Origin of the sequence: Streptomyces boninensis (assembly GCF_048572725.1) — a bacterium.
GTDB classification, from domain to species: Bacteria; Actinomycetota; Actinomycetes; order Streptomycetales; family Streptomycetaceae; genus Streptomyces; species Streptomyces boninensis.
In genome coordinates this window covers 5,804,043-5,914,784 of sequence record NZ_CP183837.1, presented here as the reverse complement: position 1 = coordinate 5,914,784, position 110,742 = coordinate 5,804,043, and the positions used below count along the sequence as shown (strand labels likewise).

Below are 110,742 nucleotides of genomic sequence, written 5' to 3'. Positions count from 1 at the left end.
AGGGCCTGCATGACCACCGGGAGCGCCTCGTCGAGGCCGGCCAGGAGGCAGCGCTCGGCCAGCGCGGTGAGGTCGGCCAGCGCGGTCGTGCTCACCGCCGTGGACTCCGCCTTCGCCGTGGCGGCGGCGTGGACCGTGGTGCCCCACACCGCCGCCTCGGCGACCCGTACCGCGAGCTCCGGCTCCCAGCGCAGCCGCCAGGTCTCCCGGAAGGTGCCGGTCGCGCCCCGTGACGCGGCCGGCTCACCCCACGGAATGTCGAGCAGCCGCAGCCGGTGCAGCAGCTTGCTGCGCCCCGCGTCGGTGTCCTTGCGCAGGTCGAGCTGGAGCTCCCGCTCCATCGCCTCCGGCTTCAGCCGCAGCGAACGCCGCTGCCGCTCCAGATCCCGCTGCAACGGCACGGCAGGCGCCGACTCGGGCACCTCGCCGAGCACATCCCCGACGACAAGCCGGTCCTCGACGAGCGCGAGCGGCACATCCGAGCCCTCGCACATCACCGAACGCACGGCATCGAGCGTCTCGGCCAGCCCGGCCAGCGGCCGCCCGCGCATCGCCGCGAGCGCCTCCGCGAGCCGCACCGCCTCGATGACATGCGCCGAGGACACCAGAATCCCCTCGTCGCGGAGCAGCCGGGCGACCTTGGTCAGCCAGCGCTCCAACGGCCGGTCCGGCGCCTCAAAGAGATGCGCATACCAACCCGGCGAGTCGATCCCCGCCCCGTAACCACTGCGCCGCGCCAGCCGGTGATGCGTCCACGGCACCCACGCCAACTCGGCCTTGACCTTGGGCAGCCCCTTCAGCAACGCCCGGTCGGCCGCGACGGTGGTCCTGGCCCGCAGCGCCGGCACATGCCACGCCCCACACACCACCGCAGCCCGCTCCCCATGCACCCGCTGCGCCTCCCGCAGCCGCAGCCGCATGTGCGCCTCGCGAACGGGATCACGGTCGTACCCACCGTCGCCGTACCGCTCACGCAGGGCGGCCATGGCATCCCCGAGCGCGGCGAACGCGGCGAGAGCATCGGCGCCTTGGCTGCCGCTGCCGCGATGCTCGACGGCGTCCTCCCACCAGCGCTCGGGGTCGTCGTACCCAGCGGTCTCGGCGAGGACTGCGAGCGGATCGATGCGTACGGCATCGCTGTCCGGCACCAACGGACCAACCTTGCCCGGATCTTGCGCCCCCTCCCTCTCCTCCTCCTGGCTCAGCGCCAGCGACTGCGCCGCCGGCAGGTCGATGAAGCGCACGGGTATCCCCCGCTCGAGCGCCCACCGAATCGCCACCCACTCCGGCGAGAAGCCGGCAAGCGGCCAGAACGCGGCCCGTGCCGGGTCACCGACGACGTGCGCGAGCAGGGCCACCGGCGGCCGCATGCCCTCCTCTCCGGCGAGTTCGACGATCGCGTCCGCCTCCGGCGGGCCCTCGATCAGCACGACGCTCGGCTCGTACGCATCAAGTGCCCGTCGCACCGCCCGCGCGGAGCCGGGCCCGTGGTGCCGCACCCCGAGCAGCAGCGGCTCCCCGGGCGCGGGGCCGCCCGCACCGCCCGCGCCGAGATCCACCCCGGCCGCCGGCCCACCCGCGATACCACCGGCGGCACCGCCTGCCGACCCGGCGTACTCGGCCCCGGCGAGGGCCCGTTGCCCCACCCGCCGACGACGCCCCGTCACCCCGCCGGCGGCGATAGCGGTCACTCGCTCACCTCGCGACAGGCCCGGTAGAAGTCCTTCCAGCCGTCCCGCTCACGGACCACCGTCTCCAGATACTCCTGCCAGACGACGCGGTCCGCGGCAGGGTCGCGGACCACCGCGCCGAGGATGCCCGCCGCGACGTCGCCCGACCGCAGCACGCCGTCTCCGAAGTGCGCCGCGAGCGCGAGGCCACCGGTGACCACGGATATGGCCTCGGCCGTGGACAGCGTCCCGGACGGGGACTTGAGCTTCGTACGGCCGTCGCCCGTGACGCCTTCGCGCAGCTCGCGGAAGACCTGGACCACCCGGCGGATCTCCTCGACGCCGTCGGGCAGCTCGGGCAGCTGCAGCGAGCGGCCGATCTGCTCGACCCGGCGGGAGACGATCTCGACCTCCGCCTCGGCGGTGACGGGCAGGGGCAGCACCACGGTGTTGAAACGGCGGCGCAGCGCGCTGGACAGGTCATTGACGCCGCGGTCGCGGTCGTTGGCCGTGGCGATGAGATTGAAGCCCCTGACCGCCTGCACCTCCCCTCCCAACTCCGGGATCGGCAGGGTCTTCTCCGACAGGATCGTGATCAGAGTGTCCTGCACATCGGCCGGTATCCGCGTGAGCTCCTCGACCCGGGCCGTCATGCCCTCGGCCATCGCGCGCATCACCGGGCTGGCCACCAGCGCGTCCCGGCTGGGGCCGTGGGCGAGCAGCTCCGCGTAGTTCCACCCGTACCGGATCGCCTCCTCCGGCGTGCCGGCCGTGCCCTGCACCAGCAGTGTGGAATCGCCGCTCACCGCCGCCGCGAGGTGCTCGGACACCCAGGTCTTGGCCGTGCCGGGCACGCCGAGCAGCAGCAGCGCCCGGTCCGTGGCCAGCGTGGAGACGGCGACCTCTACTATCCGGCGCGGGCCGACATACTTCGGCGAGATGACCGTGCCGTCATCGAGCACGCCGCCCAGCAGATACATGGCAACCGCCCACGGCGACAGCCGCCAGCGCTCCGGCCGCGGCCGGTCGTCGGCCGCCGCCAGCGCGGCCAGCTCGGCCGCGAAGGCATGCTCCGCATGCGGCCGCAGGGCAGCCTCTGCACGGATTTCCGTCGTCATGACCCCTCCTCGTCTGCTCACGCGGAATCCACCATGCCCCACCCCACTGACAATCGACCCACCGTCAGAATCATTGCAGGTCAGGGCAGTTGTCAGTGGCGCAGCGTAACGTCGTCCGCATGAATCAGTCACCGGAGCGCTGGACGGCCGACCAGGTCCTTGCCCTGGCGCCGGACGCCGCCTCGCAGCGCGCGGGAAGCAAGCTGTCCGCTCCCGCGTCGTGGGCGGAGGCCGGCGCCGCGGGCAGTCATGTCTGGGGCCAGTGCAAAGGCAGCGGCAGCAGGCCGTATCAGGTCGTGGTCGACCTCAGTGGCCCGGCGTACAAGTGCAGTTGCCCGAGCCGCAAGTTCCCGTGCAAGCATGCGCTCGGCCTGCTCCTGCTCTGGGCCGAGAGCGGACTGGACGCCGCCGCCCCGGCCCCGCCGTGGGCGGCCGAGTGGCTGGACTCCCGCCGCGAGCGCGCGGCACGCAAGGCGACCGCGCCCGCCCCCGCGGCGACCGACCCCACGGCCGCCCGCCGCCGCGCCGACCTGCGCCTCCAGCGCATCGCGGCCGGCGCCGCCGAGCTGGAGCAGCGCCTCGCCGACCTGCTCCGCGACGGCCTGGCCGACGCCCCCTCCGCCGCCACGTGGGAGGAGACGGCGGCCCGCATGGTCGACGCGCAGGCCCCCGGCCTGGCCGCGCGCGTACGGGAGTTGGCCGCCCTCCCCGCATCGGGCCCCGACCGCCCCGCCCGCCTGCTGGAGGAATGCGCCCTGCTGCACCTCCTCAGCCGCGGCTTCAGCACCATCGACCGCCTCCCACCCCCGCTGGCGGCCACGGTCCGCACCCGCGTGGGCCTCACCACGGACGCCGCCCAACTCCTGGACTCGGGCACCATCCGCGACACCTGGCTGATCCTCTCCCAACACGACCAACAGGACCCCCGCCTGACCACCCGCCGCATCTGGCTGCGCGGCACGAAGTCTGGCCGCCCTGCCCTGCTCCTCTCTTACGGCGCCGCCGGCCGCGCCCCGGAGCTCGCCCTCCCAACAGGCCTGGCCCTGGACGCCGAGCTGGCGTACTACCCAGGCGCCCACCCCATGCGCGCCGTCCTCGGCACCCGCCACGATGCGCCGGTCCCCGGCGCCGAACCCCCGGGCGAATCCATCGACACGGCCCTGGCGGCGTACGCCACGGCGCTGACCGCCGACCCCTGGGTGGAGTCGGTGCCGACCGTCCTCGCGGACGTCATCCCCATCCCGGGAGACGAGTGGCAAGTAGCCGACGCCAAGGGCGACAAGGCCCTCCCGGTGAGCCCCCGCGACACGGACCTATGGCGCCTCCTGGCACTCTCCGGCGGCCACCCGCTCACGGTCTTCGGCGAACTGGGCCACACGGGCTTCAGACCCCTGAGCACCTGGCACAGAGGGGAGACGATCCCCCTGTGAACACCACGTCCACGACCGACGCCGTGCAGGCGCTCCCGGAGGAAGAAGCCGCCACCCGACAGCCCAAGGAGGGGCCGGGGTGGAGCGACGCCGCCGAAAAACCCCTGGCCACGCGCCTAGCCGCACCACAGCGGTTTTTCGGTGGTGTCGCGGAACCCCGGCCCCGGCCCACACCCCCAAGGAGGCTCCGGTGACAGCAACATGGCAAGACCTGGTCTCCGCCGCACTACTCGGCACAGCAAGGCGCAAGCCACCCGTGCCCTCGCTCCTCGACGCGGCAGCACAGCGCACCGTGCAGCGCCGCGCCGGCGTGACAGCCGCGCCCGCCCGCGACCTCCCCACCCCGGCCCCGCCGGACGCCCGCCCGCACGTGCCGGACGCCGCCCGCCGCCGACTCGCCACGCTCCTGGCCGACCGCTCCTCCGCCGGCGCCGCCGGCGGCCGCCGCGGCTCCGCCCCCGACCTGACGGAACTCCTCCCGGAGTGGCTCCAGGCAGCCAACACCCTCGGCTACCAGGCACCCCCCGCCCTCCTCCCCGCCCTCCTCCCCGCCCTCCTCGACGCCGCCCGCGCCCGCACCGACCTCCGCCGCCCCACCCTCCGCCTCGCCGGCCCCCGCGCCCGCTGGCTCGCCACCCTCAACCCCACCTGGTCCTACGCCCTCCGCGAGGGAACCGACCCCACCGACGACCTGGCCGCCCTCTTCGGAGCAACCGACCCAGCTGCCCCGACCGCCCCGGCCGACCCACCAGCCCCGCCCAGCCCGACCATGCCCCCACTCGACCCCACCGCGGACACGCCGCCCGCCAGGGCCATCCGTACGCGATGGGACGAAGGCCTCTTCGCCGAGCGGGTCGCTCTCCTCGTCGCGCTTCGCCGTCACCATCCGCCCGCGGCGATCCGGCTGCTCGGCAGCACCTGGCGCAGCGAGAAGGCCGAGGACCGGCTGGCCTTCCTGGACTCGCTTCGCGATGGGCTGTCGATGGCGGACGAGGCGTTTCTCGAGGAGTCGCTCGACGACCGCAGCCGCAATGTCCGTGCCACCGCCGCCGAGCTGCTCTCCGCCCTCCCCGCCTCGGGGCTGGCGGTCCGTATGGGAGCGCGCGCGAGGGCCCATGTCTCGCTCGACCCCACTCACCCGCCCGAGCGTCCGCTGATCGCCGTCGAGGCTCCGCACGAGTGCGACGTCCCGATGCAGCGCGACGGAATCGCCCCCAAACCCCCCTCCGGCCAGGGCGAACGCTCCTGGTGGCTGGGCCGGACCGTGGAAGCGGCGCCGCTCCACATCTGGAGCGAGGTCTTCGGCGGCCGCAGCCCCGCGGAGATCGTGGCGCTACCCGTGGCCGACGGCTGGCGCGCCGACCTGCACGCCGCCTGGTCCCGCGCCGCCTCCCGCCAGCGCGACCCCGACTGGGCCCGCGCCCTCCTCGGCACCCCGGGCCCTGACTCGGCCCCCACGACCGACCACCGCCCCGGCCCAGGCCCAGGCCCAGGCCCCCAGACCAGCGGCCCTCAGCACACCGCTCCCCAGCACACCGCCCCCCTCACCACCGAGCCCGCCCCCGGCCGCGACCCCGCCAAGCTGCTCACCGCGCTCCCCCCGGCCGAACGGGCCGCGTGGGTCGCGGGGTTCATCGAAATGCATGGGCTCACCGAGGCGTTCCGCCTGCTCGGTGTGTGTACGGTCCCGTGGCCCGAGGTGCTCGGCCAGGCCGTCGTGGACGCGCTGGAGATCGCCCGGGACAGCGGCAGCTATCCGTGGAGCTTCAGCGGAGTGATGGGGCTGGCGGAGCGTTCCCTGGACCCGGCCCACGCGGACCGCCTGGAGCTGCTCACCGCGATACGCGACGAGCCGGAGGACGGCTCACCGGGCGCCGCCGGCTACTGGTCGGAGGCATTCCAGCGCCTGGTCAGCACGCTGCGCATACGCGCGGCCCTGCACACAGAGCTCACCGGCGCGCCTAGCTAGCCGCCCGCTCCTGCCGCACATTGGCGTTAACCCACTCGACCACCGACGCCGTCGTAGCACCCGGCGTGAAGATCTCAGCAACCCCCAGCTGCTTCAGCTGCGGGATGTCGTCGTCCGGGATGATGCCGCCGCCGAAGACCTTGATGTCCAGGGCGTCGCGCTCCTTCAGGAGCTCCAGCACCTTGGCGAAGAGCGTCATGTGCGCGCCGGAGAGGATGGACATGCCGATGACCTCCGCGTCCTCCTGGATCGCGGTGTCGACGACCTGCTCCGGCGTCTGGTGCAGGCCGGTGTAGATGACCTCCATGCCGGCATCGCGCAGCGCCCGCGCGATGACCTTGGCCCCGCGGTCGTGGCCGTCGAGACCAGGCTTGGCCACCACCACCCGGATCGGACCTGTGACACCCATCAACGCCTCCATCGCCGTCGCCCGAAAACCTCACGGACTCGCCGGTACGTGTGTGAACGAACGTTATCCCCAGCATCCCCCACCCAGCCGTTTCATGGCTCGGAGCGAGGGGGAAATCACACGCAGGACAACACATTCACCGGCGTCGGCCGAGGATGACGCCCACGCCGGGGAAGCCGCAGCGAGGCCGCCGGACCCCGCGCCGCAGCACCACCGGCAGCACGCACCCCGTCCGCCGCGCCAGCACGCGGCTTCCCGCCATACGCACGCGCACACGCAACACGCACGCGCGATCAGCACACGCACACGGGGGAAGCCATCAAGATCAACGCACTCACCACACTCGTCCGAGTCCGCCTGCTCGAGCTCCTGGTACTCGCCGGCCATCTCATGCTCTATCCCTCCGGTGTCCTCGCCGAAGCGAAGCCACCCGACACCGAGCAGGCCGACACCAAGCAGCTGCCCACCGAAGGCCGCAGCCACCCGCCCGTGCTCCTGCTGCACGGCTTCATCGACAATCGTTCCGCCTTCGTCCTGCTCCGCCGCTCCCTGCTCCGGCACGGCTGGCGGCATGTCACCGCCCTCAACTACTCGCCGCTGACCTGCGACCTCCGCAGAGCGGCCGAGCAGCTCGGCCGACATATAGAAGAGGTGTGTACGCGCACCGGCCACCGCGAGGTCGACATCGTGGGCCACAGCCTCGGCGGCCTCACCGCCCGCTATTACGTTCAGCGCATGGGCGGCGCCGCCCGGGTCCGTACGGTCGTCACCCTCGGTACACCGCACTCCGGCACCCGCATCGCCCCGGCGCTCTCCGCGCACCCGATCGTCCGGCAGATGCGCCCGGACTCCGATGTGATCAAGGAGTTGACGCTGCCGGCACCCGGATGCCGTACCCGATTCTTCGCATTCTGGAGCGACCTCGACGAGCTGATGGTTCCGGTGGATACGGCGCGCATCGAACATCAGGACCTGAACGCCCAGAACGTGCCGCTCAAGGGCGTGGGCCATCTCGCACTGCCCGTACACGGGGCGGTAGCTGCTGGTATACGGCAGGCGCTCACGGATGCCGAGGGGGCTCAACCGACTGCCGGGACGCGGGAATCGGGAGGTGCGTCCGTGGCCTGAACCTCGCTCTGAGTCGTGCAAAATTCGAGCAAATGCCCTGAACTCGCCTCGTCGAAACCTCCAGAAGATTGTCGCGGCCGTTATCTGCCGGGTACAGTCGCGCTCGTTCTTCTGCTGCCGAGGCGAAAGGGACGTGGTGAACGACCATCACCCGTCGGGGACCGACTCCCCGGACGTCCCGACAGCGGACTCCTGGAATACCCAGGGTTACGACACGGGCACGTACGCCGCAACGGGTTTTGACACCGCCATCGGCCAGTACGGGACGGGTCAGTACGACACCGGCCAGTACGACACCTCCTACTACGCGACCGCGACCACCACCACGGCGCAGTGGGACGGATACGACGGCTACGACGGCTCGTACGACCCCGGCACCGGCACCTTCCATACGGACAGCTTCACCACGGGCACCTTCAGCACCGGCGTCGGCTACGACACCGGCGGCTACGACGTCTCCGCCGCCTGGGACACCCGGGCCGCCGGCATCCCCCGCCAGCCGGGCCCCGAGGACGCCGACTACGGATACCCGGCCGCGAGCCCCACCGCCACCGGCGAGTGGGACGCCTCCGGCTGGTCCACCACGCCCGGCCTCGAGTACGACCACACGGGCAGCTTCGACAGCGCCGCCTACGACGCCACGGCCTTCAGCACGTACGGCACCGGCGCCTACGACACCACCGGCTACGACTCCGCCGCCCCCGCCTGGGACACCGGCGAGCAGCTCGCCGACGCCTTCGACCCGGCCCGCTTCGACGCCGAGGCGTACGCGGCCCCGTCGGAGTACCCGGGCGCCCCGGTCGCCCCGGACTTCTCGTACGACACCGCGGGCGTAGACGCGTCCGGCCTCGACACCACGGCCGCCTGGGACTTCGCGGAGCTGACCGCGGAGGACGCCGCCACCACGGCACCCGCGGACATCGTCGACCTGGCCGACCCCGAGCACCACGAGCGTCCCGAGCCCGACCCGCTCGACAAGCCCGGCAGCGCCCCCGAGCCGGACACCGAAGCCGCCGCCCTCTCCTTCAGCGCCCTCGAGTCCCGCTCCCGCAGCCGCCGCCGCACCCCGAAGCGTTCCGCGCTGCTCACCGTGGCCGTGCCCTCCATCGCCGTCGTCGGCGTGGCCGGCATCGCGGCCGCCACCGTCAGCGGCGGCGTGGGCGACGACGGCAAGAACAAGCAGCCGCAGGCCGCCCCGGACCCGTCCGAGGTGCAGCCCTCCGCCGCGAACAACAAGCTGGACACCCAGCTCAGCGGACTTTCCGAGGACGCCGGCGACTTCGCGGGCCGCGCGAGCCGTACGCAGGAGCGCATCGACCTCAAGGAGCGCCAGGAGGCCGAGCGCAAGAAGAAGATCGAGGAGGCGAAGCGCAAGGAAGCGCTGCGCCCGAAGTTCGCGCTCCCGGTCGCCGAGCACGGCCTGTCCGCGCTTTACGGCCAGGCGGGCGTCAACTGGATGTCCGTCCACTCCGGCATCGACTTCCCGGTCAGTTACGGCACGCCGGTGAAGGCCGCGACCGACGGCACCGTCTCCACCAAGTGGGGCGGCTCCTTCGGCAACATGGTCATCGTGACCGCCAAGGACGGCACCGAGACCTGGTACTGCCACCTGAGCAGCGCCCGGATCCAGTCCGGCGAGGTGAAGGCCGGCGACACGATCGCGTACTCCGGCAACTCGGGCAACTCCACCGGCCCGCACCTGCACTTCGAGGTGCACCCAGGCGGCGGCGACGCCATAGACCCGCTCGGCTGGCTCCAGGCCAAGGGCCTCAACCCCCAGTAAGGCTGAGGCCCCCGCCGCCTACAGCTTCTCTACCGGCGCATACCGCAGCAGCAGCTTCTTCGGCCGCTCCCCGCCCCCAAAGTCCACCGTCGCCTGCGCCTTGTCCCCGCTGCCGGCGACCTCCACGACCGTGCCCATGCCGAACTGGTCGTGCGTCACCCGGTCCCCCACCGCCAGCGCCACCACCGGACGGTCCGTGGCCCGCCCGGTCGCGAAGCCCGAGGGTCCCGACCGCGACCGGACCGAGGACAGCGCCGCCGCGGCCGCCTCCAGCGGCGACCGCCCGCCGCCGCCCGAGGACGAGGACACCGACCGGCCTCCACCGCCCGCCGAGCCGCCCGTGCGCTTCCAGGTCAGATACGTGTCCGGGATCTCCTCCAGGAAGCGGGACTGCGGGTTGTACGAGGGCTGCCCCCAGTTCGACCGCATCACCGACCGGGTGAGATAGAGCCGCTCCTGCGCGCGTGTGATGCCCACATACGCCAGCCGCCGCTCCTCCTCCAGCTCCTTTACGTCGCCGAGCGCCCGCATGTGCGGGAAGACGCCGTCCTCCATGCCGGTGAGGAAGACGACGGGGAACTCCAGACCCTTGGCGGTGTGCAGCGTCATCAGCGTTATGACGCCCGACCCGTCGTCATCCTCATCGGGGATGTCGTCGGTGTCGGCCACCAGGGCCACCCGCTCCAGGAAGTCGGAGAGCGTGCCGGGCCCCTCCTCCTCGCCGCGGTCCTGCTCGAATTCCAGCGCCACCGCCGCCAGTTCCTGGAGGTTCTCGATCCGGGTCTCGTCCTGCGGGTCCGTGGACGCCTGCAGCTCGGCCAGATAGCCCGTCTGCTCCAGCACGGCCTCCAGGACGGTGGCGGGCCCGGCACCGGACTCCACGATCGTGTGCAGCTGCTCCATCATCGTGTTGAACCGCTTGATGGCATTGGCGGACCTGGCCGCCATCCCGTACGCCTCGTCGACCCGCACCAGCGCCTGCGGGAACGAGATCTTCTCGCGCAGCGACAGCGCCTCGATCATCGCCTCGGCGCGGTCGCCGATGCCGCGCTTGGGTACGTTCAGGATCCGCCGCAGCGGGACGGCGTCCTCGGGGTTGGCGAGCACCCGCAGGTAGGCCAGCACATCGCGGACCTCCTTGCGCTCGTAGAAGCGGACGCCGCCGACGACCTTGTACGGCAGGCCGACGCGGATGAAGATCTCTTCAAAGACGCGGGACTGGGCGTTCGTCCGGTAGAAGACCGCGACATCGCCCGCCTTCGCCTCGCCCGCGTCCGACAGCCGGTCGATCTCGTCGGCGACGAACTGGGCCTCGTCGTGCTCCGTATCGGCGACATAGCCGGTGATGGTGGCGCCGGCGCCGGCCTGGGTCCACAGGTTCTTCGGGCGGCGGTCGGAGTTGCGCTCGATGACCGCGTTGGCCGCCGACAGAATCGTCTGCGTCGAGCGGTAGTTCTGCTCCAGCAGGATCGTCCGCGCGTCCGGATAGTCCTCCTCGAACTGGAGGATGTTGCGGATGGTGGCCCCGCGGAAGGCGTAAATCGACTGGTCGGCATCGCCCACGACGCACAGCTCGGCGGCCTCCTGGGACGGGGTGGTGACCCCCACCAGCTCCTTCACCAGCATGTACTGCGCGTGATTGGTGTCCTGATACTCGTCCACCAGGACATGCCGGAAGCGGCGGTGGTAGTGCTCGGCGACATCCGGGAACGCCTGCAGCAGATGCACCGTGGTCATGATGAGGTCGTCGAAGTCCAGCGCATTGGCCTCGCGGAGCCGCTGCTGATACATCGTGTAGGCCTCGGCGAGGGTCTTCTCGAAGCCGTCCGCGGCCTGGCCCGCCCAGTCCTCGGCGTCGATGAGCTCGTTCTTCAGATTGGAGACCTTGGCGCTGAGCTGCTTCGGCGGATAGCGCTTCGGGTCCAGGTCGAGGTCGCGGCAGCACAGCGCCATCAGGCGCTTGGAGTCGGCGGCATCGTAGATCGAGAAGGACGAGGTGAAGCCGAGCCGCTTCGACTCGCGGCGCAGGATGCGCACGCAGGCGCTGTGGAAGGTGGACACCCACATGGCATTGGCCCGCGGGCCGACCAGCGACTCGACGCGCTCCTTCATCTCGCCCGCGGCCTTGTTCGTGAAGGTGATCGCGAGGATCTCGCCGGGGTGCACGCGGCGCTCGGCCAGCAGATGCGCGATGCGGTGGGTGAGCACCCGGGTCTTGCCGGAGCCGGCGCCCGCGACGATGAGCAGCGGCGAGCCGGCGTGCACGACCGCGGCGCGCTGCTGCTCGTTCAGCCCTTCGAGAAGCGCGTCGGGATCCGTTACGGGCCGGGGGGTGCCGTCGCGGCGATAGCCCGCGGGGGCGGGGACGCTGCGTTCCGGCTGGGGCATGGACAGCTGGCTGTCGTCGAAGAGGCTGCTCATCGTTCACCGAGTCTAGGCGGACCCGCTGACAGCCCGCCCGCCGCGTACGGAATGAGCTATGCCGGACATAGCCGGGCACGGGTTGCGCAGATCACGAATTGGTTGCGGACATATCGAACATCAGGCTTCACAGCAACACCATGGAGTGGCTACATTTCATCGCCAATGGCTGTCCGCTCGTCCCCCCGCCGGCACCCGCCGGCCGCGGACCGCCCCGCCGGAACCCCCACCTCGCCGGCGGCTCACGGAAGGAGTGGCGAGCCTTGGCTGCGCACCGTAAGCCGCGGACCCGAATACTCGCGTCGACCAACACCTCCGGTCGTCGCACCGCCGTCGGCATGACGACGGCCGCGCTGGCCTCGGTGTCCCTGCTGTCGCAGAACGCCGTCGCCGACGACAAGCCTTCCCTCACCGAGGTGAAGAAGCAGGTCGACGAGCTGTACCACCAGGCCGGCACCGCCACCCAGAAGTACAACGCCGCCAAGGAGCGCACCGCTTCCCAGCGCACCACGGTCAACGACCAGCTGGACGAGGTCGCCGAGCGCACCCAGAAGCTCAACGACGCCCGCCGCACCCTCGGCACGTACGCCGCCGCCCAGTACCGCAATGGCGGCGTCGGCCCCGAGGCGACGCTGATGCTGGCGGACGACCCGCAGTCGTACTTCGAGCAGAACCACCTGATGGACCGGCTCACCGGCCGCCAGCAGCAGGCCGTCAAGGACTTCCGCACCCAGCAGACCGCGGCCAACAAGAAGCGCGCCGAGGCGACGAAGAGCCTGGCGACGCTCACCAAGTCGCAGGAGCAGCTGCGCACCTCCAAGGCGACGGTGCAGAGCAAGCTCTCCGAGGCCCGCAAGCTGCTGTCGAAGCTCACCGCCGAGGAGAAGGCGCGGCTGGCGGCGATCGAGCGCAAGAAGGAGGCCGAGGCCAAGCGCAAGGCCGAGGAGGCGGCGCGCAAGGCGGAGGAGGCCCGTAAGGCCGAGGCGGCGCGCAAGAAGAAGGAGGAGGAGCAGCAGCAGGACTCCGGCTCCTCCGGCGGCGGCTCCGACTCGGGGTCGGGCTCCTCGGGCGCCACCGGCTACGACAAGATGATGGCCTTCGCCAAGGCTCAGCTCGGCGAGCCGTACGTCTGGGGCGCCACCGGCCCGGACTCCTGGGACTGCTCGGGCCTCACGCTGCAGGCGTACAAGGCGGCCGGCATCTCACTGCCGCGCACCACCTACGACCAGGTGAACTCCGGCACGAAGATCACCAACAAGGCCGATCTGAAGCCGGGCGACATGGTCTTCTTCTACGACGACGTCAGCCACGTCGGCATCTACGTGGGCAACGGCCAGATGCTGCACGCGCCGAAGCCGGGCGCCAATGTGCGGTACGAGTCGGTCGACTACATGCCGTTCCACTCGGGCGCCCGGGTGCTGTAGAGCCGGTCTGTCACGTCCAGACGGTGGCGATGAAGATGTTCGCCACCGTCAGCAGGCCCACGGTGCCCAGCAGTTTGGCGTCCACCTTCTCGTCGTCGCGCTTGACGTAGACGAGGCCCAGGATCACCACGAGCAGCGCCAGCTTCACGCCGATCTTGACGTTATTGACCTCCTGGTCGTCGGCCTGGTTGAGGCCGACCAGGGCGACGCCGGTGACGAGCATGGTGAGGGCGCCGTGCAGCATCGGCGGGGTCATCCGCCCCGTCCCCGCGCGCATGGCCTTCACCTGCACCAGGAAGCCGCCGAGCAGCGAGGCGATGCCGATGATGTGCAGGGCGACGAAGATGTTGATGAGTACGTCCATGGGCGGAGCGTAGCCAGCACATAGCAGGCGTCCCGCTAGGGGGTCGCATCAACCGCCGCATCGGTCACAGAAATAAGGAAAAGCCTCAGCTGGCCGTGATCGTGCGATCACAATCCGTCACTGCCGGGCCGGAAGGCGACCAGTCTCCGCCAACGGGCACCTTCCTCCCCACCTCCAGGTTTAGCGTCCCGGGTCAGGTGGCCGACTCCCCACCGCCGTCGCTGCAGAAGGACGGCAGTCGGTCGCCCCGCCGAGGAACCGGCGGCGGCCCGCTCCCCCCTGTCGGGTCGCCGCCGGACGCGGCGACTGGACGGAAGGAAGTGACCGCCCGCGTGGCGTCGCACAGCAAGTCGCAGCCCCGCCCCAAGCGGCGCGCGGCCGGAGCCGGCCTTCTGGCGCTGGCCGGCGCCGCCTCCGCGACCGCCCTCGGCGGCCCTGCCCAGGCAGAGCCGCCGATGACCCCCGCCCAGACCAAGGCGAAGGTCGAGAAGCTCTACCACGAGGCGGAGCAGGTCACCGAGAAGTACAACGGCGCGAAGGAGAAGGCGGGCCAGGCCGAGAAAACGCTGGGACAGCTGCGCGACGAGGCGGCCCGTAAGACCGCGGCGCTCAACTCCGAGCGCAATCGCCTGGGTTCCCTCGCCACCCGCCAGTACCGCAGCGGCGCCGTCGACCCGTCCCTGCAGCTGGCGCTCTCCTCCGACCCCGACTCGTATCTGGAGAAGGCCGAGCTCGCCGAGCGGGCGGGCAGCCGCCAGGCCGCCGCGGTGGCGGGTCTGACGGAGCGGGTACGAGCCGTGGAGCGGGTGCGGGGCGCGGCGTCCGCGAAGGTGCGCGAGCTGACCGCCGCGCAGGCGCAGCTGCGCGGCGACAAGAAGACCATCGAGGGCAAGCTCGCGAAGGCGCGGCGGCTGCTCGATGCCCTTCCGGCAGACCAGCGGGATGCCTTCCTGCGGGACGGCGGGCATGGCGGGCACGGCGGTGGCACCGTGAGCCGAGCCGTGTCGCGGGGTTCCGTCGAGGCGCCGAATGCGCGGGCGGCGCGGGCGGTGGCGTTCGCGTACGGGGCGCTGGGGAAGCCGTATGTGTGGGGCGCGACGGGCCCCAACGCCTTCGACTGCTCGGGGCTGACGCAGGCGGCCTGGCGCAATGCCGGCGTGAGCCTGCCTCGTACGACGTATACGCAGGTCAATGCCGGGACGCGGGTCCCGCGCAGCGGCCTGGCGCCCGGCGATCTGGTGTTCTTCTACGGCGGGCTGAGCCACGTGGGCATGTACGTGGGCGGCGGGCAGATGATCCATGCCCCGCGGCCGGGGGCGCCGGTGCGTTTCGCGCCGGTGGACTCGATGCCGTTTGCCGCGGCGGTGCGGCCCGCTTAGGCGGCGGGTGGGAAACAAGTCCCCCGAGCGCGACCGGCAGCCGCCCGCCCAGCCGGCCCCCTCAGACCAGCCTGCGCGCCGTAGCCCACCGGGTCAGCTCATGCCGGTTCGACAGCTGCAGCTTCCGCAGCACCGCCGACACATGCGACTCCACCGTCTTCACCGAGATGTACAGCTGCTTCGCGACCTCCTTGTACGCGTATCCGCGCGCGATCAGCCGCAGCACCTCCCGCTCCCGCTGCGTGAGGCGGTCCAGGTCCTCGTCGACCGGCGGCGCGTCCGTGGACGCGAAGGCGTCGAGGACGAAGCCCGCGAGCCGCGGGGAGAAGACCGCGTCGCCGTCGGACACCCGGAAGATCGCGCCGACCAGGTCGGTGCCGGTGATCGTCTTGGTGACGTATCCGCGCGCGCCGCCCCGGATCACTCCGATGACGTCCTCCGCCGCATCCGACACCGACAGCGCCAGGAATCGCACCGGGCGCTCCGCGTCCGCCATCAGCGCCGCACACCTGCGCAGCACCTCCACGCCGCCCCCGCCCGGCAGATGGACGTCGAGCAGCACGACCTCCGGCCGCGTCGCCGTGATGACATTGACGGCCTGGTCCACGTCCCCGGCCTCGCCGACCACGTCCACGCCCGTGGTCTCCGTGACGCCGATCTCCGCCTGCACCCCGGCCCTGAACATCCGGTGGTCGTCCACGAGCACGACCCGTACCTGGCGCTGTCCCTCGTCCTGGGGTGCAGCCGCCGCAGCCTCGTCGCTCATGTCCCGACCCTCTCCATCTCGAGCTCCACTTCCGTGCCGCCGTCCGGCACGGCCCGCAGGCGGGCGGTGCCGCCGTTGCGTTCCATCCTGCCGATGATGGACTCGCGTACGCCCATTCTGTCCCCCGGCACCGCATCCAGGTCGAAGCCAGGACCCCGGTCCCGTACGGAGATGAAGACCGTCGTCCCCTCGACCTCCGCGAAGACCGACACCGGGCCGCCCTGGCCACCGTACTTGGCGGCGTTGACCATCGCCTCGCGCGCGGCCTGGAGCTGGGCGCCGAGCCGCTCGTCCAGCTCGCAGTCGCCGACGCAGACGACCTCGACGGGGACGCCGTGGTAGTCCTCCACCTCGGCGGCGGTCTTGCGGACGCCCGCGGCCAGGGTGTCCGGCTCCTCCGCCTCGTCCTTGCCGGTGCCCTCGGGCTTGTAGAGCCACGCCCGCAGCTCCCGCTCCTGGGCGCGGGCCAGCTTGCGCACCTCGCCGGCGTCGTCCGCGTTGCGCTGGATCAGGGTCAGGGTGTGCAGCACCGAGTCGTGGACGTGGGCGGCGACCTCCGCGCGCTCCTGGGCGCGGATGCGCATCGTGCGCTCCTCCGAGAGGTCCTGCACCATGCGTACGAGCCAGGGCCCGGCGAGCAGCGCCGCGCCGACCAGCACGGCCAGGGACGCCTGCAGCACCGAGGCGAGGTGCCGGGTGGAGCCCTGGACGATGAAGATGGCCGAGACGCCCGCCAGCGTCAGCGCGACTCCGGCCGCACCGCGGGCCAACGGGATCAGCCGGCGGCGGCGGGAGACCTCGGCCCAGTGGGCGCGGCGGGCGTTGTCGGCCTGCCGCCAGACGAGCGCGACGCCGGCGGCGACCAGCAGCAGCGGCCAGACGACCGCGTTCGTACGGCCGAGGTCGAGGCTGCCGAGGAAGATCCCGGCCCCGATGATCATCGCGATCATCGCGAGCACCTGTCCGCGGTCGGGCCGCCGCAGCCGCTTGCGGCCCGCGACCGTGGGCGCCGCCGCCTCGACGCCGCCGAGGCCGAGCGGCACCACGAACCAGAACACCGCGTACAGCAGCACCCCGAGCCCATTGGTCATGCACAGCACGATGAAGACGATCCGCACCCACGACACCGGCACCCCGAGGTGCCCGGCGAGCCCGCGCGCCACGCCGCCGAGCATGCGGCCGTCGGCGCTGCGGTACAGCTTCCGCGGGGCGGTCTCGGCGGAGGCAGCGGGGGCTGGGGCGGTCATGACACCGATAGTCACACGGGTGGGGGTGTCCGGGCATCAGGGCTGAGCCCTTAAGCGCCCCTGAGACACCCGGGGCAAAGTCAGGGACGCGTCCGGGTCATGGCCGATACCGTCCGCCCGTCCGCTGCCTCACCATAGAGGGCATGAGCAGCACTCCGCCGTCGGCGCCCGCCGAGGACGCGACCGAAGCCGCAAGCCCGGCCGGGGAGGCACCCGCCAGGCTTGAGCGGCGGCGCGCCCCGAACCGGACCATCGGCGGCGTCTGCGGCGGCCTCGGCCGCTACTACGACCTGGACCCGGTGATCTTCCGGGTGGTCTTCGGTGTCCTCGCGATCACCGGCGGTCTTGGGCTCGTCGCGTACGGGATCCTCTGGCTGGCGCTGCCGCTGGAGAGCCAGCCGGAGAACGAGGTGCGCAGGCTGCTGTCCGGCCGGGTGGAGGGGCAGGCGCTGACCGCGCTGCTGTTCATGGTGGTCGGCTGCGGGCTCTTCCTGTCGATGCTGCACCGCGGCGGCGTGCTCACCTTCGCCGCCATGCTGGCGCTGGTCACCGCGGGCGCCGCCTATTGGTCGCGGCACCGCCGCGAGACCGAGACCGGCGAGATCCCCACCGACGAGGCCACCGCCCACGCGGTCGCCGACGCGCCCCCCGAGACCGCGCCGCCGCCCGTACCGAAGTCGCCGTCGTGGTGGCGCGACCCCCTGACCAAGGACGGCACCACCGGCTATCTGTGGGGCCCGGACGACGACGCCCCGGGCAGCACCGCGTCCAAGTGGCCGTCCTTCGCCAAGCTCCGCCAGGCGCGCAGCGCCGACCGCGGACCGGCAGGCATCGGCGGCTGGACCTTCCTCGCGGCGCTGCTGGTCGGCTTCGGCTCCGGCGCGATCGCCTGGGAGTCGGAGCCGCAGACCACCGCGGTCGCCATCGGCCTCGCCGCCGCGCTCGGCGTCTTCGGCCTCGGCTTCGTCGTCAGCGCCTGGTACGGGCGCACCGGCGGCGGCACCGTCGTCTGGTCGCTGATCACCACAGCCCTGCTGGCCGGCGCGCTGGCGCTGCCGAACGGCGTGCAGGCGGAGTGGCTGCAGCGGACCTGGAGCCCGACCACGGCTGCGGAGGTGCACGAGCAGTACGAGGTCGGCACCGGCGAGGCGCGGCTCGACCTGTCCGGGCTGAAGCTGAAGAAGGGCGAGTCCGTGCCCGACATCAGGGCCGAGGTCGGCGCCGGGCGCCTGCACGTGATCGTGCCCGACGACATGGAGGTCGCGATGCGCGCCGACGTCGGCGTCGGCGACCTCCAACTGCCGCTGGACCCCGATAAGAACATCGAGGTCAGGCCGGACCAGAACGAAAAACTCACGATCCACCCGCGCGACGGCGGCAAGCCGCGTGGCACGCTGACCCTCGACCTGGAAGTCGGCGTGGGACAGCTGGAGGTGGACCGTGCGACGCCATGAGTTCGAGCCCGCCAAGCTCTTGGCGGGCCTCGTCCTGATCACCGCGGCCATCCTGTACGTGTCCAGCGCCGAGGGCGGGCTGTCCCTCCCGTACTGGTGGCTGCTCCCCCTGTGCGTGGTCATGGGCCTCGGCCTCGCGGGCCTGGTGGCCGCGATCTCGTACGCCACGGGCCGCACGCGGCGGCGGGCGGCGGACGCGGCGGCGGCCCGCGATCTCGGGCCCGGGCCCGAGGCGCTGCCGGGGATGCCGATGGACACGCTGCGCGGGGCGTACGAGCATCTCGGCGAAGACGCGCCGCCGCGGGGCGGGGAACGGCCCCGCGACAGCTAGCGCGTCACCGTCTGGATTTCCTTCACCGTGACCGGGACTTCCTGCGTCGACAGCGCGTCGGGCAGCGCCGGGTTCTGCTCCGGGCCGGCAGGGTCGTCCGTGGCCGTCCACTTCACCTTCCACTGGACCTGGGCCTGGAGCGGGTACGTGCCGTCGCCCGAGGCCCGCTGGTAGGCGATGTTGCAGTCCGACTTCGACGAGTCGACCTGGTAGCCGTCGCCGCTCTTGGCCAGCTTGTACGTGCAGGACTGCGGGTCGGCGTCCGAGGTGCCGGCGTCGATCCGCAGCGCCGTCGGGGTGGCCACCGTGGTCGCGGCGATATCCACACCCTGTGACTGGAAGCTGGCGGTCACCCAGTGCCGGGTCAGGGGGGCGTCGAACTTCACCTGCACCGGCAGGTTGACCTTCTGCCGGCCCGGGGAGGGGTTGAGCTTCACCGGCGGGGCCGGGAGCTTCAGGGCCTTGAAGGCCTGGCCGGAGAGGACGAGGGGGGAGATGGCGTCCTGGGGCTTGGGGGCCTGGTACGGCACCCATTCCTCGGTCTCCGTGTGCTCGGCCCTGCAGTCCGCCGCCGCCCCCGGCTTGAGCGTCCCCGAGCGCATGCGATCGACGTCGAAGGTCAGGAACCACCAGGCGCCCTTTTCACCCTCGTGAAAGTCGCGCTTCTTGGTCCGTTCCGAGACCAGATCAGGGTTGTTGGGGTGGTCGCCGCCCTTACCCAACTGCTCCTGCTTGTATTGCTTTCCGGAGTACTTGGGCTGCATCCAGCACAGCGGCGGCGGCCAGTCAGCCGACACCGATTCGGCGGGCGCCGCTCCGGCGCGGCCGTTGTGCGACGTGTCCAACTGCACCTGCGCAGCAATGGTGTTGCCATGGCTGTTGCCTTCGGCATCTTCCTGCGACGCTCCGCCTTTCGACCGGGGGTCGTCGGCCCATGCGCTCTGCGCCGATCCGAGCACGGGTATTGCGGCCGCCGACAGCACAAGAAGCCCGCGGCAGAAGGAATTTACCGGCATTTCGCGGCCGGCTTTCCCTCGTACATGCTGACCTGCCACTGTCCGTTCTTGTTCTTCTCCAACACCGAGTAGAACGCGACAAAGCTCTTGGCAGTCGTCGGCGTGCGCTTCACCTTGTGCGTCTTGGTGCTCTTGGAAAAGGACTTCGACTGGTCCTCGCAGTAGCTGATCTCGGCTGCGTTGGCAGTGAGGTACTTCACCTTCCGGTCGTAGTACCTGACCTTGCCCGTCACGGTCCAGTTTTCCCGCTTGGCGTCGCTGACCTGCGTCATCATGTTCTGCTGCAGGCTCGGCGCGATGTACCGGGGGATCAACGGCGATTTCGGGTCAAGGTCGGTGAAGAGCTGGTACTGGGCCGTCAGAATGTCCGCCTGGGCGGCCAGCACCGCGTCCTTCTTCTTGTCGCCGGTCTTGTCCGCCGCGACCTCGACCTTGGCGTCATCGGGGAGGTCGATGAGATCGCCCTGCGGCACGGCAGAGGCCGAAGCCTTCGGCTTATCGGGCGTGTCCTTGGCGCCCTCGATCTTCCCGCTCCCACTGTCCGACCCGCCCCCGCAAGCCGTAAGAGACACGGCCGCAAGGGCCGCCGCAGCCGCCACTCGGTATACGTACTTTGCCATCAAGCTGCGGTTCCTCACTTGCCTTGCATCTTTCGTCGCGCTCGCCGGAGTCTAGTTATGGCGTACGGACGAGCGGCAAGGGGGTCCCGCTGACGATCCCGTTAACCGAAGAGCTGCTGTCCGTATCGCCGTCGCCGCCCCCGTAGCAGCGCATCGAGTGACAGATAAGGCGCCCCCGCCAGAATCAGCGGCAGCCAGGCCATCAGATAGATGAGGTCATTGCCGTAGTAGTACGGCTCCACCGCCCAGCTCACCGTCAGCCAAAGCGACAGCGAGATCAGCGCGCCGCCGGTCGCGGCCACCCGGGCGAGCAGCCCGAAGAGGGTGCCGAGGCCCACCGCCAGCTCGCCGAGGAGGATCATCCAGCCGACCGCCTGCGGGTTCTTCTGGGCGAGGTCGATCATGCCCTGGATGGCGGCGGTCTTCTCGATGTTGTTGAGCTGCTCGGCGAGCGAGCCGGGGCCGCGCTCGTCGAGGAACGCCTTGTCGGTGAGCTTGTCGAGCCCGGCGTAGATGAAGGTGATGCCGAGGAAGAGGCGCAGCGGCAGCAGCGCGTATTGCCCGGCGGTGCCGCGCAGCCCGCCGCCGCGGCCGGTCCCGGGGAGCTGGTCGCCCCCGATAGGTCCGGAGCCAATGGTCCGATCCGCATGGGTCATGCTCGTCCCGCCTCCCGTCGCCGCCGTCCCGCTAGGAACATTGTTTCGTCTGCAAGGAGGGGTACGTAAGACCGGCGCGGGAGCGTTCAGCGGCGGGTCAGTCGACGATGTCCAGTTCCACCGCATTGGACCGGGCCCCGGCGGCCGTGATCACCATGACCTTCACCCGGCCCGGCTCCACCTCCGCCGGGACCGGGACGGTCAGCCGGGTGTCCGACGGGTTCGCGAAGCCGCCCGCGACGGGGATCAGCGGCACGTGGACGTCCACCCCGCCGATCCGTACGACCGTGCGCGCCAGCTGCTCGGGCGCGTCTGAGCCGGGCGGGACGAAGGCGGTGCCGCGGACCTCGATGTCGTCGCCGTTACGGACCGGCGCGTGCAGATCGCCGGCCTCCCGGGCGCGCACCACCGAGAGCACCTTGGGCCGCCCGCCCTCCATGGCCTTCCCGACCAGGTACGCGATCGCGCCGACGCACACCAGGCCCGCGAGCCCCCACGGCACATGCGGCGGCTCGGCGGGGGTGCGGCCGAGGGCGACGGCGGCGTAGACGAGGACGGCGAAGGAGACGAGCGCGTACTGGGTGTCAGCGAAGCTGCCGCGCCCGGAGTCGTCGGTGAGCAGGTCGGCGGCGCGGGGGCGGTCGGCGGCCACCTTCTGCAGGTGGTGCTCCCGCAGCCGTACGGCCACCACGCCACGCGCCAGCACGGCGACGCCGCAGGTCACGGCGAGGACGAGGACGAGCCCGCCGAGGGCGCCGCCCCCGGCGTCCGACACCCCGAAGGCGCGCGCGAAGCCCGCCTGCAGCACGGCGAAGGCGGCGAAGACCACCCAGCCTCCGGCCACCGCCCGCGACGTGGACAGCCGGCCGTCCTCGCCGACCAGCGGGGCGATCACCCCGCCGCGCTCCCGGTGCAGCCAGGCGGCGCCGGCGAGCAGCCCGCCAGTGACGGCCCCGGCGACGACGGCCGCGGTGCGGGCGGCGGTCCAGCCGGCGCCGATCGCGGTGAGGCCCGCGACCAGGACGAGGAGTACGTATCCGGCGCCGATGACGATCGCGGTGCGCGGCCACAGCCCGCGCAGCCAGGCCTCGCCCGCCGCGCGCGCGTTCGCGGCGAGCTCGTCGGCGGAGCGGGTCAGCTCGTCGGAGATCCACTGCCGGGAGGCCCCGGCGGAGTGCGCGACCCCGGCGGGCACGCCCTCGCCCACGGCGAAGCCGTCCCGCTGCCGGGCGAACGCCTCAGCAGGCCCGGCGTCCTTGCCAGAACCGCCCTTGCCCGGCTCTCCCTGCTCCTCGGGCATCGCCTCCACCGCCACGTCGCCCCGCCACCCCACCCGCTCGTCCACGCCAATACCGAACTGTCCATGCGATGAAACGGAATTGTGCCGCACCCGGCCGGGATCGCGTCCGGCGGGTCCGCGGGTTGGACGGTGATTTATTGACTTAGAGGTTCATAGTCGCTGGCCACGCAAACGCCGCCACCCGAAATGGTCGGGCGGCGGCGCATGGTTGACGTTACGGAAGGGAAGTCACTCCCACTCGATGGTGCCCGGCGGCTTCGAGGTGACGTCCAGGACGACGCGGTTTACATCGGCCACCTCATTGGTGATCCGGGTCGAGATCTTCGCCAGCACGTCGTACGGCATCCGGGTCCAGTCCGCGGTCATCGCGTCCTCGCTCGACACCGGCCGCAGCACGATCGGGTGGCCGTACGTACGCCCGTCGCCCTGCACGCCGACGCTGCGGACGTCCGCGAGCAGCACCACCGGGCACTGCCAGATCTCGGTGTCGAGGCCTGCCGCGGTCAGCTCGGCGCGGGCGATGGCGTCGGCCTCGCGGAGCAGGTCGAGCCGCTCCTTAGTGACCTCGCCGATGATCCGGATGCCGAGGCCCGGGCCGGGGAACGGCTGCCGCTGGACGATCTCGTCCGGCAGGCCGAGCTCCTTGCCGGCCATCCGGACCTCGTCCTTGAAGAGCCGCCGCAGCGGCTCGACCAGCTGGAATTCGAGGTCCTCCGGCAGGCCGCCGACATTGTGGTGCGACTTGATGTTGGCCGTGCCCGTACCGCCGCCGGATTCGACGACGTCCGGGTAGAGGGTGCCCTGCACCAGGAATTCCACCGGCTGGTCGCCGGGCGCCTCGGCGATGATCTCCGCCTGCGCCTGCTCGAAGACCCGGATGAATTCCCGGCCGATGATCTTCCGCTTTTCCTCGGGGTCTGAGACCCCGGCGAGTGCGGCCAGGAACCGCTCCTCGGCGTCGACGACCTTCAGCTGCACGCCGGTGGCCGCGACAAAGTCCTTCTCGACCTGCTCGGACTCGCCCTGGCGCATCAGCCCGTGGTCGACGTACACGCAGGTCAGCTGCGACCCGATGGCCTTCTGGACGAGGGCCGCGGCGACCGCGGAGTCCACGCCGCCGGACAGGCCGCAGATGGCGCGCTTGTTCCCCACCTGCTCGCGGATGGCGGCCACCGACTCCTCGACCACATTGGCCGTGGTCCAGGTCGGCTTCAGGCCCGCGCCGCGGTAGAGGAAGTGCTCCAGGAGCTGCTGGCCGTGGGTGGAGTGCATGACCTCCGGGTGGTGCTGGACGCCGTAGAGCTGCTTGGCGTCGTTCTCGAAGGCGGCGACCGGGACGCCCGCGGTGGTGGCGGTGACGGTGAAGCCCTCGGGGGCGGCCGAGCAGGCGTCGCCGTGCGACATCCACACGTCCTGCTTCCCCGGCGTGCCCTCGAAGAGGGTGGAGTCGGGGCGGGAGACGGTCAGCTCGGTACGGCCGTACTCACGGCTGCCGTCGTTGTCGACCGTGCCGCCGAGGGTCTGCGCCATCAGCTGGAAGCCGTAGCACATGCCGAAGACCGGAATGCCGGCCTCGAAGAGCGCGCGGTCCATGGCCGGGGCGCCTTCCGCGTACACGGAGGAGGGGCCGCCGGAGAGGATGATCGCCGCGGGGTTCTTCGCGAGGATCTCGGGCACCGGCATGGTGGACGGGACGATCTCGCTGTAGATCCGCGCCTCGCGCACGCGGCGGGCGATGAGCTGCGCGTACTGGGCGCCGAAGTCGACGACGAGAACGGTGTCGGGGGTCTCGGGGGACGCTGAAGCCACGGCGGCAGCCTTCCGGCGGGTGTGGATTGGAGGTGCCTCCGATTCTATCGGGGCGCGGCAGTGCGATTCGCCGTGGCATACTTGGCACGTGATCAAGCGCAGCTTCCTGTTTACCTATGGCACCGGCCCGTCCGGCTGCCATGGTCGTGCTGCGTAGATCCACTTAACGCGACTTCCGAAGGCGCCCCGGGCCGGCAAAGGCCCGGGGCGCCTCGCGTTTCCCGCACCGGGCCACCGGCTCCAGGGCTTACGAGACCCAGGAGATACGAGATGAGCATCACCGCAGCGGAGAAGTCCGGGACCGGGAAGACCAGGACCGAGACCGAGAAGACCGGCGCCCGTACCGGGGAGGCGGCGGAAGCGATCACCGGCGCACGGGAGCGGATCGATGATCTCGACCGGCGGATCATCGCGCTCGTACAGGAACGCATGGAGGTCTCGGCCGCCATCCAGCAGGCCCGCATCACCTCCGGCGGCCGCCGGGTGAACCTCTCCCGCGAGATGGAGATCCTCAGCGCGTACCGCGATGAGCTCGGGCGGCCCGGGACCTCGCTGGCCATGACGCTGCTGGAGCTGTGCCGCGGGCGCGTATGACGGCGGCGCGCGCCGTGGGGCGTGACGGTTGCGCTGGGCCGGAGCCCGTTACCGGGTGGGGGTGGCTTCGTTGGACCCGATGTCCGTGCCGGCCCTGCCCAGTGCGAGGGCGGGCGGGCCCGAGGGGCGATGAGGCGCGTCGGCTGAGCTCATCCCGGCGGTGCGCGTCGTGGGACCTCGCCCCCCAGGTGACCGGTCAGCAGGGGACAGCAGCCCGGTCATCGCAATAGCGCGGTCGCGCTTCGGGGACGCCCGAAGAGCGACCGCGCTTCGCGCGGATATCGCGCCTGCGGCGCTCGTCCTCAAGCGCCGGACGGGCTTGATTTGGGCTCGGTCTGCGCCGAGCCGCCCAGCTTTGCATCGGCCTTCTCCGCGCCGCCCAGCTTTGCATCCGCCTTCGCCGGCACCGCCGGGATCGGAAGCACCGGCAGCCGCAGCGCCCCATGCGCCTCCTTCGGCACCGCCGGATTCACCGGGGCCACCGGCGCCAGCCGCTCGTACGCCGCCCCCTGCTCCGGCCGCCCGTCCGTCTCGCCCTTGTTCGGCCACAGCGACATCACCCGCTCCGCCTGTGCCGTGATCGTCAGGGACGGGTTCACGCCCAGGTTCGCCGAGACCGCCGAGCCGTCCACCACCGAGATGCCCGGGTGGCCCCACACGCGCTGGTACGGGTCGATGACGCCGCCGTCCGCCGCGTCGCTGATCGGGCAGCCGCCGAGGAAGTGGGCGGTGAGGGGGGAGTTCATGATCTCGCCGATGTTGGTGCCGGCGACGCCGCCGATCGCGTCGGCCAGTTCCTGTGCGGCCGCCGCGCCCTCCGGGATGTGCACCGGGTTGGGCTCGCCGTGGCCCTGTTCGGCGGTGAGCAGGCCCTTGCCGAGGCCGCGCTTCTTGCGGCTGGTGTTGAGGGAGTTGTCCTTGGTCTGCATGACCAGCGCGATGATCGTGCGCTCCGACCACTTGTTGCTGCCGAGGATGCGCAGCACGGCCAGGGGGTGGCGCAGGTAGCCGCGGAAGATGCCGGAGAGCGCGCGGCCGGCGGCGGTCTTGCGCTTGTGGTAGCCCGGGATGCACATCAGGGCCATCAGGTTGGAGCCCTTGCCGTAGCGGACCGGCTCGATGTGCGTATAGGCATTCGGGTGGATCGATGAGGTGATCGCCGCGCCCCTGGTGAAGTCGAGCTTCTCGTCCTTGCCGCGCAGCTTGCGCCAGCCGCGGGGGAAGGTGAAGGCGCCGGTCAGCGCCTCGGAGTTGGTGCGGGTCAGCTCGCCGAGCTTCGCCGACAGGCGCGGCAGCCGGCCGGTGTCGCGCATGGTGTGCAGCAGGGTCTGCGTGCCGTACGTGCCGGCCGCGACGACCACCTTCTCCGCCCGGAGCGTGGTGCGCTTGCCGCGCCCCCGCTTGTCGGTCGGGGCGGTGGTGACGGCGTAGCCGCCGTCGGGGTGCTCGGCCAGCTCCGTCACCGTCGTCATCGGCTTGATGACGGCGCCCGCCTTCTCGGCGAGGTAGAGGTAGTTCTCGGTGAGGGTGTTCTTCGCGCCGTGCCGGCACCCCGTCATGCACTCGCCGCACTCCGTGCAGGCCTTGCGGGACGGGCCCGCGCCGCCGAAGAACGGGTCCGGGACCTCCTCCCCCGGCGCCGCCTTCACGCCCTCGACGTCGTTGCCGTCGCCGTAGAAGATGCCCACCGGCGCCATATGGAAGGTGTCCCCGCACCCCATCCGCTCCGCCGCCGCCTTCAGCTCGACGTCGGACGGGGTCATGGCCGGGGTGAGGCGGGCGCCGAGCATGCGCTGGGCCTGGGCGTAGTACGGGGCGAGCTCGTCCTGCCAGTCGGTTATGTGCCCCCACTGGCGGTCGCGGAAGAACGGCTCCGGGGGCACGTACAGGGTGTTGGCGTAGTTGAGCGAGCCGCCGCCCACCCCGGCACCCGCCAGGATCATGACATTCGACATCAGGTGGATCCGCTGGATCCCGTAGAACCCGAGCTTCGGCGCCCACAGATAACTGCGCAGATCCCAGGAGTTCTTGGGCAGCGTGTCCGGGGTGTAGCGGCGGCCGGCCTCCAGGACGGCCACCTTGTACCCCTTCTCCGTCAGCCGCAGCGCGGACACCGAGCCGCCGAAGCCCGATCCGATGACGATCACGTCGTAGTCGTACGCGGTCATGCTGTCCTCTCGGAGAAAAGATGGCCCTCTCAGCGGAAGCGGGCTGCCTTCAGCAGGCGCAGGCTGCGGCTCATGAAGGCCGCGTACTTCTCGTCGGTGAAGCCCATCGACGGCGCCATCGGCAGCAGCCGCTGGTGCGCGACGGTCTGCGCCTCGGTGTACTTGAGGATGCCCTCGGACCCGTGCCGCCGCCCGAGCCCGGAGTCGCCCATGCCGCCCATCGGAGACTGGACGCTGCCGTAGGCGGAGGCGTAGCCCTCGTTGACGTTGACCGTGCCGCTGCGCAGCCGGGCCGCGACGGCCCGCCCGCGGCGGCCGTCCTTGGTCCAGACGCTGGAGTTGAGGCCGTACGGGGTGGCGTTGGCGCGGTCGACGGCGTCATCCTCGTCGTGGAAGCGGTAGATGGAGACGACCGGCCCGAAGGTCTCCTCCTCGCATACGGACATGGGCGCGTGCACGCCGTCGAGGATGGTGGGCTCGTAGAAGTACGGGCCGAGGTCCGGGCGCTCGCGCCCGCCGGCCAGCACCTTGGCGCCCTTGTCGACGGCCTCCTGTACATGCCGCTTGACGGTCTCCAGCTGCCGCTCGCCGACGAGTGAGCCCATGTCGGCCCCGTAACCGAGGTGATTGCCGAGCTTCATCGCCTTCGTCTTCTCGGCGAAGCGGCGCAGGAATTCGTCGGCGACCGAGTCGTGGACGTACAGCCGCTCGATGGAGATGCACAGCTGGCCCGCGGAGGAGAAGCAGGCGCGGGTGGCGCCCTCGGCGGCCTTGTCGAGGTCGGCGTCCTTGAGGACGAGCATGGCGTTCTTGCCGCCGAGTTCGAGGGAGACGCCGACGAGGCGGGCGGCGGCGCCCTGGGCGACCTCGCGGCCCGTACGGGTGGAGCCGGTGAAGGAGACGTAGTCGGCGTGCCGTACGACCTCGGGGCCGACGACCGGGCCGTCCCCGAGCACGACCTGCCAGACGGCCTCCGGCAGCCCGGCCTCGATGAGCTGCTCGCGCGCCCAGAGGGCGGTCAGGGCGGTCTCGGTGTCGGGCTTCATGACGAGGGCGTTGCCCGCGACAAGGGCGGGGAGCGCGTCGCCGATGGAGAGCTCTAGGGGGTAGTTCCAGGGGGCGATCTGGCCGACGACGCCGCGCGGGTGGCGCAGCTCGGTGACCTTGGTGAGGGTCGGGATGGCGCCGGTGTGCCGCTTCGGCCCGAGGTATGAGGCGGCCTTGCGGCCGTAGTGCCGGGCGGCGACGGCGACGGCCTGCACCTCCTCGTGCGCGTGCAGCCGGGCCTTGCCCGTCTCCAACTGGATCAGGTCGAGCACCTCGGCCTGCCGCCGCAGCAGGAGGTCATGGAAGCGGAGGACGATAGCGGCCCGACGCCTGACCGGAGTGGCGGCCCAGGCGCGCTGCGCCTCGCGGGCGCGCTCGAAGGCGGCGGCGACGTCTTCCGGCGTCGACTCCGGGAGGTCGGCGAGCTTCGCCCCGGTGAACGGCGAGTGATTGGCGGTGGCGCCGGAGCCGGTGACACCGCGGGTGAGCCGGGCGACGACGTCGGGGGAGACGACGTCCTCGGCGGTGCGGGTGCCGCCCGTGGGGGCGGCTGCGGTGGGGTTGCCTTCGACCTGCATGTCCGTCATACGGCCGAGGGTAGGCGTCCGGTGACGGCTTGGGTACCCGCCGGTAACCACTCTTCACGGAATCTGCCAGCAATTGCTGGCAGGTTTGTTCGGTTACGGGCGGAGGAAGCGGGTGACGGCGTCTTGCTCGGCGGCGATTTCCGCTGCCGCGGGTGTGTCCGCTTGGGGTTGGGCGAAGAGATCGATCTGGACCGTACCAGCGGGTCTGGTCCAGGTGCCGATCGCGGTGCCGTCCGCGATGACGGCGGCGCGGATCAGGCCGCCGCCGGGGCGGATCGCCTTGGGGGCGTGGTTGTGATCGCGGTGGCCCAGCCAGTGGCCGTCGTACATGGGGAGGAGGCGGATGTCAGGGCCCGGCCGCCGGTCGTCGGCGAGCGGTGGCCCGGACGGGGGCGAGGCAGCGGACGGCTCGGCCGCTCCTGCGGCGCGCCAGGCGGCCCGCGCGGCCGGCTTCGGCAGCCCGGCCCACATCGCGAAGTCGTCCGCGTCGGCGGGGACGTAGGCGCGCTGGTAGCGCCGGGCCAGCTCGGCCGCCGGGTCGGCGGGTGGGGCCGGGGCCTTCGGCAGCCAGTCGGCGAGGGCCGCGTACGCCTGCTCGCCGTCCTTCGACGGGCCGTGGCAGATCAGGCCGGACAGGCAGGCGCGGCTGATGAGGTGGAAGGCGGCCTGGCCCTTCGGCGGGATGCCGACGCCGCTGACGAGGCGGGCGGTGAGCTCGGCGCGGGTGAGGGGGCCGTGGTCGGTGACCGCCCTCAGGAGCAGGCGCTCGGCGCGGGCGCAGAGGGCGTCGTCGAGGCCGAGTTCGCGGTAACGGCGGGCGTTCGCGGCGATGTTGCGCGGCCCGTAGAGGGCGAGCAGCCAGCGGGCGTCGGCGGCCGGGACGAGGTGCAGCGTGCCGCGCATGAACCACCCGCGGAAGGCCGACCGCTCCCCCTCCAGGGCCACGGCGACCTGCGCCCGCTCCCGTACGCCACGAGCCCGCAGCCCCAGCGCCGCGGCGTCGGCGTCCTGGGCCTGGATCGCGAAGACCTGGTCGAGGACGGCGGCCGGTGAGGCCGCGCGGGCGTCCTCGCCGACGAGCTGCGCGCGGGCCCGGAGACGGACGGCGTCGGCGGGCTGGGTGGGAGCGCGGCGGCTGGTGTCCGCGGGCTGGGCGCGGCCGCGCTCCGCGTCGCCCCCGGCGGCCTTCCTCACCCCGTCCTCCCCTGCCGCCAGGCCCGGCGTACCAAGTACGCCGCCACTCCCACTGCCAGCACACCCGCCCCCGCCGCAATCGACGTCACCGGCAGCGCAAAAGCCAGCACCAGGCAGCCCAGCAGCCCGGTCACCGGCACCGCCCTCGGCGGGCGCCCCTCGTCGGGACCCAGCGTCCAGGCCGAGGCATTCGCGATCGCGTAATAGACCAGCACCCCGAAGGAGCTGAAGCCGATCGCCCCGCGCACATCCACCGTCGCCGCCACCGCCGCGACCACCCCGCCGACCACCAGCTCCGCACGGTGCGGCACCGCGAAGCGCGGATGCACCGCGGCCAGTGCGGGCGGCAGGTGCCGGTCGCGGGCCATCGCCAGCGTCGTACGGGAGATGCCGAGGATCAGGCCGAGCAGCGAGCCGAGTGCGGCGACCGTGGCGCCGATCCGTACCACCGGCGCCAGCCAGTCCGCGCCCGAGGCGCGGGCCGCTTCCGCCAGCGGGGCGGTGGCGTCGGCGAGCCGGCCGGACCCGAGGACGGCCAGGACGGCGACCGCGACCAGGGCGTACGTGATCAGGGTGAGGCCGAGCGCCAGCGGGATTGCGCGGGGGATGGTGCGGGCGGGGTCGCGTACCTCCTCGCCCAAGGTGGCGATGCGGGCGTACCCGGCGAAGGCGAAGAAGAGGAGGGCGGCGGCCTGCAGCACGCCGTGCACACTCGCGCCGCCGCCCGCGGTGAGGCGGTCGGCGTCGGCCGCGCCGCCAGTGAGTGCGGTGACGACGACCGCTGCGAGGACGGCGAGGACCGCCGCGACGATCGCGCGTGTGAGCCACGCGGACTTCTGCACGCCGCGGTAGTTGACCGCGGTGAGCGCGACGACGGCGCCCACGGCGACTGCTTGACGCTGGTCCGGCCAGGCGTACGCGCCGACCGTGAGTGCCATCGCCGCGCAGGAGGCGGTCTTGCCGACGACGAAGGCCCAGCCCGCGAGGTAGCCCCAGAAGTCGCCGAGGCGCTCGCGGCCGTAGACGTACGTGCCGCCGGAGGCGGGGTAGCGGGCGGCGAGGCGGGCCGAGGAGGTGGCGTTGCAGTACGCCACGACGGCGGCGACGGCGAGGCCGGCGAGCAGTCCGGCGCCGGAGGCGGCCGCGCGGGCGGCGGGGGCGAGGGCGGCGAAGATGCCCGCGCCGATCATGGAGCCGAGCCCGATGACGACGGCGTCGCCGAGGTCGAGGCGGCGGGCGAGGGATGGTGCGGGCGGTGAGCTCACCTCGGGCGCCTCCTTCCCGTGCGCGGGGGTCTTCCCTGGCTGGATCCTACGGAGCCGCAGCCGGTCAGCCCACCAGCGCCTCGGTGATCTGCCGCGTCGTCGCCGCGGCAATGCGCGGGCTGCCGGCGGCGTACGCCGTATACGCGCTCAGCCCCGTCGTCAGCGCCCACCCACGGCCCCGCAGCCACGTCGCGTCATCCACATCGAGCACCGCCCGGAAGGCCGCCCGGCTCGGACCCGACATCAGCGTGTACGCCATCATCAGATCGCACGCCGGATCCCCGACGCCAAGACCGCCGAAGTCGATGACGGCGCTGAGGCGCGGGCCCTTGGTCAGCAGATTCCCGGTGTGGAAGTCGCCGTGGAACCACACCGGCGCCCGCCCCCACCCCTCCGCGCCCAGCGCCGCCTCCCACAACTCCCGCAGCGCACCCGCGTCGAAGGCGCCGCTGACCTGCTCGATCGCGACGCGCGTCGAGGCGTCCCGCCCGGCGAGTGAGCCGTAGCCGAGATCCGTACGGCCGACGAGCTCGCGCACCCGCTCGGGGGCGAACTGCTGCAGCGCGACCAGGAATTCCGCCAGCTCCACGGCCGTCTCCGCCGACCCTTCGAGGGCCTCGACGGTCGCCACCTCGCCGTCCAGCCAGCGCGTGACGGCCCACGGCCAGGGATACCCGAGGTCCGGCTCCCCGACCGCCACCGGCACCGGGATGTCGAGCGGCAGGTGCGGCGCGAGCCGCGGCAGCCACTCGTACTCCTTCCTGGCCTGCCCGATGGCCCCGGCGTGCCGCGGCAGCCGTACGGAAAGGTCCTCGCCCAGCCGGTGGATGACGTGGTCGGAGCCGGCCGGCTCGACGCGCCGCAGCGGGAGCTCGGCCCACTGCGGGAACTGGGTGTCGACGAGTCGTCGCACGAGGGCGACGTCAATGTGCGGGCGCATCACCCGATCTTGCGATACGTATTCGTCGCCTGCTCGAACAGCACGGAAATTTCCTTGCGTTCGGACTCGGGGCCGAGGACCTGGACGACGTGGTAGCGGCCGTCGAGGATCATCGCCGCGTTGCGCGCGTATACGGCCCGGCCGCTGCTGTCCTTCCAGGTGAACTCGCCGACCGCGAGGGCCCGTTCGCCCACGTCGATGCGGCGCAGGCCGGATGCGGTGGACCAGTCGGAGGATTCCCGGTACGCCGCCAGCTCCGGCTCCCGGTCCTGCTGGTACGCCATCGGGTCCTTGCCGTACTTCTTGACCGTGTCCCGGCCGGGGACCACCACCAGCTCGTAGTCGCCGCCGATATACCTGACCTGGCCGCGGTCGTTCTGCCCGAGGCGGCGCCAGTCCTTGTCGACGGCGAGCTCGAAGCCGGCGCGGTCCTTGCGCAGCTCGAAGCCCTTGGGGAGGTCGGCGGGGTCGGGGCGGGCGGGTGACTGGACGCTCTTGCCGCCGCCTTCGCCCTGCTCGCGCTTGTCCTCGTCGGGCGCCGGGGCCGCCGGCTCCTGCGCGGACGCGGACTCGCGCGCCCCGCCGAGCGCGCCGCGGCGCTGCTCGCCGGCGGAGCCGTTCTCGCCGGACTTCGGCATGAACACCACGGCGTACGTGATCAGCGCCGCCATCGCCAGGAAGACGAGGCCGATGAGCGTACGGCCGAGGCTGCGCGGGCCGCGGGTGCGCTTCTTCTCGCGCTCGCGGCCGCCGCGCCGGTGCTTGCCGTGCAGCGGCACGGGGGCTTCGGTACGGCGGCGGCGCACCAGTTCGCCGCGGCGGCGCAGGACCGGGAGGCGGCGGGGGTCGGAGCGGCCGGGGCCGAGGGCGGAGCCGGGGCGGCGGCCCGGGCCGACGGTGGGGACGGTGACCGTGCGGGAGCCGATGTCCGGCTCGGGGGCGGTGCGGATGAGCGACCGCAGCCAGCCGCGGAGCTCTTCGAAGTCCGGCCGCTCGGTGGGGTCCTGACGCAGCAGCGACTCGACGACGGGGCGCAGCGCGCCGCACTCCTCGGCGACGGCGGGGGGCTCGGAGCAGACGAGCATGACCAGCTCGTTGACGTTCTCCTCGGGATACGCGGAGTGCCCCTGCACGGCACGGAAGAGCAGCGCGCCGAGCGCCCACAGGTCGGCGGCGGGGCCGACGGGGGGTGCGAGCTGCCAGTGCTCGTAGACGGGTCCGGCCTGCTCGGGCGCCCAGCGCTCGGTGACCGGGCCGATCATGGTCATGCGGGCGTGGCGGGCGCGATCCGCCGCGAGGCGGGTGGTGGGGCCGCGGTAGGCGTGCGGCTGGGTGCCGTCGCCTCCGGCGGCGCTGTCCGCGTCGGCGACTCCGTCCGGGTCGGCGTACGGGTCGATGTCGGCGTGCGGGCCGCCCTCGCCTGCGGCCCGCTGCGGCGCCTTCGTCAGCCCGGAGGAACCCTGCGCGCCTCCCGGCAGCGGCACCGCTATCGACGCCCCGGGCCGCACCCCGGGCAGGCCGCCGCCATACGTGGCCGACCCCGGCCCGGCCCCACCCCGCTCGCGGGCCTCCTGCCCGGCTTCGCGGTGGTCACCGGTCCCGTAGGGCGAACTGCCGGGCACACCGGCGCTCCAACCGCCCGTGTCGTGGGGGTCGCCATGTGTGCCCGTGTCGTACGGGCTGCCAGACTCGCCGCCGGCCGTGCCGGGCGGATATCTGCCCGCCGGGTCATCACCGGACCCGCCCTCGCCCACGTCGGCCGGGCGCCCCGTCATCTCGACCTGGTCCGCGTACGTGGGCCCTGCCACGATCCGCGCCGCCTCGCGCGCACGGGCGCGGGAGCGCTGCATCGCGGCGGCCACCGAGCCGGGCTGCCCGCGGACGTACCCCGACCGCTCCTCCTGCGCCTCGCCGCCCATCGCGGACTCCGGCCACCCGGGGCGCCGCCCAGGCGCCCCGCCACCGGGGCCGTTCCCGTACGCGCCCCCGGCCCCAGCGCCGCCCGGCGGCATGGCCTGGCCCTCCTGCGCCGGTACGTGCCCCGCGGCAGCACCCGCGCCCTGCGCCCCATGGCGCGCCGCCGCATCCTCCGGCGCCGCCGCTACGAATCCCGTGCCCGGCACCAGCCCCGGCAGCCGCGGCAGCCCGCCGCCCTGCGTCTGCCCTAAGTCCCCGCCCTGCTCCGAACCGGCGCCCACCGGCCGCCGCGCGCGCCCTCCAGCTCCGGGACCACCGGCTCCACCACCACGCGCCGGGCCACCGCCCCGCGCCAATCCGCGGTCACGCGCCGTACCGCCACCGCCACCGCCACCCGGACCACCGCGCAGCGCCGGGCCACCACCCGCCAAGCCCTCACCAGGCCCCTCCGCCCCCGGCGGCGGCCCCGGACTCCCGGTCGGCCGCGGCGCCTCCCCCCACCCCGGCGGAGGGGGCAGCGGGTCGAAGCCGCACAGCGCCTCCTCCGCCGCGCCCGAGGCGAGGCCGGTCAGCACGATCCGGCCGTCCTCGCAGACCAGCACGGTCCGCGGGGTGATGTTCCGGTGCGACCAGCCATGCGCGTGCAGCGCGCGCAGCGCCGTGAGGATGTCGGCCGCGACCTCCGCGCCGCGGTACGGGGTCAGCGGGCGCTCGCGCAGCAGCGCGGCCAGGGGGCGGGCCGGGACCAGTTCGCTGACCACCCACAGGCTGCCGTCTTCCGCGAAGACGTCGAAGACCTGGTCGAGCCGCGGATGGTCGGGTATCGCCGCCGCCGCGCGGGCCGCCTCCAGCGCGCGCTGGACGACCGCGTCCGCCCCGTCGTCGGCGCGCCCAGCCACGACAGACCTCGCGTCCTCGACCAGCTCCGCGTCCACCACCTCTGGCAGCGGCACCTGCCGCACCAGGACCTCCTGGCCGCTCGCGGTGTCCAGCGCGCGGGTCTCGACGAGCTCCTCCTCGTCGGACGCGGGCAACGGCAGGCGGTAGCGGCCGGCGAGCACCCGACCCGCGTAGTCGTCCACAGCGCCTCCCCACAGGGCATGCAGAGTGTGCCGGATTTCAGAAGGTGGTCAAGATTATTCTGGATGGAAGCACGTCAAATACGGTCAGATTGGCGCGCGTTGCGGATGCGTACCGTCCGCGGACTATCACCATACGTGCTCACCCGGGTCCATGAGTCCCGTACGCCAGGACTCCCGGGAACTGGCCTGAAGCGCGCCGCAGCACCGCCCCCGGCGCACTCCGCGACTCAGTCCACCACCTTGAACGACGCGAAGGCGGCGTCACGCACTGTGCGGCACTCCGATCCGTCCCAGCCACCCTCCGGACACGTGATCATGATGGCGTAACCATGCGTGTCGTCGACCTTCATGCCGCGGTTGAGGACCCGCGTCTTCTGCCCGTTGGACGTACGGCTGAACTGCCAGTCGGCGACCGTCGGATAGCCGCGCCAGTCGGTCTTCGCGAGGCTGATGCGCCGGTAGTCGTTGCTGGAGCTGCGGACGCTCGGCTCGGCGGCCTTCCACGCGGCCAGCGCGTCGTCCTTCGGGCTGGCCCCGAAGTCGACCTGGATACGGGGGTATCCGCCGCGCTCGCTGAAGATCGCGCCGCCGCCGCCCGAGGTCGTCCCCGTACGCTTCCAGCCCTTGGGGATGGCGATGGAGAAGTGGAACTTCGGCACGTTCACCGACTTGTACCCGGCGGGCACGCCGCCCTTGCTCGCCGAAGGGGTCGGCTTCGGGCTCGGCTTGGCGGACTCCTCGGGCTTCTTCTTGTCGGCCTCGGCACCGGAACCGGACTGCCGCTCTTCCTCCTTCTTCTCCCCCGCGCCGGCGGCGGGCTTGCCGCCGCCCTTGGCGCCGTCGTCCTTGCCGTCGTCGCCACCACTCAGCGCCACCGCCAGGACCGTGCCGAGCACGACCAGCGCCAGCGCCCCCGCGATCACCATCAGCGTCCGCCGCGGCATCGCCGCGACCCGCCGCACGGCCTCGGCGCCCAGCGCCGCCGCCTTCTCTCCGACCCCCGGCCCGGCGGGCCGCGCCGGGGCAGCGGGCCGCGCCGCGGTCTCGGCCGCCGAAGCCGCATCGGCCTCAGTCGAAGCCGGGGCCGTTGCCGGGGCCTTGGCCGCCGGCTCCGCGGCCGGTGCGGGCGGCAGCGGCACCACCTTCGTGGCGTCCATCGCCGTCTCCGGCTCGGCCTCCTCGGGCGCGTTCACCGCGTACTCGAGCAGGGCGCGCGCGCCGCGGTCGTCCAGCCGCTGGTCCGGGTCCTTGATCAGCAGGCCGTAGATGACCTCGCTCAGCGGCCCGGCGTTCTTCGGCGGATCGAAGGCCTTGGTCATGACGGCCGTCAGCGTCGCTATGGCCGAGCCATGGTCGTACGGCGGATGGCCCTCCACCGCGGCATACAGCAGCCCGCCCAGCGACCACAGGTCCGACGCGGGACCCGGCCGGTGCCCGCGCGCCCGCTCCGGTGAGATGTACGAGGGCGCGCCCACCAGCATCCCGGTGGAGGTGATCGAAGGGTCGCCCTCAACCTGGGCGATGCCGAAGTCCGTCAGGACGACCCGGCCGTCCTCCGAGATCAGGACATTGGACGGCTTCACGTCCCGGTGCAGAATCCCCTGGTCATGCGCGGCCCGCAGCACATCGAGGACGGCGATGCCGACCTCGGCCGCCCGCCGCGGCGTCAGCGGCCCGTCCTCCCGGGTGACTTCGGCGAGCGAGCGGCCCTCGATGAGCTCCATCACGATCCACGGCCGGTCGTCCTCGTCGACGACGTCATAGACCGTCACCGCCCCCGTGGACCGGATCCGGGCGATCGCCTTGGCCTCGCGCAACGTACGCGTGATGAGCCGCCGCTTCTCGTCATCATCCACAGCCGACGGAAAGCGCAGCTCCTTGACCGCGACGGTGCGCCCCAGCACCTCGTCCCGGGCGCGCCAGACCGTGCCCATGCCGCCGCGACCCAGCATTTCGCCCAGCCGATATCTCCCGGCCAGCAGCTTTCCGTTGTCCCCTTCGCCGCCCATGAAACCCCTCTGTCAACCGCCCCCCGGCAGAGCCTCCATTGTGTCCCATGGGACCGACAGCGGAAGCCCCGGGTCCACCCCGCCCAGAGCCTGGGACAGAGCTGTGACGGATGCTCCGGGTGGGTCAGCCGACCAGGGTCAGGTGATCGGCGCAATAGGCGTAAGCGGCCGGCTTGATCCATCCCCACGGGAGGAGGGCCGAGTGGAGCGACGCTGCCGAAAAAGTCTTAGCGAAGCGGGCTTTTTCGGCAGTGTCGCGGAACTCGGCCCGGCCCACCCACCATCAAGCCCGTCCGGCGCTTGAGGACCCCGTGGCGAAGCCACAGGGTTCTAAAGCGGCACGATGTCCGGCGCCCCGAGCCGCGCCGCATCGGCAGTCTGGTCATCCGGCTGCTGCTGCGACTCCCGCTCCGCGGCCACCCGAGCCGCGTAATGCTCGACCTCCCGCTCGATCTGATCCTTGTCCCACCCCAGCACCGACGCCATCAACTCCGCGCACTCCCGTGCGCATCGCGTACCCCGGTCAAAGGTCTCGATCGAAATCCGCGTCCGCCGCGTCAGCACATCATCCAGATGCCGCGCCCCCTCATGCGACGCCGCGTACACAACCTCGGCCCGCAGATAGTCCTCAGCCCCAGTAAGCGGCTCCGCCAGCGACGAGTCGGCCGCGATCAAGTCGTACAACTCCTGCGCCAACGACCCGAACCGATTGAGCAGATGCTCGATCCGCACCACATGCAGCCCGGTCTGCTGGGCCGTCCTGGCCCGCCCGTTCCACAGCGCCGTATAGCCCTCGGCCCCAAGCAGCCGCACATCCTCCGTCACACACTCCGCCACCCGCTGATCCAGCCCGTGCACAGCCGCATCCACCGCGTCCTTGGCCATCACGCGGTACGTCGTGTACTTCCCGCCCGCCACCACCACAAGACCCGGCACCGGATGCGCCACCGTGTGCTCCCGCGACAGCTTGCTCGTCGCCTCCGACTCACCCGCCAGCAGCGGCCGCAGGCCGGCGTACACACCTTCCACGTCATCCCTGGTCAGCGGCACCGCGAGCACGGAATTCACATGCTCAAGCAGGTAGTCGATATCCGCCGAAGACGCAGCCGGATGCGCCTTGTCCAGATCCCAGTCCGTATCCGTCGTGCCCACGATCCAGTGCCGCCCCCACGGAATCACGAACAAAACAGACTTCTCGGTCCGCAGAATCAGCCCGGTCGACGAGTGGATCCGGTCCCGCGGCACCACCAGATGGATGCCCTTCGACGCCCGTACGTGGAACTGCCCTCGCTCCCCGACCATCGCCTGCGTCTCATCGGTCCACACCCCGGTCGCGTTCACGACCTGCCGCGCCCGCACCTCGAACTCGCCGCCCTGCTCGAGATCGAGCACCCGCACGCCCACGACCCGCTCGCCCTCGCGCAGGAAGCCGATGACCCGGGCCCGGTTCGCGACCTTCGCGCCGTACGATGCGGCCGTTCGGATGAGGGTGGCCACATAGCGCGCGTCATCCATCTGCGCGTCGTAGTACTGCAGCGCCCCCACCAGCGCGTCCTTCTTCAGGCACGGCGCCTCCCGCAGGGCGTGCCGCTTGCTCAGGTGCCGGTGGCCCGGCATCCCTCGCCCGTGGCCCTTGGCCATCGCCATGACGTCGTACAGCGCGACGCCCGTGCCCGCGTAGAGCCGCTCCCAGCCCTTGTGCTGCAGCGGATACAGGAACGGCACCGGCTTCACCAGATGCGGCGCGATCTTCTGCGTCAGCAGCCCACGCTCCTTCAGCGCCTCTCTGACCAGCGTGAAGTCCAGCATCTCCAGATACCGGAGCCCGCCGTGGATCAGCTTGCTCGACCGGCTCGACGTGCCGGAGGCGTAGTCCCGGGCCTCGACGAGACCCGTGGCGAGCCCGCGCGTGGCCGCGTCGAGCACCGTGCCGGCGCCGACGACGCCGCCGCCCACCACGAGTACGTCCAGCTCGCGCTCCGCCATCTGAGCGAGGGCCGTGCCCCGCTCCTCAGGCCCCAGTTTGACTGTCCTCACCGCTGCCTCCCGCTGGACGGCTGTGCCGTTCAAAAGATGTGCGCCGTCTCTCGATTCTGTCCGCATCCCGGACTTACAGCCACCGTGCGAACGCAATGGCACCGGGTGCCCTGCGCTCCGGTCCGCAACACCGTGACCGCCAAGATCACCTCAATACGGAATTCCTGTCATATATGCCCTTAGCCTGACAACTGACCCACGAGCGCGCACCCGCGCGCCCCGCGCCCGCGAGCCAGGAAGGACGGCCCCCATGCCCGCAGACCTCGCCGTCGTCGGCCTCGGCCACCACGGCCTCCCGCTCGCCCAGGCCGCCACCGCCGCCGGGATCACCACGCTCGCCTACGACCCCGACCCGCGCACGGTCGCCGAGCTGATGGCGGGCAGACCGCCCGCCGACGGCTCGCTCTCCGCCGCCGAGCTGCGCCGGATGCTCGCCCACGGCTTCACCGCCACCGCCGACCCGGCGGCGCTCGGCCGGGTCCGTACCGCCGCGCTCTGCGTCCCCACCCCGCTCGGCGAACACCGCGCCCTCGACCTGAGCGCCCTGGAGACGGCCGCCCGCACCCTCGCCGCCCGGCTGCGCCCCCGTACGACCGTCCTCCTGGAGTCGACGGTCTACCCGGGCACCACCCAGGGCCTCCTCCGCACCCTCCTCGAAGACGGCTCAGGGCTGCGCGCCGGCCGCGACTTCCACCTCGCCTACTCCCCCGGCCGCCTCGACCCGGGCAGCCGCAGCCACGGCTACGGCAACACCCCGAAGGTGATCGGCGGCCTCACCCCGGCCTGCACCGAGGCCGCCGCCGCCTTCTACGGGCGGCTCACCGACCGTGTCGTACGCGCCCGCGGCCCGCGCGAGGCCGAGGCGGTCAAGGTCCTGGAGAACAACTACCGGCACGTCAACATCGCCCTGGTCAACGAGATGTCGTGGTTCTGCCACGACCTCGGCGTCGACCTGTGGGACGTGATCCGCTGCGCCGAGTCCAAGCCCTTCGGCTTCCAGGCCTTCCGCCCGGGCCCCGGCGTCGGCGGCCACGGCGTCGCGGTCGACCCCACCTATCTCCCGTACGAGTCGCGCAGCCTCGGCTATCCCCTCCGCATGGTCGAGCTGGCCCAGGAGGTCAACTCCCGGATGCCGCGCTACGTCACCCAGCGCTGCGCGCAACTCCTCAACGAGCACGGCAAGTCCGCCCGCGGCGCCCGCATCCTCCTCCTCGGCGTCACGTACAAGCCCGACCTCGCCGACACCGAGAACTCCCCGGCCCGGGAGATCGGCTCCCGGCTGCGCGAGCTGGGCGCGGAACTGAGCTTCCACGACCCGTATGTGACGGACTGGCAGATCCAGGGCCGTACGGTCGAGCGCGCCGACTCGCTCTACGACGCCGTCTCCGCCGCCGACCTGACTGTGCTGCTGCAGCACCACAGGACGTACGACCTCCAGGGGCTCGCGGTGAAGGCGCAGCTGATGCTGGACACCAGGGGTGCGGCGCCGGCGGGCGCCGCACACCGCCTGTAGTTGTCCCAGTAGTGTCACGAGACCCAGAGGGGGCTTGTTGGCGCGCACACCACAACTGCTAGCGTGCGCACCTGCTCACGGTTCGTGCCTTGCCGCTCAACTTGGAGGCCCGGACCGCCAACATCTAACGTCCCCGGGGGATCCAACACCCATGAGCCAGCCCTGGCAGCAGCCTCAAGACCAGAATCAGCAGCCCGGCGCCTTCGGCGGTCCGGCCCCGGCCGGCCAGTTCGCACCGCAGGTCCCGCAGCGCAGCGGCAACGCCGCGCTCGGCATCATCGTCGCGGTCGTCGCCGCGGCCGTCCTCGGCATCGCGTACGCGTACGTGCTGAAGGCGACCTTCAACGAGGACAAGGGCGAGGTCACGCAGATCGGCTACGTGGCCATCATCGTCGGCGCGCTCATAGGCGCCGCGGCCGGCAAGCTGGCCGGCCGCAACATCGCCGTCTGGGTCATCGGCGCGGTGCTCGCGCTGGCGTCCGTCTTCCTCGGCGAGCTGTACGGCTACGCGCTCATCATGAACGAGTACGTGCCGGGCGCCCCGGCCACCACGGAGATCTTCTTCGAGCACTTCGGCGACCTCTTCGACGGCTGGAAGGAAGACGCGGACGCGCTGAACTACATCTTCTTCCTGCTGGCCCCGGCCGCCGCGGTGAGCGTCGCGACCCGTACGGGCAAGTAAGCAGCCCGCAGCACCGCAAAGCCCCGCGCCCCGGACGGATCTCTCCGTCCGGGGCGCGGGGCTTTGGTCTGCGCGCTCGCTAGCGCGACCGGGCGACCGTGACCTCCACCCGCTGGAACTCCTTCAGCTCGGAGTACCCGGTCGTGGCCATCGACCGCCGCAGCGCGCCGAAGAAGTTCATCGAGCCGTCCGGGGTGTGCGCCGGGCCGAGCAGGATCTCCTCGGTCGTCCCCACCGCGCCGAGGTCCATGACCTTGCCGCGCGGCACGTCCTCGTGCACGGCCTCCATGCCCCAGTGGTGCCCGCGCCCAGGCGCGTCCTCGGCGCGCGCCAGCGGCGAGCCCATCATGACGGCGTCGGCGCCGCACGCGACGGCCTTCGGCAGGTCGCCGGACCAGCCCACGCCGCCGTCGGCGATCACGTGCACGTACCGGCCGCCGGACTCGTCCATGTAGTCCCGCCGGGCCGCGGCCACGTCGGCGACCGCGGTGGCCATCGGCACCTGAATGCCCAGCACGTTACGGGTGGTGTGCGCGGCCCCGCCGCCGAAGCCGACCAGCACGCCGGCCGCGCCGGTACGCATCAGGTGCAGCGCCGCGGTGTACGTGGCGCAGCCGCCGACGACGACCGGGACGTCGAGCTCGTAGATGAACTGCTTCAGGTTGAGCGGCTCGGCGGCGCCGGACACGTGCTCCGCGGAAACGGTCGTGCCGCGGATGACGAAGAGGTCGACGCCGGCGTCCACGACGGCCTTGGAGAACTGCGCCGTCCGCTGCGGCGAGAGCGCCGCGGCGGTGGTGACGCCGGAGTCCCGCACCTCCTTGATCCGCTGGCCGATCAGCTCTTCCTTGATCGGCTCGGCGTAGATCTCCTGCATCCGCTTCGTCGCCGTATTGCCGTCCAGCTCGGCGATCTCGGCGAGCAGCGGCTCCGGGTCCTCGTACCGCGTCCACAGGCCCTCGAGGTTCAGCACCCCGAGGCCGCCCAGCTCGCCGATCCGGATGGCGGTGGCCGGAGAGACCACCGAGTCCATCGGCGCGGCGAGGAAGGGCAGCTCGAAGCGGTAGGCATCGATCTGCCAGGCGATCGAGACCTCCTTCGGGTCGCGGGTGCGCCTGCTCGGCACGATGGCGATGTCGTCGAACGCGTACGCCTTCCGCCCGCGCTTGCCCCGCCCGATCTCGATCTCAGTCACTGTGTGCCTTTCCCATACGGATACCGGAACCAGTATCCATCAGCGATCGCGATCAGCCGCGGGGGCTGTAGTTCGGCGCCTCGGTGGTCATCTGGATGTCGTGCGGGTGCGACTCCTTCAGGCCCGCCGAGGTGATCCGCACGAAGCGGCCGCGGGCCTGCATCTCCGGGATGGTGCGGCCGCCGACGTAGAACATCGACTGGCGCAGACCGCCGGTCAGCTGGTGCACGACGGAGGAGAGCGGGCCGCGGTACGGCACCTGCCCCTCGATGCCCTCGGCGATCAGCTGGTCGTCGCTCTTGACCTCTTCCTGGAAGTAGCGGTCCTTCGAGTACGACTTCGAGCCGCCGCGGGTCTGCATGGCGCCGATGGAGCCCATGCCGCGGTACGACTTGAACTGCTTGCCGTTGATGAAGAGCAGCTCGCCCGGCGACTCCTCGCAGCCCGCCAGCAGCGAGCCGAGCATGACGGTGTCGGCGCCGGCGACGATCGCCTTGCCGATGTCGCCGGAGTACTGCAGGCCGCCGTCGCCGATGACCGGCACGCCGGCCTCCTTGGCGGCGAGCGCGGCCTCGTAGATCGCGGTGACCTGCGGGACGCCGATGCCGGCGACGACGCGGGTGGTGCAGATGGAGCCGGGGCCGACGCCGACCTTGATGCCGTCCACGCCGGCGTCGACGAGCGCCTGGGCGCCGTCGCGGGTGGCGATATTGCCGGCGACGACATCCACCGCGTGGTTCGACTTGATCTTCGCGGCCATGTCGGCGACCAGCCGGGAGTGGCCGTGGGCGGTGTCGACGACGATGAAGTCCGCCCCCGCCTCGGCGAGCGCGGAGGCCCGCTCGTAAGCGTCCCCGGCGACGCCGACCGCGGCGCCGACGACGAGCCGGCCTTCGCTGTCCTTGGAGGCGTTCGGGTACTTCTCGGCCTTCACGAAGTCCTTGACCGTGATCAGACCCTTGAGAACGCCGCCCTCGTCCACCAGCGGCAGCTTCTCGATCTTGTGCTTGCGCAGCAGCTCCATGGCCTCCGGGCCGGTGGTCCCGACCTTGCCGGTGACCAGCGGCATCGGCGTCATGACCTCGCGCACCTGCTGGTCGCGGTCGGACTCGAAGGCCATGTCGCGGTTGGTCACGATGCCGAGCAGCTTGCCGGCGGCGTCGGTGACCGGCACGCCGCTGATCCGGAAGCGCCGGCACAGCTCGTCCGCCTCCCGCAGCGTCGCCTCGGGACGGATGGTGATCGGGTCGGTGACCATGCCGGACTCGGACCGCTTGACCTGGTCGACCTTGCTGGCCTGGTCCTCGATGGACAGATTCCGGTGCAGCACGCCCGCGCCGCCCTGGCGGGCCATGGCGATGGCCATCCGGGACTCGGTGACCTTGTCCATGGCCGCGGAGAGCAGCGGGACGTTCACCTTGACGTTCTTGGATACGTGCGAGGAGGTGTCGATGTCCTGCGGGGCCATGTCGGCGGCGCCCGGCAGCAGCAGCACGTCGTCGTAGGTCAGCCCGAGAGTGGCGAATTTGGCGGGAACTCCGTCGACGGCGCTGTCAGTCATGACGTCCTTCCAGTGGGTCTTGCCCGGCGGGGAACGTCCATGGTAACGACCGCTGAAGGGTGCTTGACACAGTCGTAGGTCCCTACAAAACGCCTGACCGACTGGCTACCCAGCCGCCGCCCGGCCGGCCGCAAGCTCCCGCAGCCGGCTGAGCGCGCGATGCTGCGCGACCCGTACGGCCCCAGGGGACATTCCCAGCCGCCGCCCGGTCTCCTCGGCCGTCAGCCCGACCGCGACCCGAAGCAGCAGCAGCTCACGCTGCGCCACCGGCAGCCGGCTCAGCAGCTTCTTGGCCCACTCCGCATCGCTGGAGAGCAGTGCCCGCTCCTCGGGACCGAGCGAATCGTCGGGCCGCTCGGGCATCTCGTCCGACGGCACCGCAGTGGACCCGGGCCCGCGCATCGCGGCCCGCTGCAGATCCGCGACCTTGTGCGCGGCGATGGCGAAGACAAACGCTTCGAAGGGGCGCCCGGTGTCCCGGTAGCGCGGCAGCGCGCAGAGCACCGCGAGGCAGACCTCCTGGGCGAGGTCGTCGGTGAAGTGCCGGGCATCGCCCGGCAACCGCTGCAGCCGCGTGCGCACATAGCGCAGCGCGAGTGGGTGCACATGGGCGAGCAGGTCGTGTGTGGCCTGTTCGTCCCCCTCGGCCGCTCGGTGCACGAGGGCACCGATGGACGGGGGTTCGTCGGCGCGCATCTGTCCATGGTGCCTCGCCGCCGAATCTTTCGCGGCACCCGGGCTGTCGTTGTAGACCGAAGCGTTATGAGATGGCGCGGCGTTCACCTCAACACCTTCCCGGCTGATGCCGTCCCCGAGGCCCGTCATCCTTCAAGCATGCGCCATCGCGCGGCGAAGCGGTGTCCCCCGAAGGTTGCGGGCTCCGAATCCCCCGTTGTGGTCGGGCCCGCCGCCCCGCCCGCGCGGTGCGGGCGGAGACGCAGCGGAGCAGCTCAGCGGACCAGGCCCCAGCGGAAACCGAGGGCCACGGCATGCGCCCGGTCGGAGGCGCCCAGCTTCTTGAACAGCCGCCGTGCATGCGTCTTGACGGTGTCCTCGGAGAGAAAAAGCTCACGTCCGATCTCGGCATTGGACCGGCCGTGGCTCATGCCTTCGAGCACCTGGATCTCGCGCGCGGTGAGCGTGGGCGCGGCGCCCATCTCGGCCGAGCGCAGCCGCCGCGGGGCGAGCCGCCAGGTCGGATCGGCGAGCGCCTGCGTGACGGTCGCGCGCAGCTCGGCGCGGGACGCGTCCTTGTGCAGATAGCCGCGGGCGCCGGCGGCGACCGCGAGCGCGACGCCGTCGAGGTCCTCGGCGACCGTCAGCATGATGATCCGCGCGCCTGGGTCGGCCGAAAGCAGCCGCCGCACCGTCTCGACGCCGCCCAGACCGGGCATGCGTACGTCCATCAGAATCAGGTCCGAACGGTCGGCACCCCAGCGGCGGAGGACTTCCTCGCCGTTGGCCGCCGTCGTCACACGCTCGACGCCGGGCACGGTCGCGACCGCGCGGCGGAGCGCCTCTCGGGCAAGCGGGGAGTCGTCGCAGACGAGGACCGATGTCATGGCCGTCCTCCGGAGCTGATGCGCGTCACCTTGAGCCTCCAGGGCTGATGCGAACTTGTTTTGAAGCGTTTCCGCACTCTCAACGACGGTCACTCGAAAGAGTTACGGGCTCCCGACCGGAGATCCCACTGATTCCGCACTCTACGTGTTTGCGCGAACACGCCATAGAGCCGAATGCGGCCCTTGAGGCCGTCTTAAGGGTGACCCGTTTGGTCCATTTTGGAGGCTTTCATGCCTGGTCATGGGGAATAAAGCGAAGAGTACTATTTACGTACAGTTCGTCCGAGTCCCTCATGCACCGCTTTCAAGGGGATACCCAATGGCAGATTTCTCCCGGCTTCCCGGTCCCAACGCAGACCTCTGGGACTGGCAGCTCCTCGCCGCATGCCGCGGGGTCGACAGCTCGCTCTTCTTCCACCCGGAGGGCGAGCGCGGCGCCGCACGCAGCGCACGGGAGGCATCCGCCAAGGAGGTATGCATGCGCTGTCCGGTACGCGCCGAGTGCGCGGCGCACGCGCTGGCGGTCCGCGAGCCGTACGGCGTATGGGGCGGCCTGACGGAGGACGAGCGCGAGGAGCTGATGGGCAGGGCCCGGCATCGTGCGCCCACGCATCAGCCCGTTAACTGACGGCGGCTGCGCCGCTCGCCCTCAAACGCCGGGCGGGCTTGTTATCGGGCGGGCTTGTCATTCAGCTTGCGGCGGCCAGCTTCTCCAGCATCGCCGCCACCGCCGGCACCGGCGCCAAGTCCGGCAACGTAAGCGCGACCACCTCCCGCTCCACCGCGGGAGCGATCCGCACCACCGCCACCCCCTCCGGCGGCCGCACCGCCGACACCGCCAGCTCCGGCAGCGCCGCCACCCCGAGCCCCGCGCCGACCAGGCCGACCACCGCCGGCAGGTCGTCCGTCGCGAAGTCGATCCGCGGCGCGAAGCCGGCCCGCTCGCAGACCTCCACCAGGTGCGTACGGCACCGCGGGCACCCCGCGATCCAGGCGTCGTCCGCGAGGTCCTCGATCGCGATCTTTCCGGCGGCGGCCGCCGGATGCCCCTCCGGTACGAGCCCGAGCAGCGGATCGGAGCGCAGGGGGCGTACGACAAGGTCGTCCCACTCCCCCGCGGCCGCGGGATCGCGCGGCGACTCGTACCGGAAGGCGAGCGCGATCTCGCAGTCCCCCTCGCGCAGCATCTCCACGGAGCGCGGCGGCTCCGCGTCCACGAGCTGCACCCGCGTCCCCGGGTGCTCCTTCCGCATCGCCGCCAGCGCCGCCGGCACCAGCATCGAGCTGCCGCTCGGGAACGAGACGAGGCGCACCCGCCCGGCCCGCAGCCCGGCGATCGCGGCGACCTCCTCCTCGGCGGCGGTCAGCCCGGCGAGGATCCCGGCCGCGTGCCGCACCAGCGCCTCGCCCGCCTGCGTCAGCCGCGTCTCCCGACCGGTGCGGACCAGCAGCGGCGTGCCCGCGGCCTGCTCCAGGGCCTTCATCTGCTGCGATACGGCGGGCTGGGTGCAGCCCAGCTCGCGGGCGGCGGCGGAGTACGAACCGGTGGCCGCGACGGCGCGCAGCACGCGGAGGTGACGGGCTTCGAACATGACTCCACCATAAGGGAGCCTTAGGGCTATTGCGTACGCGGCCGATTTCGCTTTGAGGCGCGTCTCAGGCGCGGGTTACGGTGCGGGGATGCAGCTGCTCACCGTGAATATCGGTTCTCCCAAGCACGTCGACTACACCGGCGCCCCCGAAAACATCACCGGCATCGACAAGCGCCCGGTCGACGGCCCGGTCGATGTCGCCTCGCCCCAGCAGGAGCGCAAGGGCCGCAGCGGCCTGGCCGGCGACACCATCGGCGACCAGCGCGTCCACGGCGGCAATGACCAGGCCGTTTACGCGTACGCCCGCGAGGACTTGGACACCTGGGCCCGCGAGCTCGGCCGCGAGCTGCAGAACGGCGCCTTCGGCGAGAACCTCACCGTCGCCGGACACGACCTCGGCGCCGCCCTCGTCGGCGAGCGCTGGCGGGTCGGGGGCGACCGCGGCCCGCTGCTGGAGATCGCCGGCGGCCGCATTCCGTGCCGTACGTTCGCCGGGTTCCTGGACGAGCAGGGCTGGGTGAAGCGATTCACGGAGGCGGCGATTCCGGGGGTGTATCTGCGGGTGCTGGAGCCGGGCGAGGTGGCCGCGGGCGACGCTATCGAGGTCGTGCACCGCCCGGACCACGACGTCACCGTCGAGCTGTGGTTCCGCGCCTCGACCACGCAGCGGGAGCTGCTGCCGCGGCTGCTGCCCGCGGTGGACGTGCTGCACCACGAGACGATCGACATCCTGCGCAAGGCCGAGCTGCTGGACTGAGGGACCACCCCGAGAGCCGGCTCAGGGTCGTACGGGGGCCGGCTCCGGGTAAGGCCCGATGCTGCCGCGCCCCACCTGTCAGCAGACTCTGACACATGACGAAGAAGCGTGGACGGCTCAGGCTCAAGCGGATACTGATCATCCTCGGCGTGGTGATCGCCGTGCTCGCCGGCGGCCTGGCCGGCACGGTGGCGTGGCTGTACGCGAAGGCCGAGGTCTCCACCGTCGGCGAGGTGGACTTCGCGCAGCGGCTCGCCATACCGGAGCAGGCGAAGTCGCGGGTCGCCAAGGACGGCACCCGGGTCTTCGACCTGGACATGCAGGCCGGCGAGACCGAGTTCCGGCCCGGGCAGAAGACTCCGACCTGGGGCTTCAACGGGTCGTACCTCGGCCCGACGCTGCGCGCCGAGCGCGGCGAGAAGGTCCGGGTGAACGTCGACAACGGCCTCAAGGAAGCCTCCACCGTCCACTGGCACGGCATGCACCTCCCCGCAGCGATGGACGGCGGCCCGCACCAGATGGTCGAGCCCGGCGCCTCCTGGTCGCCGCACTGGAAGATCGACCAGCCGGCCTCCACCCTCTGGTACCACCCGCACCCGCACGGCAAGACCGAGCAGCACGTCCAGAAGGGCCTCGCCGGGATGTTCATCCTGGACGACAAGAAGGCGGCCAAGCTGCCGCTGCCCGACAAGTACGGGGTTAATGACGTCCCGGTGATGGTGCAGGACGTCCGCTTCGACGGCGCGAAGTTCGACCACGGCCACGGCATGATGCAGTCCACCGGCTTCCTGGGCGACCGCACCATGGTGAACGGCACCCTGGCCCCGTACCACCAGGTCAAGGACGAGACGATCCGGCTGCGGCTGCTCAACGCCTCCACCGCCCGGGTCTACAACTTCGGCTTCGACGACGACCGCCGCTTCGCGCTCATCGGCACCGACGGCGGCCTGCTGGAGAAGCCGGCCGCGATGAAGCGCCTCAAGCTCTCCCCCGGCGAGCGCGCCGAGGTCGTGGTGCGGATGAAGCCGGGCGAGCGGACGGTGCTGCGCTCATATCCGTACGAGGTCGGCGACTTCCTGGGCAACCGCTTCGGCGGCGGGGACGACTCCTTCGACGTCATGGAGCTGCGCGCGGCGAAGCAGCTGCGCCCGGCGCCCGCGCTGCCCGACCGGCTCGCCGACGCGCTGGAGGTGCCCGACGGCAAGGGCGAGATAGCCAGCGAGCGCTCCTTCGACCTGATCACCAGCGGGATCAACGGCAAAGCGATGGCGATGGACCGCATCGACGCGACCGTCACCCGCGGCACCACGGAGATCTGGAACGTCCGCAACGGCGACGGCACCCAGCACAACTTCCACGTCCACGACGTGCAGTTCCGCGTCCTGGAGGTGAACGGCGCCAAGCCGCCGCCGCACCTGCGCGGCCCGAAGGACACGGTCTTCGTACCGCCGGGCACGAAGATGCGGCTGGCGCTGCGCTTCACGGGCCCCGCGGACCCCGATACGCCGTACATGTACCACTGCCACCTGCTCTCTCATGAGGACGGCGGCATGATGGGCCAGTTCGTGGTCGTCGAGCCGGGTCAGGGCGCGGGCAAGGTGCCGGGACACGGGGACCACCATTAGTTTTGGGCCCATGACGACTGCGCTCATCACGGGATCGACGGCCGGCCTCGGCGCCGCCTTCGCACGCCGGCTCGCCGCGGACGGACACGACCTGGTGCTGGTCGCCCGGGACGCCGCCCGCCTGCGCAAACAGGCCGCCGAGCTCACCGACCGGCACCGGGTCGAGGCGGAGGTGCTGCCCGCCGATCTGGCGACGGAGGCGGGCATCGCGGCCGTGGAGGCGCGGCTGGCGGCCACCGACCGCCCGGTGGGGCTGCTGGTCAACAACGCCGGGTTCGGCCACAAGGGCCGCTACCTGGAGGTCCCGATGGCCGACGAGCTGCGGATGCTCAAGGTGCACTGCGAGGCGGTGCTGCGGCTGACGTCGGCGGCGGTCGCGCCGATGCGGGAGCGGGGGCGCGGCGGGGTGATCAATGTCGCCTCGGTCGCGGCCTTCGTCCCGCGCGGGACGTACGGGGCGAGCAAGGCCTGGGTCGTCCAGTTCACGCAGGGCATCGCCAAGGACCTGACCGGGTCGGGCGTCCGGCTGATGGCCCTGTGCCCCGGCTTCGTACGGACGGAATTCCACTCCCGGGCGGGGATGGGGACGGACAGCATCCCGTCGTGGATGTGGCTGGACGCGGACCGCGTCGTGGCGGCGGCGATGACCGACCTGGCGAAGGGGAAGGCGGTGTCCATCCCGGACCCGCGCTACAAGGCGCTGCTGGGCGCGTCGAAGCTGGTGCCCAGGAATCTGCTGGGCAAGGTGTCCTCGACGACGGGCAGGAAGTACGGCCCGCAGTAGGAAACGCCGGGGCCCGGCGCCCCCGCTCGAAAGCGGGGCCGCCGGGCCCTGGTGCGTAGCTACCTCAGTGGGAGTGCCCGTGGCCGTGGCCCGCGGCCTCCGGCTCCTCCTCCTCGGGCTTCTCCACCACGAGGGACTCGGTGGTGAGGAGCAGCGAGGCGATCGAGGCGGCGTTCTCCAGCGCGGAGCGGGTGACCTTGACCGGGTCGAGGACGCCGGCCTTCACCAGGTCGCCGTACTCGCCGGTGGCGGCGTTGTAGCCCTGGCCCTTGTCGAGCTCCGACACCTTGGTGGTGACGACGTAGCCCTCGACGCCGGCGTTCTCGGCGATCCAGCGCAGCGGCTCGACGACGGCGCGGCGGACGATCGCGACACCGGTCGCCTCGTCGCCCTCCAGGCCCAGCGAGCCCTCGAGCACCTTGCCGGCGTGCACCAGCGCGGAGCCGCCACCGGAGACGATGCCCTCCTCGACCGCGGCGCGGGTCGCGGAGATGGCGTCCTCCAGACGGTGCTTGCGCTCCTTCAGCTCGACCTCGGTGGCCGCGCCGACGGAGATGACGCAGACGCCGCCGGCCAGCTTGGCGAGGCGCTCCTGCAGCTTCTCGCGGTCCCAGTCGGAGTCGGTGGCCTCGATCTCGGCCTTGATCTGCGCGACCCGGCCCTGCACGTCCTCGGACTTGCCGGCACCGTCGACGATCGTGGTGTCGTCCTTGGTGACGACCACGCGGCGCGCGGTGCCCAGCACCTCGAGCCCGGCCTGGTCGAGCTTGAGGCCGACCTCCTCGGACACGACGGTGGCGCCGGTGAGGGTCGCCATGTCGCCGAGCATCGCCTTGCGGCGGTCGCCGAAGCCCGGGGCCTTGACGGCCACCGAGTTGAAGGTGCCGCGGATCTTGTTCACGACCAGGGTCGACAGGGCCTCGCCCTCGACGTCCTCGGCGATGATCAGCAGCGGCTTGGAGGAGCCCGCCTGCATGACCTTCTCCAGCAGCGGCAGCAGCTCCTGGATCGAGCCGATCTTGCCCTGGGTGATGAGGATGTACGGGTCCTCCAGCACGGCCTCCATGCGCTCCTGGTCGGAGACCATGTAGTGCGACAGGTAGCCCTTGTCGAAGGCCATGCCCTCGGTGAAGTCGAGCTCCACGCCGAAGGTGTTGGACTCCTCGACGGTGATCACACCGTCCTTGCCGACCTTGTCCATCGCCTCGGCGATGAGGTCGCCGACCTGCTGGTCCTGCGCGGAGAGCGCGGCCACGGCGGCGATGTCGGACTTCTCGTCGATCGGCCGCGCGGTGGCGAGCAGGTCGTCCGAGATGGCCTTCACGGCGGCGTCGATGCCGCGCTTCAGGGAGGCCGGGGAGGCGCCGGCGGCGACATTGCGCAGGCCCTCGCGGACCAGCGCCTGCGCCAGCACGGTGGCGGTGGTGGTGCCGTCACCCGCGATGTCGTTGGTCTTGGTCGCCACCTCCTTCACCAGCTGCGCGCCGAGGTTCTCGTACGGGTCCTCGACCTCGACCTCACGGGCGATGGTGACGCCGTCGTTGGTGATCGTCGGGGCGCCGAACTTCTTGTCGATGACGACATTGCGGCCCTTGGGGCCGATCGTCACCTTGACCGTGTCGGCAAGCTTGTTGACGCCGCGCTCGAGGGCCTTCCGGGCGTCGTCGTCGAACTTCAGGATCTTGGCCATAGGGCTGCGAATGTCCTCTCAAAGTGCCGCGCCCCGGCCCCTGGTCTGGTGGTCAGACACGGGTACCGGGGCGCGAGCGGAAATGCTTTTCGCTTCTGGCGAAGCTGGCGAAGGTGAAGTCGCTTACTTCTCGATGATCGCGAGCGCGTCGCGAGCCGAAAGCACGAGGTAGTCCTCGCCGTTGTACTTCACCTCGGTGCCGCCGTACTTGCTGTAGAGCACGACGTCGCCGACCTTGACGTCGAGCGGCAGCCGCTGACCGTCCTCGTAGCGGCCCGGGCCCACGGCCAGGACGACGCCCTCCTGGGGCTTCTCCTTGGCGGTGTCCGGAATGACCAGGCCCGAGGCCGTGGTCTGCTCGGCGTCGAGCGGCTGGACCACAATGCGGTCCTCGAGCGGCTTGATGGCAACCTTGGTGCTGGCGGTCGTCACTTTCCGACCTCCCCCTTCTCAGATCTCACGGGGTTGAATGTCTGGGGTGGCGACCTGGTAGGCCCGTCGTCGCGGGTGCCGGACCTGCCTCGTCGCTGGTTGGCACTCTCCAGTGGGGAGTGCCAGAGCCGAGGTTATGCCGGTCATTAGCACTCGGTCAAGCCGAGTGCCAGAAGGACACTCCTGGGCCTACGGGACGTAATCCTCCAGCCGCCCGATCGCGTACCCCTGCCGCTGGATGGACCGCAGCATGGCGGCCACCATCTCGGTCATGGACCGGCCCTTCTGCATCTTCGGCCCGCGGAAGTGCGCGAGCACGATGTCGCCGGGCCTGAGCCGCGCCCCGTCCCGGTACTCGAAGTCGTCGATCTTCATGTCCGCCTCCCACATGGCGACCGTCTTCACCCCGCACGACCCCGCGGCGCGCAGCGTGGCCGCGTCGTACTTCCCGTACGGCGGCCGGAAGACCGTGCTGCGGGCGCCGAAGCGGCGCTCGATCCGCTGCTGCTGGGTGCAGATCTGGCGGCGCTGCCCGGCGTAGTCGAGGCGGGTCAGGTCGGGGTGGGTGAGGGTGTGGCCGTGTACGGGGTTGCCGAGCCGCTGCAGCCGCTTGAAGTACCCGTAGTCGTCGGCGGCGTCCTCCTCGGTGAGAAACATGCTGAACGGCACCCCGAGCTCCCGCGCCATCCGCACGAACTCCGGATCCTTCTCGATCCCGTCGTCAAAGGTCAGAAAGACGGTCTTGTCCTCGACCGGCACCCGGCTGACGACGGCGGGCAGCTCGCCCTCCTGCTGTACGGGCTTCCGCGCCGGCCCCTCCCCCGCCACCGAAACGGGATAGGCAAGCCCCCACTTCAGATACGCCCCCGGCACCGCCCCCGGCGCCCCCTCCCGCGGCGGCACGGCATCGTCCCCACGCTCCGCAGGCGCCCGCCCATGCCGCTCGGGCAACGCCCGCGGCGTCCCGTACACGGGCTCCCCGCGCCGCGTATGGAACCACTCATCGGTGGACCGGGGCTCCTGCGCGCACGAGGCGAGCAGGAGCCCCGCCAGGGCCCAGCCGACCGGCCGCCACCACCTCACACGTAGTCCTCCAGCCGCGCGATCGCGTACCCCTCCCGGTCCGCCTTCTTCAGGACCTGCCTGACCACGTCCGGCATGGTGCCGTCCCACTCGTCGCTGCCCCTGAAGTGGGTCAGGACGATGTCGCCGGGGTGGAATCTCCGGTCCGCGCGCCGGTAGTCCCACTTCGTCGGGAAGACCTCCTGCTGCCACAGCGGCACGGCCCGCACGCCGCAGCGCTTGGCGGCCAGCAGGGAGTCGCCGTTGTAGTCGCCGTACGGCGGGCGGAAGAGGGGCGGGCGCTTGCCGAAGGCCTTCTTCAGGTTCTCCTGCTGGCCGCAGATCTCCTTGTACTGCTGCGCGTAGGTCATCTTGCGCAGCTCGGGGTGGGTGAGGGTGTGGTTGTGCATGGGGACGCCCGCCTTGTGCATGCGGCGGAAGTAGTCGTAGCCGTCCTCGCCCGCCTCCCGGTCGGTGAGGAAGGCGCTGTACGGGATGTTCAGCTCCTTCATCATCTTGATCAGCCGGGGGTCCTTGTTCGAACCGTCGTCCATGGTCAGGAAGATGACCTTGTCCTTGGTCGGGACGCGGGTGATCACCGGCGGCAGCCCCGGCCCGCCGGTCTCGGTCTCCCAGCCCTTCTCGGTCGTCAGCTTCGGCTTCTTGGCCGGCGGCGCTGGGGGCAGCAGCGGGGCGCGGTTCAGCCCCCACTTCTGCGCGGCCAGCACCCGCCCGGCCTGCAGCTGCCCCTGCTGGTACGCGGCCAGCGCCACGGCCTGCGCATTCGCGGAGCGGAAGGCGCCGATGGCGGTGCGGGCCTCGGGGTTACGGGCGTCCACGGCATCCGGCTTGCCCGGCTTGGCGCCATCGTCGTGGGTGGTCAGCGGGCCGGTGTCGGAGTCGGTGGCGCAGGCCGCGCCGGCGACGGCGAGCACCAGCAGGATGGCCGCGCCGCGGGTCGCACGGATCCAGTCTCTGGACGAATTAGGCCTATCTTCCTTTTGTCGTACAAATTGCTCCATGGGGCCGGATCCTGCCACCACGCAAGCGCGACACCCGGGCGACAACGCCGCTGACCGCGGATGATCCCTCGCTTGGCCCACAATGAACCCGTGCCCGACTCCCTCGCCGCCCTCCTCACCTCCGAGGGCCAGGCCCTCCTCGCCGAACTCCGCGACCACGACCCCGCCCAGGAACTCGCCCTGGCCACCCGACTACGCAGGGACCACCCCGCGGAGCTGGTGTCCGCGGCCCTCGGCCAGGCGCGGCTGCGGCAGCGGGCGGCGGCGAAGTTCGGGGCGGACGCGGCGCGGATGTACTTCACGGCGAACGGCGTCGAGCAGGCGACCCGTACCGCGGTCGCCGACTGGCGGGCGGCGCGCTTCGCCGCACTCGGCGTGGACCGGCTCGCGGACCTGTGCTGCGGCATCGGCGGCGACGCGATCGCGCTGGCGCGCGCGGGGATCCGGGTGCTGGCGGTGGACCGGGACCCGCTGACGGCGGCGGTGGCGCGGGCGAATGCGGCGGAGCTGGGTCTTGACGGGCTGATCGAGGTGGTGTGCGCGGATGTGGGTGACGTGGACATCTCGGCGTACGACGCCGTCTTCGTGGACCCGGCACGACGCGGCGGCCGCGGGCGGATCTTCGATCCGGAGGCGTATTCACCGCCGCTGTCGTGGGCGGTGGAGGTGGCGGGGCGGGTGTCGCACGCGGCGCTGAAGGTCGCGCCGGGGATCCCGCACGAGGCGCTTCCCGCCGCCGTGGAGGCCGAGTGGATCTCGGACGGCGGGGATGTGAAGGAGGCCGTGCTGTGGTTCGGGACGGAGCCGGGGGCCCGGCGGGCGACGCTGCTGCCGGGCGGGGTGTCGCTGGTCGGCGGCGGCCTGCCCGATCCCGGGCCGGGGCCGGTGGGCCGGTATCTGTACGAGCCCGACGGGGCGGTGATCCGCGCGCACCTCGTGGCGGAGGTCGCGGCTCAGACCGGCGGGCGGCTGCTCGACGAGACGATCGCGTACGTCACGGCGGACGACCCGCGCCCCACCCCGTACGCCACCGCCTACGAGATCACCGACGCCCTGCCCTTCAACCTCAAGCGCCTGCGGGCACTGCTGCGCGAGCGCGAGGTCGGCGTCCTGACGGTCAAGAAGCGCGGCTCGGCGATCGAGCCGGAGGAACTGCGGCGGAAGGTGAAGCCGAGCGGCCCCAACGCGGCGACGGTCTTCCTGACGCGGGTCGCGGGGGCGCCGTACATGCTCATCGGCGGGCCGGTCAGAGGGCTCACAGGTCCGTGAGGTCCTCCGCATAGACCTGGGACAGCGGCTGGGGGCCGACGTACTGCTGGCAGTGGCACTGCTCGCGCTCGAACTTCACGGGCTTGTGGTCGGCGTCCCAGGCGGTGGCCACCTCCACCAGCTCGTGACACTTGCCCTGTTTGTCATGCTTTGCGAGATGGTGGCCGCAGCCGCAGATCGCCTCGGGCGGCTTCTGCGACTCTTCGAGGGCGAGTTGCTTGCTGCCCTGCGCCTCTATGCGCTCCAGCTTGCGTTCATGCCGCGTCTTGAGGGCGGCCCGGCCCATCTCGGCGAGCTTCGCAAAGCCACCCAGCCAGAAGAAGATGAGTATCCACCAGAACCATTCCACGGTCCGGCCTCCCCTCGCGCGCTACCGCAAGGATAAGCCAGGTGCGTCAGCTCTCCACGGGCTCGAAGCGCCACCGGTGTACGGGACGGGCGAGGATGTCGGCCGGCGGGTCCGGGAGTTCCGGGATGGAGTGGTCGTCGAGCGGTGCGTCCCACCAGGTGATGACGAGCACGCGGTCGCCGGCCGCGGTGAAGGTCTCGCGGCGGGCTGGGGCCGGGGTCAGCGTCTGAGCCCGGGCCCAGCCGAGGAGTTCGCCGCTTCGGCCCGGGGCCGCCTTGGCCTCCCACATCAGTGCTGCGCTCATCAGTAGAGGTTGTCCTGGCTCAACTCGTGCACGTGGTCATGGTGATGCGAGTGATCGTGCCCCGGCACATGCGTCTCCGTCACCGGCAGCGACGAGTCCGCCGACAGGTCCCAGTCCGAGGACGAGCGCCCCCGCGCCACCATCTCCGCCCCCAGCGCCGCGACCATCGCGCCATTGTCCGTACACAGCTTCGGCCGCGGCACCCGCAGCTCGATGCCCGCGTCCTCGCAGCGGCGCTCCGCCATCGCGCGCAGGCGCGAGTTCGCCGCCACGCCGCCGCCGATCATCAGGTGGTCGACGCCCTCCGCCTTGCACGCGCGGACGGCCTTCATCGTCAGTACGTCGGCGACCGCCTCCTGGAAGGACGCCGCCACGTCGGCCACCGGCACCGGCTCCCCCGCCGCACGCCGGGCCTCGACCCAGCGGGCCACCGAGGTCTTCAGCCCGGAGAAGGAGAAGTCGAAGGGGGCGTCGCGCGGGCCCGTAAGGCCGCGCGGGAAGCGGATCGCGGACGGGTCGCCTTCGCGGGCCGCCTTGTCGATGAAGGGGCCGCCGGGGAAGCCGAGGCCCAGCACCCGCGCGATCTTGTCGAAGGCCTCGCCCGCCGCGTCGTCGATCGTGGCGCCCAGCGGCCGCACGTCGCTCGTGATGTCGGGGGACAGCAGCAGCGACGAGTGCCCGCCCGACACCAGCAGCGCCATCGTCGGCTCCGGCATCGCGCCGAACTCCAGCTGGGAGACGCAGATATGGGACGCCAGGTGGTTCACGCCGTACATCGGCTTGCCCAGCGCGTACGCATACGCCTTCGCCGCCGAGACGCCGACGAGCAGCGCGCCCGCGAGGCCAGGACCCGCCGTCACCGCGATGCCGTCGAGGTCGCTCGCCGCGACCCCGGCGTCCTTCAGCGCGCGGTCGATGGTGGGCACCATCGCCTCCAGGTGCGCCCGCGAGGCCACCTCGGGGACGACGCCGCCGAAGCGGGCGTGCTCGTCCACGCTGGAGGCGACCGCGTCGGCGAGGAGGGTGTGCCCGCGGACGATGCCGACGCCGGTCTCGTCGCAGGAGGTCTCGATCCCGAGGACCAGGGGTTCGTCAGCCATGGGGTATTCGATCAATCCTTCTCGGTACGGGCTTCCGTGCGGCGCATGACATAGGCGTCCACGTTGCCCGGCTGGTAGTAGCCGCGGCGGACGCCGATCGTCGTGAAGCCGTAGCGCTCGTAGAACCGCTGGGCCCGGTGGTTGTCGACGCGTACGTCCAAAAGCACCTCGGCGCAGCCCGCCGCGGCGGCCGCGGCCAGCAGGTCCTCCAGCAGGGCGGGGCCGACGCCCGCGCCGAGGCGGTCGGCGGCGGCCGCGATGGTGAGGATGTCGGCGGTGCCCGCGTCGAGGCCCGGGACCCAGGCGAGACCCGCATAGCCGACGATACGGGCGGTGCCGCCCGGCTCCGCCGACGGCTCCTCGGCGACCACGTAACGCCGGTCGGCCTCCGGGCCGCGGGCGTGCGCGAGGTCGGACCAGAACATCGCCGGGGACCAGGCGTCCTCCGGGAAGGCCTTGCGCTCCAGCTCGAGCACCGGCTCGATGTCCCACCACCGCATCTCGCGCAGGGCGAGGGAGGGCGCGGTGGTCATTGCGGGGTGACCCGCTTGTAGTTCTGCGGGACCTGGGCGTCGGGGCGGCGCAGGTAGAGCGGCCGGGGGGCGGGCAGCTCCTCGCCGGCGGCGATCTTCTCGGCGGCGAGGGAGGCCAGCGCGGCGGCGCTCTGGTGGGCCGGGGGGCGGGCGTCGGTGAAGACGTCCGGGTAGAGCTCGGCGCCGGCGCCCACGGCCGGCAGGTCCGCGACCTCGTCGGCGATGTCGGCGGGGCGGTCGACGGCCGGTTCGCCGCTGCGGGTGCCGGCGTTGTCGTAACGCGCCCAGTAGACCTCCTTGCGGCGGGCGTCGGTGGCGACGACGAACGGCTCCGTCAGCCCGGAGGCGTAGGCGAGGCCGTCGAGCGTGCACAGGCCGTGCACCCGCGCGCCTGTGGCGGCGCTGAAGGAGGCGGCGGTGACGAGGCCGACGCGCAGCCCCGTGTACGGGCCCGGGCCCATGCCGGCGACGATGTCCGTCACCTGCCCCAGCTTCCGGCCGGCCTCCGCGAGGACGCGGTCGACGGCGGGGAGCAGCAGCTCGCCGTGCCTTCTCGCGTCGACTTGGTGGGACTGGGCGATGACGGACTCACCGTCGTGCAGAGCGACGGTGGTGGCGGGCGTGGCGGTGTCCAGGGCGAGCAGCAACACACGATCAGCCTAGCGGCTGGACCGGGGGACGGGGTGACGGCCGGAGCGGGAGGGCGGGGTGGGGCTGGTGCGGGGCAGGGTGCGGTGCCGGGTCCTGGCAGGCAGCTGGTGTTACGGTCGGCTTAAGCCGGGCCTGCTTGAGGAGAAGAGGGAAGCGTGTCCAGTTCGGGGAAGGTTGTCGCCGCGCTGACGGCGTCCGCGCTGGCCGTCGTCGGCATCCTCGCCTACCAGGCGGCCGCTGCCCCCGATCCCGTACCCGCCAAGGCCGGCGGAAGCTCCTCCGGCAGCCCCTCGCCCAGCGGCAGCGGGGAGACGGGTGGTACGGACACGGGCGCCGCCAAGCGCGTGCCCGCCGCCTCCGGCAAGGGCGAACGCGTCGTCTACTCGCTCAGCGGCAAGCGCGTCTGGCTGGTCGGCGGCAACGAGAAAATCGTCCGCAGCTTCAGCGTGGCGCCCAGCAATGTGAGCCCCGAGCCGGGCACGTACAAGGTGCAGACCCGCTCCCAGAAGGTGACCGGCTCCGACGGCGTCCCCATCGAGCACGTGGTCCGCTTCGCGAACGTCGGCGCCGTGGTCATCGGCTTCAGCGCGGCCGTGGACGGCTCGATGCCGAAGAAGCAGGCGCCGGGCATGAAGACCGGCGGCATCCGGTCGGAGCGGGCGGACGGCGACGCGATGTGGAAGTTCGCGACGGTCGGCGTGCCGGTCGTCGTCGTCAAATAGCGATTCGCCCGAACGAGCTACGCGGCGTCCCTCTCCTCAGCGACGGGCTCGGGCTGCTCGCGGTCTTCTGCGTCGTCCTGCGGCGGGGTCGAGACCGCCTCCGCCGCGGCAGTCGCGGCGAGCAGCTCACTCATCGACGGCGCTCGCTGCACGGGATCCTGCGGCATGGGTGCCTCCTTGCGCTTCCCGTCCATCGGAACACGGAGGTGGCGGGGCATGCAATGAGTTCCCGACGGCCTGTCGGTAAATTCGGCGGAACGTACAGGACCGCGGAGATCAGCCGCCCAGCGCCTGAAGATCCGCCCCCGCCCAGCGCTTCCCCGTCCCGATCAGCGCCACCTCGCGTACGTCATCGCCCTCGCCACCCCGCTCGATGACGACGTGCAGCCGGTCGTCGGACAGCTCCTCGACCTTCCCCTCGCCCCACTCCACGACCACGACCGACTCCGGCAGCGCGAGATCCAGGTCCAGGTCCTCCATCTGGTCGAGCCCGCCCGGCAGCCGGTAGGCATCGACATGCACCAGCGGCGGCCCGCCGGCCAGCGACGGATGCACCCGGGCAATGACAAAGGTCGGCGAGGTCACGGCCCCCCGCACCTGCAGCCCCTCCCCCAGCCCTCTGGTCAGCGTCGTCTTCCCCGCCCCCAGCTCCCCGGTGAGCAAAACGAGATCCCCGGCCCGCAGCAGCCCGGCCAGCGCCCGGCCCAACTCCTGCATGCGATCGGCGGACTTGACGGTGATACGGGCCGTAACGGAAGCGGACGAAGAAAGCTGCTGGTCCATGCCGCCGATGTTAGAGGCTCTGCTGCGAGGCCCCGTCCTCCCGCCCCCGCGCGGAGCGGCGGCCGCGGCCCAGCTCCGCTGCCCCGTACGCGCTGGCCCGTGCCAGCAGGGCGACCAGGGCGTCGTTGACGCCCTCCGGATGTTCCAGCATGACCAGGTGGCCGGCGTCCTCGACGACGATGTACTCCGTGTCCGGGAGCAGCTCGGCGATCGTGTCGCTGTGCTCGGGCGGGGTGACCAGGTCCTTGTCGCCGCACAGCACCAGCGCGGGACGGTCGGCGTACGCGGCCGCCAGCGCGTCCGCCTTGTCGTGGTCGCCGAAGGCCGGGTAGAACTCCGCGACCACGTCGATCGGCGTGGCCTCGATCATCCGCTCGGCGAAGCGCGAGATGGCCGGGTCGATGTCGTGGGCGGAGAACGAATACCGCTTGATGATCCCGGCGAAGAGATCGGAGGTGGCGTGCCGCCCCTTCTCGACCAGCCCCACATGCCCGCCGAGCAGCTTCAGCACGCCGGGCGCCAGCCGCTGGAAGGCGCGCGCCCCGGCCACCGGCAGCCCGAAGTTGACCTGCCCGAGCCCGCCGGTCGACGTGCCCACGAAGGCGGCGCCCGCGACCCGCTCCGCCACCACCTCCGGATACTGATCGGCGAGCGCCATCTGCGTCATGCCGCCCATCGAGTGCCCGACGAGCAGCAGCGGCCCCTCCGGCGCCGCCGCGTCCAGCACCGCCTTCAGATCCCGCCCCAGCTGCTCGATGGTGACGGGCTCGCCCTCCAGCTGCCCCGCGCCCCGCGCGGACCGGCCGTGGCTGCGCTGGTCCCAGTAGACCGTACGGACGATGCCGCGCAGCGCCGCCCGCTGAAAGTGCCAGGAGTCCTGGCTGAGGCAGTAGCCGTGCGAGAAGACGACGGTCAGCGGCGCCGGCGAGCGGCGGCTGAAGCGGCGCTTCTTGGGCCGCACCGCGCCTTCGAGGGGGAAGTCCTCGACCTCCTCGACCTCGTAGTGCAGCTCGGTGCCGTCGTCGGCGACCGCGGTGCCCTTGCGCCCGCGCAGAATCCCGTACGGGCTGGCCGCGTCCAGCGCCAGCCGCGCCCGGCGCCGCATGCCGCGCCCGACGGTCAGCCGCTCCAGCGCCACGCCGGCCGCGGCCCCCGCGGCCACGACGCCGATCGCGGCACCCGCGACGCCCGCGGTACGCCCGGCCTTCGCCCACCCTCCCGGCGGTGTCGCCTCACTCATGCTTCCGAGCCTCCCACGTAGACGCGCGGTACGCGGGTGCTGATGCGCGTGACGATCTCGTACCCGATGGTGCCGGCGGCCCGCGCCCAGTCTTCGGCGGTCGGCTCGCCGTGGTCGCCGGGGCCGAAGAGAACCGCCTCGTCGCCCGCGCTGGCGGCGTCCCCGCCGAGGTCGATGACGAACTGATCCATGGCGATCCGCCCGGCCGCCGTCCGCCACTTCCCGGCCACCAGCACCGGGCCGGAGCCGGAGGCGTGCCGCGGGATGCCGTCGCCGTAACCGAGCGGGATGAGGCCGAGGGTGGTGTCGCCCGGGGTGATGTAGTGATGCCCGTACGAGATGCCGTGTCCTGACGGAACGTGCTTCACCAGGGCGAGGGGCGCGGTGAGCGTCATGACGGGCTTGAGGCCGAAGTCGGCGGGGACGCCCAGCTCGGGGCTGGGCGAGAGGCCGTAGCTCGCGATGCCTGGCCTGACGAGGTCGAAGTGCGTCTCGGGGAGGCTCAGCGTGGCCGGGGAGTTGGCGAGGTGGCGTACTTCGGGGCGCAGGCCGGCGGCCTCGGCTCTGTCGAGGGCCTCGCGGAAGGCGGCGATCTGCGGCGCGATGGAGGGGTGGCCGGGCTCGTCGGCGCAGGCCATGTGCGACCACACGCCGGTGACCTGGATGACGCCCTCGGCCTCGGCGGCGCGCGCGGCGGCGGTCAGCTCCGGCCAGTCGGCGGGCTGGCAGCCGTTGCGGCCGAGGCCGGTGTCGGCCTTGAGCTGGACGCGGGCCGTACGGCCCGCTGTGCGCGCGGCGGCGGTGACCTCCTTGAGAGCCCACGTTGCGCTGATGGTGACGTCGACGTCGGCCTCGATGGCGTCCCGCCACGGCCCGCCCGGCGTCCACAGCCAGCACAGCAGCCGCCCGCGATCGCCTGCGGCGCGCAGCCGGAGCGCTTCGTACGGAGTGGCCACGCCGACCCACTCCGCGCCGGCCGCGCGCGCCTCGCGGGCGATGGGGACGGCGCCGTGTCCGTACGCATCGGCCTTGACGACCGCCATGAGGGCGCGGCCGGGGGCCCGTTCCCGCAGCGCGGCGAGGTTCGCCCGGTAGGCGGCCAGGTCGATGCGGGCGTGCGGCTGGGCTGGTGTTTCGCTCATCGGTGACAGTGTCCCATCACGGGTGGCGGGAGCCGCCTTCGCTGGGGCCGCCGGGGCCGCTGCGGCTGCCGCTGCCGCGGATGTCCCGCCAGACGGCCGGGAGCGCGGCTGCCAGCTCGTGGGCGCCGAGGGGTGCGCCATTCGCGGCCTCACGGCCGGCCAGGCCGTGGAGGTACGCGCCTGCGCTCGCGGCGTCGCGGGCCTTGAGGCCCGCTGCGAGGAGTGAGCCGGTGACGCCGGAGAGGACGTCGCCGCTGCCGGCGGTGGCGAGCCAGCCGGTGCCGGTCGGGTTGACCCGTACGGGAGCCTCCTTGCCGGCGACCAGTGTGGTCGAGCCCTTGAGCAGGGCTGTCGCGCCGTACGCGGCGGCGAGCTCCCGCACTGCCGTGAGGCGTCCCGCCTCGACCTCTGTGCGCTCCACGCCGAGCAGCGCGGCGGCCTCGCCCGCGTGTGGGGTGAGCAGGGTCGGGGCGCTGCGGGCCCGTACCCGCTCGCGGTCGAGCAGCCGCAGGCCGTCGGCGTCGACGAGCACCGGGACGTCCGAGTCGAGCACGTCGTCGAGCGCCTGCTGCGCGACGGGACCGTCGCCGAGACCCGGGCCGACCACCCAGGCCTGCACGCGACCGGCCTTGTGCGGTGGTCCCGCGTGCACGAGCGCCTCGGGGTAGCGCGCGATGACGGCGTCCGCCGCCGGGCCTACGTAGCGGACGGCGCCCGCACCGCCATGGAGAGCGCCGCCGACGGCGAGGACCGCGGCTCCCGGGTAGCGCTCGGAGCCGGCGACGATGCCGACGACGCCGCGGCGGTATTTGTCGCTCTCGGGGGTGGGCTGGGGCAGGAGGGCTGCTACGTCGGCGTGCTGGAGGGCCTCCAGGTCGGGTTTTTCGGGGAGGTACGGGCTCAGGCCGATGTCGATCAGCCTGAGGGCGCCGGCGCGTTCGGCTGCCGGGTCGATGAGGAGGCCCGGTTTGTACGTACCGAAGGTCACGGTCGCGGCGGCGGTGACCGCCTCGCCGGTGAGTTCGCCGGTGTCGGGGTCGATGCCGCTGGGGAGGTCGACGGCGACGATGGGGGCGGTGGCGTGGGTGAGGAGGGCGGCGGCGTCGTCGCGGAGGCCGCCCTTGCCGCCGATGCCGACGATGCCGTCGAGGATGAGGTCGGCTTCGGCGACGGCTTGGGCTGGGCTGGTCTCGGCGATGCGGCCGCCGGCCCGGCGCAGCGCGGTGAGGCCGTCCGGGTGGGTGCGATCGGGGCGCAGCAGGACCGCGGTCACCGCGGCTCCTCGGCGGGCGAGGCGGGCGCCGGCGTAGAGGGCGTCGCCGCCGTTGTCGCCGGAGCCGACGAGGAGGGTGACGCGGGCTCCGTAGACGCCGGAGAGCAGGTCTGCGCAGGCGGCGGCGAGGCCGGCGGCGGCGCGCTGCATCAGCGCGCCTTCCGGCAGGGTCGCCATCAGCGCGGCTTCCGCGGTCCTTACGGTCTCAACGCGATGTGCTGTCCTCATGTGGACATCCTGTGGCTTCGCCACGGAGTCCTCAATCGCCGGACGGGCTTGTGGGTGGGTGGGCCGGTCCGAGTTCCGCGACACAGCCGAAAAAGCCCGCTTCGCTAAGACTTTTTCGGCTGCGTCGCTCCACTCGGCCCTCCTCCCGGAGGGAGGGTCAGGCTGAGCTCGGGGTTCACCGCGCAGCGGTCAGCTGGACCTGGTCGCCCTTGCCGGACTTGAGGGTCAGGTCGTTGCCGTCGCCGGCGATGGAGAGCTTGCCCTTCAGGACCTTGTGCAGCGTGCTTTCCAGGCGGTCCGCGCTGCCGCCGCAGGCCATCATCGTCGAGGTCCACTTGCCGTCGAAGTCGACCGCCTCGGGGCCTACCTTCGCGGCCGAGCTGCCACCGTTGCAGACGCGGAGGTTCGCCCGGCTGCCCTTGATCTCCAGCGTCGCCGCCTTGCCCCGGACTGGCTCCGCCGCGAGGCGTTTGCCGGACATCGTTACGCTCTGGACCTCCCAGACCGTCCCGGCCACGGGGCGCGCCGGTTTCTCGCTGGCCGCGCCTACCTGGCCTTTGTCCTTGGCGCCTGAGCCGCCGCCGTCTGCCTTCTCGTCTCCGCACCCGGCCAGCGTCAGGGTCACCGCGCCTACCGCCGCGAGAACTGCACATGTCATCTTCCGCATGCCGCTGTGACGTACGCCCGGGGCTTCGGGTTCCACCGGCATCACCCTTCGGCGATGACCACCGCGGAAGCGACCCCCGCGTCATGGCTGAGCGACACATGCCAGGCCCGTACGCCGAGCTCCGCCGCCCGCAGGGCCACCGTGCCGCGGACCCGCAGATACGGCCGGCCCCCGGCCTCCGTGCACACCTCGGCGTCGTGCCAGTGCAGCCCGGCGGGCGCGCCCAGCGCCTTCGCCAGTGCCTCCTTCGCCGCGAAGCGGACCGCCAGCGAGGCGACGCCGCGGCGGTCGCCGCTGGGCAGTACCTGCTCGGAGGGCAGGAACAGGCGGTCGAGGAGGTCGGGCGTGCGCTCCAGGGCCTCCCCGAAACGGTCGACCTCGGCTACGTCGATCCCCACCCCGATGATCACGGCACTCCAGCCTCACTCCACCGTCACGGACTTCGCCAGATTACGCGGCTGATCGACCTCGTTCCCGCGGGCCGTGGCCAGTTCGCAGGCGAAGACCTGGAGCGGCACCGCCGCCACCATCGGCTGCAGGAGCGTGGGGGTGCGCGGCACCCGTACGAGATGGTCGGCGTACGGCACCACCGTCTCGTCCCCCTCCTCCGCGATGACGATCGTCATCGCCCCCCGCGCGCGGATCTCCTGGATGTTGCTGACGATCTTGTCGTGCAGGACGGAGCGGCCGCGGGGGGACGGTACGACGACTACTACCGGCACCCCGTCCTCGATCAGCGCGATCGGCCCGTGCTTCAGCTCGCCCGCGGCGAACCCCTCGGCGTGCATATACGCCAGCTCCTTGAGCTTCAGCGCCCCTTCAAGCGCGACCGGGTAGCCCACATGCCGGCCCAGGAAGAGCACCGTGTTCTTCGCGGCCAGGCCGCGTGCCAGGGCCCGTACGGGCTCCATCGTGGCCAGCACCTCGTCCACCTGCTCGCCGATCCGCGCCAGCTCGCCGACGACCTCGCCTACCTCGTCACCCCACTTGGTGCCGCGCACCTGGCCGAGGTAGAGCGCCACTAGGTAGCAGGCCACCAGCTGCGTCAGGAAGGCCTTCGTCGAGGCGACCGCCACCTCGGGTCCGGCATGCGTGTACAGCACCGCATCCGACTCCCGCGGGATTGTCGAGCCGTTGGTGTTGCAGATCGCCAGCACCTTCGCCCCCTGCTCGCGCGCGTGCCGGAGCGCCATCAGGGTGTCCATCGTCTCGCCCGACTGGCTGATGGCGACGACGAGCGTGCGGTGGTCCAGGATCGGGTCGCGGTAGCGGAACTCGCTGGCCAGCTCCGTCTCGCACGGGATCCGGGTCCAGTGCTCGATGGCGTACTTGGCGATCATTCCCGCGTGATGCGCGGTCCCGCAGGCCACGATCACGATCTTGTCGACCTCGCGCAGCTCGGCGTCGCCGATCCGCAGCTCGTCCAGGGCCAGCCGGCCCTCGCCGTCGATGCGGCCGAGGAGGGTGTCGGCGACCGCCTTCGGCTGCTCGGCGATCTCCTTGAGCATGAAGTAGTCGTAGCCGTCTTTTTCGGCCGCCGAGGCGTCCCAGTCGATGTGGTACGTGCGTACCGCCGCCGGCTCGCCGTCGAAGTCGGTGACCGCGACATGGCCTCCGCGGCGGAGCTCGACCACCTGGTCCTGGCCCAGCTCGATGGCCTCGCGGGTGTGGGCGATGAAGGCGGCGACGTCGGAGGCGAGGAAGGCCTCGTCCTCGCCGATGCCGACCACGAGCGGTGAGTTGCGGCGTGCTCCCACGACCACGTCCGGATCGTCCGCATGGGCCGCCACCAGCGTGAACGCGCCCTCCAGGCGGCCGCATACGTGGCGCATCGCCGCCGCCAGGTCGCCGAGGCCGGCGTACTCCTCCGCCAGCAGGTGCGCGACCACCTCGGTGTCGGTCTGCGACAGCAGCTCGTGGCCGCGGTCGGTGAGCTCCGCGCGCAGCTTGGCGAAGTTTTCGATGATGCCGTTGTGGACGACGGCGACGTTGGTGGCGTTGTCCAGGTGCGGGTGGGCGTTGCTGTCCGTGGGCGGGCCGTGCGTGGCCCAGCGGGTGTGGCCGAGGCCGCTGGTGGCGGCCGGGAGGGGGTGCTCGGCGAGCTCCTTCTCCAGGTTGGCCAGCTTGCCGGCCTTCTTCGCCGCCGACAGGCCGCCGTCCGCGAGGACGGCGACGCCCGCCGAGTCGTAGCCGCGGTACTCCAGCCTGCGCAGGCCGCTCAGGACTACTTCAAGGGCGTCCTGATTTCCGACATACCCCACAATTCCGCACATAAAGTGAGAGTACGATGCGCGCCCCCCAAGTCAGCGGCCCCACGCCAGGCGCTCTATCGCGTCCTCGACCAGCTCGAGGTATTCCACCTCCTCGCAGCGCGGCTTGCTGCCCATGCGGTAGAGGTCGAGCGACTCGACGAGGTTCTCCTCCAGGTCCTCGTCGGGCAGCTCGTCGGAGAGATCTTCCAGCACGTCATTGTGACCGGACATAAACGCCCCCCTGGCGATTTTTCGGTGAGGGGAACGTATACGGAGTGGACCCGGCAGGTATAGACCTCCGGGGGACCCGACATGAGGCCGGTGATCGGCTCGGGCAGACTGGAGGCCGTGACCTCGCCCCCTACCGCCGCGTCCACCACGCCGTATGTCGACCTCTCGCGTGCGGAGTGGAGCGCGCTGCGCGAGAAGACGCCGCTGCCGCTGACCGCCGATGAGGTCGAGCGGCTGCGCGGCCTCGGGGACGTCATCGACCTGGATGACGTCAGAGACGTCTATCTGCCGCTGTCCCGGCTGCTCAATCTGTACGTGGGCGCGACCCATGGGCTGCGGCACGCGGTGAACACCTTCCTCGGCGACACCGGCAATGGGCGGGCACAGGCAGGCACTCCTTTTGTGATCGGCATCGCGGGGAGCGTGGCCGTGGGGAAGTCCACGACGGCGCGGCTGCTGAAGGCGCTGCTTGCGCGGTGGCCGGAGCATCCGCGGGTGGAGCTGGTGACGACCGATGGGTTTCTGCATCCGAATGCCGAGCTGCAGCGGCGTGGATTGATGTCGCGGAAAGGTTTCCCCGAGTCGTACGACCGGCGGGCCCTCACGCGGTTCGTGGCCGATGTGAAGGCGGGCAAGGCGGAGGTCACGGCGCCTGTCTACTCCCACCTGATCTACGACATCGTGCCCGGGGAGCGGCTGACCGTGCACCGGCCCGACATCCTGATCGTCGAGGGGCTGAACGTGCTGCAGCCCGCCCTGCCGGGGAAGGACGGGCGGACCCGGGTGGGGCTTGCCGACTATTTTGATTTCTCGGTGTACGTCGACGCGCGGCCCGAGGACATCGAGCGGTGGTATCTGCAGCGCTTCAAGAAGCTGCGGGAGACCGCCTTCCAGAATCCGTTCTCGTACTTCCGCAAGTACACGCAGGTCTCGGAGGAGGAGGCGCTGGCGTACGCCCGTAACACCTGGCGCACGATCAACGAGCCGAATCTGCGCCAGAACGTCGCCCCCACGCGCGGGCGGGCCACGCTCGTGCTGCGCAAGGGGCCCGACCACAAGGTGCAGCGGCTCTCGCTCCGGAAGCTGTAGCCCGTACGGCTACGGCTACGCTCTGGCGCATGCTGCACCTCCGCATCCAGACGCCGTCCGCGCGGACCGAGGAAGTCCTCGGCCTCATCCACAAGACGGTGGGTACCACCCATGTGGCCCTTCTGCCGGGCGCCTCCCTCGAACCCGAGGGCGACATCGTGATGTGCGATGTGGCCCGGGAGGCCGCGGACGGGCTGCTGCAGCAGCTGCGGGAGCGGGGGCTGTGCGACGAGGGCGCGGTGGCGGTGGACCACGTCGACCTCAGCCTCTCCAAGCGCGCCGATCAGGCCGAGCGGGATGCGCCTGGTGAGGGCGCCGACGCGGTGGTGTGGGAGTCGCTGGTCGAGGAGACGCACGAGGAGTCGACGCTGTCGGTCACGTTCGTCGCGATGCTGACCCTGGCGACGCTGCTGGCCGCGTGCGGCGTGATGATCGACAGCGCGATCCTGATCGTGGGGGCGATGGCGGTGGGCCCGGAGTTCGGGCCGCTGGCCGGGATGTGTGTGGCGCTGGTGCAGCGGCGGCCGCGGCTGGTGGCGCGGTCGCTGATCGCGCTGCTCGCGGGCTTTGCGGCGGCGATGCTGTTCACCCTCGGCTTCAGCCAGCTGATGGACGCCCTCGGATACTTCACCGTGGGGCATCTGCAGAGCGGCGACCGGCCGCAGACAGCATTCATCACGAACCCCGACGCGTTCTCGTTCATCGTGGCACTCCTCGCCGGCGCCGCCGGCACCCTCTCGCTTACCTCGTCGAAGTCCGGCGCCCTGGTCGGCGTCGCGATCTCGGTGACCACGGTCCCCGCCGCCGCCAACGCCGCCATCGCCCTGAGCTACAGCAACTTCAGCCAGGCCCGGGGCTCCACCGAGCAGCTGCTGCTCAATCTGCTGGGCATTGTGGTGGCGGGCACGCTGACGCTGCTGATCCAGAAGCTGTACTGGTCCATCCAGCACGAGACGGTCATCCAGCATCTGCGGCGTGCCGCCCGTACCCAGAAGACACACGGGCACCTCTAGCCGGGAAGCCAGGAAAGTCCAACCACGTCCCGCTCGGGTGCATGGACCCTCCGTCAACTCGCCTGATAGGCCTGGCAGTCGCCGTGTCCCCGACTCCGGGAGCAGCCCATGCCCGTCGTCCGCATCGCCCTGGTCGCCGGGGCCCTGCTGGCCACCGCCATGACCGCGCCGCCCGCGCAGGCCGAGGCGGCCGCAGCGCCGCCGCCGGTCACGGTCCCCGCCGTACGGCACTGGGAAGCCGCCCCCGGCACCTGGGAGTTGACCCGCGGCAGCCGGATCGTCATCGACGACCGGGCCCTCGCCGGCGTGGCCGAGATGCTGTCGGGCGAGCTGGCCGAGCAGGAGGGCGTACGGCCCCGTATCGCCACTGGCGCTCCCCGGTCACACGACATCGCGCTGGCCCTCGGCGGCAAGGCGCCCGGGGACAGCCCCGAGGGGTACGAGCTCAAGCTCGGCGCCGCGGCCCGCGTAACCGCCGCCGACCGGCGCGGCGCCCTGTACGGCACGCGCACCCTGCTCCAGGCGCTGCGTACGGCCAAGGACCCGCGCGCCGTCGCCCGCGGCACCATCCGCGACTGGCCCACCCAGGGCTCCCGCGGCCAGATGCTCGACGTGGGCCGCCGCTACTTCACGGTGGACTATCTCAAGCAGCAGATCCGGCAGCTGGCCTGGTACAAGCTCAACACCTTCCACCTGCACCTGAGCGACTGGAACGGCTACCGCGTCGAGAGCGCCAAGCACCCGGAGATCGTCGCCGACGAGCACTACAGCGTGGCGGAGCTGCGCGAGCTGGAACGCTACGCCGCCCGCTATGGCATCACCATCGTCCCGGAGATCGACCTCCCGGGGCATGCCGTGTCCATCGGCGACGCCCGCCCCGACCTGGCCTTCAGCTGCGAGTCGATGTCCCGGCCCAACAACAGCTGGGAGGGCTCCGACCGCGGCCACTGGACCCTCGACTACACCAAGCCGGCCACCCGCGCCTTCGCCCGCGACCTGGTCGGCGAGGTGGCGGACATCTTCACCCGCAGCCCGTACGTCCATGTCGGCACCGATGAGATCCCGCTGGCCGGCGAGCAGAACAAGTGCCCGGAGCTGGTCGCGTACCAGAAGAAGCAGGGCTATCCGCACCCCGGGGACGTCCTCGTCGAGTTCATCGACGACCTCGACGCCGCCGTCCGCGCCAAGGGCAAGACCACCCAGATCTGGCAGTGGTGGGACTACCAGCAGGACACCAGCATCGACCCCGACAAGCGCATCGTCGTCAACGAATGGCTGGCCCCGCCGGAAGAGCGCGCCAAGCAGGGCTATCCGACGATCGGTACCCAGGACGGCAAGCTGTACGTGTCCCCCGGCTTCGGCGCCAAGCCCGGCGACTACGGCTTCTTCGACATCCGCACCACCTACCGCGACTACGCCTTCACGGCCGCCCCCGGCATACTCGGCTACCGCGTCTCGCGCTGGTCCGACCGCACCCAGACGCTGCCGCTGACCTGGGTCGACTACTTCGCCCGCCGCCCGCTCGCCGTCGTCGCCGACCGCACGTGGGCGACCCCGGCGGGCTCGGACGTACGGCCCTTCCTCGACCGCTACGACCAGGTCGGCGACGCGGGCCCGGTGGACGTACACGCGGCGACCGGCGCCATCAACCCGGGCATGCTCTCCCAGGACGGCTGGCGGGCGAGCGCGACGAGCGCGGAGACGGCCGGCGAGGCGGGACAGGCGGCGCGGGCCGTGGACAACGACCCGTACACGCACTGGCACAGCGCCTACGACGCGCAGCTGCCGCAGCAGCTGACCATCGACCTGGGGAGCCGCCAGCGCATCGCGGGCATCCGCCAGATGCCGCGCCAGGACGGCGGCATCAACGGCCGGGTGCGCGACTACGAGGTCCTCGTCTCGGACGACGGCAAGCGGTGGCGCAAGGTCGCCGCGGGCGCCTTCCCGGAGGAGCGTACGGAGCACCAGGTGCCGTTCGCGCCGGTCACGGCCCGGCATGTGGCGCTGCGCGTGCTGAGCGAGCACGGGGAGTCGGGGAGCTTTGCGTCGGTGGCCGAGCTGGACGTGATCCGGGCCCGTTAGCCGTCGAGGACGGCCAGGTCGAGGCCGGCGAGGCGGTCGGGGTCGCCGATCACGTCGATCCCGGTGATCTTGCCATGCGCGATGGTGAAGGCCAGGACCACGGACAGGCGGCCGTGCGGGGCCATTGCCAGACCGAGCGTCCCGTCGATGAGCGCGGGGCCGGTGAACCGGGCCCGTCCCGTGGCCGCCATCGCCCCCTTGGCCACGGCCTGGGCGCCGCGGACCACGATGGGCTCGGAGGTGAGGGTGGCCGCCTGGTCGGCGTGCAGCACCACGTCCGGGTGGAGCAGGGCGACCAGCGCCTGGAAGTGCCCGCCGCGGGTGGCGGCCAGGAAGGCGTCGACGACCTCGCGGTGGCGGGCCGTATCAGCTGCGGGCGCTGGGGAACCGCCCTTGACGCGGCGGCGGGCGCGGCTGGCGAGCTGCCGGGTCGCGGCCGGGGAGCGCTCCAGCATCAGAGCGATCTCCTCGAAGGGCACAGCGAACATGTCGTGCAGCACAAAGGCGAGCCGCTCGGCGGGCGACAGCCGGTCGAGCACCACCAGCATGGCCACCCCGAGCGAGTCGGCCAGCTCCGCTTCCTGCTCGGGGTCGGCGCCGTCCGCGGGGAGCAGCGGGTCGCGGCCGTGCCCGTCGATGGGCTCCTCGCGGCGGCGGGCACGGGTGCGCAGCATGTTCAGGCACACCCGGCCCACCACCGTGGTCAGCCAGCCGGTGAGGTTCTCCACTCCGCTGATGTCCGCGCGGGCGGCCCGCAGCCAGGCCTCCTGCAGGGCGTCGTCGGCCTCGCTGAGCGAGCCGAGCATCCGGTAGGCCACCGCCTGCAGATGGGGCCGGTCAGCCTCGAAGCGGTCGATCGGCAGATTCTTTTCGCGCACCGTGTCACACCCCTCCCCCGCCCGGTGTCAGAGCGGCAGAACCCGGAAACCGGGCACCGCGCAAGCTTCGGAGGCATCATGACACTCGTACTGGTCACCGGCGGCACCGGCACCCTCGGCCGCCACGTCACCCCGCTGCTGACCGCCGCCGGTCGCCAGGTGCGCGTGCTCAGCCGGCACCACCGCGAGCCCGGCGAGGGCATCGCGTACGTGACCGGCGACCTGCTCAAGGGCGAGGGCGTCGAGGCGGCCGTGGCCGGCGCCGATGTCGTCCTGCACCTGGCGGGCGGGCCCAAGGGCGACGACGAGGCGACCCGGCACCTGGTGGCCGCCGCGCAGGCCGCGGGCGTACGGCACCTGGTGTACATCTCGGTCATCGGCGCCGACGCCATCCCGCTGGGCTACTTCCGGGCCAAGCTGGGCGCCGAGCAGGCCGTGACCGGCAGCGGGATCCCGTGGACGATCCTGCGCGCCGCCCAGTTCCACGACCTGGCCCTGACCGTGGCGGAGAAGATGGCGAAGCTGCCGGTGCTCCCCGCCCCGGGCGGGATGCGGTGGCAGCCGGTCGACTCGCGCGACGTGGCGGCCCGGCTGGTGGAGCTGACGCTCGGCGCACCGGCGGGGCGGGTGCCCGACCTGGCGGGCCCTGAGGTGTACGAGTTCGCCGAGCTGGCGCGCGGCCACCTGCGGCTGCGCGGCAAGCGCCGGCCGGCCCTGCCGGTGCGGATGCCGGGCAAGGTCGGCCGCGCGTACCGGGCCGGCGAGAATCTCACCCTCCGCGGCGCCGACACCGGCAAGCGGACGTGGGAGGAGTTCCTGGCCGAGCGGCTGCAGCGGGCGGAGCGGCCGGAGCGCTAGCCGAGCGCGGACTTCACCACGTCGGCGAGGCGGCCGGCGACCGAGCGGGCCTGGTCGATGTCCGCGGCCTCGACCATGACCCGTACCAGCGGCTCCGTGCCCGACGAGCGCAGCAGGACGCGGCCGGTCTCGCCGAGCTCGCGCTCGGCTTCCGCCACCGCGGCGCCTACCTCGGGGGAGGAGGACACCCGGGACTTGTCGACGTCCGGGACGTTGACCAGGACCTGCGGCAGGCGCTCCATGACCGCGGCCAGCTCGGACAGGGGGCGGCCCGTCGCCGCCACCCGGGCCGCCAGGAGCAGGCCGGTCAGGGTGCCGTCGCCGGTGGTGGCGTGGTCGAGGACGATGACGTGGCCGGACTGTTCGCCGCCGAGAGCGTAGCCGCCGCGCTTCATCTCCTCCAGGACGTAGCGGTCGCCGACCGCGGTCTGGAGGATCTCGACGCCCTCGCGCTCCAGCGCCAGCTTGAAGCCGAGGTTCGACATCACGGTCGCGACGACGGTGTTGTGCCGCAGCGCGCCCGCGTCGCGGAGCGCCAGCGCCAGTACGGCCATGATCTGGTCGCCGTCGATCTCCTCGCCGGCGGCGTCCACGGCCAGGCAGCGGTCGGCGTCGCCGTCGTGGGCGATGCCCAGGTCGGCGCCGTGTTCGAGGACGGCGGCCTTGAGCTTGTCCAGGTGGGTGGAGCCGTAGCCGTCGTTGATGTTGAGCCCGGTGGGGTCGGTGCCGATCGTGATGACCTCGGCGCCGGCGCGCTGGAACGCCTCGGGCGACACGCGCGCGGCCGCGCCGTGCGCGCCGTCGATGACGATCTTGAGGCCGTCGAGCCGGTTCGGCATGACCCCGAGAAGGTGGGCCACGTACCGGTCGAAGCCCTCCTCGTAGCGGCGCACGCGCCCCACGCCCGCGCCCGTCGGCCGCGCCCACGGCTCGCCGTGCTCGTGCTTGTGGTACATCTCCTCGATGGCGTCCTCGAGCTCGTCGGAGAGCTTGTGGCCGCCGCGGGCGATGAACTTGATGCCGTTGTCGGGCATCGGATTGTGCGAGGCGGACAGCATCACGCCCAGGTCCGCGCCCAGCGCGCCGGTCAGATACGCCACCGCGGGCGTCGGCAGCACGCCGACCCGCAGCACGTCGACACCGGCGCTGGCGAGCCCCGCCACCACCGCCGACTCCAGGAACTCTCCGGACGCCCGGGGATCGCGACCGACCACCGCCTTCGGGCGGTGATCGTCCTGCGCGCCCGCCTTGGCCAGCACATGCGCCGCGGCGACCGACAGGCCGAGCGCCATCTCGGCGGTCAGGTCCGCGTTGGCCACCCCACGCACGCCATCGGTTCCGAAGAGTCGAGCCACTGGTGTTCCTCCGAGATCAGCTCACGGCAGGTTTTGATTACCTTCTGACAGATATACGCCTTTGAAGACCATACGCGAACGCCCCGGCGGCACTGTGAAGTGCCACCGGGGCGGTACGCGTTTGGGACGCGATGGGTACAACCAGGCGCGAGGTCAGCGCTTGGAGTACTGCGTACCCTTACGGGCCTTCTTGAGACCGGCCTTCTTCCGCTCCACCGCACGGGCGTCACGGGTGAGGAAGCCGGCCTTCTTGAGCGGGCCGCGGTTGTTGTCGACGTCCGCCTCGTTCAGCGCACGGGCGACGCCCAGGCGCAGCGCGCCGGCCTGGCCGGAGATGCCGCCGCCGGAGATGCGGGCGACGACGTCGTAACGGCCGTCGAGCTCGAGCACCTTGAAGGGCTCGTTGACTTCCTGCTGGTGCACCTTGTTCGGGAAGTAGCCGTCCAGCGTACGGCCGTTGACCTTCCACTTGCCGGTGCCCGGGATGATCCGGACGCGGGCGATGGCGTTCTTGCGGCGGCCGGTGCCGGCGGCCGGCTGCGGGTCGCCGAAGCGGCCGGCGAGCGACTCGGAGCTGTACTCCGAGGCGGCCTCGGCCGGGGTCTCGGTCGTGTACTCCTCGGGGGCCTCGACGGCCTCCTCGATGGTCTCCTCTGCAGTGGTCTCAGCCACGAATGCTCCTCAGATTCTTTTCGTCTAGGGGTGTGGCCGGACTTACTGCGCGACCTGGGTGATCTCGAACGGAACCGGCTTCTGAGCACCGTGCGGGTGCTCGGTGCCGCGGTAGACCTTCAGCTTCGAGAGCATCTGACGGCCCAGGGTGTTCTTCGGGAGCATGCCCTTGACGGCCTTCTCGATGGCCTTCTCCGGGGACTTCTCCAGGAGCTCCTCGTAGCGCATGGAGCGCAGACCACCCGGGTAGCCGGAGTGGCGGTAGGCGAGCTTCTGGGTCCGCTTGTTGCCGGAGAGGTGCACCTTGTCGGCGTTGATGATGATGACAAAGTCACCAGCGTCGATGTGGGGCGCGTACACCGGCTTGTGCTTCCCGCGGAGAAGCGTGGCGGCCTGGGTGGCCAGGCGGCCGAGGACGACGTCCTCGGCATCGATGACGTGCCACTGGCGCTCGACGTCGCCGGGCTTGGGGCTGTACGTACGCACGGTCGTAGCCTTCACTTCTTCAATGAGTGGGTCCTGACAAGGCCACCAGGCGATCACCGCAGCCCTGGCGGCACGCGCGGGTGACGCAACCCGGGTGCACGAGGCTGGGATCAGCTGGTGAGCCGGTGTAAGGGCCCTCTCACGTGAGAATGAGCAAGCCAATACACATAACGAACTAGAAGGGTACCGGCTCCCCGCCAGGCAGGTCAAAACAGGGTTAGCGGGACCTCACCACCCTGCCCTCGTCCCACACGGCCTCCGGGGTCTCCCGGACCCTCCCGTCCGCGCCAAAGACCAGGAAGCGGTCGAAGCTCTTCGCGAACCAGCGATCGTGCGTGACAGCCAGCACAGTCCCCTCGTACGCCTCCAGCCCCTCCTGCAGCGCCTCCGCCGACTCCAGGTCGAGGTTGTCCGTCGGCTCGTCCAGGAGCAGCGCAGTCGTCCCCCGCAGCTCCAGCAGCAGGATCTGGAAGCGCGCCTGCTGCCCGCCCGACAGCTTGTCGAAGGGCTGCTCCGCCTGCTTCGTCAGCTCGTAGCGCCGCAAGGCGCTCATTGCCGCGCCGCGGTCCTTCGCATGCTCCTTCCACAGGATGTCGAGGAGCGTGCGGCCCTCCAGCTCGGGATGGGCGTGGGTCTGGGCGAAGTGGCCCGGCACCACCCGCGCGCCGAGCTTCCAGGCCCCGGTGTGGGCGACGTCGTCGCCCGCCAGCAGCCGCAGGAAGTGCGACTTCCCGGAGCCATTGCTGCCGAGGACTGCGACCCGCTCCCCGTAGAAGACCTCCAGCGAGAAGGGCTTCATCAGCCCGCTCAGCTCAAGGTTCTCGCAGGTCACAGCCCGTACGCCGGTCCGCCCTCCGCGCAGCCGCATCTTGATGTCCTGCTCCCGCGGCGGCTGCTGCGGCGGCCCGGCCTCCTCGAATTTTCGCAGCCGGGTACGGGCGGCCTGCAGCCGCGAGGCCATGTCCGAGTTGAAGGCGGCCTTCTGCTTGTACATGATCACGAGCCGCTTGAGCTTCGCATGCTCCTCGTCCCACCGCTTCCGCAGCTCCTCGAAGCGCTCGAAGCGCTCCTTGCGCGCCTCGTGATACGTGTCGAAGCCCCCGCCATGCACCCACACGTCACTCCCCGCGGGCCCCGGCTCCACACTCACGATCTTCTCCGCCGACCGCGCCAGCAGCTCCCGGTCGTGGGACACGAAGAGCACGGTCTTCGCCGTCTCCCGCAGCCGCCCCTCCAGCCAGCGCTTCCCGGGCACATCCAGATAGTTGTCCGGCTCGTCGAGCAGCAGCGTCTCGTCCGTCCCCCGCAGCAGCGCCTCCAGTACGAGCCGCTTCTGCTCGCCCCCGGACAGCGTCCGCACCTCACGCCACTGCGCCCGCTCGTACGGGGTGCCGAGCGCGGCCATCGTGCACTTGTCCCAGAGCGTCTCGGCCTCGTACCCGCCGACCTCCGCCCAGTCCGCGAGCGCCTGCGCGTACCGCATCTGATCGGCCTCGCTGTCCCGGGTCATGATCGCGTGCTCGGCCTCGTCCACGGCCGCGGCAGCCTTCCGTATCCGCGGCTGCGATACGGAAACCAGCAGGTCACGCACCGTACGCTCATCGCGGACCGACCCCACGAACTGCGGCATCACCCCGAGCCCACCGCTGGCCGTGACGGTCCCCCCGTGCGGCTCCAGCTCCCCGCTCAGCAGCCGCAGCAGCGTCGTCTTCCCCGCCCCATTGGCCCCCACCAGGGCATACGCGGCCCCCTCCCCGACCCGGAACGAGGCGTCGGCGAGCAGCGGCCGCCCGTCGGGCAGGTAGTACTCCAGGTGCGCGGCTTCGAGGTGACCCATGGGCGCGATTCTCCAGGGGGCGGAGGATCCCGGCCACCGAATTCCGGGCGGCTCGGCGCAGCCGCTACAGTTCCGCCCATGAGTTTTGGGTACGGCGGGGGCCCGGCCCCCGACTGGCAGCAGCTGGCCTCGCAGGCCGAGGCCGCGCGCAAGCGCAAGCGCGCCGTCCTCCTCATCGTCTCCGCCGTCGTCGCCACCCTGGTGGTCGCCGGCGTCGTCGCCGCGGCCGTGATCACCTCGGGCGACGGCAGCCCCTCCGCCGACGACAGCAGCCTGCCCTCGCCGCAGAAGCTGGACGACAAGGACGCCGACCCGACGTTCTCCGACGTCAAGCCGCCGCCGGACCCGATGGACTTCATCTCCACGGCGAAGAACGACAAGGCGCCGCTCTCCGTCGGCACCCTCTTCCCGGACAAGAAGGCGAGCATCGCCGGGCGCAACTACAACCGCGGCGCCACCAGCACCACCAAGGGCTGCACGAAGGCGACCCAGGAGGGCCTCGGCGCCGTACTCAAGAAGAACGGCTGCGACACCGTCTACCGCGCCACCTACACCCGCTCCGGCGTCGCCGTCACCATCGGCGTCGCGGTCTTCGAGAACACGGACAAGGCCGGCGCCGCCGCGAAGCAGGCGAAGGGCAATGTCACCCCGCTCCCCGGCTCGGGCGTCCCGCAGTTCTGCCGCGGCACGGCCTGCCGGCTGACCGCCAACTACCTCGGCCGGTACGCCTACTTCACGATCGCCGGCTACACGAACGGCAAGGACGTGGCCGTCGGCGAGAGCAAGTCGAAGGCGGCCGTGAAGGACGCCGCCGAGCTGACCCACGAGCGCCTGATGGCCCGCGGCCGCAGCCAGGCATCGGCGGCGGCGGAGGCCGAGGACCAGTAGCCCGGTCAGCGCCTGGGGGCAGTAGCCCAGGTCAGTACGGCCGCCGCCCGTGCCCGTACCGGAACAGCGGCTCTCCCCCGCCGGTCCCGGCCTGCGCGACAGGACCCGCGGCCGTACGCGGCCAGGCCACCGGCAGCCGCCCGCTGAACCCGCCCCCGAAGAGCGCATCCGTGATGCCCTCCCCCTCGGTCCCGGGCAGCCATGAGGCGACAAAGGCATTTGTCTCCTTCAGCTGCCCGCCGATGGCCAGCGGCCGCCCGGAGTACAGCACCCCCACGCACTTCTTCGCCCGCGAGCAGACATCCCCGAGCTCCCGCGCATTCCGCTCCCCCAGCGCCAGATCCTTCGCGTCCCCGAACCACTCCGCGTACGGCTTCTCCCCGCCGACCCAGATCCCGACGTCCCCGCGCCCCTTGGTGACGACCTCGATGCCGGTCCCGGCCGTGGCCTTCCGCAGCGCATGCAGGAAGGTCGTGCCCGTCGTCGTACGCCCCTTGCCGCCCTGCCACCCCATCGACCAGCCGCCCAGCTGCCGCCCGAGGTCATCGGCGCCATTGCCGCCGACCACGATCCGGTAGCGGCCCTTCTTCCGCAGCGGCAGCACGCCGTCGTTCTCCAGCAGCACCTGCGACCGCCGCACCGCCTCCCGCGCCACCTTCCGGTGCGCGGCCGAACCCACCTGGCGGGTCAGCTCCCGCCGGCCGGCGGCGGGTGCGTCGAAGAGCCCCATCCGCTCTTTTACGGTCAGAATCCGCCGCACGGCATCATCGACCCGCCCGCGCGGGATGCTTCCGTCCTTCACCCCGCCCACGATGGCGTCCCGCACCCCGCGGTAGTCCTTGGACACCATCACCATGTCGACACCGGCATTCACGGCCCGCGCCACCTGCTCGGGCAGGCCCTTCCCCGGCAGCTGCTGCACCCCGTCGTAATCGCTGACCACGAAGCCCTTGAAGCCGAGCTCGCCCTTGAGGACGCCGGTGAGGAGCTTCTTGTCCCCGTGCGTCTTCACGCCGTCGACGCTGGAGTAGCTGGCCATCACCGACCCGACGCCGGCGCGGATCGCCTCGCGGTACGGGGCGAGGTGGACCTCGCGGAGTTCGGCGTCGCCGACGCGTACGTCGCCCTGGTCGAGGATCCGGTCCCCGTCGGCCGTCCCGTACGCCGTCCCGCCGTCCCCGACGAAGTGCTTGGCGGTGGCGAGCACGGAGCCGCGCCCGAGCGCCTTGCCCTGCGTGGCTCTCACCGAAGCCGCGCCCAGCTTCCCGACCAGGGCCGGGTCCTGGGCGTAGCCCTCGTACGTCCGCCCCCACCGCGCATCGCGCGGCACGCACAGGCAGGGCGTGAAGTTCCAGTTCACGCCGGACCCCAGGGCCTCGTCCCTCGTAACCCGCTCGGCCCGCGCGACCAGCCGCGGGTCGCGCGCGGCCCCCATCCCGATGTGATGCGGAAAGATCACGGCCCCCCGCACCGCGCTCATGCCATGCACGGCATCGGCCCCGTACAGCAGCGGAATCCCCAGCCGGCTCCGCCCGGCCGCCCGCTGATACCCCTCGACCATCCCGGCCCACTCGGCGGCGGTCCCCGCCTTCCCCTTGGGCCCGCCGTCATCGCCCCCGCTCAGCATGGCCCCAATGCCGAGCCGCCCAAGATCCCGCCGGTCCGCCAGGAAGGCATTCTGCAGCTGAATCATCTGCCCGGCCTTCTCGCCGAGCGTCATCTGCTCCAGGCAGCCGTCAGCACCGGAGCATCGGGCCCGCGCCCCTTCGGACCGCTCGGCCTCGGGCGCGTCACCAGGCGCGGAGCAAGCGGCAAGCAGGGCGAGCAGAACGGCACCGAGCACAGAGCGACCACGCATACGCACAATGGAACCGCTCGAAGCCGGACAATCCCGGCACGCCGCGCCGCGATGAGCGCGACCGCACCCGGCAGCGCAAGGAGGGGACGGAGTGGAGCGACGCCGCCGAAAAAACCCAGCGTCCCCAGCGGCGGCTGACCACCACGTTTTTTCGGTGGTGTCGCGGAACTCCGTCCCCGGCCCACGCCCAACAGCTAGCCGAGCGATCGCACCTGCCGCGCCTCAAGATTCCGCGCCGCCAGCTCCCCGTCCGCCGGATATCCGACCTCCTCCAGCGTCAGCCCATGCGGCCGCACCACCTGCACCGAAGAATCCCGCACCCGCGCCGCCAGCACCTCACCCGGCCACGAGACCCCCCGATGCCCGTCCCCGGTGAAGAGCATCGCCCCCACCAGCGCCCGCACCATGTTGTGGCAGAAGGCATCCGCCTTCACGGTCGCCTCCAGCACACCCTCCCCCGTACGCTCCCACCGCAGCTCCAGCAGCCGCCGGATCGTCGTCGCGCCTTCCCGCCGCTTGCAGTACGCCGCGAAGTCGTGCTCCCCGAGCAGCTTCTCCGCCGCCGCGTTCATCACCTCCACGTCCAGCGGCCAGTTGTGCCACAGCACATGCCCCCGCAGCAGCGGATCGACGCCCCCCGGATGATCCGACACCCGGTACACGTACCGCCGCCACACGGCCGAGAACCGCGCGTTGAAGTGCGCCGGTGCCTCCGCCACCCCCCACACCCGCACATCCATCGGCAGCCGCCCGGCAAGCCGCCGCCGCAGCCCCGCGGCACCGTGCTCCGCCCACAGCGACTCCGGCAGATCCACATGCGCCACCTGCCCCCGCGCATGCACCCCGGCGTCCGTCCGCCCCGCGACCGTCAGCTCGAAGGGCTCCGGCTGCCGCGTGACCACCTGCAGCGCGCTCTCCAGCTCGCCCTGCACGGTCCGCTTGCCGAGCTGCGCGCCCGTCTGCTTTGCCCAGCCGTGGAAATCCCGGCCGTCGTACGAGAGGTCGAGCCGGACTCGCACGAACCCGGGAGCCACCTCATCAGTCACGCGCTGCATATGCCCCTCGTTGCCAAGCCGTCAAATTTTGAACAGAACCCTGTGACGTGTCCACCGCAACCACCATTGCCCGCACCGGTGTCTCCTATCCCGTCCGGCACAGCACATCGATTCACGGGGGAAACGATGAACATCTGGACCAAGCGCGGCGCCGCCGCCCTCGCCACCGGCATTCTCGCCGTTTCGCTCACCGCCTGCGGCGGCGACAGCGGCGATGGCGGTACGAAGACCGACGCGGGCAAGCCGCTCGGCAAGCCCGCCGCCGTGAAGCAGGTCGACGGCGACGGCGCCATGGACGACGTCACCACGCAGGCCGGCGGCAACATCGGCCCGGGCGCCCGCGGCTACCGCGTCCGCTGTGTGCAGGAGTTCATGGACTCCTGGAAGCCGACCACCGTCGACGGCATCTACGGCAAGAAGACCGCCGCCTCCGTCCGCTACTACCAGGGCATCAAGCACATCTCCCGGGACGGCATCGTCGGCCCGGTCACCGCCAAGAAGATGCGCGCCGACGCCAAGAAGTACGGCTGGGGCGAGTGGGCGGGCGCCTGCAACAAGTACCTCCCGTAAAAGCACCGCCACCAAAACCGACGGGCCCGCTCTCCCCGGGGGAAGAGCGGGCCCGTCTCATGCTCGTACGTCAAAGACGCGCGCGAGCTCAGGCGTCCTTGGACTCCTCGGCCGGGGCCTCGGCAGCGTCATCCGCGGCCGGGGTCTCGTCCTTGGTGAGGTCGGCCTTGGGGGCCTCCTCGGCGTCCTTGGCAGAGCGCTTCGTCGCGGCGGTGGCCTCGGCCACGGTCTCCGACTTGGCGGTCATCGCCTCGACCAGCTCGATCACGGCCATCGGGGCGTTGTCGCCACGACGCGGACCGATCTTGGTGATCCGGGTGTAGCCACCCGGGCGGTTCTCGTACCGCGGGCCGATCTCGGTGAACAGGGTGTGCACGACGCCCTTGTCCGAGATCAGCTGCATCACCTGACGGCGGTTGTGAAGGTCGCCCTTCTTCGCCTTGGTCACCAGCTTCTCCGCGTACGGACGCAGACGGCGGGCCTTGGCCTCGGTCGTCGTGATGCGGCCGTGCTCGAAGAGCGCGGTGGCCAGATTGCGCAGCATGAGACGCTCGTGTGCTGCGCCGCCGCCCATGCGGGGGCCCTTGGCGGGCTTCGGCATGATCTTTCTCCTCTGTCTCCGCACCGGCCGTATCAGGTACCGGTACGGGTCCTGCGGGGATCAGGGTCGATCCCCGTCGCGGACCCCGGGAAGCGGTCGCTTCCCGGGGAACCCGAGGCGTAAAGCCCCGGAAGTGCTAACTCAGTACTGCTCGGTCTCCACGAAACCGGCGTCCGCGTCGTCGTCGGCGCCGAAGGCGTCGGCGGCGGCGGTCGGGTCGAAGCCGGGAGGCGAGTCCTTCAGCGCCAGGCCCATGCCGGCCAGCTTCGCCTTGACCTCGTCGATCGACTTCGCACCGAAGTTACGGATGTCGAGCAGGTCCGCCTCAGACCGCGCCACGAGCTCACCCACGGAGTGGATGCCCTCACGCTTGAGGCAGTTGTACGACCGAACGGTGAGCTCCAGCTCCTCGATCGGCAGCGCCAGATCGGCGGCCAGGGCGGCATCCGTCGGGGACGGGCCCATGTCGATGCCCTCGGCGTCGATGTTCAGCTCACGCGCGAGACCGAAGAGCTCGACCAGCGTCTTGCCGGCGGACGCCATGGCGTCACGCGGACGCATGGCCTCCTTGGTCTCGACGTCGACGATCAGCTTGTCGAAGTCGGTGCGCTGCTCGACACGGGTGGCCTCGACCTTGTACGTGACCTTGAGCACAGGGCTGTAGATCGAGTCGACCGGGATCCGGCCGATCTCCTGGCCCACCTGCTTGTTCTGCACGGCGGAGACGTAGCCGCGACCGCGCTCGACGGTCAGCTCCATCTCCAGCTTGCCCTTGCCGTTCAGGGTCGCCAGGACCAGGTCCGGGTTGTGGACCTCGACGCCGGCCGGCGGGGCGATGTCAGCAGCGGTGACCACGCCGGGGCCCTGCTTGCGCAGGTACATCACGACGGGCTCGTCGTGCTCCGAGGAGACGACCAGCTGCTTGATGTTCAGGATGAGGTCGGTGACGTCCTCCTTGACGCCCGGCACGGTGGTGAACTCGTGCAGCACGCCATCGATCCGGATCGACGTCACAGCGGCGCCCGGGATCGAGGAGAGAAGGGTCCGACGGAGAGAGTTGCCGAGGGTGTAGCCGAAGCCCGGCTCCAGCGGCTCGATGACGAACCGCGACCGGTATTCCTCGACGACCTCTTCGGTCAATGAGGGGCGCTGAGCAATCAGCATGAGGTGTTGCCTCCAGTTTTGGGCGACCGCTATTTGACGCCCTAGACACTGCAAGGATACGGGCGAGGCCGTGCTGATCGCACGCCCCCGCCCGTATCCCTAATACCCGCAGGCTCTACCTAGTACTACTACTTCGAGTAGAGCTCAACGATCAGCTGCTCCTGCACCTGGGTGTCGATCACCTGGCGCTCGGGCAGGGAGTGCACGAGGATCCGGAGCGAACCGGGGATGGCCTCGAGCCACGCCGGAACGGTCTTGTCGCCGGCCTCGCCCTGCGCCACCTGGAAGGGGGTCAGGTTCTTCGAGCCGTCGCGGACCTCGATGATGTCGCTCGGTACGACACGGGCCGAGGGGATGTCGGTCTTGCGACCGTTCACCTGGATGTGGCCGTGCCGGACCAGCTGACGGGCGTGGTCGCGGGACTTGGCGAAGCCGGCCCGGTAAACCACGTTGTCGAGACGGGACTCGAGGATGCGCAGCAGGTTCTCACCGGTCTTGCCGGACTGCCGGTTGGCCTCGTTGTAGTACCCGCGGAACTGCTTCTCGAGAATGCCGTAGATGCGCGCGCACTTCTGCTTCTCGCGCTTCTGCAGCAGGTACTCGGAGTCCTTGGTGCGCCCGCGACCGTGCTCACCCGGGGGGTAAGGACGGATCTCGATCGGGCACTTTGCGCTCTCGCACTTGCTCCCCTTGAGGAAGAGCTTCTGCTTCTCCCGACGGCAACGCTTGCAGTCGGCCCCGGTGTAACGCGCCATTGTCTTTACTCTCCTACTTCAGCTGGGTCGTCAGACGCGGCGGCGCTTGGGCGGGCGGCATCCGTTGTGCGGGGTGGGCGTGACGTCCTGGATCGAACCCACCTCGAGGCCGGTGGCCTGGAGGGAGCGGATCGCGGTCTCGCGGCCGGAGCCGGGACCCTTGACGAAGACGTCGACCTTGCGCATGCCGTGCTCCTGCGCCCGGCGGGCGGCAGACTCGGCGGCCATCTGCGCGGCGAACGGCGTGGACTTACGCGAGCCCTTGAAGCCCACGTGCCCGGCCGAGGCCCAGCTGATCACGTTCCCGGTCGGGTCGGTGATCGAGATGATCGTGTTGTTGAACGTGCTCTTGATGTGGGCGTGCCCGTGAGCGACGTTCTTCTTCTCCTTGCGGCGCACCTTCTTGGCGCCGGCCGTACGGCTCTTCGGAGGCATTCGGTATTAACTCCCGTGGAGGTGGTCGGTCCTACAACAGCAAAGTGGGACCGCTGCTGTGGACTACTTCTTGCCCGGCTTCTTCTTGCCGGCGATCGCGCGACGCGGGCCCTTGCGGGTGCGAGCGTTCGTCGAGGTGCGCTGGCCGTGGACCGGCAGGCCGCGACGGTGGCGGAGACCCTGGTAGCAGCCGATCTCGACCTTGCGGCGGATGTCGGCCTGGATCTCGCGGCGAAGGTCACCCTCGACCTGCAGCTGGTTGTCCACGTAATCGCGGATCTTGACGAGGTCCTCCTCCGCCAGGTCGCGGACCCGGGTGTCCGGGTTCACGCCGGTGGCGGCGAGGGTCTTCTGGGAGAGGGTGCGCCCAATGCCGAAGACGTAGGTGAGGGCGACCTCCACGCGCTTTTCGCGCGGGATGTCGACACCTGCAACGCGTGCCATGGGATGTGGCTCCTGATTGCTATGTCGGAGGTCTGACGCAGCACCATTCCCGTAAAAATCCTTGAGCTGGAGCCTTACGAGTCGGGTCCCCAGCCTCCGAGCCGGGGGTGTCGTCCCACACAAGCGATCTGTGGGGGTCGGGTGTCTGCGTATCTGTCGTATTCGCTTATGCGTCGCGCGAAGAGTCTGCGATGAGATGCAGGTCGGCGTGCGTCAGCCCTGGCGCTGCTTGTGGCGCAGGTTGTCGCAGATGACCATGACCCGGCCGTGACGGCGGATCACCTTGCACTTGTCGCAGATCTTCTTGACGCTCGGCTTGACCTTCATTGGTTCGGAGGTCCTCCGGGTCAGTGCCCACCCCACGGGAGCGGGGTGGAGCAAGATCTACTTGTAGCGGTAGACGATCCGTCCGCGCGTCAGGTCGTACGGAGAGAGCTCCACCACGACCCGGTCGTCGGGAAGGATACGGATGTAGTGCATCCGCATCTTGCCGCTGATGTGCGCGAGGACCTGGTGCCCGTTCTGGAGCTCCACCTTGAACATGGCGTTCGGCAGAGACTCGACGACGGTGCCCTCGATCTCGATGGCCCCTTGTTTTTTGGCCATACCTGAGTGCTACACCTTCCGGATTGGCTACCTGGGGTGGTCCGTGCGGGCGCCTGAGCACACACATGGACCGACGAGCCAGTCTAAGCCACGCCGCATGAAAAGGCGAAATCGAGATTCTGCCCGAGGATCAAGATCATTATGCGGGAGTTACGCCAGCGGGTCCGGAGCGGCCGTGATGCCCAGCTCCGCGAGCTTCGCCTTGCCGCCGTCCGGGGCGGTCAGGACCAGCGGTCCGTCCTCGGTCAGGGCGACGGAGTGCTCCCAGTGGGACGACCACGTGCCGTCGTTGGTCTTCACCGTCCACTCGTCCTCGAGGACGTGGGTCTTCGGTGTGCCGAGGCTCACCATCGGCTCGATCGCGAGGCAGAAGCCGGGGATCAGCTTCGGGCCCTTGCCGCGGCGCCGCTCGACGTAGTTCAGCAGATGCGGCTCCATGTGCATCTGCGAGCCGATGCCATGGCCGCCGTAGTCCTCGATGATCCCGTATTTGCCGGAGGCCGGCCGCGGCTGCCGCCGGATATAGCCCTCGATGGCCTTGGACACGTCCACCAGCCGGGCACCTTTACGGACCGCGGCAAGACCGGCCCACATGGATTCCTCCGTGACCCGGCTGAGCTCGATCAGCTCGGGCGCATGGCCCGTACCGACAAAGACGGTGAGAGCCGCGTCACCATGCCAGCCGTCGATGATCGCGCCGGCGTCGATGGAGATGATGTCGCCGGACTTCAGCACGGTCTCCCGGTCCGGGATGCCGTGCACGACGACGTCGTTCACGGAGGTGCAGATATTGCCGGGAAAGCCGCCGTACCCGAGGAAATTCGGCTTGGCATTGTGCTCGGCGAGCACCTTTGCCGCGATCTCGTCGAGGTCCTTGGTCGAGGCACCCGGCACCGCCGCTTCGGCGCAGGCCTTGTGCATGGCAGCCACGACGAGCCCGGCCTCGCGCATCTTCGCGATCTGCTCCGGGGTCTTGATCTCGACCATGCCGTCCGCCGCCTCCTGCGTACAAAACTGCCACTAAATGAAACTCGCCCCTCCACGATACGGGGCGGAAGGCCCCGGACCGAACCGGAGGGACGAGTCGGCGGAGCTTGCCCGCAGGGCGCTAGCGCTGCGGCAGCGCGTCCATGGCCCGCTGTGTGACCTCGGCCACCGGGCCCATCGCGGAGATGGTGGTGACCAGGCCCTGCGCCTTGTAGTAATCGATGATCGGCTCGGTCTGCTGGTGATAGACCTCGAGCCGGCGCCGGACGGTGTCCTCGGAGTCGTCGTCGCGCTGGTAGAGCTCGCCGCCGCACGTGTCGCAGACGCCCTCGGTCTTGGGCGCGCTGTACTCGACGTGGAAGACGTGGGAAGAGTCGTTACGGCAGATCCGCCGGCCGGCGATCCGCTTGACGACCTCTTCCTCGGGGACCTCCAGGTCCAGCACCGCATCCAAGTTCATCGACTCGGTCTGCAGCATCTCGTCCAGCGCCACCGCCTGCGAGACATTCCGCGGGAAGCCGTCCAGCAGGAAGCCGTTCTCGGCGTCCGGCTGCTCCATGCGGTCCTTCGCCATGCCGATCGTGATCTCGTCGGGTACGAGCTGGCCCGCGTCCATGTACGACTTGGCCTCGAGCCCGAGCTCCGTCTCCTGGCTGATGTTCGCGCGGAACAGATCGCCGGTGGAGATGTGCGGGATCGACAGGTTCTTGGCAAGGTACGCGGCCTGCGTGCCCTTGCCCGCACCGGGCGGCCCGACGAGGACGATTCGCATCAGCGGAGGAACCCTTCGTAATTGCGCTGCTGAAGCTGACTCTCAATCTGCTTCACAGTCTCAAGACCGACACCCACGATGATCAGGATGCTCGTGCCACCGAACGGGAAGTTCTGGTTGGCGTTGAACATCACTAGCGCCACCGTTGGCACCAGCGCAATGAGCCCCAGATACATCGCTCCCGGCCACGTGATCCGGTTGAGCACATAGCTGAGGTACTCCGCCGTCGGTCGCCCAGCCCGGATGCCCGGGATGAAGCCACCATACTTCTTCATGTTGTCCGCGACTTCCTCGGGGTTGAACGTGATGGCCACGTAGAAGAACGCGAAGAACACGATGAGGAGGAAGTACGTGATGATGTAGTACGGGTGGTCGCCCTTGACGAAGTTCCGCGAAATCCACTGGGCCCAGCCGGCCTGCGAGTTCGTGAACTGAACGATGAGCGCCGGGATGTAGAGCAAGGACGACGCGAAGATGACGGGAATCACACCCGCCTGATTCACCTTCAGCGGGATGTAGGTGGACGTACCGCCGTACGAACGCCGGCCGATCTGGCGCTTCGCGTACTGCACGGGAATGCGCCGCTGCGCCTGCTCCACGAAGACGACAAGGCCGACCATCGCCAGGCCGAGCGCGATGACGATCGCGAACTCGCCCCAGCCGTCCATGATCTCGCCGCCCTTCTTGATGGCCCACAGCGAGCCCGGGAAGCCGGCGGCGATCGACACGAACATCATCATCGACATGCCGTTGCCGATGCCGCGGTCGGTGATGAGCTCACCGAACCACATGATCACGGCACAGCCGGCGGTCATCGTGATGACCATCGTGATCACGACGAAGATGGAGTCGTTCGGGATGATTTCGCTGTTGACGGTGCACCGCGGGAAGAGCGAGCCGCTGCGCGCGGTGGCCACCAGGCCGGTGCCCTGGAGGATCGCGAGCGCGACCGTCAGGTAGCGGGTGTACTGCGTGATCTTCGCGGTGCCTGACTGCCCTTCCTTCTTCAGCTGTTCCAGCCGGGGAATGACGACGGTCAGCAGCTGCAGGATGATGCTCGCCGTGATGTACGGCATGATCCCGAGCGCGAAGATGGTGAGCTGCAGCAGCGCGCCACCGCTGAACATGTTGACGAGCCCGAACAGCCCCTGCTGGCTGCTGGCCTCCTTCATGCACGTGTTGACGGCCTCGTAGCTGACGCCTGGGAGCGGCACATGCGCACCGAGCCGGTAGACGACGATGATGCCCAGCACGAAGAGCAGCTTCTTGCGCAGGTCGGGAGTCTGAAACGCCCGGGCGAACGCGGTGAGCACGGTGCCTCCTGCGCCCCTCGGCGGCTGCGCGAGGGGATACGGGTCTCGAAGGTTTGTAGGCCACCTGTACGGACCGAGCGTAGGGCACGCTCGAGCGCAGACGGTGGCGGCGGCGCACGCTACCTTACCTGGCTTGGCAAGCTGCCGGAATCACGATCAAGGTATGCCGCGACTCCAACTCCTCACCGCTCCCGGCCTCCGACGGCACGGGGCGCCGGCCGGGCCGCGCGGGACCCGCGACGCGACCACTTACGCCCAGTCATATGGACCGAAATCAACATTCGCCGCACTTCGCTCGCCATACAACTGGATCAACCAATTCCACTTTGCGTAACATTTACTTGACGCTCAGTGATCGCTCGTGTTCGATATGGCGAAGTTGCGTGAACAGGCATTCGGTCAGGACCAGACCGAAAACCCAAGTCGGACGCCGACCACATCCGACCCGGCCCGACGCAGCTCGCGCAACGGGGGATTCCATGGTGCGCAATCTATGGACTTCCTTCCCTGAGTTCCACCGCCATGTGCTCTCAACGGAAGGTTCAGCTATGCGCAAAACACGCCAGTTCACCGTCGTGGCAGCCGCATTTGCGACAGTTGCCGGAATCGGCATCGGCGTCGCCCCTTCAGCGAACGCAGCCCAAAAGGGAAACGGCCACTGCGCCACCAGTGAGATCTGCGTGTACCAGCAGTGGGGGCGCCACAAGAGCAAGGGCTACTACGACCTCGGCGAGCCCGAGGGGAACTTCCATGGCCAGGAGTTCATCAACACCGGGGACAATCTCAGCGACCGCATCTCGTCCTGGAAGGCCGGGCGGGGCACGTCCTGCAAGTACTTCGCCTTCTACGTCAATGTGGGTTTCCGGGGCGAACCCCTCAAGATTTCCCGCGGCACCGAAGGGAACCTGAGCGGGCCGGCCCTGGCCTATTGGGACGACGTGGCCTCTTCCTACCGCAAGCGGGAGTGCTGAGCGGGCATGCGTGCCCCCCGAGCAGTCCTCGCCGCGGCGGCGTGCGCCGGCCTGCTGGGATGCTCGGGGGGCGAGCCACCCGGCCCCCAGGGCGAAGCCCAGCGCTCCCCCGAACCCGCGGTCGCATCCGTCGAGGCTCCGCGCCTGGTCGACGGATCCGTACCACGCCCGCTGGACGCCTACGGCCCCAGCACCGCGGAAGACCTGAAGCTGCAGCACGCCGAGGTGGAGCTCGTCAACCGATGCCTGCGCCGACTGGGCTTCGTAAAGAATCCCATGAAGGCAGCGGCGGAGACCGCCCCGCCGTCAAATCTGCCCGAGTTTCTTATCTTCTCGGATTCCGCCGCCAAGAAGCGCGGTTACCACCCGTCGGAGGAAGAGCAGCGCGACTCCGACGCGGACTGGGATCGACGGGCATCCAGAACCCAAAAGGATCTGCTCGAAGGAAGGGTCGATTCCTTCCACGGGTCCACGGTGCCGAAAGACGGCTGCCTGGGTGAAGCCGGCACGGTCATTTCCGAAGGCGCCCAGCCGCCGAAGAAATTCTCGGAATCCGGCATTGAGATCAAGCGCACGTCCAACGTTCCGCCGCGCGGACTTCTCGAATCCTATATCAGCGTGATCCGCCAGGCCCTGGCCATGCAAATGCAGCACGATTCCAGGATCGTGAAGGTCATGGACAAGTGGTCGAAATGCATGTCACGCAAGGGGATCAAGAAGTACGGGACACCGGCCGAAGCCGTAAATGATCCGCGCTGGCAGGGCGCGACGGCCAGCAGAATCGAGCGCTCTGTCGCCCGCGCCGACATGCGGTGCAAGCGAGCCGTGAACTATCTCGGTGTATCGGCAGGCGTTCAATCCGCCTACGAGCAGCGGTACATCAAGCAGCACCCCGCCAAGATGGACCGACTGCGGGAGCTCAAGACCCGTTGGGTACGTAACTCCGCCACGGCACTGAAGCAATAGCGCCCGTGCCATGACACGCCGATGGCCCGGTGCCACGCTCAGGACGAGCGCGGCACCGGGCCATCACATGATGCGAACTGCGCGTCAGACAAGCTCCGTGACGGAGCCGCCGGCGGCAGCGATCTTCTCCTTGGCGGAGCCCGAGACCTTGTCGACGGTCACGGTCAGCGCCACGGTGACCTCGCCCTGGCCCAGGACCTTGACGAGGCTGTTCTTGCGCACGGCACCCTTGGCGACCAGGTCGGCCACGGTGACCTCGCCACCCTCGGGGTAGAGGGAGACGAGCTTGTCCAGGTTCACGACCTGGTACTCGGTGCGGAACGGGTTGGTGAAGCCCTTCAGCTTCGGGAGACGCATGTGGAGGGGCATCTGCCCGCCCTCGAAGCGCTCCGGAACCTGGTAGCGGGCCTTGGTGCCCTTGGTACCACGACCGGCCGTCTTACCCTTCGACGCCTCACCACGACCCACACGGGTCTTGGCGGTCTTGGCGCCCGGGGCCGGACGGAGGTTGTGGACCTTCAGCGGCTTGCTCTCGTTGGAGTCAGCCATCTCAGTCGACCTCCTCGACGCTCACGAGGTGGCGGACGGACTTGACCTGTCCGCGCACCACGGGAGAGTCCTCACGGACGACGCTGTCGTGCAGCCGGCGCAGGCCGAGCGTACGGAGCGTCTCCCGGTGGTTCTGCTTGCTCCCGATGTAGGACTTGGTCTGGGTGATCTTGAGCTGCGCCATTACGCGTTCACCCCAGCCCGCGCCCGCAGCAGAGCGGCGGGAGCAACGTCCTCCAGCGGCAGGCCACGGCGGGCGGCGATCTCCTCGGGGCGCTGCAGGCCCTTCAGAGCGGCCACCGTGGCGTGCACGATGTTGATCGGGTTCGAGGAGCCGAGCGACTTCGACAGAACGTCGTGGATGCCCGCGCACTCCAGCACGGCGCGCACCGGACCACCGGCGATAACACCGGTACCCGGAGAAGCCGGCTTGAGCAGCACGACACCCGCGGCCTCCTCACCCTGGATCGGGTGCGGAATGGTGCCCTGGATGCGGGGGACCTTGAAGAAGTTGCGCTTGGCCTGCTCAACGCCCTTGGCGATGGCGGCCGGCACCTCCTTGGCCTTGCCGTATCCGACACCCACGGTGCCGTCACCATCGCCCACTACGACCAGCGCAGTGAAGCTGAAGCGACGACCACCCTTCACAACCTTGGCGACACGGTTGATCGCGACAACGCGCTCAACGTATGCGGTCTTGTCGGCAGCAGCGTTGCCACCGTCACGGCCCTTCCGGTCCCGCCGCTCGCCGCCGCCGGCGCCGCCACCGCGGCGCTGGGGTCCAGCCATTGGTCTACCCTCTCTCAGAACTTGAGCCCGGCTTCGCGGGCCGCGTCGGCCAGAGCAGCGATGCGCCCGGCGTACTTGTTGCCACCGCGGTCGAACACGACGGCCTCAACGCCCGCCGTCTTCGCCCGCTCGGCGACCAGCGCGCCGACGGCCTTGGCCTGAGCGCTCTTGTCGCCCTCGGCGCCACGGATGGACGTGTCCAGCGACGACGCCGAGGCCAGCGTGTGGCCCTTGATGTCGTCGATGACCTGCGCCACCATGTGGCGGTTCGAGCGCGTCACGACGAGGCGCGGACGCTCCGCCGTACCCGAGACCTTCTTACGGACCCGGATGTGACGGCGCTTCGTGGCGGCACGCTTGTACGCGTCACCCTTGGCGATCTTCACACCGTATGTCATGGCTTACTTACCAGCCTTTCCGACCTTGCGGCGGATGACTTCGCCCTCGTACTTGACGCCCTTGGCCTTGTACGGGTCGGGCTTGCGCAGCTTGCGGATGTTCGCGGCGACCTCGCCGACCTTCTGCTTGTCGATGCCCTCGACGCTGAAGTGCGTCGGGTTCTCGACCTTGAAGGTGATGCCCTCGGGGGCCTCGATGAGGATCGGGTGGCTGTACCCCAGCGAGAACTCCAGGTTGGAGCCCTTCGCCAGCACGCGGTAGCCGACGCCGCTGATCTCGAGCTTCTTGACGTAGCCCTGGGTCACGCCGGTGACCATGTTCGCCACCAGCGTGCGGGACAGGCCGTGGAGGGCCTTGTTCTTGCGCTCGTCGTTCGGGCGGGAGACGACGATCTCGCCGTTCTCACCCTTGGCGACGTCGATGGGCGCTGCGACGGTGTGCGAGAGGGAGCCCTTGGGGCCCTTCACCGCGACCGTACGGCCATCGATGGTGACGTCCACACCGGCGGGAACCTGAACGGGCAGCTTGCCAATACGCGACATTGCTATTTCCTCCGTTCCCTGGTTACCAGACGTAGGCGAGGACTTCCCCACCCACGCCCTTCTTCTGCGCCTGCTGACCGGTGAGGAGACCGTGGGACGTGGAGATGATCGCCACGCCCAGGCCGCCCAGCACGCGGGGCAGGTTGGTGGACTTTGCGTAGACCCGCAGACCCGGCTTCGAAATCCGCTTGATGCCGGCGATCGAGCGCTCACGGTTCGGGCCGAACTTCAGCTCGAGGATGAGGTTCTTGCCGACCTCGGCGTCCTCGGTGCGGTAGCCGGTGATGTAACCCTCCTGCTGGAGGATTTCCGCGATGTGCGACTTGATCTTGCTGTGCGGCATGGCGACGGTGTCGTGGTACGCCGAGTTAGCGTTCCGCAGACGGGTCAGCATGTCTGCGATCGGATCGGTCATGGTCATGTGATGGCCTTCGGCCTCTCTCGCCGCGGTTTCCCGGTGCTCCGTCCCTCTCCCCTTCAATCAGGGGCGGGTGTGGTGCGGGGGACCTACGGCGTAGTAGTTCGGTCTTTGCCGAGAACTACTAGTAAGCGAAAGTGCTTACCAGGAGCTCTTGGTCACGCCCGGCAGCTCGCCGCGGTGCGCCATCTCACGAAGGCAGACACGGCACAGGCCGAACTTGCGGTACACGGAGTGCGGCCGGCCGCAGCGCTGGCAGCGCGTGTAGCCACGCACACCAAACTTGGGCTTGCGGTTGGCCTTAGCGATCAGAGCCTTCTTCGCCACGGTCAGTTCTCCTTGAACGGGAAGCCGAGGTGACGAAGCAGAGCACGACCCTCGTCGTCATTGGTCGCCGTAGTAACCACGGTGATGTCCATGCCCCGCGTACGGTCGATCTTGTCCTGGTCGATCTCGTGGAACATGACCTGCTCCGTGAGACCGAAGGTGTAGTTGCCACGGCCGTCGAACTGCTTCGGCGACAGGCCGCGGAAGTCGCGGATGCGCGGCAGCGCCAGCGACAGCAGCCGGTCCAGGAACTCCCACATGCGGTCACCGCGGAGGGTGACGTGGGCACCGATCGGCTGACCCTCACGCAGCTTGAACTGCGCGATGGACTTCCGGGCCTTGGTGACGGACGGCTTCTGGCCGGTGATCGTGGCGAGGTCCTTGATGGCACCGTCGATCAGCTTGGAGTCGCGGGCGGCGTCGCCCACACCCATGTTGACCACGATCTTGGTCAGGCCGGGGATCTGCATGACGTTCTCGTACGAGAACTCGTCCTTCAGCTTGCCGGCGATGTCGTCGCGGTAGCGCTGCTTGAGGCGCGGCGCGTTGGTGGTGGCAGTCATCAGATGTCCTCACCCGTCCGCTTGGCAACGCGAACCTTGTTGCCCTCGTCGTCGAAGCGGTAGCCGACACGGGTCACGACCTTGTTCCCGTCCTTCTCCACGACCAGCTGGACGTTGGAGACGTGGATCGGGGCCTCGGTGGTGATGATGCCGCCGGTCTTCGAACCGCGGGCGGTCTGGCCGGCCTTGGTGTGCTTCTTGACCCGGTTGACACCCTCGACCAGGACGCGCTCGTCGCGGGGGTAGGCCTGAATGACCTTGCCCTGCTTGCCGCGGTCCTTGCCGGTGATGACCTGAACCAGGTCGCCCTTCTTGATCTTCATGCTTACAGCACCTCCGGCGCGAGCGAGATGATCTTCATGAACTTCTTCTCGCGCAGCTCACGGCCGACCGGGCCGAAGATACGGGTGCCACGGGGGTCGCCGTCAGTCTTCAGAATGACGGCGGCGTTCTCGTCGAAGCGGATGTACGAACCGTCGGGACGCCGGCGCTCCTTCACGGCGCGCACGATGACGGCCTTGACGATGTCGCCCTTCTTCACGTTGCCACCGGGGATCGCATCCTTGACGGTGGCGACGATGACGTCACCGATGCCCGCGTAGCGACGGCCGGAGCCACCGAGAACACGGATGCAAAGGATTTCCTTCGCACCGGTGTTGTCGGCGACCTTGAGCCGCGACTCCTGCTGGATCACGTCTATCTCCTGGATTGTCTGCCGGTTCCCGGCAGGGTTCCGTTACCGGAACCCTGCCGAGCCTGGCGGAACGAACCTGAGGGAATGCCCTCAGGAATGCTGTTTCTCTGAATTCCCTTCGGGAATTACTTGGCCTTCTCGAGGATCTCGACGACGCGCCAGCGCTTCGTCGCGGACAGCGGCCGGGTCTCCATGATGAGGACACGGTCGCCGACACCCGCGGCGTTCTGCTCGTCGTGCGCCTTGAGCTTGTTCGTACGGCGGATGACCTTGCCGTACAGAGCGTGCTTCACGCGGTCCTCGACGGCGACGACGACGGTCTTGTCCATCTTGTCGCTGACGACCAGACCCTCACGGGTCTTGCGGAAGCCACGGGCCTCGGTCTTCTCTTCAGTCACAGTGTTCTCGCTCATGAGGCGCTCTCGCTCTCCACCGTCTCGATGCCCAGCTCGCGCTCGCGCATGAGGGTGTAGATCCGGGCGATGTCCTTGCGGACGGCCTTCAGCCGGCCGTGGTTTTCCAGCTGCCCGGTCGCCGCCTGGAAGCGGAGGTTGAACAGCTCTTCCTTGGACTCACGCAGCTTGCCGACGAGGTCCTCGTCGTTCAGCTGGCGCAGCTCACTCGGCTTCGTACCGGCAGCCATCAGACGTCACCGCCTTCGCGCCGGACAATGCGGCACTTCATCGGAAGCTTGTGAGCGGCGCGGGTGAGCGCCTCACGCGCAGTCTTCTCATTCGGGTAGGACAGCTCGAACATCACGCGTCCGGGCTTCACGTTCGCAACCCACCACTCCGGCGAACCCTTACCGGAACCCATGCGGGTCTCGGCAGGCTTCTTCGTGAGCGGGCGGTCCGGGTAGATGTTGATCCAGACCTTGCCGCCACGCTTGATGTGACGCGTCATGGCGATACGAGCTGCCTCGATCTGCCGGTTCGTCACGTACGCCGGGGTCAGCGCCTGGATGCCGTACTCGCCGAAAGCGAGCTCGGTGCCACCCTTGGCCATGCCCGAGCGTCCCGGGTGGTGCTGCTTGCGGTGCTTGACCCGCCTAGGGATCAGCATGTCGGTCAGGCCTCCGTTCCGGTGCTCTCAGCAGCGGGGGCGGCGGCGGGAGCCTCGGCCTTGGGGGCCTCGGCAGCCGGAGCCGACTGCTGCTGCTGCGGACGACGGCCGCCGCGGCCACCGCGCTCGCCGCCCCGGCCGCCACCACGGCCGCCCGGACGGTCGTTGCCACCGCGGGCCGGGCGGTTACCCGCACGGGCGGCAGCGTTCTCGGCGCGGACCTCGGCGATGTTCTTGACGTCGCCCTTGTAGATCCAGACCTTCACGCCGATGCGGCCGAAGGTCGTACGGGCCTCGAAGAAGCCGTAGTCGACGTTCGCGCGGAGCGTGTGCAGGGGCACGCGGCCCTCGCGGTAGAACTCCGAGCGCGACATCTCGGCACCGCCGAGACGCCCGCCGCACTGGATCTTGATGCCCTTCGCGCCGGCCTTCATGGCGGACTGCATGCTCTTGCGCATGGCCCGACGGAAGGAGACGCGGGAGGAGAGCTGCTCGGCGACGGCCTGCGCGACCAGCTGAGCATCGGTCTCGGGGTTCTTGACCTCGAGGATGTTCAGCTGCACCTGCTTGCCGGTGAGCTTCTCCAGCTCGCCACGGATACGGTCGGCCTCCGCACCGCGACGGCCGATGACGATGCCCGGCCGGGCAGTGTGGATGTCCACGCGGACGCGGTCACGGGTGCGCTCGATCTCCACCTTCGAGATGCCGGCGCGCTCCATGCCCTTCGTCATCATGCGACGGATGGCGACGTCTTCCTTGACGTAGTCCTTGTACAGCTTGTCGGCGTACCAACGCGACTTGAAGTCGGTGGTGACACCGAGCCGGAACCCGTGCGGGTTTACCTTCTGGCCCATTACCGGGTTCCTTCCTTGCTGCCGAGAACCACGGTGATGTGGCTGGTCCGCTTGCGGATCCGGTAGGCCCGGCCCTGGGCACGCGGCCGGAACCGCTTCAGGGTCGGACCCTCGTCGACGTACGCCTCCTTGATGAAGAGGTCGTCGACGTCGGTCATCTCGTAGTTGTGGGCGGCGTTGGCAATGGCGCTGTCCAGCACCTTGCCGACCGGCACGCTCGCGGCCTGCGGGGCGAAACGCAGGACCGCCTGAGCCTCCGTGGCGTCCATGCCACGGATAAGGTCCACCACCCGGCGGGCCTTCATGGGCGTGACGCGGATGTACCGCGCCCGTGCCATGGCTTCCATGGTTGTCCCTTCGGAATTAGTCATAGTCTTCGCACCCCGCTCGTCAGCGACGCTTCGACTTGCGGTCGTCCTTGACGTGGCCGCGGAAGGTGCGGGTCGGCGCAAACTCGCCGAGCTTGTGGCCGACCATCGACTCAGTGACGAACACCGGGACGTGCTTACGGCCGTCGTGCACCGCGATGGTGTGACCCAGCATCGCCGGGACGATCATCGAGCGGCGGGACCAGGTCTTGATGACGTTCTTGGTGCCTGCTTCGTTCTGCACGTCCACCTTCTTGGAAAGGTGGTCGTCGACGAAGGGCCCCTTCTTGAGACTGCGCGGCATCTAAACCCGCTCCTAGCGCTTCTTGTTCGTCTTGCGGCGGCGGACGATGTACTTGTTGGACGCCTTCTTCGGCGACCGAGTACGACCCTCCTTCTGACCCCAGGGCGACACCGGGTGGCGACCACCCGAGGTACGACCCTCACCACCACCGTGGGGGTGGTCGACGGGGTTCATCACGACACCACGCACGGTCGGGCGGACGCCCTTCCAGCGCATGCGGCCGGCCTTACCCCAGTTGATGTTCGACTGCTCGGCGTTGCCGACCTCGCCGACGGTGGCGCGGCAGCGCACGTCGACCAGCCGGATCTCGCCGGACGGCATACGCAGGTGGGCCATCTGGCCCTCCTTCGCCAGCAGCTGCACGGAGGCACCCGCGGAGCGGGCGAACTTCGCGCCGCCGCCGGGCCGCAGCTCGATGGCGTGGATGGTCGTACCCACCGGGATGTTGCGCAGCTGCAGGTTGTTGCCCGGCTTGATGTCGGCCGTGGGGCCGTTCTCGACGCGGGCGCCCTGCGCCAGCCCGGCCGGAGCCAGGATGTAGCGCTTCTCGCCGTCCGCGTAGTGCAGCAGGGCGATACGAGCGGTGCGGTTCGGGTCGTACTCGATGTGCGCGACCTTGGCCGGCACGCCGTCCTTGTCGTGACGACGGAAGTCGATCACGCGGAAGGCGCGCTTGTGGCCACCGCCCTGGTGGCGGGCAGTCACACGACCGGCGTTGTTACGGCCGCCCTTGCTGTGCAGCGGGCGAACCAGCGACTTCTCCGGCGTGGACCGCGTGACCTCGACGAAGTCGGCGACCGAAGAGCCACGACGGCCCGGGGTCGTCGGCTTGTACTTGCGGATTCCCATTTCTCAGTCCTCGTCCGTATCCGGACGATCCCGTCTCCGTTAGGAGACCGGACCGCCGAAGATGTCGATGCGGTCGCCTTCAGCGAGGGTCACGATGGCGCGCTTGGTGTCCGCGCGCTTGCCGAAACCGGTGCGGGTGCGCTTGCGCTTGCCCTGCCGGTTGATCGTGTTGACCCCGGTGACCTTGACCGTGAAGACCGTCTCGACGGCCTGCTTGATCTGGGTCTTGTTGGCACGCGGGTCGACGATGAAGGTGTACTTGTTGTCGTCGAGCAGCGCGTAGCTCTTCTCGGAGACGACCGGCTTCAGCAGCACGTCACGGAGGTCCGTGAAGGACTTGCTGACCGGGGTCTCGACAGTGGCCTTGCCCTCGGCGGCGTGCCGCGCGGCCTTGGCCTTACGAGCAGCCTTGGCGGCCTTGGCGGCCTTCGAGGCGATGCTCGGGTGACGCGTAGCCATCAGGCCTCGCTCCCTTCGAGCTCGCTCTCGCTCGCGACGGCCTTGCCGGCCTTGGCCGGACCGGCCACGAAGGCTTCGAAGGCGGCCTGGGTGAAGACCACGTCATCGGAGACGAGCACGTCGTAGGTGTTCAGCTGACCCGGCTCCAGGATGTGCACCTGGGGCAGGTTGCGGGCGGAGAACACCGCGGCCTCGTCGGCCCGGTCCACGACCAGGAGCACGTTCTTGCGCTCGCTGACCTTGGCCAGCAGGGCCTTGGCGGCCTTGGTGGACGGCGTCTCACCCTCGATCACGCCGGTGACGACGTGAATCCGGTTGTTGCGGGCCCGGTCGGTGAGGGCGGCGCGCAGGGCGGCGGCCTTCATCTTCTTGGGCGTCCGCTGCGAGTAGTCGCGCGGCACGGGACCGTGCACGACGCCACCACCGGCGAACTGCGGAGCGCGGACCGAACCCTGACGGGCGCGGCCGGTGCCCTTCTGGCGGTACGGCTTCTTGCCGCCGCCTCGGACCTCGCCGCGGGTCTTGGTCTTGTGCGTGCCCTGGCGGGCAGCGGCCAGCTGTGCGACGACGACCTGGTGGATCAGCGGAATGCTGACCTTGGCGTCGAAGATCTCCGCGGGGAGCTCGACGCTACCGGCCTTGTCGCCTGCCGGCGAAAGGATGTCAATGGTGCTCATCGTTACCTCAGGCCCCCTTGGCCGCGGTACGGACCAGGACGAGGCCGCCGTTCGGACCAGGAACCGCGCCCTTGATGAGCAGCAGGCCCTTCTCCGCGTCAACGGCGTGAACGGTCAGGTTCTGGGTGGTCACGCGCTCGTTGCCCATCCGGCCGGCCATGCGCATGCCCTTGAAGACGCGGCCCGGGGTGGCGCAGCCACCGATCGAACCGGGCTTGCGGTGCACGCGGTGGGCACCGTGGGACGCCTTGCCGCCGTGGAAGCCGTGGCGCTTCATGACGCCGGCGAAGCCCTTGCCCTTGCTCTTGCCGGTGACGTCGACCTTGACGCCGGACTCGAAGGTCTCCGCGGTGAGCTCCTGGCCGAGGGTGTACTCGGAGGAGTCCGGGGTGCGGACCTCGACGAGGTGGCGGCGGGGGGTGACGTCGGCCTTGGCGAAGTGGCCCTTGAGGGGCTTGTTCACCTTGCGCGGGTCGATCTCGCCGAACGCGATCTGGACGGAGTCGTAACCGTCCTGGTCGTTGGTGCGCACCTGGGTGACGACACACGGGCCGGCCTTGACGACGGTCACCGGCACGATGCGGTTGTTGTCGTCCCAGACCTGCGTCATGCCGAGCTTCTCGCCCAGGAGGCCCTTGATCTGCTTAGCCATTCTCAGATCACCGGCCTTCAGAGCTTGATCTCGATGTCGACACCGGCCGGGAGGTCGAGTCGCATCAGAGAGTCAACGGTCTTGGGGGTCGGGTCGAGGATGTCGATGAGGCGCTTGTGGGTGCGCATCTCGAAGTGCTCGCGCGCGTCCTTGTACTTGTGCGGCGACTTGATGACGCAGTACACGTTCTTCTCAGTGGGCAGCGGCACCGGGCCCGCGACCGACGCACCAGTACGGGTCACCGTCTCGACGATCTTCTTCGCCGAGGAGTCGATGACCTCGTGGTCGTAGGCCTTGAGCCGGATGCGGATCTTCTGTCCCGCCATGGCTTCTCAGCAGTCCTGTTCTCTCATACGCTCTGGCTTCCCTCCGACCCACGCGGTCGGGCGTGTCGTAACGCTTCCCGCAATAAGCTGCGGAGTTTTCCTGCTGGAGGGAGTGCCGTGGTTGGCGCCCCGCATACGCTTCCCGGAAGATTCCCGTACTTCCGCCCCTGATGAGAGGCGACGAATACCTGGGACTCGCTTCCAGTCCTCCCGGCGGGAGGCGCGCAGCATCGGCTACACAACCGAGCAACCAGGACAGTCTGCCATACGCCACGCGGCGGGCGCCAATCGAGGGGTTTGTCCAGCTCGCACCGTGTGCGAGAGGTCACATAAAACGCGAGCGGCCCCGCCCCGGAAACCGGGACAGGGCCGCTCGGCAGAGCGATTGCTCAGGTCACTTGGTGATCTTGGTGACCTGGCCGGCGCCCACGGTCCGGCCACCCTCACGGATGGCGAACTTCAGGCCCTCTTCCATCGCGACGGGCTGGATGAGCTCAACGGTCATCTCAGTGTTGTCGCCCGGCATGACCATCTCGGTGCCCTCGGGGAGGGTCACGACGCCGGTCACGTCGGTGGTGCGGAAGTAGAACTGCGGACGGTAGTTGTTGAAGAACGGGGTGTGACGGCCACCCTCGTCCTTCGACAGGATGTAGGCCTGGGCCTCGAACTCGGTGTGCGGGGTGACCGAACCGGGCTTGATGATGACCTGGCCGCGCTCGACGTCCTCGCGCTTGATGCCGCGGAGCAGCAGACCGACGTTCTCACCGGCCTGGCCCTCGTCGAGCAGCTTGCGGAACATCTCGATGCCCGTGACCGTGGTGGTGGTCTTCTCCGGCTTGATGCCGATGATGTCCACGGTCTCGTTCACCTTGAGGATGCCGCGCTCGATACGACCGGTGACGACGGTGCCACGACCGGTGATCGTGAAGACGTCCTCGATCGGCATCAGGAACGGCTTGTCGACGTCGCGCTCGGGCTGCGGGATGGACTCGTCGACGGCCTTCATCAGGTTGAGGACGGACTCACCCCACTCCTTGTCGCCCTCGAGGGCCTTCAGCGCGGAGACCTTGACGACCGGAACGTCGTCGCCGGGGAACTCGTACTCGGAGAGCAGCTCGCGGACCTCGAGCTCGACGAGCTCCAGGATCTCCTCGTCGTCCACCATGTCGGCCTTGTTCAGGGCGACAACGATGTACGGCACGCCGACCTGGCGGGCCAGGAGCACGTGCTCCTTGGTCTGCGGCATCGGGCCGTCGGTCGCGGCGACCACCAGGATCGCGCCGTCCATCTGGGCGGCACCGGTGATCATGTTCTTGATGTAGTCCGCGTGACCGGGGCAGTCGACGTGCGCGTAGTGACGCGACTCGGTCTGGTACTCGACGTGCGCGATGGAAATGGTGATACCACGCTGGCGCTCTTCCGGCGCCTTGTCGATCATGTCGAAGGCCGAGGCCTCGTTCAGGTCGGGGTACGCGTCGTGCAGCACCTTGGTGATCGCAGCGGTAAGAGTGGTCTTACCGTGGTCGATGTGACCGATGGTGCCGATGTTGACGTGCGGCTTAGTCCGCTCGAACTTCGCCTTCGCCACGGGATCCTCCTGTGGAGTGGTTCTGTACGCCTTTACTCATCGGCGCCAGGTGAACTTTTGCTTGGGGGGCGGCCCCCGGGGCCCCGCCGCACACCTCCGGAGGATACCGGCTGATATGCGACGGGATGACCCGTAAGCCCTTTGTGCTACAGCCTACGGGTTACTCGCCCTTGGCCTTCGCGATGATCTCCTCTGCCACGGCCTTGGGGACCTCGGCGTAGGAGTCGAACTGCATGGAGTAGCTCGCGCGACCGGAGGTCTTGCTGCGCAGGTCGCCCACGTAGCCAAACATCTCGGACAGCGGAACCAGGCCGGTGACCAGCTTGGCGCCACCGCGGTCCTCCATGGACTGGATCTGACCGCGCCGCGAGTTGATGTCGCCGATCACATCGCCCATGTAGTCCTCGGGCGTGGTGACCTCGACCTTCATCATCGGCTCGAGCAGGGCCGGGGAGGCCTTGCGGGCGGCCTCCTTGAAGGCCATCGAACCGGCGATCTTGAAGGCCATCTCGGACGAGTCGACCTCGTGGTACGCGCCGTCGAGCAGCGTGACGCGGACACCCGTGAGCGGGTAGCCGGCGAGCACGCCGAACTCCATGGCCTCCTGCGAGCCCGCGTCCACCGAGGGGATGTACTCCCGGGGGATGCGGCCACCGGTGACCTTGTTCACGAACTCGTAGCCGTCGCCCTCAAGCGGCTCAAGGGCGATGATCACGCGCGCGAACTGACCGGAACCACCGGTCTGCTTCTTGTGCGTGTACTCGTGCTTCTCGACCGGCTTGCGGAGGGTCTCGCGGTAGGCCACCTGCGGCTTACCGACGTTCGCCTCCACCTTGAACTCGCGCTTCATGCGGTCGACGAGGACGTCCAGGTGAAGCTCGCCCATGCCGGCGATGATCGTCTGGCCGGTCTCCTCGTCGGTGTGCACCTTGAAGGACGGGTCCTCCTCGGCGAGGCGCTGGATCGCCGTGCCCAGCTTCTCCTGGTCGCCCTTGGACTTCGGCTCGATGGCGACCTGGATCACCGGGGCCGGGAAGTCCATGGACTCCAGGATGACGGGGTTCGACGGGTCGCAGAGCGTCTCACCGGTGGTGGTCTGCTTCAGGCCCATGACGGCGACGATGTCGCCGGCACCCACCGACTCGATCTCCTCACGCTTGTTCGCGTGCATGCGGTAGATCTTGCCGATGCGCTCCTTCTTGCCCTTCACCGAGTTCTGCACCTGGGTGCCCGCGGTGAGGCGGCCCGAGTACACGCGGATGAAGGTGAGCTTGCCCAGGTGCGGGTCGGCAGCGATCTTGAAGGCGAGAGCCGACATCGGCTCTTCCTCGGACGGCTTGCGGACGATGACCTCTTCCGGGTCATTGACCGCGTGGCCCTCGATCGCGTCGACGTCCAGCGGCGACGGCAGGTAGCGCACGACCGCGTCGAGCAGGGGCTGCACGCCCTTGTTCTTGAACGCGGTGCCGCAGAACACCGGGGTCACCGTGGTGCCCTCGGTGGTACGGCCGGAGGCGATGGTCACGCGGCGGATGGCCGCGTACAGCTGGTCCTCGGTGGGCTCCTGGCCCTCGAGGTACAGCTCCATCATCTCCTCGTCGTTCTCGGCCACGGCCTCGAGGAGCTTGCCGCGGTACTCGGCGGCGGCCTCGAGGTGCGTGTCCGGGATCTCGACGATGTCGTACGCCTCACCGAGCTTGGTGTCGGCGGACCAGACGAAGGCCTTCATGGTGACGAGGTCGACGACACCCTTGAAGTCCATCTCGGTGCCGATCGGCAGCTGCATGACCAGCGGCTGCGCGCCCAGACGGTCCTCGATCATGTCGACGCAGCGGTGGAACTCCGCGCCGGTACGGTCGAGCTTGTTGACGAAGCAGATACGCGGAACGCCGTAGCGGTCCGCCTGACGCCACACCGTCTCGGACTGCGGCTCCACACCGGCGACACCGTCGAACACCGTCACGGCACCGTCCAGGACGCGCAGCGAGCGCTCCACCTCGACCGTGAAGTCGACGTGCCCGGGGGTGTCGATGATGTTGATGGTGTGATCGATGTCGTTCAGGGGCCAGTGGCAGGTCGTCGCGGCAGACGTGATCGTGATGCCGCGCTCCTGCTCCTGCGCCATCCAGTCCATGGTGGCAGCGCCATCGTGGACCTCACCGATCTTGTACGACACACCGGTGTAGTACAGGATCCGCTCGGTGGTCGTCGTCTTGCCCGCGTCGATGTGGGCCATGATCCCGATGTTGCGGACCTTGGCCAGGTCAACAGAAGTGGTGGCCATTTGGCTCAGTCTTCTCTCTCGTTAACGGGGGTCGACTACCAGCGGTAGTGCGCGAACGCCTTGTTCGCCTCGGCCATCTTGTGGGTGTCCTCGCGTCGCTTGACGGAGGCGCCCAGGCCGTTCGAGGCGTCCAGCAGCTCGTTCATGAGGCGCTCGGTCATGGTCTTCTCGCGACGGGCGCGCGAGTAGCCCACGAGCCAGCGCAGCGCCAGCGTCGAGGAACGGCCGGGCTTGACCTCGACCGGGACCTGGTAGGTCGCGCCACCGACACGGCGGGACTTGACCTCGATGGCCGGCTTGACGTTCTCCAGGGCGCGCTTGAGCGTGATGACCGGGTCATTGCCGGTCTTCTCGCGCAGGCCCTCCATGGCGCCGTACACGATGCGCTCGGCGGTGGAGCGCTTGCCGTGCAGCAGCACCTTGTTGATGAGGGACGTCACCAGGGGGGAGTTGTAGACCGGGTCGATGATGACCGGGCGCTTCGGGGCGGGGCCCTTACGAGGCATTCTTACTTCTCCTTCTTGGCGCCGTAGCGGCTGCGAGCCTGCTTACGGTTCTTGACGCCCTGCGTGTCCAGGGAACCGCGGATGATCTTGTAGCGAACACCCGGCAGGTCCTTCACACGGCCACCGCGCACGAGCACGATGGAGTGCTCCTGCAGGTTGTGGCCCTCACCCGGGATGTAAGCGGTGACCTCGATGCCGGAGGTCAGACGCACACGCGCGACCTTCCGCAGCGCCGAGTTCGGCTTCTTCGGGGTGGTGGTGAAGACACGCGTGCAGACGCCGCGGCGCTGGGGCGAACCCTCGAGCGCGGGCGTCTTGTTCTTCTCGACCTTGTCCTGCCGGCCCTTACGGACCAGCTGCTGGATCGTAGGCACTACTTCTCCGGTTTCTGTGTGCCGATCTCGATACTTCTAACCTGGGGTTCCTGCGACCGTCCCCGACCCACGCGGTCGGGTGTGTCGCAAGCCCTGGAAATCTCCCGCGCGCTTTGCTTCGCAGCAGGGGAATGTGCTCCTGTGTGGCAGAGACTTCCGCGCACACGGGAACCCGGGGACACCCCAGGCACAAGGTCAGAGCCTACCTATAGCATTCGCTCCGGTCAAAACAAGGCCTTACGCCCCCGAAGACGCCACCATCGCGACGATCATCAGGATGAAGGCGACCGTGCCGATCGCCAGATAGCCGATCACCATGCCGGCCACGGCCATCCCGTCGCCGCCCTCCCCCGTGCGCTTGATCTCGGCCCGCGCCTTATGGCCGAGGATCACCGCGGGAATGCAGGTGATGCCCACCATCGGCACCAGCGCCCCGCACACCAGCGAGGCCACCGCCGAGCTGTTCGTCGGCGGCGCCGGGGTGGGCAGGAAGGTCTGCGGGACGGCAGGCGGCATGGGCGGGCCGAAGCCGACCCGCGGCGTCTGCGGATGGTGAATGCCCTGTGGCAGATCTCCTACGAGCAGGTGCAGCTCGCCGTAAGTCTGTGATTTGTACGCCCGCGACATCCGCGACTCATACTCCGGCTGGGTGAGCCGCCCTTCCGCGAAGCCGGCCTTCAGCACGTCAACCGCCCGCTCGCGGTCCGCATGAGACACGCGCATGGTGGGCGGACGCCCCTGATCCCACGGCTGCATGGACAAAGCAAGCACCTCCCCACACCTACGTACCCCATTGTGCTTGACGCACGGCGCTCACGCCGAGTTCCCGCACCAATACACCGCAGGGCGGCCCTCCCGTACGGGAAGACCGCCCTGCGAGGCGTATCGGACGCGTCCTACTGGTTGTACGGACCGTAGTCGTAGTCCTCCAGCGGGACCGCCTGGCCGGAGCCGGTGCCGAAGGGCGAGTAGTCGATCTCGTCGTAGCCGACGGTCGAGTACATCGCGGCCTTCGCCTCCTCGGTGGGCTCCACCCGGATGTTGCGGTAGCGGGACAGGCCCGTACCGGCCGGGATGAGCTTACCGATGATCACGTTCTCCTTGAGGCCGATGAGGCTGTCGGACTTGGCGTTGATCGCCGCGTCCGTCAGGACTCGGGTCGTCTCCTGGAAGGAGGCGGCCGACAGCCAGGACTCCGTGGCCAGCGAGGCCTTGGTGATACCCATCAGCTGCGGACGGCCGGAGGCCGGGTGGCCGCCGTCCGCCACCACGCGACGGTTCTCGCCCTCGAACTTGGTGCGCTCGACGAGCTCGCCCGGCAGCAGCTCCGCGTCGCCGGACTCGATGATCGTCACGCGGCGCAGCATCTGCCGGATGATGATCTCGATGTGCTTGTCGTGGATCGACACACCCTGCGAGTTGTAGACCTTCTGCACCTCGCCGACCAGGTGGACCTGGACGGCCCGCTGGCCCTGGATGCGCAGGACGTCGTGCGGGTTGATCGCACCGGCGGTGAGCGCCTCGCCGACCTCGACGTGGTCGCCCTCCTTCACCAGCACCTTGGAGCGCTTGGAGATGGGGAAGGCGGTCTCGTCGGAGCCGTCGTCCGGAGTGACGACGAGCTTCTTCGTCTTCTCCGTCTCCTCGATACGGACCCGGCCTGCGGCCTCCGAGATCGGCGCCACACCCTTCGGGGTACGGGCCTCGAAGAGCTCGACGACACGCGGCAGACCCTGGGTGATGTCGTCGCCCGCCACACCACCGGTGTGGAAGGTACGCATCGTCAGCTGGGTGCCGGGCTCACCGATGGACTGGGCGGCGATAATGCCGACCGCCTCACCGATGTCGACCAGCTTGCCGGTGGCCAGCGAACGGCCGTAGCACATCGCGCAGGTGCCGACGGCGGACTCGCAGGTCAGGACCGAGCGGGTCTTGACCGTGGAGACGCCGTGCTTGACCAGCTCGTCGATGAGCACGTCGCCCAGGTCCGTACCGGCCGGGGCCAGCACCTTCCCGTCCACGACGATGTCCTCGGCGAGGCAGCGCGCGTACACGCTGGTCTCGGCGTCCTCGGCCTTGCGCAGCACGCCGTCCTCGCCCTTGGACGCGAACTCCAGCTTGAGGCCGCGCTCGGTGCCGCAGTCCTCCTCGCGGATGATCACGTCCTGCGAGACGTCCACCAGACGACGGGTCAGGTAACCCGAGTCGGCGGTACGCAGCGCGGTGTCCGCCAGGCCCTTACGGGCGCCGTGCGTGGAGATGAAGTACTCCAGCACGGAGAGGCCCTCGCGGAACGACGCCTTAATCGGCCGCGGGATGGTCTCGTTCTTGGCGTTGGACACCAGACCACGCATACCCGCGATCTGACGCATCTGCATCATGTTTCCGCGAGCACCCGAGTTCACCATCATGAAGATCGGGTTGGTCTTCGGGAAGTTGGCGTTCATGGCCTCGGCGACCTCGTTGGTCGCCTTGGTCCACAGGGCGATGAGCTCCTGCGAACGCTCGTCCTTCGTGATCAGACCGCGCTCGTACTGCTTCTGGATCTTCTCGTCCTGGGCCTCGTACCCGGCGATGATCTCCTTCTTCGCCTCCGGGACGACGACGTCCGAGATGGCGACGGTGACGCCGGAGCGGGTGGCCCAGAAGAAGCCGGCCGCCTTCAGGTTGTCGAGCGTCGCCGCCACGATGACCTTCGGGTAGCGCTCGGCGAGGTCGTTGACGATCTCGGAGAGCTGCTTCTTGCCGACCGAGTAGTCGACGAACGGGTAGTCCTCGGGGAGCAGTTCGTTGAACAGCGCCCGGCCGAGGGTGGTGGTCAGGCGGAACGGGTCCCCCTGCTGCCACTCGCCGTCACCCTCCTCGGCGACCGGCGGGGTCCAGCCGCGCGGCGGGACGGTGCCGACCGGGAAGCGGATGTCGATCTTCGCCTGGAGCGACAGCTCGCCGGCGTCGAAGGACATGATCGCCTCGGCGACCGAACCGAAGGCCCGGCCCTCGCCCTTGACCTCGCGCTCGTCCTCGTCCGTGGTGAGGAAGAACAGACCCAGGACCATGTCCTGCGTCGGCATCGTCACCGGACGGCCGTCGGCGGGCTTGAGGATGTTGTTCGAGGAGAGCATCAGGATGCGCGCCTCGGCCTGCGCCTCCGCGGAGAGCGGCAGGTGGACGGCCATCTGGTCACCGTCGAAGTCCGCGTTGAACGCGGTGCAGACGAGCGGGTGAATCTGAATGGCCTTGCCCTCGACCAGCTGCGGCTCGAAGGCCTGGATGCCGAGGCGGTGCAGCGTGGGCGCACGGTTCAGCAGAACCGGGTGCTCCGCGATGACCTCTTCCAGGACGTCGTACACGACCGTGCGGCCGCGCTCGACCATGCGCTTGGCGCTCTTGATGTTCTGCGCGTGGTTCAGGTCCACCAGGCGCTTCATCACGAACGGCTTGAAGAGCTCCAGCGCCATGGCCTTCGGGAGACCGCACTGGTGCAGCTTCAGCTGCGGGCCGACGACGATGACGGAACGGGCCGAGTAGTCGACGCGCTTGCCGAGCAGGTTCTGGCGGAAACGACCCTGCTTGCCCTTCAGCATGTCGCTGAGGGACTTCAGGGGCCGGTTGCCGGGACCGGTGACCGGGCGACCGCGACGACCGTTGTCGAAGAGGGCGTCCACGGCCTCCTGGAGCATGCGCTTCTCGTTGTTCACGATGATCTCGGGCGCGCCGAGGTCGAGAAGCCGCTTCAGGCGGTTGTTGCGGTTGATGACGCGGCGGTACAGGTCGTTCAGGTCGGAGGTCGCGAAGCGGCCACCGTCCAGCTGCACCATCGGACGCAGGTCCGGCGGGATGACCGGCACGCAGTCCAGCACCATGCCCATGGGGCTGTTGGTGGTGGCCTGGAAGGCCGAGACGACCTTCAGCCGCTTCAGGGCGCGGGTCTTCTTCTGGCCCTTGCCCGTACGGATGATCTCGCGGAGCTTCTCGGCCTCCTCCTCCAGGTCGAAGGACTCGAGGCGCTTCTGCAGCGCCGCGGCGCCCATGCCGCCGGAGAAGTAGGTGCCGAAGCGGTCGCGCAACTCGCGGTAGAGCAGCTCGTCGCCCTCGAGGTCCTGGACCTTGAGGTTCTTGAAGCGGGCCCACACCTCGTCGAGGCGGTCGATCTCGCGCTGCGCGCGGTCGCGGATCTGCTTCATCTCGCGCTCGCCGCCCTCGCGCACCTTGCGGCGCACGTCGGCCTTGGCGCCCTCGGCCTCGAGCTCGGCCAGGTCGGTCTCGGCCTTCTTGGCGCGGGCCTCGAGGTCAGCGTCGCGGCGCTGCTCGACCTGCTGGCGCTCGACGGAGACCTGGGCCTCCAGCGACGGCAGATCGCGGGTACGGCGCTCCTCGTCCACCCACGTGATCATGTAGGCGGCGAAGTAGATGACCTTCTCGAGGTCCTTCGGGGCGAGGTCGAGCAGGTAGCCCAGGCGCGACGGAACGCCCTTGAAGTACCAGATGTGCGTGACGGGCGCGGCCAGCTCAATGTGGCCCATCCGCTCACGGCGCACCTTGGCGCGGGTGACCTCGACGCCACACCGCTCACAGATGATGCCCTTGAAGCGGACACGCTTGTACTTGCCGCAGTAGCACTCCCAGTCCCGGGTCGGACCGAAGATCTTCTCGCAGAAGAGCCCGTCCTTTTCCGGCTTGAGGGTGCGGTAGTTGATCGTCTCCGGCTTCTTTACCTCGCCGTGAGACCAGGTTCGGATGTCGTCCGCGGTGGCAAGGCCGATCCGCAGCTCGTCGAAGAAGTTGACGTCGAGCACTGTGTCGTCAATCCCTCTCAGGGTTGTGTCTAGATGGTCTGAACGGGGTCCGGGGGACGGGGGTCGGCGTCATTGGCCGACCCCCGAACCACGTCAGACCTCTTCGACGCTGCTCGGCTCGCGCCGGGACAGGTCGATGCCGAGCTCCTCCGCCGCGCGGAAGACGTCCTCGTCGGTGTCGCGCATCTCGATGGACATGCCGTCCGAGGACAGCACCTCCACGTTGAGGCACAGGGACTGCATCTCCTTGATGAGCACCTTGAAGGACTCCGGGATGCCGGGCTCGGGGATGTTCTCGCCCTTGACGATGGCCTCGTAGACCTTCACGCGGCCGGTCACGTCGTCGGACTTG

At 70.2% G+C, this 110,742-nt stretch carries 113 protein-coding genes (2 of these 113 running past the window's edge); 25 read left to right on the top strand and 88 right to left on the bottom strand.

The window, feature by feature from the left end:
- Together ACNNMR_RS27170 and ACNNMR_RS27165 are read right to left on the bottom strand one after the other, a co-directional pair.
- On the bottom strand, window positions 1-1,559 hold the 5' portion of the coding sequence (locus ACNNMR_RS27170) for a DUF5682 family protein (protein ID WP_420000483.1). 1,000 nt of this gene lie to the left of the window's left edge; the window shows 1,559 of its 2,559 coding nt (coding positions 1-1,559); its start codon is at window positions 1,557-1,559; its stop codon lies beyond the left edge, outside the window.
- Window positions 1,560-1,687: 128 nt separating this feature from the next.
- Window positions 1,688-2,788 carry an ATP-binding protein gene (locus tag ACNNMR_RS27165; protein WP_419997299.1) on the bottom strand — a complete coding sequence of 367 codons (1,101 nt, stop codon included), beginning with the start codon at window positions 2,786-2,788 and terminating at the stop codon, window positions 1,688-1,690.
- Between the two features lie 119 nt (window positions 2,789-2,907).
- Between ACNNMR_RS27165 and ACNNMR_RS27160 the strand changes: the two genes are divergently transcribed.
- Window positions 2,908-4,218: an SWIM zinc finger family protein gene (locus tag ACNNMR_RS27160; RefSeq protein WP_419997298.1), complete on the top strand. Its 1,311-nt coding sequence runs from the start codon at window positions 2,908-2,910 to the stop codon at window positions 4,216-4,218.
- A 190-nt stretch (window positions 4,219-4,408) separates the two neighbouring features.
- A complete protein-coding gene (locus ACNNMR_RS27155; RefSeq protein WP_419997297.1) occupies window positions 4,409-6,187 on the top strand; it encodes a DUF5691 domain-containing protein in 1,779 nt (592 codons plus the stop codon).
- Here ACNNMR_RS27155 and ACNNMR_RS27150 read toward each other — a convergent pair.
- Window positions 6,180-6,596, bottom strand: a complete 417-nt coding sequence (locus tag ACNNMR_RS27150) for a cobalamin B12-binding domain-containing protein (RefSeq protein ID WP_419997296.1) — start codon at window positions 6,594-6,596, stop codon at window positions 6,180-6,182. The genes ACNNMR_RS27155 and ACNNMR_RS27150 overlap by 8 nt on opposite strands.
- 390 nt (window positions 6,597-6,986) lie before the next feature.
- On the opposite strand from ACNNMR_RS27150, the gene ACNNMR_RS27145 reads away from it, so the two are divergent.
- A complete protein-coding gene (locus ACNNMR_RS27145) occupies window positions 6,987-7,724 on the top strand; it encodes an esterase/lipase family protein (protein WP_419997295.1) in 738 nt (245 codons plus the stop codon).
- Between the two features lie 136 nt (window positions 7,725-7,860).
- Complete coding sequence (locus ACNNMR_RS27140) at window positions 7,861-9,507, top strand: M23 family metallopeptidase (RefSeq protein ID WP_419997294.1); 1,647 nt, start codon at window positions 7,861-7,863, stop codon at window positions 9,505-9,507.
- Between the two features lie 18 nt (window positions 9,508-9,525).
- Here the strand turns inward: ACNNMR_RS27140 and pcrA are convergent, their stop codons facing one another.
- Window positions 9,526-11,928 (bottom strand): DNA helicase PcrA, encoded by a 2,403-nt coding sequence (gene pcrA, locus ACNNMR_RS27135; RefSeq protein WP_419997293.1) that lies wholly within the window; start codon window positions 11,926-11,928, stop codon window positions 9,526-9,528.
- A gap of 263 nt (window positions 11,929-12,191) precedes the next feature.
- Between pcrA and ACNNMR_RS27130 the strand changes: the two genes are divergently transcribed.
- Window positions 12,192-13,352, top strand: a complete 1,161-nt coding sequence (locus ACNNMR_RS27130; RefSeq protein WP_419997292.1) for an NlpC/P60 family protein — start codon at window positions 12,192-12,194, stop codon at window positions 13,350-13,352.
- Window positions 13,353-13,362: 10 nt separating this feature from the next.
- On the opposite strand, the gene ACNNMR_RS27125 is transcribed toward ACNNMR_RS27130, so the two are convergent.
- A complete protein-coding gene (locus ACNNMR_RS27125) occupies window positions 13,363-13,716 on the bottom strand; it encodes a hypothetical protein (RefSeq protein ID WP_419997291.1) in 354 nt (117 codons plus the stop codon).
- A 332-nt stretch (window positions 13,717-14,048) separates the two neighbouring features.
- Between ACNNMR_RS27125 and ACNNMR_RS27120 the strand changes: the two genes are divergently transcribed.
- On the top strand, window positions 14,049-15,095 hold the full coding sequence (locus ACNNMR_RS27120) for an NlpC/P60 family protein (protein WP_419997290.1): 1,047 nt from the start codon (window positions 14,049-14,051) through the stop codon (window positions 15,093-15,095).
- Between the two features lie 61 nt (window positions 15,096-15,156).
- Here the strand turns inward: ACNNMR_RS27120 and ACNNMR_RS27115 are convergent, their stop codons facing one another.
- Together ACNNMR_RS27115 and ACNNMR_RS27110 are read right to left on the bottom strand one after the other, a co-directional pair.
- Window positions 15,157-15,861 (bottom strand): LuxR C-terminal-related transcriptional regulator, encoded by a 705-nt coding sequence (locus ACNNMR_RS27115; protein ID WP_419997289.1) that lies wholly within the window; start codon window positions 15,859-15,861, stop codon window positions 15,157-15,159.
- Window positions 15,858-17,108 carry a PspC domain-containing protein gene (locus tag ACNNMR_RS27110; RefSeq protein ID WP_419997288.1) on the bottom strand — a complete coding sequence of 417 codons (1,251 nt, stop codon included), beginning with the start codon at window positions 17,106-17,108 and terminating at the stop codon, window positions 15,858-15,860. Before ACNNMR_RS27110 ends, ACNNMR_RS27115 begins: the two co-directional genes overlap by 4 nt.
- A gap of 143 nt (window positions 17,109-17,251) precedes the next feature.
- Here ACNNMR_RS27110 and ACNNMR_RS27105 point away from each other — a divergent pair, with 143 nt between their 5' ends.
- Window positions 17,252-18,562 carry a PspC domain-containing protein gene (locus ACNNMR_RS27105; RefSeq protein WP_419997287.1) on the top strand — a complete coding sequence of 437 codons (1,311 nt, stop codon included), beginning with the start codon at window positions 17,252-17,254 and terminating at the stop codon, window positions 18,560-18,562.
- Window positions 18,549-18,893, top strand: coding sequence for a hypothetical protein (locus ACNNMR_RS27100; RefSeq protein WP_419997286.1), 345 nt, complete (start codon window positions 18,549-18,551; stop codon window positions 18,891-18,893). The genes ACNNMR_RS27105 and ACNNMR_RS27100 overlap by 14 nt, the downstream gene beginning before the upstream one ends.
- Here ACNNMR_RS27100 and ACNNMR_RS27095 read toward each other — a convergent pair.
- The 5 genes from ACNNMR_RS27095 to guaA all read right to left on the bottom strand — a co-directional run bounded on the left by ACNNMR_RS27095 (window position 18,890) and on the right by guaA (window position 24,294).
- Window positions 18,890-19,744, bottom strand: coding sequence for a hypothetical protein (locus ACNNMR_RS27095; RefSeq protein WP_419997285.1), 855 nt, complete (start codon window positions 19,742-19,744; stop codon window positions 18,890-18,892). The two genes, ACNNMR_RS27100 and ACNNMR_RS27095, sit on opposite strands and share 4 nt — an antisense overlap.
- A 155-nt stretch (window positions 19,745-19,899) precedes the next feature.
- Window positions 19,900-20,547: a hypothetical protein gene (locus ACNNMR_RS27090; protein ID WP_419997284.1), complete on the bottom strand. Its 648-nt coding sequence runs from the start codon at window positions 20,545-20,547 to the stop codon at window positions 19,900-19,902.
- An 83-nt stretch (window positions 20,548-20,630) separates the two neighbouring features.
- Window positions 20,631-21,185 carry a DoxX family protein gene (locus ACNNMR_RS27085; RefSeq protein ID WP_419997283.1) on the bottom strand — a complete coding sequence of 185 codons (555 nt, stop codon included), beginning with the start codon at window positions 21,183-21,185 and terminating at the stop codon, window positions 20,631-20,633.
- 97 nt (window positions 21,186-21,282) lie between these two features.
- Entirely contained in the window at window positions 21,283-22,530 is a 1,248-nt protein-coding gene (locus ACNNMR_RS27080; protein WP_419997282.1) for a hypothetical protein, read from the bottom strand.
- Window positions 22,531-22,713: 183 nt separating this feature from the next.
- Window positions 22,714-24,294 carry a glutamine-hydrolyzing GMP synthase gene (gene guaA, locus ACNNMR_RS27075; RefSeq protein WP_419997281.1) on the bottom strand — a complete coding sequence of 527 codons (1,581 nt, stop codon included), beginning with the start codon at window positions 24,292-24,294 and terminating at the stop codon, window positions 22,714-22,716.
- Between the two features lie 270 nt (window positions 24,295-24,564).
- On the opposite strand from guaA, the gene ACNNMR_RS27070 reads away from it, so the two are divergent.
- Window positions 24,565-24,888, top strand: coding sequence for a chorismate mutase (locus ACNNMR_RS27070; RefSeq protein ID WP_419997280.1), 324 nt, complete (start codon window positions 24,565-24,567; stop codon window positions 24,886-24,888).
- A 302-nt stretch (window positions 24,889-25,190) separates the two neighbouring features.
- Here the strand turns inward: ACNNMR_RS27070 and ACNNMR_RS27065 are convergent, their stop codons facing one another.
- From ACNNMR_RS27065 to ACNNMR_RS27030, 8 genes are all read right to left on the bottom strand, one after another.
- Complete coding sequence (locus ACNNMR_RS27065) at window positions 25,191-27,056, bottom strand: GMC oxidoreductase (RefSeq protein ID WP_419997279.1); 1,866 nt, start codon at window positions 27,054-27,056, stop codon at window positions 25,191-25,193.
- A gap of 29 nt (window positions 27,057-27,085) precedes the next feature.
- Window positions 27,086-28,690, bottom strand: a complete 1,605-nt coding sequence (locus tag ACNNMR_RS27060) for a succinic semialdehyde dehydrogenase (RefSeq protein WP_419997278.1) — start codon at window positions 28,688-28,690, stop codon at window positions 27,086-27,088.
- Between the two features lie 93 nt (window positions 28,691-28,783).
- Window positions 28,784-29,884: a DNA glycosylase AlkZ-like family protein gene (locus ACNNMR_RS27055; RefSeq protein ID WP_419997277.1), complete on the bottom strand. Its 1,101-nt coding sequence runs from the start codon at window positions 29,882-29,884 to the stop codon at window positions 28,784-28,786.
- On the bottom strand, window positions 29,881-31,149 hold the full coding sequence (locus ACNNMR_RS27050; protein WP_419997276.1) for an APC family permease: 1,269 nt from the start codon (window positions 31,147-31,149) through the stop codon (window positions 29,881-29,883). The genes ACNNMR_RS27055 and ACNNMR_RS27050 overlap by 4 nt, the downstream gene beginning before the upstream one ends.
- 64 nt (window positions 31,150-31,213) lie before the next feature.
- On the bottom strand, window positions 31,214-32,089 hold the full coding sequence (locus tag ACNNMR_RS27045; RefSeq protein WP_419997275.1) for an aminoglycoside phosphotransferase family protein: 876 nt from the start codon (window positions 32,087-32,089) through the stop codon (window positions 31,214-31,216).
- Window positions 32,089-35,088, bottom strand: coding sequence for a protein kinase (locus tag ACNNMR_RS27040; protein ID WP_419997274.1), 3,000 nt, complete (start codon window positions 35,086-35,088; stop codon window positions 32,089-32,091). The genes ACNNMR_RS27045 and ACNNMR_RS27040 overlap by 1 nt, the downstream gene beginning before the upstream one ends.
- Window positions 35,089-35,315: 227 nt before the next feature.
- Window positions 35,316-37,097, bottom strand: a complete 1,782-nt coding sequence (locus ACNNMR_RS27035) for a serine/threonine-protein kinase (RefSeq protein ID WP_419997273.1) — start codon at window positions 37,095-37,097, stop codon at window positions 35,316-35,318.
- 330 nt (window positions 37,098-37,427) lie between these two features.
- The gene (locus ACNNMR_RS27030) at window positions 37,428-39,134 is read right to left on the bottom strand and encodes a glycerol-3-phosphate dehydrogenase/oxidase (RefSeq protein ID WP_419997272.1); all 1,707 of its coding nucleotides are present in this window, start codon (window positions 39,132-39,134) and stop codon (window positions 37,428-37,430) included.
- 250 nt (window positions 39,135-39,384) lie between these two features.
- Here ACNNMR_RS27030 and ACNNMR_RS27025 point away from each other — a divergent pair, with 250 nt between their 5' ends.
- Both ACNNMR_RS27025 and ACNNMR_RS27020 read left to right on the top strand, forming a co-directional pair.
- Window positions 39,385-40,647 carry a nucleotide sugar dehydrogenase gene (locus ACNNMR_RS27025; protein WP_419997271.1) on the top strand — a complete coding sequence of 421 codons (1,263 nt, stop codon included), beginning with the start codon at window positions 39,385-39,387 and terminating at the stop codon, window positions 40,645-40,647.
- A 151-nt stretch (window positions 40,648-40,798) separates the two neighbouring features.
- Window positions 40,799-41,329: a hypothetical protein gene (locus tag ACNNMR_RS27020; RefSeq protein ID WP_419997270.1), complete on the top strand. Its 531-nt coding sequence runs from the start codon at window positions 40,799-40,801 to the stop codon at window positions 41,327-41,329.
- A gap of 79 nt (window positions 41,330-41,408) precedes the next feature.
- Here the strand turns inward: ACNNMR_RS27020 and ACNNMR_RS27015 are convergent, their stop codons facing one another.
- From ACNNMR_RS27015 to ACNNMR_RS27000, 4 genes are all read right to left on the bottom strand, one after another.
- Window positions 41,409-42,524: a GuaB3 family IMP dehydrogenase-related protein gene (locus ACNNMR_RS27015; RefSeq protein ID WP_419997269.1), complete on the bottom strand. Its 1,116-nt coding sequence runs from the start codon at window positions 42,522-42,524 to the stop codon at window positions 41,409-41,411.
- 52 nt (window positions 42,525-42,576) lie between these two features.
- Window positions 42,577-44,085 (bottom strand): IMP dehydrogenase, encoded by a 1,509-nt coding sequence (guaB, locus tag ACNNMR_RS27010; protein WP_419997268.1) that lies wholly within the window; start codon window positions 44,083-44,085, stop codon window positions 42,577-42,579.
- Between the two features lie 105 nt (window positions 44,086-44,190).
- Window positions 44,191-44,781, bottom strand: a complete 591-nt coding sequence (shbA, locus tag ACNNMR_RS27005) for an RNA polymerase sigma factor ShbA (RefSeq protein ID WP_419997267.1) — start codon at window positions 44,779-44,781, stop codon at window positions 44,191-44,193.
- 254 nt (window positions 44,782-45,035) lie between these two features.
- Window positions 45,036-45,647, bottom strand: a complete 612-nt coding sequence (locus tag ACNNMR_RS27000) for a response regulator transcription factor (protein ID WP_003948568.1) — start codon at window positions 45,645-45,647, stop codon at window positions 45,036-45,038.
- 319 nt (window positions 45,648-45,966) lie between these two features.
- Between ACNNMR_RS27000 and ACNNMR_RS26995 the strand changes: the two genes are divergently transcribed.
- Window positions 45,967-46,275, top strand: coding sequence for a WhiB family transcriptional regulator (locus tag ACNNMR_RS26995; RefSeq protein ID WP_419997266.1), 309 nt, complete (start codon window positions 45,967-45,969; stop codon window positions 46,273-46,275).
- A gap of 61 nt (window positions 46,276-46,336) precedes the next feature.
- On the opposite strand, the gene ACNNMR_RS26990 is transcribed toward ACNNMR_RS26995, so the two are convergent.
- Window positions 46,337-47,239, bottom strand: coding sequence for a LysR family transcriptional regulator (locus tag ACNNMR_RS26990; RefSeq protein WP_419997265.1), 903 nt, complete (start codon window positions 47,237-47,239; stop codon window positions 46,337-46,339).
- Window positions 47,240-47,327: 88 nt separating this feature from the next.
- On the opposite strand from ACNNMR_RS26990, the gene ACNNMR_RS26985 reads away from it, so the two are divergent.
- The 3 genes from ACNNMR_RS26985 (at window position 47,328) to ACNNMR_RS26975 (ending at window position 50,405) form a co-directional block, all read left to right on the top strand.
- The gene (locus tag ACNNMR_RS26985; RefSeq protein ID WP_419997264.1) at window positions 47,328-47,996 is read left to right on the top strand and encodes an MOSC domain-containing protein; all 669 of its coding nucleotides are present in this window, start codon (window positions 47,328-47,330) and stop codon (window positions 47,994-47,996) included.
- Window positions 47,997-48,091: 95 nt separating this feature from the next.
- Complete coding sequence (locus tag ACNNMR_RS26980; protein WP_419997263.1) at window positions 48,092-49,621, top strand: multicopper oxidase family protein; 1,530 nt, start codon at window positions 48,092-48,094, stop codon at window positions 49,619-49,621.
- Between the two features lie 10 nt (window positions 49,622-49,631).
- Entirely contained in the window at window positions 49,632-50,405 is a 774-nt protein-coding gene (locus tag ACNNMR_RS26975; RefSeq protein WP_419997262.1) for an SDR family NAD(P)-dependent oxidoreductase, read from the top strand.
- Between the two features lie 64 nt (window positions 50,406-50,469).
- Here the strand turns inward: ACNNMR_RS26975 and groL are convergent, their stop codons facing one another.
- From groL to ACNNMR_RS26955, 4 genes are all read right to left on the bottom strand, one after another.
- Window positions 50,470-52,095: a chaperonin GroEL gene (groL, locus tag ACNNMR_RS26970; protein WP_419997261.1), complete on the bottom strand. Its 1,626-nt coding sequence runs from the start codon at window positions 52,093-52,095 to the stop codon at window positions 50,470-50,472.
- Window positions 52,096-52,218: 123 nt separating this feature from the next.
- On the bottom strand, window positions 52,219-52,527 hold the full coding sequence (groES, locus tag ACNNMR_RS26965) for a co-chaperone GroES (RefSeq protein ID WP_419997260.1): 309 nt from the start codon (window positions 52,525-52,527) through the stop codon (window positions 52,219-52,221).
- A gap of 189 nt (window positions 52,528-52,716) precedes the next feature.
- A complete protein-coding gene (locus ACNNMR_RS26960; protein WP_419997259.1) occupies window positions 52,717-53,610 on the bottom strand; it encodes a polysaccharide deacetylase family protein in 894 nt (297 codons plus the stop codon).
- Window positions 53,607-54,611, bottom strand: coding sequence for a polysaccharide deacetylase family protein (locus ACNNMR_RS26955; protein WP_419997258.1), 1,005 nt, complete (start codon window positions 54,609-54,611; stop codon window positions 53,607-53,609). Before ACNNMR_RS26955 ends, ACNNMR_RS26960 begins: the two co-directional genes overlap by 4 nt.
- Before the next feature lie 60 nt (window positions 54,612-54,671).
- Between ACNNMR_RS26955 and ACNNMR_RS26950 the strand changes: the two genes are divergently transcribed.
- The gene (locus ACNNMR_RS26950) at window positions 54,672-55,880 is read left to right on the top strand and encodes a THUMP-like domain-containing protein (protein WP_419997257.1); all 1,209 of its coding nucleotides are present in this window, start codon (window positions 54,672-54,674) and stop codon (window positions 55,878-55,880) included.
- Here the strand turns inward: ACNNMR_RS26950 and ACNNMR_RS26945 are convergent.
- The 5 genes from ACNNMR_RS26945 to tsaB are packed head-to-tail and all read right to left on the bottom strand — an operon-like array spanning window position 55,867 to window position 58,816.
- Window positions 55,867-56,229, bottom strand: coding sequence for a hypothetical protein (locus ACNNMR_RS26945; protein ID WP_419997256.1), 363 nt, complete (start codon window positions 56,227-56,229; stop codon window positions 55,867-55,869). The two genes, ACNNMR_RS26950 and ACNNMR_RS26945, sit on opposite strands and share 14 nt — an antisense overlap.
- A gap of 46 nt (window positions 56,230-56,275) precedes the next feature.
- On the bottom strand, window positions 56,276-56,533 hold the full coding sequence (locus tag ACNNMR_RS26940; protein WP_419997255.1) for a hypothetical protein: 258 nt from the start codon (window positions 56,531-56,533) through the stop codon (window positions 56,276-56,278).
- Entirely contained in the window at window positions 56,533-57,633 is a 1,101-nt protein-coding gene (gene tsaD, locus ACNNMR_RS26935) for a tRNA (adenosine(37)-N6)-threonylcarbamoyltransferase complex transferase subunit TsaD (RefSeq protein WP_419997254.1), read from the bottom strand. The genes ACNNMR_RS26940 and tsaD overlap by 1 nt, the downstream gene beginning before the upstream one ends.
- 11 nt (window positions 57,634-57,644) lie before the next feature.
- The gene (gene rimI / locus ACNNMR_RS26930; protein ID WP_419997253.1) at window positions 57,645-58,166 is read right to left on the bottom strand and encodes a ribosomal protein S18-alanine N-acetyltransferase; all 522 of its coding nucleotides are present in this window, start codon (window positions 58,164-58,166) and stop codon (window positions 57,645-57,647) included.
- Entirely contained in the window at window positions 58,163-58,816 is a 654-nt protein-coding gene (gene tsaB / locus ACNNMR_RS26925; protein ID WP_419997252.1) for a tRNA (adenosine(37)-N6)-threonylcarbamoyltransferase complex dimerization subunit type 1 TsaB, read from the bottom strand. Before tsaB ends, rimI begins: the two co-directional genes overlap by 4 nt.
- A 156-nt stretch (window positions 58,817-58,972) precedes the next feature.
- Between tsaB and ACNNMR_RS26920 the strand changes: the two genes are divergently transcribed.
- A complete protein-coding gene (locus ACNNMR_RS26920; protein WP_419997251.1) occupies window positions 58,973-59,539 on the top strand; it encodes a hypothetical protein in 567 nt (188 codons plus the stop codon).
- 17 nt (window positions 59,540-59,556) lie between these two features.
- Here ACNNMR_RS26920 and ACNNMR_RS26915 read toward each other — a convergent pair whose 3' ends face one another.
- The 9 genes from ACNNMR_RS26915 to ACNNMR_RS26875 all read right to left on the bottom strand — a co-directional run bounded on the left by ACNNMR_RS26915 (window position 59,557) and on the right by ACNNMR_RS26875 (window position 67,355).
- Window positions 59,557-59,706 (bottom strand): hypothetical protein, encoded by a 150-nt coding sequence (locus tag ACNNMR_RS26915; RefSeq protein ID WP_419997250.1) that lies wholly within the window; start codon window positions 59,704-59,706, stop codon window positions 59,557-59,559.
- 109 nt (window positions 59,707-59,815) lie between these two features.
- A complete protein-coding gene (tsaE, locus tag ACNNMR_RS26910; protein WP_419997249.1) occupies window positions 59,816-60,322 on the bottom strand; it encodes a tRNA (adenosine(37)-N6)-threonylcarbamoyltransferase complex ATPase subunit type 1 TsaE in 507 nt (168 codons plus the stop codon).
- Window positions 60,323-60,332: 10 nt separating this feature from the next.
- Window positions 60,333-61,562 (bottom strand): alpha/beta fold hydrolase, encoded by a 1,230-nt coding sequence (locus tag ACNNMR_RS26905; protein WP_419997248.1) that lies wholly within the window; start codon window positions 61,560-61,562, stop codon window positions 60,333-60,335.
- Entirely contained in the window at window positions 61,559-62,704 is a 1,146-nt protein-coding gene (alr, locus tag ACNNMR_RS26900; RefSeq protein WP_419997247.1) for an alanine racemase, read from the bottom strand. The genes ACNNMR_RS26905 and alr overlap by 4 nt, the downstream gene beginning before the upstream one ends.
- A gap of 16 nt (window positions 62,705-62,720) precedes the next feature.
- Window positions 62,721-64,205 carry an NAD(P)H-hydrate dehydratase gene (locus ACNNMR_RS26895; protein WP_419997246.1) on the bottom strand — a complete coding sequence of 495 codons (1,485 nt, stop codon included), beginning with the start codon at window positions 64,203-64,205 and terminating at the stop codon, window positions 62,721-62,723.
- A gap of 175 nt (window positions 64,206-64,380) precedes the next feature.
- Entirely contained in the window at window positions 64,381-64,863 is a 483-nt protein-coding gene (locus ACNNMR_RS26890) for an META domain-containing protein (protein WP_419997245.1), read from the bottom strand.
- A gap of 50 nt (window positions 64,864-64,913) precedes the next feature.
- Window positions 64,914-65,282: a holo-ACP synthase gene (locus ACNNMR_RS26885; protein ID WP_419997244.1), complete on the bottom strand. Its 369-nt coding sequence runs from the start codon at window positions 65,280-65,282 to the stop codon at window positions 64,914-64,916.
- A gap of 12 nt (window positions 65,283-65,294) precedes the next feature.
- Window positions 65,295-67,145, bottom strand: coding sequence for a glutamine--fructose-6-phosphate transaminase (isomerizing) (gene glmS / locus ACNNMR_RS26880; protein ID WP_419997243.1), 1,851 nt, complete (start codon window positions 67,143-67,145; stop codon window positions 65,295-65,297).
- Window positions 67,146-67,175: 30 nt separating this feature from the next.
- Window positions 67,176-67,355, bottom strand: a complete 180-nt coding sequence (locus ACNNMR_RS26875) for a hypothetical protein (protein ID WP_419997242.1) — start codon at window positions 67,353-67,355, stop codon at window positions 67,176-67,178.
- Between the two features lie 81 nt (window positions 67,356-67,436).
- Here ACNNMR_RS26875 and coaA point away from each other — a divergent pair, with 81 nt between their 5' ends.
- From coaA to ACNNMR_RS26860, 3 genes are all read left to right on the top strand, one after another.
- Window positions 67,437-68,444 (top strand): type I pantothenate kinase, encoded by a 1,008-nt coding sequence (gene coaA / locus ACNNMR_RS26870; protein WP_419997241.1) that lies wholly within the window; start codon window positions 67,437-67,439, stop codon window positions 68,442-68,444.
- 29 nt (window positions 68,445-68,473) lie between these two features.
- The gene (locus ACNNMR_RS26865) at window positions 68,474-69,457 is read left to right on the top strand and encodes a DUF389 domain-containing protein (RefSeq protein ID WP_419997240.1); all 984 of its coding nucleotides are present in this window, start codon (window positions 68,474-68,476) and stop codon (window positions 69,455-69,457) included.
- Window positions 69,458-69,565: 108 nt separating this feature from the next.
- Window positions 69,566-71,539 carry a family 20 glycosylhydrolase gene (locus tag ACNNMR_RS26860; RefSeq protein ID WP_419997239.1) on the top strand — a complete coding sequence of 658 codons (1,974 nt, stop codon included), beginning with the start codon at window positions 69,566-69,568 and terminating at the stop codon, window positions 71,537-71,539.
- Here the strand turns inward: ACNNMR_RS26860 and ACNNMR_RS26855 are convergent.
- Window positions 71,536-72,417, bottom strand: a complete 882-nt coding sequence (locus ACNNMR_RS26855) for a sigma-70 family RNA polymerase sigma factor (RefSeq protein WP_419997238.1) — start codon at window positions 72,415-72,417, stop codon at window positions 71,536-71,538. The two genes, ACNNMR_RS26860 and ACNNMR_RS26855, sit on opposite strands and share 4 nt — an antisense overlap.
- A 78-nt stretch (window positions 72,418-72,495) precedes the next feature.
- Here ACNNMR_RS26855 and ACNNMR_RS26850 point away from each other — a divergent pair, with 78 nt between their 5' ends.
- Window positions 72,496-73,275: an SDR family oxidoreductase gene (locus tag ACNNMR_RS26850; RefSeq protein WP_419997237.1), complete on the top strand. Its 780-nt coding sequence runs from the start codon at window positions 72,496-72,498 to the stop codon at window positions 73,273-73,275.
- On the opposite strand, the gene glmM is transcribed toward ACNNMR_RS26850, so the two are convergent.
- The 4 genes from glmM to ACNNMR_RS26830 form a co-directional block, all read right to left on the bottom strand.
- On the bottom strand, window positions 73,272-74,630 hold the full coding sequence (glmM, locus tag ACNNMR_RS26845) for a phosphoglucosamine mutase (RefSeq protein ID WP_419997236.1): 1,359 nt from the start codon (window positions 74,628-74,630) through the stop codon (window positions 73,272-73,274). The genes ACNNMR_RS26850 and glmM overlap by 4 nt on opposite strands.
- Before the next feature lie 153 nt (window positions 74,631-74,783).
- A complete protein-coding gene (gene rpsI / locus ACNNMR_RS26840) occupies window positions 74,784-75,302 on the bottom strand; it encodes a 30S ribosomal protein S9 (protein WP_419997235.1) in 519 nt (172 codons plus the stop codon).
- A gap of 42 nt (window positions 75,303-75,344) precedes the next feature.
- A complete protein-coding gene (gene rplM / locus ACNNMR_RS26835) occupies window positions 75,345-75,788 on the bottom strand; it encodes a 50S ribosomal protein L13 (protein ID WP_420000482.1) in 444 nt (147 codons plus the stop codon).
- Window positions 75,789-76,005: 217 nt separating this feature from the next.
- Window positions 76,006-77,625: an ABC-F family ATP-binding cassette domain-containing protein gene (locus ACNNMR_RS26830; protein WP_419997234.1), complete on the bottom strand. Its 1,620-nt coding sequence runs from the start codon at window positions 77,623-77,625 to the stop codon at window positions 76,006-76,008.
- Between the two features lie 78 nt (window positions 77,626-77,703).
- Here ACNNMR_RS26830 and ACNNMR_RS26825 point away from each other — a divergent pair, with 78 nt between their 5' ends.
- Entirely contained in the window at window positions 77,704-78,513 is an 810-nt protein-coding gene (locus tag ACNNMR_RS26825; protein WP_419997233.1) for a hypothetical protein, read from the top strand.
- A 31-nt stretch (window positions 78,514-78,544) separates the two neighbouring features.
- On the opposite strand, the gene ACNNMR_RS26820 is transcribed toward ACNNMR_RS26825, so the two are convergent.
- On the bottom strand, window positions 78,545-80,371 hold the full coding sequence (locus tag ACNNMR_RS26820; RefSeq protein ID WP_419997232.1) for a glycoside hydrolase family 3 protein: 1,827 nt from the start codon (window positions 80,369-80,371) through the stop codon (window positions 78,545-78,547).
- Between the two features lie 194 nt (window positions 80,372-80,565).
- The gene (truA, locus tag ACNNMR_RS26815; protein WP_420000481.1) at window positions 80,566-81,417 is read right to left on the bottom strand and encodes a tRNA pseudouridine(38-40) synthase TruA; all 852 of its coding nucleotides are present in this window, start codon (window positions 81,415-81,417) and stop codon (window positions 80,566-80,568) included.
- 135 nt (window positions 81,418-81,552) lie between these two features.
- On the opposite strand from truA, the gene ACNNMR_RS26810 reads away from it, so the two are divergent.
- A complete protein-coding gene (locus tag ACNNMR_RS26810) occupies window positions 81,553-81,996 on the top strand; it encodes a peptidoglycan-binding domain-containing protein (protein ID WP_419997231.1) in 444 nt (147 codons plus the stop codon).
- Window positions 81,997-82,084: 88 nt separating this feature from the next.
- Here ACNNMR_RS26810 and rplQ read toward each other — a convergent pair whose 3' ends face one another.
- The 10 genes from rplQ to secY form a co-directional block, all read right to left on the bottom strand.
- The gene (rplQ, locus tag ACNNMR_RS26805; protein WP_419997230.1) at window positions 82,085-82,597 is read right to left on the bottom strand and encodes a 50S ribosomal protein L17; all 513 of its coding nucleotides are present in this window, start codon (window positions 82,595-82,597) and stop codon (window positions 82,085-82,087) included.
- A gap of 141 nt (window positions 82,598-82,738) precedes the next feature.
- Window positions 82,739-83,761: a DNA-directed RNA polymerase subunit alpha gene (locus tag ACNNMR_RS26800; RefSeq protein WP_165233872.1), complete on the bottom strand. Its 1,023-nt coding sequence runs from the start codon at window positions 83,759-83,761 to the stop codon at window positions 82,739-82,741.
- Window positions 83,762-83,889: 128 nt separating this feature from the next.
- Entirely contained in the window at window positions 83,890-84,516 is a 627-nt protein-coding gene (rpsD, locus tag ACNNMR_RS26795; RefSeq protein ID WP_419997229.1) for a 30S ribosomal protein S4, read from the bottom strand.
- A gap of 30 nt (window positions 84,517-84,546) precedes the next feature.
- On the bottom strand, window positions 84,547-84,951 hold the full coding sequence (gene rpsK, locus ACNNMR_RS26790) for a 30S ribosomal protein S11 (RefSeq protein WP_165233882.1): 405 nt from the start codon (window positions 84,949-84,951) through the stop codon (window positions 84,547-84,549).
- A gap of 63 nt (window positions 84,952-85,014) precedes the next feature.
- Complete coding sequence (rpsM, locus tag ACNNMR_RS26785; protein WP_165233885.1) at window positions 85,015-85,395, bottom strand: 30S ribosomal protein S13; 381 nt, start codon at window positions 85,393-85,395, stop codon at window positions 85,015-85,017.
- 213 nt (window positions 85,396-85,608) lie between these two features.
- Window positions 85,609-85,722 carry a 50S ribosomal protein L36 gene (rpmJ, locus tag ACNNMR_RS26780; protein ID WP_003956441.1) on the bottom strand — a complete coding sequence of 38 codons (114 nt, stop codon included), beginning with the start codon at window positions 85,720-85,722 and terminating at the stop codon, window positions 85,609-85,611.
- Between the two features lie 57 nt (window positions 85,723-85,779).
- Window positions 85,780-86,001, bottom strand: coding sequence for a translation initiation factor IF-1 (gene infA / locus ACNNMR_RS26775; protein WP_003948620.1), 222 nt, complete (start codon window positions 85,999-86,001; stop codon window positions 85,780-85,782).
- A gap of 150 nt (window positions 86,002-86,151) precedes the next feature.
- Window positions 86,152-86,988, bottom strand: a complete 837-nt coding sequence (map, locus tag ACNNMR_RS26770) for a type I methionyl aminopeptidase (protein ID WP_419997228.1) — start codon at window positions 86,986-86,988, stop codon at window positions 86,152-86,154.
- A 121-nt stretch (window positions 86,989-87,109) separates the two neighbouring features.
- Window positions 87,110-87,760, bottom strand: a complete 651-nt coding sequence (locus ACNNMR_RS26765; protein ID WP_419997227.1) for an adenylate kinase — start codon at window positions 87,758-87,760, stop codon at window positions 87,110-87,112.
- A complete protein-coding gene (gene secY / locus ACNNMR_RS26760; RefSeq protein WP_419997226.1) occupies window positions 87,760-89,073 on the bottom strand; it encodes a preprotein translocase subunit SecY in 1,314 nt (437 codons plus the stop codon). The genes ACNNMR_RS26765 and secY overlap by 1 nt, the downstream gene beginning before the upstream one ends.
- Before the next feature lie 548 nt (window positions 89,074-89,621).
- On the opposite strand from secY, the gene ACNNMR_RS26755 reads away from it, so the two are divergent.
- Together ACNNMR_RS26755 and ACNNMR_RS26750 are read left to right on the top strand one after the other, a co-directional pair.
- Window positions 89,622-90,044, top strand: coding sequence for a hypothetical protein (locus ACNNMR_RS26755; protein ID WP_419997225.1), 423 nt, complete (start codon window positions 89,622-89,624; stop codon window positions 90,042-90,044).
- 6 nt (window positions 90,045-90,050) lie between these two features.
- Window positions 90,051-91,010, top strand: a complete 960-nt coding sequence (locus ACNNMR_RS26750; RefSeq protein ID WP_419997224.1) for a hypothetical protein — start codon at window positions 90,051-90,053, stop codon at window positions 91,008-91,010.
- An 84-nt stretch (window positions 91,011-91,094) separates the two neighbouring features.
- Here the strand turns inward: ACNNMR_RS26750 and rplO are convergent, their stop codons facing one another.
- From rplO to rpoB, 28 genes are all read right to left on the bottom strand, one after another.
- Window positions 91,095-91,559 carry a 50S ribosomal protein L15 gene (rplO, locus tag ACNNMR_RS26745; protein WP_419997223.1) on the bottom strand — a complete coding sequence of 155 codons (465 nt, stop codon included), beginning with the start codon at window positions 91,557-91,559 and terminating at the stop codon, window positions 91,095-91,097.
- A gap of 1 nt (window position 91,560) precedes the next feature.
- Entirely contained in the window at window positions 91,561-91,743 is a 183-nt protein-coding gene (gene rpmD / locus ACNNMR_RS26740; protein WP_419997222.1) for a 50S ribosomal protein L30, read from the bottom strand.
- Entirely contained in the window at window positions 91,743-92,348 is a 606-nt protein-coding gene (gene rpsE / locus ACNNMR_RS26735; protein ID WP_419997221.1) for a 30S ribosomal protein S5, read from the bottom strand. Before rpsE ends, rpmD begins: the two co-directional genes overlap by 1 nt.
- Window positions 92,349-92,362: 14 nt before the next feature.
- Window positions 92,363-92,746, bottom strand: coding sequence for a 50S ribosomal protein L18 (gene rplR / locus ACNNMR_RS26730; RefSeq protein ID WP_419997220.1), 384 nt, complete (start codon window positions 92,744-92,746; stop codon window positions 92,363-92,365).
- A gap of 3 nt (window positions 92,747-92,749) precedes the next feature.
- Window positions 92,750-93,289 (bottom strand): 50S ribosomal protein L6, encoded by a 540-nt coding sequence (gene rplF, locus ACNNMR_RS26725; RefSeq protein ID WP_419997219.1) that lies wholly within the window; start codon window positions 93,287-93,289, stop codon window positions 92,750-92,752.
- A gap of 22 nt (window positions 93,290-93,311) precedes the next feature.
- Window positions 93,312-93,710, bottom strand: a complete 399-nt coding sequence (rpsH, locus tag ACNNMR_RS26720) for a 30S ribosomal protein S8 (RefSeq protein WP_165233913.1) — start codon at window positions 93,708-93,710, stop codon at window positions 93,312-93,314.
- Window positions 93,711-93,848: 138 nt separating this feature from the next.
- Window positions 93,849-94,034: a type Z 30S ribosomal protein S14 gene (locus tag ACNNMR_RS26715; protein WP_165233919.1), complete on the bottom strand. Its 186-nt coding sequence runs from the start codon at window positions 94,032-94,034 to the stop codon at window positions 93,849-93,851.
- A 2-nt stretch (window positions 94,035-94,036) separates the two neighbouring features.
- On the bottom strand, window positions 94,037-94,597 hold the full coding sequence (gene rplE, locus ACNNMR_RS26710; RefSeq protein ID WP_419997218.1) for a 50S ribosomal protein L5: 561 nt from the start codon (window positions 94,595-94,597) through the stop codon (window positions 94,037-94,039).
- On the bottom strand, window positions 94,597-94,920 hold the full coding sequence (gene rplX, locus ACNNMR_RS26705) for a 50S ribosomal protein L24 (RefSeq protein ID WP_419997217.1): 324 nt from the start codon (window positions 94,918-94,920) through the stop codon (window positions 94,597-94,599). Before rplX ends, rplE begins: the two co-directional genes overlap by 1 nt.
- Before the next feature lie 2 nt (window positions 94,921-94,922).
- Entirely contained in the window at window positions 94,923-95,291 is a 369-nt protein-coding gene (rplN, locus tag ACNNMR_RS26700; RefSeq protein WP_419997216.1) for a 50S ribosomal protein L14, read from the bottom strand.
- 125 nt (window positions 95,292-95,416) lie between these two features.
- Complete coding sequence (rpsQ, locus tag ACNNMR_RS26695; RefSeq protein WP_419997215.1) at window positions 95,417-95,704, bottom strand: 30S ribosomal protein S17; 288 nt, start codon at window positions 95,702-95,704, stop codon at window positions 95,417-95,419.
- On the bottom strand, window positions 95,701-95,934 hold the full coding sequence (gene rpmC, locus ACNNMR_RS26690) for a 50S ribosomal protein L29 (RefSeq protein WP_419997214.1): 234 nt from the start codon (window positions 95,932-95,934) through the stop codon (window positions 95,701-95,703). Before rpmC ends, rpsQ begins: the two co-directional genes overlap by 4 nt.
- Window positions 95,934-96,353 (bottom strand): 50S ribosomal protein L16, encoded by a 420-nt coding sequence (gene rplP, locus ACNNMR_RS26685; RefSeq protein WP_419997213.1) that lies wholly within the window; start codon window positions 96,351-96,353, stop codon window positions 95,934-95,936. The genes rpmC and rplP overlap by 1 nt, the downstream gene beginning before the upstream one ends.
- A gap of 5 nt (window positions 96,354-96,358) precedes the next feature.
- On the bottom strand, window positions 96,359-97,207 hold the full coding sequence (gene rpsC, locus ACNNMR_RS26680) for a 30S ribosomal protein S3 (protein WP_419997212.1): 849 nt from the start codon (window positions 97,205-97,207) through the stop codon (window positions 96,359-96,361).
- Window positions 97,207-97,554, bottom strand: coding sequence for a 50S ribosomal protein L22 (rplV, locus tag ACNNMR_RS26675; protein ID WP_419997211.1), 348 nt, complete (start codon window positions 97,552-97,554; stop codon window positions 97,207-97,209). The genes rpsC and rplV overlap by 1 nt, the downstream gene beginning before the upstream one ends.
- 43 nt (window positions 97,555-97,597) lie before the next feature.
- Window positions 97,598-97,879, bottom strand: coding sequence for a 30S ribosomal protein S19 (gene rpsS / locus ACNNMR_RS26670; protein ID WP_419997210.1), 282 nt, complete (start codon window positions 97,877-97,879; stop codon window positions 97,598-97,600).
- Window positions 97,880-97,891: 12 nt separating this feature from the next.
- Window positions 97,892-98,728: a 50S ribosomal protein L2 gene (gene rplB / locus ACNNMR_RS26665; protein ID WP_419997209.1), complete on the bottom strand. Its 837-nt coding sequence runs from the start codon at window positions 98,726-98,728 to the stop codon at window positions 97,892-97,894.
- Window positions 98,729-98,767: 39 nt separating this feature from the next.
- Window positions 98,768-99,187, bottom strand: a complete 420-nt coding sequence (rplW, locus tag ACNNMR_RS26660) for a 50S ribosomal protein L23 (RefSeq protein ID WP_419997208.1) — start codon at window positions 99,185-99,187, stop codon at window positions 98,768-98,770.
- Entirely contained in the window at window positions 99,187-99,864 is a 678-nt protein-coding gene (gene rplD, locus ACNNMR_RS26655) for a 50S ribosomal protein L4 (protein ID WP_419997207.1), read from the bottom strand. Before rplD ends, rplW begins: the two co-directional genes overlap by 1 nt.
- Before the next feature lie 7 nt (window positions 99,865-99,871).
- Window positions 99,872-100,516: a 50S ribosomal protein L3 gene (rplC, locus tag ACNNMR_RS26650; protein ID WP_419997206.1), complete on the bottom strand. Its 645-nt coding sequence runs from the start codon at window positions 100,514-100,516 to the stop codon at window positions 99,872-99,874.
- A gap of 17 nt (window positions 100,517-100,533) precedes the next feature.
- A complete protein-coding gene (gene rpsJ, locus ACNNMR_RS26645) occupies window positions 100,534-100,842 on the bottom strand; it encodes a 30S ribosomal protein S10 (protein ID WP_014054162.1) in 309 nt (102 codons plus the stop codon).
- Between the two features lie 394 nt (window positions 100,843-101,236).
- Complete coding sequence (tuf, locus tag ACNNMR_RS26640; RefSeq protein ID WP_419997205.1) at window positions 101,237-102,430, bottom strand: elongation factor Tu; 1,194 nt, start codon at window positions 102,428-102,430, stop codon at window positions 101,237-101,239.
- A gap of 160 nt (window positions 102,431-102,590) precedes the next feature.
- Window positions 102,591-104,714 carry an elongation factor G gene (gene fusA, locus ACNNMR_RS26635; protein ID WP_419997204.1) on the bottom strand — a complete coding sequence of 708 codons (2,124 nt, stop codon included), beginning with the start codon at window positions 104,712-104,714 and terminating at the stop codon, window positions 102,591-102,593.
- Between the two features lie 35 nt (window positions 104,715-104,749).
- Window positions 104,750-105,220 carry a 30S ribosomal protein S7 gene (rpsG, locus tag ACNNMR_RS26630; protein ID WP_419997203.1) on the bottom strand — a complete coding sequence of 157 codons (471 nt, stop codon included), beginning with the start codon at window positions 105,218-105,220 and terminating at the stop codon, window positions 104,750-104,752.
- A 2-nt stretch (window positions 105,221-105,222) separates the two neighbouring features.
- The gene (gene rpsL, locus ACNNMR_RS26625) at window positions 105,223-105,594 is read right to left on the bottom strand and encodes a 30S ribosomal protein S12 (RefSeq protein WP_003948652.1); all 372 of its coding nucleotides are present in this window, start codon (window positions 105,592-105,594) and stop codon (window positions 105,223-105,225) included.
- A 237-nt stretch (window positions 105,595-105,831) separates the two neighbouring features.
- Window positions 105,832-106,317 carry a DUF1707 and DUF4190 domain-containing protein gene (locus ACNNMR_RS26620; protein WP_419997202.1) on the bottom strand — a complete coding sequence of 162 codons (486 nt, stop codon included), beginning with the start codon at window positions 106,315-106,317 and terminating at the stop codon, window positions 105,832-105,834.
- Between the two features lie 173 nt (window positions 106,318-106,490).
- A complete protein-coding gene (locus ACNNMR_RS26615) occupies window positions 106,491-110,390 on the bottom strand; it encodes a DNA-directed RNA polymerase subunit beta' (RefSeq protein ID WP_419997201.1) in 3,900 nt (1,299 codons plus the stop codon).
- Between the two features lie 93 nt (window positions 110,391-110,483).
- On the bottom strand, window positions 110,484-110,742 hold the 3' portion of the coding sequence (gene rpoB, locus ACNNMR_RS26610; RefSeq protein WP_419997200.1) for a DNA-directed RNA polymerase subunit beta. The gene runs 3,227 nt beyond the window's last position; only the last 259 of its 3,486 coding nucleotides appear in the window; the start codon falls outside the window, past its right edge; the stop codon is at window positions 110,484-110,486.

What these genes read in the sequence shown, in the direction of transcription:
- tsaD (WP_419997254.1), bottom strand. Translation starts at nt 57,633, where the DNA reads ATGGCTGACGAACCCCTGGTCCTCGGGATCGAGACCTCCTGCGACGAG.
- fusA (WP_419997204.1), bottom strand. Translation starts at nt 104,714, where the DNA reads ATGGCCACCACTTCTGTTGACCTGGCCAAGGTCCGCAACATCGGGATC.
- rpsM (WP_165233885.1), bottom strand. Translation starts at nt 85,395, where the DNA reads ATGGCACGCGTTGCAGGTGTCGACATCCCGCGCGAAAAGCGCGTGGAG.
- ACNNMR_RS26890 (WP_419997245.1), bottom strand. Translation starts at nt 64,863, where the DNA reads ATGACATGTGCAGTTCTCGCGGCGGTAGGCGCGGTGACCCTGACGCTG.
- ACNNMR_RS26905 (WP_419997248.1), bottom strand. Translation starts at nt 61,562, where the DNA reads ATGAGTGAGGCGACACCGCCGGGAGGGTGGGCGAAGGCCGGGCGTACC.
- rplF (WP_419997219.1), bottom strand. Translation starts at nt 93,289, where the DNA reads ATGTCGCGTATTGGCAAGCTGCCCGTTCAGGTTCCCGCCGGTGTGGAC.
- rpsD (WP_419997229.1), bottom strand. Translation starts at nt 84,516, where the DNA reads ATGGCGCGTTACACCGGGGCCGACTGCAAGCGTTGCCGTCGGGAGAAG.
- rplD (WP_419997207.1), bottom strand. Translation starts at nt 99,864, where the DNA reads ATGAGCACCATTGACATCCTTTCGCCGGCAGGCGACAAGGCCGGTAGC.
- ACNNMR_RS27105 (WP_419997287.1), top strand. Translation starts at nt 17,252, where the DNA reads ATGAGCAGCACTCCGCCGTCGGCGCCCGCCGAGGACGCGACCGAAGCC.
- ACNNMR_RS26800 (WP_165233872.1), bottom strand. Translation starts at nt 83,761, where the DNA reads ATGCTGATTGCTCAGCGCCCCTCATTGACCGAAGAGGTCGTCGAGGAA.
- ACNNMR_RS26950 (WP_419997257.1), top strand. Translation starts at nt 54,672, where the DNA reads ATGATCCCTCGCTTGGCCCACAATGAACCCGTGCCCGACTCCCTCGCC.
- ACNNMR_RS26985 (WP_419997264.1), top strand. Translation starts at nt 47,328, where the DNA reads ATGCAGCTGCTCACCGTGAATATCGGTTCTCCCAAGCACGTCGACTAC.
- ACNNMR_RS27060 (WP_419997278.1), bottom strand. Translation starts at nt 28,690, where the DNA reads ATGACGGACATGCAGGTCGAAGGCAACCCCACCGCAGCCGCCCCCACG.
- rpsE (WP_419997221.1), bottom strand. Translation starts at nt 92,348, where the DNA reads ATGGCTGGACCCCAGCGCCGCGGTGGCGGCGCCGGCGGCGGCGAGCGG.
- rpsH (WP_165233913.1), bottom strand. Translation starts at nt 93,710, where the DNA reads ATGACCATGACCGATCCGATCGCAGACATGCTGACCCGTCTGCGGAAC.
- ACNNMR_RS27020 (WP_419997270.1), top strand. Translation starts at nt 40,799, where the DNA reads ATGAGCCAGCCCTGGCAGCAGCCTCAAGACCAGAATCAGCAGCCCGGC.
- alr (WP_419997247.1), bottom strand. Translation starts at nt 62,704, where the DNA reads ATGAGCGAAACACCAGCCCAGCCGCACGCCCGCATCGACCTGGCCGCC.
- groL (WP_419997261.1), bottom strand. Translation starts at nt 52,095, where the DNA reads ATGGCCAAGATCCTGAAGTTCGACGACGACGCCCGGAAGGCCCTCGAG.
- shbA (WP_419997267.1), bottom strand. Translation starts at nt 44,781, where the DNA reads ATGCGCGCCGACGAACCCCCGTCCATCGGTGCCCTCGTGCACCGAGCG.
- ACNNMR_RS27165 (WP_419997299.1), bottom strand. Translation starts at nt 2,788, where the DNA reads ATGACGACGGAAATCCGTGCAGAGGCTGCCCTGCGGCCGCATGCGGAG.
- ACNNMR_RS26750 (WP_419997224.1), top strand. Translation starts at nt 90,051, where the DNA reads ATGCGTGCCCCCCGAGCAGTCCTCGCCGCGGCGGCGTGCGCCGGCCTG.
- ACNNMR_RS26825 (WP_419997233.1), top strand. Translation starts at nt 77,704, where the DNA reads ATGAGTTTTGGGTACGGCGGGGGCCCGGCCCCCGACTGGCAGCAGCTG.
- ACNNMR_RS26755 (WP_419997225.1), top strand. Translation starts at nt 89,622, where the DNA reads ATGCGCAAAACACGCCAGTTCACCGTCGTGGCAGCCGCATTTGCGACA.
- ACNNMR_RS27035 (WP_419997273.1), bottom strand. Translation starts at nt 37,097, where the DNA reads ATGGGCGGCGAAGGGGACAACGGAAAGCTGCTGGCCGGGAGATATCGG.
- glmS (WP_419997243.1), bottom strand. Translation starts at nt 67,145, where the DNA reads ATGTGCGGAATTGTGGGGTATGTCGGAAATCAGGACGCCCTTGAAGTA.
- ACNNMR_RS26830 (WP_419997234.1), bottom strand. Translation starts at nt 77,625, where the DNA reads ATGGGTCACCTCGAAGCCGCGCACCTGGAGTACTACCTGCCCGACGGG.
- rplB (WP_419997209.1), bottom strand. Translation starts at nt 98,728, where the DNA reads ATGGGAATCCGCAAGTACAAGCCGACGACCCCGGGCCGTCGTGGCTCT.
- rplX (WP_419997217.1), bottom strand. Translation starts at nt 94,920, where the DNA reads ATGAAGATCAAGAAGGGCGACCTGGTTCAGGTCATCACCGGCAAGGAC.
- rpmJ (WP_003956441.1), bottom strand. Translation starts at nt 85,722, where the DNA reads ATGAAGGTCAAGCCGAGCGTCAAGAAGATCTGCGACAAGTGCAAGGTG.
- ACNNMR_RS27085 (WP_419997283.1), bottom strand. Translation starts at nt 21,185, where the DNA reads ATGACCCATGCGGATCGGACCATTGGCTCCGGACCTATCGGGGGCGAC.
- ACNNMR_RS27150 (WP_419997296.1), bottom strand. Translation starts at nt 6,596, where the DNA reads ATGGGTGTCACAGGTCCGATCCGGGTGGTGGTGGCCAAGCCTGGTCTC.
- pcrA (WP_419997293.1), bottom strand. Translation starts at nt 11,928, where the DNA reads ATGAGCAGCCTCTTCGACGACAGCCAGCTGTCCATGCCCCAGCCGGAA.
- rplC (WP_419997206.1), bottom strand. Translation starts at nt 100,516, where the DNA reads ATGGCTAAGCAGATCAAGGGCCTCCTGGGCGAGAAGCTCGGCATGACG.
- rplR (WP_419997220.1), bottom strand. Translation starts at nt 92,746, where the DNA reads ATGACATACGGTGTGAAGATCGCCAAGGGTGACGCGTACAAGCGTGCC.
- ACNNMR_RS26940 (WP_419997255.1), bottom strand. Translation starts at nt 56,533, where the DNA reads ATGAGCGCAGCACTGATGTGGGAGGCCAAGGCGGCCCCGGGCCGAAGC.
- rpsC (WP_419997212.1), bottom strand. Translation starts at nt 97,207, where the DNA reads ATGGGCCAGAAGGTAAACCCGCACGGGTTCCGGCTCGGTGTCACCACC.
- ACNNMR_RS27125 (WP_419997291.1), bottom strand. Translation starts at nt 13,716, where the DNA reads ATGGACGTACTCATCAACATCTTCGTCGCCCTGCACATCATCGGCATC.
- ACNNMR_RS27045 (WP_419997275.1), bottom strand. Translation starts at nt 32,089, where the DNA reads ATGCGCCCGCACATTGACGTCGCCCTCGTGCGACGACTCGTCGACACC.
- ACNNMR_RS26865 (WP_419997240.1), top strand. Translation starts at nt 68,474, where the DNA reads ATGCTGCACCTCCGCATCCAGACGCCGTCCGCGCGGACCGAGGAAGTC.
- ACNNMR_RS26860 (WP_419997239.1), top strand. Translation starts at nt 69,566, where the DNA reads ATGCCCGTCGTCCGCATCGCCCTGGTCGCCGGGGCCCTGCTGGCCACC.
- rpsG (WP_419997203.1), bottom strand. Translation starts at nt 105,220, where the DNA reads ATGCCTCGTAAGGGCCCCGCCCCGAAGCGCCCGGTCATCATCGACCCG.
- rpsJ (WP_014054162.1), bottom strand. Translation starts at nt 100,842, where the DNA reads ATGGCGGGACAGAAGATCCGCATCCGGCTCAAGGCCTACGACCACGAG.
- rplE (WP_419997218.1), bottom strand. Translation starts at nt 94,597, where the DNA reads ATGACTGCCACCACCAACGCGCCGCGCCTCAAGCAGCGCTACCGCGAC.
- ACNNMR_RS26915 (WP_419997250.1), bottom strand. Translation starts at nt 59,706, where the DNA reads ATGCCGCAGGATCCCGTGCAGCGAGCGCCGTCGATGAGTGAGCTGCTC.
- rpmD (WP_419997222.1), bottom strand. Translation starts at nt 91,743, where the DNA reads ATGGCGCAGCTCAAGATCACCCAGACCAAGTCCTACATCGGGAGCAAG.
- ACNNMR_RS27065 (WP_419997279.1), bottom strand. Translation starts at nt 27,056, where the DNA reads ATGACCGCGTACGACTACGACGTGATCGTCATCGGATCGGGCTTCGGC.
- ACNNMR_RS26990 (WP_419997265.1), bottom strand. Translation starts at nt 47,239, where the DNA reads ATGTTCGAAGCCCGTCACCTCCGCGTGCTGCGCGCCGTCGCGGCCACC.
- rplP (WP_419997213.1), bottom strand. Translation starts at nt 96,353, where the DNA reads ATGCTGATCCCTAGGCGGGTCAAGCACCGCAAGCAGCACCACCCGGGA.
- guaB (WP_419997268.1), bottom strand. Translation starts at nt 44,085, where the DNA reads ATGACTGACAGCGCCGTCGACGGAGTTCCCGCCAAATTCGCCACTCTC.
- ACNNMR_RS27070 (WP_419997280.1), top strand. Translation starts at nt 24,565, where the DNA reads ATGAGCATCACCGCAGCGGAGAAGTCCGGGACCGGGAAGACCAGGACC.
- ACNNMR_RS26975 (WP_419997262.1), top strand. Translation starts at nt 49,632, where the DNA reads ATGACGACTGCGCTCATCACGGGATCGACGGCCGGCCTCGGCGCCGCC.
- ACNNMR_RS27145 (WP_419997295.1), top strand. Translation starts at nt 6,987, where the DNA reads ATGCTCTATCCCTCCGGTGTCCTCGCCGAAGCGAAGCCACCCGACACC.
- rpsS (WP_419997210.1), bottom strand. Translation starts at nt 97,879, where the DNA reads ATGCCGCGCAGTCTCAAGAAGGGGCCCTTCGTCGACGACCACCTTTCC.
- rplW (WP_419997208.1), bottom strand. Translation starts at nt 99,187, where the DNA reads ATGGCTACGCGTCACCCGAGCATCGCCTCGAAGGCCGCCAAGGCCGCC.
- ACNNMR_RS26810 (WP_419997231.1), top strand. Translation starts at nt 81,553, where the DNA reads ATGAACATCTGGACCAAGCGCGGCGCCGCCGCCCTCGCCACCGGCATT.
- rplQ (WP_419997230.1), bottom strand. Translation starts at nt 82,597, where the DNA reads ATGCCGAAGCCCGCCAAGGGCCCCCGCATGGGCGGCGGCGCAGCACAC.
- infA (WP_003948620.1), bottom strand. Translation starts at nt 86,001, where the DNA reads ATGGCCAAAAAACAAGGGGCCATCGAGATCGAGGGCACCGTCGTCGAG.
- ACNNMR_RS26875 (WP_419997242.1), bottom strand. Translation starts at nt 67,355, where the DNA reads ATGTCCGGTCACAATGACGTGCTGGAAGATCTCTCCGACGAGCTGCCC.
- ACNNMR_RS26820 (WP_419997232.1), bottom strand. Translation starts at nt 80,371, where the DNA reads ATGCGTGGTCGCTCTGTGCTCGGTGCCGTTCTGCTCGCCCTGCTTGCC.
- rpmC (WP_419997214.1), bottom strand. Translation starts at nt 95,934, where the DNA reads ATGGCTGCCGGTACGAAGCCGAGTGAGCTGCGCCAGCTGAACGACGAG.
- ACNNMR_RS26995 (WP_419997266.1), top strand. Translation starts at nt 45,967, where the DNA reads ATGGCAGATTTCTCCCGGCTTCCCGGTCCCAACGCAGACCTCTGGGAC.
- rplV (WP_419997211.1), bottom strand. Translation starts at nt 97,554, where the DNA reads ATGGAAGCCATGGCACGGGCGCGGTACATCCGCGTCACGCCCATGAAG.
- ACNNMR_RS27025 (WP_419997271.1), top strand. Translation starts at nt 39,385, where the DNA reads ATGCCCGCAGACCTCGCCGTCGTCGGCCTCGGCCACCACGGCCTCCCG.
- ACNNMR_RS26620 (WP_419997202.1), bottom strand. Translation starts at nt 106,317, where the DNA reads ATGCGCGTGTCTCATGCGGACCGCGAGCGGGCGGTTGACGTGCTGAAG.
- rpsK (WP_165233882.1), bottom strand. Translation starts at nt 84,951, where the DNA reads ATGCCTCCGAAGAGCCGTACGGCCGGCGCCAAGAAGGTGCGCCGCAAG.
- ACNNMR_RS27110 (WP_419997288.1), bottom strand. Translation starts at nt 17,108, where the DNA reads ATGACCGCCCCAGCCCCCGCTGCCTCCGCCGAGACCGCCCCGCGGAAG.
- rimI (WP_419997253.1), bottom strand. Translation starts at nt 58,166, where the DNA reads ATGACCACCGCGCCCTCCCTCGCCCTGCGCGAGATGCGGTGGTGGGAC.
- ACNNMR_RS26850 (WP_419997237.1), top strand. Translation starts at nt 72,496, where the DNA reads ATGACACTCGTACTGGTCACCGGCGGCACCGGCACCCTCGGCCGCCAC.
- ACNNMR_RS26895 (WP_419997246.1), bottom strand. Translation starts at nt 64,205, where the DNA reads ATGAGGACAGCACATCGCGTTGAGACCGTAAGGACCGCGGAAGCCGCG.
- ACNNMR_RS26765 (WP_419997227.1), bottom strand. Translation starts at nt 87,760, where the DNA reads ATGCGAATCGTCCTCGTCGGGCCGCCCGGTGCGGGCAAGGGCACGCAG.
- ACNNMR_RS26980 (WP_419997263.1), top strand. Translation starts at nt 48,092, where the DNA reads ATGACGAAGAAGCGTGGACGGCTCAGGCTCAAGCGGATACTGATCATC.
- map (WP_419997228.1), bottom strand. Translation starts at nt 86,988, where the DNA reads ATGGTCGAGATCAAGACCCCGGAGCAGATCGCGAAGATGCGCGAGGCC.
- ACNNMR_RS27000 (WP_003948568.1), bottom strand. Translation starts at nt 45,647, where the DNA reads ATGACATCGGTCCTCGTCTGCGACGACTCCCCGCTTGCCCGAGAGGCG.
- rplO (WP_419997223.1), bottom strand. Translation starts at nt 91,559, where the DNA reads ATGGCTGACTCCAACGAGAGCAAGCCGCTGAAGGTCCACAACCTCCGT.
- coaA (WP_419997241.1), top strand. Translation starts at nt 67,437, where the DNA reads ATGAGGCCGGTGATCGGCTCGGGCAGACTGGAGGCCGTGACCTCGCCC.
- tsaE (WP_419997249.1), bottom strand. Translation starts at nt 60,322, where the DNA reads ATGGACCAGCAGCTTTCTTCGTCCGCTTCCGTTACGGCCCGTATCACC.
- rpsQ (WP_419997215.1), bottom strand. Translation starts at nt 95,704, where the DNA reads ATGAGCGAGAACACTGTGACTGAAGAGAAGACCGAGGCCCGTGGCTTC.
- ACNNMR_RS27160 (WP_419997298.1), top strand. Translation starts at nt 2,908, where the DNA reads ATGAATCAGTCACCGGAGCGCTGGACGGCCGACCAGGTCCTTGCCCTG.
- ACNNMR_RS27115 (WP_419997289.1), bottom strand. Translation starts at nt 15,861, where the DNA reads ATGAGCGACGAGGCTGCGGCGGCTGCACCCCAGGACGAGGGACAGCGC.
- ACNNMR_RS26955 (WP_419997258.1), bottom strand. Translation starts at nt 54,611, where the DNA reads ATGGAGCAATTTGTACGACAAAAGGAAGATAGGCCTAATTCGTCCAGA.